Consider the following 112093-nt stretch of genomic DNA (forward strand, 5'->3'; position numbering starts at 1 on the left):
CACGGTCAGCGGTCTTTCCGGCCTCGGCGATCTGGTGCTGACCGGCACGAGCCATCAGTCGAGAAACCTCCGCTTCGGCATTGCGCTTGGGCAGGGCGATCCGGCCGAAACGATCGGCGGCGGGCCTTTGGTCGAAGGGGCCTTTGCTGCCTCCGTTGCCGCAAGGCTCGGGGAAAGGTTTTCGGTCGAACTGCCGGTGACCGACGCGGTTGCAGCGATCATCGACGGAAAGCTCGATGTCATGGCAGCGATGGAACAGCTGATGACCCGGCCGATCAAAGCTGAGTAGAGCACTAGATATTCAAAGGAGAGACCATGCTGTTCGCCTTTCTCTGCACCGACAAGCCGGGGCATCTTGATGTCCGGATGGAGACCCGCCCGGCTCATCTGGAGCATCTAAACAAGCTCAACGAACAGGGAACGCTGAAGATAGCAGGTCCCTTTCTCGACGATGAAGGCAAGCCGAACGGCAGTCTGGTGATCGTCGAAGCCGCCGACATGGCCGCTGCGCGGACGATCGCGGAAGCAGATCCCTATTATCTCGCCGGCCTGTTCGAAAAGGTCGAGATCAAGCCTTACAACTGGGTCTTCAACAAGCCGGCTGAGTGAGGCATCGATGGCGTACTGGCTTTACAAATCCGAACCCTCCTCCTGGTCCTGGGAGCAGCAGAAGGCTGCCGGAGAGAAGGGCACCGAATGGACCGGCGTGCGTAATTATCTGGCACGCAACAACATGCGGGCGATGAAGCTCGGCGACAAGGGCTTCTTCTACCATTCCAACGAAGGGCTGGAGATCGTCGGGATCGTCGAGGTCTGCGCCCTGTCCCATCCGGATTCGAGCGCCAAGGGCGATCCGAAATGGGATTGCGTCGATATCCGCGCGGTCGCGGACGTGCCGAAGCCGGTGACGCTGAAGGATATCAAGGCTAACCCGAAGTTCGAGAAGATGTCGCTCGTGACGTCGATGCGGCTTTCGGTGCAGCCGGTGACGGATGAGGAATATTTCGAGATCTGCAGGCTCGGGGGGCTCGACAATCCTCCGCGTTCGCCGGACTGATCCCGTCTTGAAGACCGATCCCCGGACCTTCATCCTCCAGAACACCGAGCTGATGAGCCCGCCGCATGTGCCGGAAATCCGATTGCATCTGGCGAGCGAAGCGCATGATCTGTGGTTGAAGACGGAAGAGGATCTGGAGGAGATCGGCTTGCCACCGCCCTTCTGGGCTTTTGCCTGGGCAGGCGGGCAGGGGCTTGCCCGCCATATACTCGATCATCCGGAAACGGTAGCCGGCAAGAGGGTCCTTGATTTTGCCTGCGGTTCCGGGCTGGTGGCGATTGCGGCAAAGCTTGCCGGCGCCGAGGATGTGCTGGCTGCGGATATCGATCCGTGGACCCAAACCGCTGTCGCCCTGAACTCTGCCGAGAACGGCGTCGATCTCCGCTTCATCTCAAAAAATCAGATCGGCAAGCCGGTCGATGCGGATGTCATCCTCGCCGGCGATGTCTTCTACGACCGGGATTTTGCCGGGGTGCTGATCCCGTGGTTCACGCGGTTGGCGAGCGAGGGACGTCTGGTTCTGGTCGGCGATCCCGGGCGGAGTTATTGCCCGAAGGACCGCCTGGAGCAGCTCGCCGTCTATGAAGTGCCGGTAACGCGGGTGCTGGAGGACAGCGAGGTAAAGCGGACGACGGTCTGGCGATTCCGGTAGGCGCGCCAGAGTTTTCCCGCGCAGTCTCCTGCCGTGGTTTCAAAGATCGGAGAGCCCACACGAATGCGGAACCTCATGAGTAATATATGTGTGGCTCCGCATTCGCGTGGCCTTCGGCGTTCTCTCGGGACTTCCGGTCCCTACAGGTGATCACCTCGCCTCGCTGCGTGGCTTCATTTGCGATTTCCTTTCGGGAAACCTTGCCACTTGCACGGCTCAACCGAACCTGGCCCGGCAGCCAGGGGGAGGCTTGATAGGAAGAAGCCCGGTTGCCCGGTTCTCTTCCATGGCTTTCACCTCTTCCGCCATCCCCGCACGTTACGGGTCCGATGGAAGCGCCGGCTCCCGCCTGCCCGCGAACGTCTCGCGAAACACTCCGGCGACGGAAGCGGGAGGATTGTAGGCATGGGTTTGGAGGGTGGGGAAAATCCGGCATGCATTTTTTTTGGAAATCGGCGGCAGATGGCCCAATTGGACTGGCGACGAGCATGGGTGTTTTACGCTCACCCCTTGGCTTGGACAACGGCGCCACGACTCGAAACCGGCCAAGAGCTCTTCCCTAGCTTCGTACACGTGCGGAGGCGGTGCCGGTCTTTTGAGACCGGTGATCGCAAGCAAGAACGAGATGATGTGTTCTCATCACTCCAACTCCGGAGCCGGCCGATGAGAGTAGGAGTTGACTGCCTAGATTCGCGAGGTGACACTCGCGTTCATCAAGACGGAGACAACCATGGAAGAGCCAAGCTGGCGGCATATGCGATCCGCACCGAGGGACGGCAGTCGTATTCTCGTCACTATCCGTCCATCCGAACAAGGGCCGGGAGCAGTCGATCTCGTTTACTGGTCAAGAGGGGATCGATTCGGTGGAGAAGCCTGGCGCTCCTCTGATTCCGTCCCGGGCCGGATTATCGAATATGCGGAACCGGAACTGAAGTGCTGGATGCCCATGCCCGCCGCCAATGTCGATCAGTTGGCCTTCCCATCCGCGTGGGAGGGCAAGGACGAAGAGGAACTAGACGGATCGGGGATTTAATTTCCTAAAGGGTGCAGGCATTCTCAATTGCCGCCGCGGATGATGCAGACGCCGGCTTCGAAGGCGCAGGCGGTGGGCGAGGCGGAGACGTTGCCGCCCATTTCCTTTTCGACGTCGATGACTTTCGCTTTGGGCGCCGGAGCGATCCGTTCCTCACCGCGCAGAGGCCAGTAGTCGGCATCGCGCACGAAATAAACCCCGTGGCCGGGAACGCTATAGGCTTGGATGGAGCCTCCATAAAATCCGCCGGTCGAACGAGAGCGCCTTATCCAACGGTCGACAAAGCCGCCCATGCGGTCGATTTCGGGCGGACGGTTCCAGCGGCCATCGCCCTGGCGATCCCAGCGGCTGTTTTCGACGCGATGATGGCGATGGTCGCGGTCGTGCCGGCGATCGCCGGCATCTGCAGTGGAGGAAAAGAGCACGGCGAGGGCGGCGGCGAGAAGGACAGGGTTGATGCGATTCGCTGTCATGGCGAACTCCTGCGGTCAATCGTTAACAGAAGGTTAACACGAAACTGCAGCGGCCGTCGCGTGGGCAACGATTTCTTTGGCAATCGTGGTTAATGTGCAAAGCCCGATCCTGAGGAACCAGCCATGAGAAAGACACAATCGATTAAATTCAAAATCCCCTTGAATTGTTCTTGTCGACCGGCATCCGTCAGATTAAACCACGCCAATGATGCAATGCACATTTCTTTGGCATGCTGCATTGCGGGCAACCGCCCTTATACCGCATACGACGCCGCGAGGTTCTGATGGCGAATGTGACAAATAACCGGCCCCTGTCGCCGCATCTGCAGATCTACAAGTTTATTCCCACCATGGCGATGTCGATCGTCCACCGTATCACCGGTGGCGCGCTCTACTTCGGCACGCTGCTGGTCGCCGCCTGGCTTATCGCTGCGGCCTCGGGCGAGGAAAATTTCAACCAAGTGAACTGGCTGTTCGGATCGATCATCGGTCAGCTGGTGCTCTTCGGTTATACCTGGGCTCTCCTTCACCATCTGCTCGGCGGCCTGCGCCACATCATGTGGGATGTCGGCTACGGTTTCGAGAAGGAATTCTCGACCATGCTGGCCAAGGCCAATCTCGTCGCCTCCATCGCCCTGACCGTCCTGGTCTGGGTGATCGTGCTGATCGCCCGCTGAGGAGACTGAACTGATGGACATGCGCACTCCTCTCGGGAAAGTCCGCGGGCTCGGCTCGGCCAAGAGCGGCACGGAACATTTCTGGCGGGTCCGGACCACGTCGCTGGCGCTGGTTCCGCTGCTCGTCTTCTATATCGTCTTCCTGATCATCTATGCCGGCAAGCCCTATGCCGAAGTGGTCGGCGCTCTTGCCAATCCCTTCGTTGCGACGATCAACGGCTTGACCGTCATCGCCAGCATCATCCACATGCGTCTCGGCATGGAAGAGATCATCCAGGACTACATCCATTCCGAAATCACGAAGCTCGTTCTTCTGATCCTCAACGCCTTCTTTTCCCTCGCGGTGGGCGGCCTCTGTCTTTTCGCCGTCCTGAAAATCGCATTTGCAGGATAATCCGTCATGGCATCCGTCACACCCATCGCCCAGAACGGCAAGGCCTATACCTATGTCGACCATTCCTATGACGTGATCGTCGTCGGCGCCGGCGGCGCCGGCCTCCGCGCCACGCTCGGGATGGCCGAACAGGGTTTCAAGACCGCCTGCATCACCAAGGTCTTCCCGACCCGCTCGCACACCGTCGCGGCACAGGGCGGCATCGCCGCCTCGCTGCAGAACATGACGCCGGACTCTTGGCAGTGGCACCTTTACGACACCGTCAAGGGTTCCGACTGGCTCGGCGACGTCGATGCCATGCAATACATGGTCATGGAAGCGCCTAAGGCCGTCTACGAACTCGAGCACTACGGCGTGCCCTTCTCGCGCAACGAGGAAGGCAAGATCTACCAGCGCCCGTTCGGCGGCCACATGCAGAATTTCGGCGCCGGCCCGCCGGTGCAGCGCACCTGCGCCGCCGCCGACCGTACCGGCCACGCCATCCTGCACACGCTCTACGGCCAGTCGCTGAAGAACAATGCGGAATTCTTCATCGAATATTTTGCTCTCGACCTGATCATGTCGGATGACGGCAGCCGCTGCACCGGCGTCGTCGCCTGGAACCTCGACGACGGCACGATCCATCGCTTCGCCGCCAAGATGGTGGTGCTGGCGACCGGCGGTTACGGCCGCGCCTATTTTTCGGCGACATCCGCCCATACCTGCACCGGCGACGGCGGCGGCATGGTGGCCCGCGCCGGCTTGCCCTTGCAGGACATGGAATTCGTGCAGTTCCATCCGACCGGCATCTATGGCTCCGGCTGTCTGATCACCGAAGGCGCACGCGGCGAAGGGGGTTACCTCGTCAACTCCGAGGGCGAGCGCTTCATGGAACGCTACGCCCCTTCGGCCAAGGACCTAGCCTCACGCGACGTCGTCTCGCGCTGCATGACGCTGGAAATCCGCGAGGGCCGCGGCGTCGGCAAGAATAAGGACCACATCTTCCTGCATCTCGACCATCTTGATCCGGCGGTTCTGCACGAACGCCTGCCGGGCATTTCCGAGAGCGCCAAGATCTTTGCGGGCGTCGACGTGACGCGGGAGCCGATCCCGGTCCTGCCGACGGTACACTACAACATGGGCGGTATTCCGACCAATTTCTGGGGCGAGGTGCTCAATGCCGACAGCGCTAATCCGGAGCGGCTGCTACCGGGCCTGATGGCCGTCGGCGAAGCGGGTTGCGCCTCGGTTCACGGTGCCAACCGCCTCGGCTCCAACTCGCTGATCGATCTCGTGGTCTTCGGCCGCGCCGCGGCGATCCGCGCCGGGGAGGTGATCAACAAGGCCGAGCCGATCCCGGCGCTCAACGTGGCCGCCTGCGACAAGATCATGGAGCGCTTCGATGGCCTGCGGCATGCGAACGGCTCGACGCCGACCGCGGTGCTGCGCGACAAGATGCAGCGCGCCATGCAGGAGGACGCAGCCGTTTTCCGCACCCAGGAATCGCTCGAATCCGGCTGCCGCCGCCTTTCGGAGATCTGGAAAGAGCTGCCAGACGTCAAGGTCACCGACCGCTCGATGATCTGGAATTCCGACCTTGTCGAGACGCTCGAACTTCATAACCTGATGGCAAACGCTATCACGACGGTTTACGGAGCCGAGGCACGCAAAGAAAGCCGCGGCAGCCACGCCCGCGAGGACTATACCGAAGGTCCTTTCGGCGGCCGCGACGACGTCAACTGGCGCAAGCATACGCTTGCCTGGGTCAACGAGGCGGGCGATGTAAAGCTGGACTATCGTCCGGTCCATACCGAACTGATTGCAGAGGGCATCGATCCGCATAAGATCGAGCCGAAGGCCCGCGTGTATTGATCCAATGACGATGAAGCCGCAAATCGCTGATGTCGCCGAGGGGGCTGCCATGGGCCGCTCCCTCGGCATATTCGCGATCAATCTCGATCGCTCGCCCGACCGGTGGACACAGATCGAGCGGCATTTCGGTCATCTGGCGTGGCCGCTTCAGAGGATTGCGGCTGTCGATGCACGCAAGGATCCTGCTGCCGTTCTATCGGTTCGAGGGCTTTCCCTGCAGTTTCCACCGGACGGGGTTGCCTGGAACAGCCATCGCAACCGGATCTTCATGCTGACGGAAGAGGCTTGCCTTGCCGGGCATGTGTTGACCTGGCGGCAGTTTTTGAAAACCGATCTCGCCCATGCGCTGGTGCTGGAAGATGATGCGGAGCCGCAGGCCGGCTTTGTTGAAACCCTGTCCGAACTGCTGCAGTCGGAACCAAGCGCGGATATCGTGAAGCTCGAAGGGGTGTTCCGGCCAGGTGGGCGGAAAGTTCTTCCGTTGCGGCGGTTCGGCGCCCATAGACTGGTGCGGTCGCTCCGTCCTGCATCGGGCTCGGCTGCCTATCTCGTCACCCGGCGTGGTGCGGAACGCTTGCTGGCGCGTGTCGATCACATCTGCGTGCCTGCCGACGATTTCCTTTGGAATCCGGCCTTTCACGGCTGCGATGTCGCTCATGTTTCGCCCTGGCTGATCATGCAGTCGGGCATGGCGAGCGTCATCGCCACCGATAAATCGGCAAAACGCGCGAGCGTCAGGGCTCCCTTTGGCCGGGCTGCGCTGATGCCGCTGCGCCGTGGCTTCGAGCGCTTGAAGCTCATCTGGGCTGTGACCGACGGCCGGCCCTGGAAACTCCTGAACACGATGGTCGCCCCATGGGCGCCTGATGACTATAACCTGAAAGACAGAATGTCGATTGCTGCCATAGATCGGAAGTCTAGCAATGGTTGAACTCGCTCTCCCCAAGAACTCCCAGATGACCGAAGGCAAGGTCTGGCCGAAACCGGCAGGCGCCAAGAACGTCAGGGAATACCGTGTCTATCGCTGGAATCCCGACGACGGCCAGAACCCGCGCATCGACACCTATTACATCGATGTCGACGACTGCGGGCCGATGGTTCTCGACGGCTTGCTCTACATCAAGAACAATATCGATCCGACGCTGACGCTTCGCCGTTCCTGTCGCGAGGGGATCTGCGGCTCCTGTGCGATGAACATCGACGGCACCAATACGCTCGCCTGCACCAAGGGCATGGACGATGTGACCGGAACGGTGAAGGTCTATCCGCTTCCGCATATGCCTGTCGTCAAGGACCTGGTTCCGGATCTTACGAACTTCTATGCGCAGCACCGCTCGATCGAGCCGTGGCTGAAGACCGTCTCTCCGCCGCCGGCCAAGGAATGGAAGCAGAGCCACGAAGACCGTCAGAAGCTCGACGGCCTCTATGAGTGCATCCTGTGCGCCTGCTGCTCTACCTCCTGTCCGAGCTACTGGTGGAACGGCGACCGTTACCTCGGCCCGGCCACCCTGCTGCAGGCCTATCGCTGGCTGATCGACAGCCGCGACGAAGCCAAGGGCGAACGCCTCGACAATCTCGAAGATCCGTTCCGGCTCTATCGCTGCCACACGATCATGAACTGCGCGCAGACCTGCCCGAAGGGTCTGAACCCGGCCAAGGCGATCGCCGAAATCAAGAAGATGATGGTCGAGCGCCGCGTCTAGGCGTTTCCGACAGCCGATCCGGTCCCCGACTACGGGGATCGGAAGGCGTGCCTTGACCGCCGGGGATCCTTACCTCTCGGCATCCGTTTTGTCGACTTCCTTCAGGGGTCGACAAAGAAGCGTTCGAGGGCGGGCATCATTTGTTCCAATACGACTTGATTAACCAAAGCGAATTACGGTAATTCCGTCTCAATTCGTTGGCATTGGTGGCGGCGTACCAACTGAAAGCGGGAGCTAGATGATGCAGTTCAGATATGTGGCGACGGGCCTTTTCCTCGTAACGGCGCTCGCCGGTTGCCAACGTACCTCCTACAGCCCCTATAGCGATCTTCCTTCGCAGCCTGCTCCGCTTCAGGCGCAACCCGTTCCATCCGTTCAGGGTGGACAGCTTCCGCCTCCCGGCGGCACATCGCAGTTTCCGACTGCGCCGACGGCAAATCCGAACATGGCCGCGGTCGATCCGAATGCGGCTGCCCCGGCGAGTGCCCTCGACATCAAGAAGGAAGCCATGGTCGGCAACTGGCGCGTCTCGAACGCCGGCCAGTCCTGCGACATGTTCCTGACGCTTACCAATCTAGGTAGCGGCTCGCGAGGCGGCACCCGCGGTTGCGCCGGCGAGTTGACCGCCATGGGCTCCTGGGAAGTGTCGGGCAAGATGGTTCAATTCAAGAATCGCGCGGGCGACGTGATCGGACGGGTTTACAAGACGGCCGAAAACCGTTTCGACGGCACCCTGAATTCCGGTCAGGCGGTCAGTTTGAGCCGCTAAAAGGCTTCGACCTTCGAGGACGCCCGGTTGGAACCTATTCCTGAATACACAACGAGCGTCACCGAAGAGCTGAAAGCTCTCACGGCATCAGGCGTGTTGACGGCCGATGCGGCGCAGTTCGCCGTGGCGGCAAAGCTCGATCACATCCTAATATGCCTGCGCGATACGAAGCCGGCCAAGAAGAAGAGCGCTCTCGGCTGGCTGTTCGCCAAGGGCGGCGGGCGTCCGCGGGAAATTCACGGGCTTTATGTGCACGGGAGCGTCGGGCGCGGCAAGACAATGCTGATGGACATGTTCTTCAAGAAAGCGTCCATCCGGAAGAAGCGTCGGGCCCATTTCCACGAGTTCATGGCCGACGTACACAACCGCATCCACGCGCACCGTCAGAAGCTGAAGCGCGGGGAGACGCGCGAGGCCGATCCGGTGCCGCCGGTCGCTGCGGCTATCTACGCGGAAGCGGAGCTCCTCTGCTTCGATGAATTCTCGGTAACCGACATCACCGACGCCATGATCCTGGCGCGCCTTTTTACCGAGCTTTTCGGCCTCGGCTGCATCCTGGTGGCGACGTCCAACGTGGCTCCTGACAACCTCTATAAAGACGGCCTGAACCGCGGGCTCTTCCTGCCGTTCATCGGCTTGCTGGCCAAGCATGTGGACGTGGTCACGCTGGGTTCTCCAACTGATTACCGCCTGCAGAAGCTTGCCACCCTGCCGGTTTACATAACTCCGCTCGATGGGCGCGCCGATGCTGCTATGGAGGCCGCCTGGCATCAGGTGACAGACGGAAAGAGGGTCCAGCCGCTTGAGATACCGATGAAAGGCCGCAGCATCCATGTGCCCGAAGCGACGGGCCGGGCGGCCAGGTTCGATTTCAGGGACATTTGTGGAAGGCCGCTCGGTGCCTCGGACTATCTGGCGATCGCCGAGCGGTTCGATACCGTTTTTGTCGAACGTATTCCGCGGCTTGGGCCAGAGAAGCGCAACGAGGCGAAGCGTCTGATCAATCTGGTCGATGCGCTGTACGATCAGAAGGTCCGTCTCTATGTCTCCGCGGCCGCCGCGCCGGAAGACATTCTTCTTGAACGCCGTGGCACTGAAGGCTTCGAGTTCGACCGCACGGTCTCCCGCCTATTCGAAATGCGGAGCTCGGATTATCTCGCAGCGCACCAGGAACTGCGGGCTCAAGCTTAACGATCTAGTGATATAAATTATTACGTTTACGTAAGAATTTTATGATCTAACCGATTGAAAAACCTGCTTCCAAAATAATCCATTGCCATTACAGCTGGATGAAGGTATGCGGTCTGGCACATTGGCAGGCTTGCCGTAGCTTGCCGTGGATTGGATCTCGAAAGGAAGCTTTTCGATGGCGCGCAAGAAGATCGCACTTATTGGTTCTGGCATGATTGGTGGCACGCTGGCGCATCTCGCCAGTCTGAAGGAACTGGGCGACATCGTCCTCTTCGACATCGCCGACGGCATTCCGCAAGGCAAGGGCCTCGACATCGCCCAGTCCGGCCCTGTTGAAGGCTTCAATGCGAAGCTTTCCGGCGCAAGCGATTACGCAGCCATTGAAGGAGCCGATGTCTGCATCGTCACCGCTGGCGTCGCCCGCAAGCCCGGAATGAGCCGCGACGATCTGCTCGGCATCAACCTCAAGGTTATGGAGCAGGTGGGTGCCGGCATCAAGAAATATGCCCCGAACGCCTTCGTGATCTGCATTACCAATCCGCTGGACGCGATGGTCTGGGCTCTGCAGAAGTTCTCCGGCCTGCCGAAGAACATGGTCGTCGGCATGGCCGGCGTGCTCGACTCCGCCCGCTTCCGCCTCTTCATTTCCGAAGAATTCAACGTTTCCGTTCAGGACGTTACAGCCTTCGTTCTCGGAGGTCATGGCGACACGATGGTGCCGCTCGCCCGTTATTCGACCGTCGGCGGCATCCCTCTGACTGATCTCGTGAAGATGGGCTGGACCACCAAGGAACGCCTTGAAGAGATCATCCAGCGCACCCGCGACGGCGGCGCCGAAATCGTCGGCCTGCTGAAGACCGGCTCGGCCTATTACGCCCCGGCTGCTTCCGCAATCGAAATGGCGGAATCCTACCTCAAGGACAAGAAGCGCGTCCTGCCGGTCGCAGCTCATCTGACCGGCCAGTACGGCGTCAAAGACATGTATGTCGGCGTTCCGGTTGTCCTCGGTGCCGGCGGTGTCGAGCGCGTCATCGAAGTCGAATTCAACAAGGACGAAGAAGCGGCTTTCCAGAAGTCCGTCGGTGCAGTTGCCGGCCTCTGCGAAGCCTGCATCAACATCGCCCCCGCTCTGAAGTAATGGGCGCGCTGAAGTAATAGAAACAGGGACAAACCCATGAACATTCATGAATATCAGGCCAAGGCTCTGCTGAAGGGTTATGGCGCGCCGGTTGCTGAAGGCGTTGCTATCCTGAAGGTCGAAGAGGCCGAAGCTGCTGCCAAGTCGCTTCCCGGCCCGCTCTACGTGGTCAAGAGTCAGATCCACGCCGGCGGCCGCGGCAAGGGCAAGTTCAAGGAGCTTTCTCCTGAAGCCAAGGGCGGCGTTCGTCTTGCCAAGTCGATCGACGAAGTGGTCGCCCATGCCAAGGAAATGCTCGGCAACACCCTGGTGACCGCGCAGACCGGTGAAGCAGGTAAGCAGGTCAACCGCCTTTATATCGAGGACGGCGCAGACATCGCCCGCGAACTCTACTGCTCGCTGCTTGTCGACCGCTCGGTCGGCCGCGTCGCCTTTGTGGTGTCCACCGAAGGCGGCATGGACATCGAAGCCGTCGCCCACGACACGCCCGAAAAGATCCACACGATCGCTATCGATCCGGAAGCCGGCGTGACCGCCGCCGACATCGCGGCGATCTCCAAGGCTCTGGCGCTCGAAGGCGCTGCTGCGGAAGACGCCAAGTCGCTCTTCCCGGCGCTCTACAAGGCCTTCAACGAGAAGGACATGGCCCTTCTGGAAGTCAATCCGCTGATCGTCATGCAGAATGGCCACCTGCGCGTGCTCGACGCGAAGATGTCATTCGACGGTAATGCGCTGTTCCGACACGACGACGTCAAGGCGCTGCGCGACGAGACGGAAGAAGACGCCAAGGAAATCGAGGCCTCCAAGTGGGACCTCGCCTATGTGGCGCTCGACGGCAATATCGGCTGCATGGTCAATGGTGCCGGTCTCGCCATGGCGACGATGGACATCATCAAGCTCTACGGCAAGGAGCCGGCGAACTTCTGTGACGTCGGTGGCGGCGCTGGCAAGGAAAAGGTCGCTGCGGCCTTCAAGATCATTACCGCCGACCCGAAGGTCGAGGGCATCCTCGTCAACATCTTCGGCGGCATCATGCGCTGCGACGTCATCGCCGAAGGCGTTGTCGCGGCGGTGCAGGAAGTGGGACTGAAGGTTCCGCTCGTCGTGCGCCTCGAAGGCACCAATGTCGAGCTCGGCAAGAAGATCCTGAACGAGTCTGGTCTCGCTATCACGGCGGCTGACGACCTTGACGACGCGGCGAAGAAGATCGTCGCGGCGATCGAAGCCTAACCTGGAAGGACCGGAACCAATGTCTATTCTCGTCAACAAAGACACAAAGGTCATCGTCCAGGGCCTGACCGGCAAGACCGGAACTTTCCATACGGAGCAGGCGCTCGCCTATTACGGCACCAAGATGGTGGGCGGCGTTCATCCCAAGAAGGGCGGCGAATCGTGGTCGTCCGGCGTCGACGGCACGTCGCTGCCGATCTTTACCTCGGTTGCGGAAGCCAAGGAAAAGACTGGTGCCGACGCGACCGTGATCTACGTGCCGCCGGCAGGCGCCGCAGACGCGATCATCGAAGCGATCGAAGCCGAGATTCCGTTCATCACCTGCATCACGGAAGGCATTCCGGTCATGGACATGGTGCGCGTCAAGGCTCGCCTCGACCGTTCGAAGTCCCGCCTGCTCGGACCGAACTGCCCAGGCATCCTGACGCCGGAAGAATGCAAGATCGGCATCATGCCGGGCTCCATCTTCCGCAAGGGTTCGGTCGGCATCGTTTCCCGTTCGGGCACGCTCACCTACGAAGCCGTGTTCCAGACCTCCAACGAGGGTCTCGGCCAGACGACAGCTGTCGGCATCGGCGGCGACCCGGTCAAGGGCACCGAGTTCATCGATGTGCTTGAAATGTTCCTCGCTGACGAAGCCACGCAGTCGATCATCATGATCGGCGAAATCGGCGGCTCGGCGGAGGAGGATGCCGCACAGTTCCTCAAGGACGAAGCCAAAAAGGGCCGCAAGAAGCCGATGGCTGGCTTCATCGCGGGCCGTACGGCGCCGAAGGGCCGCACCATGGGTCACGCCGGTGCGGTGGTTTCCGGCGGCAAGGGTGACGCGGAATCGAAGATTGCCGCCATGGAATCGGCAGGCATCAAGGTGTCGCCGTCTCCGGCCCGCCTCGGCAAGACCTTGGTTGAAGTCCTCAAGGGCTGACGCCACATAAGGGACAATCGCTGTCGATAGATAGGCGGCGATTGATCCGGCAAGTTTCAGACAGGCGAAGCAGTCCAAGCCTCGCCTGTCTGTTTCGCGCCTTAGGCGCGCGCCGCCCCGGCGGCTGAAAATAACAGACGAAGACCAGGAAAATGCGGATGCCGGAAGTTGTTTCGGTTTCCGATTACGTCAGGAGGCGGGCGCGGCGCCCGCAGGAAACCATGGCACGGCAAGAAGCCAACGAGCAGTTCCTCATCACTTCCTTCCTCGACGGCGCGAATGCGGCCTATATCGAGCAGCTTCATGCCCGGTATGAGGACGCCCCGAATTCGGTAGCCCCGGAATGGCAAGCCTTTTTCAAGGCACTGGCCGATAACCCGAATGACGTGAAGAGCGCGGCGCGTGGGGCCTCCTGGCAGCGCAAGAACTGGCCGATCGCTGCCAACGGCGAGCTGGTGTCGGCGTTGGACGGCAATTGGCCGGTCGTGGAAAAAGCCATCGAAAGCAAGGTCAAGGCGAAGGCCGAAGCTGCGGCAGTTGCCGCCGACAAGCCGGTCAACGAGGCTGACATCCTGCAGGCAACGCGCGACAGCGTCCGCGCCATCATGATGATCCGCGCCTATCGCATGCGCGGCCACCTGCATGCGAAGCTCGATCCTCTCGGTCTTGCCGCTCCGGTCGAGGATTACAACGAGCTTTCGCCGACGGCATACGGCTTCACGGAAGCCGACTACGATCGCAAAATCTTCATCGACAACGTGCTGGGTCTTGAATACGCGACCATCCGCGAGATGATCGCGATCCTCGAACGCACCTACTGCTCGACGCTCGGCGTCGAATTCATGCATATCTCCAACCCGGAAGAGAAGTCTTGGATTCAGGGCCGTATCGAAGGGCCGGACAAGGGCGTCGAATTCACGCCCGCCGGCAAGAAGGCGATCCTCCAGAAGCTGGTCGAGGGTGAAGGCTACGAGCAGTTCCTCGACGTCCGGTTCAAGGGCACCAAGCGCTTCGGCCTCGACGGCGGTGAATCGCTGATTCCGGCGCTCGAACAGATCATCAAGCGTGGCGGCCAAGAGGGGCTTGAGGAAGTCGTGCTCGGCATGGCGCACCGCGGTCGCCTCAACGTGCTCACCAACGTCATGGGCAAGCCGCACCGCGCCGTGTTCCACGAATTCAAGGGCGGCTCGTTCAAACCTGACGAAGTCGAAGGTTCGGGCGACGTGAAGTACCATCTCGGCGCTTCCTCGGACCGCGAGTTCGACGGCAACAAGGTCCATCTGTCGCTGACGGCCAACCCTTCGCATCTCGAAATCGTCAACCCGGTCGTCATGGGCAAGGCTCGCGCCAAGCAGGACCTGCTGGCGAAGGTGTGGGAAGGTGACGTCATTCCGCTCAAGGAGCGTGCCAAGGTTCTGCCGCTCTTGCTGCACGGCGATGCGGCCTTTGCCGGCCAGGGCGTCGTGGCGGAAATCCTCGGCTTGTCCGGTCTGCGCGGCCACCGCGTCGCCGGCACCATGCACTTCATCATCAACAACCAGATCGGCTTCACCACCAATCCGGCCTTCTCGCGCTCCTCGCCCTATCCGTCCGACGTTGCCAAGATGATCGAAGCCCCGATCTTCCACGTCAACGGCGACGATCCGGAAGCGGTCGTCTATGCGGCGAAGGTTGCAACCGAATACCGGATGAAGTTCCACAAGCCGGTCGTGATAGACATGTTCTGCTACCGCCGCTTCGGTCACAACGAAGGCGACGAGCCGGCGTTCACGCAGCCGAAGATGTACAAGGTGATCCGCGGCCACAAGACGGTTGCACAGCTTTACGCCGACCGCCTGATCTCGGAAGGGTTGCTTTCCGAGGGCGAATTCGAGAAGATGAAGGCCGATTGGCGCGCTCATCTCGAAGCGGAGTTCGAAGCCGGCCAGAGCTATAAGCCCAACAAGGCCGACTGGCTGGACGGCCAGTGGTCCGGCTTGCGCTCGGCCGACAATGCCGACGAACAGCGGCGCGGCAAGACCGCCATGCCGATGAAGCAGCTGAAGGAGATCGGCCGCAAGCTGTCGACGGTTCCGGACGGCTTCAACGCCCACCGCACGATCAAGCGCTTCATGGAAAACCGCGCGCAGATGGTCGAGACCGGCGAAGGCATCGACTGGGCGATGGCCGAAGCTCTCGCTTTCGGTTCGCTTGTCACGGAAGGCACAAAAATCCGTCTTTCCGGTCAGGATTGCGAACGCGGCACGTTCTCGCAGCGTCATTCGGTGCTCTACGATCAGGAGACCGAGGAGCGCTTCATTCCGCTCGCCAATCTGTCTCCCACCCAAGCCCGCTACGAAGTCATCAACTCGATGCTCTCGGAAGAGGCGGTGCTTGGCTTCGAATACGGCTATTCGCTGGCGCGTCCGAATGCGCTGACGCTTTGGGAAGCGCAGTTCGGGGACTTTGCAAATGGCGCGCAGGTGGTTTTCGACCAATTCATCTCGTCGGGCGAGCGCAAGTGGCTGCGCATGTCCGGTCTCGTCTGCCTTCTGCCGCATGGCTATGAAGGCCAGGGCCCGGAACATTCGTCCGCCCGTCTGGAGCGTTGGCTGCAGATGTGCGCCGAAGACAATATGCAGGTCGCCAATTGCACGACGCCGGCGAACTACTTCCACATTCTGCGCCGGCAGGTGAAGCGCGACTTCCGCAAGCCGCTGATCCTGATGACGCCGAAGTCGCTGTTGCGGCACAAGCGTGCAACCTCGACGCTGGCCGAAATGGCGGGCGAATCCTCCTTCCACCGCCTTTTGTGGGACGATGCGGAGGTCATCAAGGACGGCCCGATCAAGCTGCAGAAGGATGCCAAGATCCGCCGCGTCGTGCTCTGCACCGGCAAGGTCTATTACGACCTGCTCGAAGAGCGCGAAAAGCGCGGCATCGACGACATCTACCTGCTGCGCATCGAACAGCTTTATCCGTTCCCTGCCAAGGCGCTCATCAACGAGTTGTCCCGCTTCCGGAACGCGGAGATGGTCTGGTGCCAGGAAGAGCCGAAGAACATGGGCGCCTGGGCGTTCATCGATCCGTACCTGGAATGGGTGCTGGCGCATATCGATGCGAAGTATCAGCGGGTCCGTTATACGGGTCGCCCGGCTGCGGCTTCGCCGGCAACGGGTCTGATGTCCAAGCATCTGGCGCAGCTCGAGGCCTTCCTCGAAGACGCGCTCGGCGGCTAAGGAGAGAGGCCGATGGCCTATTTTCACCTGAAGCTCGTACCGCCAAGGCCGGGCTTTCCGTTCGATGCATCGCCGGAGGAAATGTCGGCGATGCAGCTTCATGCCGATTATTGGCGGGAGCTTGCGGAAACGGGCAGCGCGATCGCCGTCGGTCCGGTCTTTGCAGTGGACGGGGCTTTCGGCATCGCTGTGGTGGAGGCCGCCGACGAGCCCGCTGCCCAGGCGCTGGCGGACGGGGATCCGGTGATCAAGGCGGGCTTCGGCTTCCGGTTTGAAATTTCTCCCATGCCCTCCATCATTCTCCGGAAGTCAGCGGCAACCGCCGCGGCTGCCGAATAAACGAAAACAACCATTCAGGAACTCACAACAATGGCCACTGAAATCCGCGTTCCCACCCTCGGAGAATCCGTCAGCGAGGCAACCGTCGGCACCTGGTTCAAGAAGGTGGGCGACACGGTCAAGGCGGACGAGCCGCTTCTCGAACTCGAAACGGACAAGGTGACCGTCGAAGTTCCGGCTCCGGCTTCCGGCGTTCTGACCGAGATCGTCGCCAACAACGGTGAAACCGTGGGCCTCGGCGCCCTGCTCGGCCAGATTGCCGAAGGTGCTGCAGGTGCGGCTACTGCCACTCCGGCTGCCAAGCCCGCGGAAGCCGCGCCCGCCAAGGCTGCAGAACCCGCAGCTCCGGCTCCCGCTGCTGCCCCGGCCGCCGCATCCTCTATGCCGCCGGCTCCGGCCGCTGCGAAGATCGCCGCCGACAACAACATCTCCACCTCGGACATCGACGGTTCCGGCAAGCGTGGCCAGGTTCTGAAGGGTGACGTGATCGCAGCCGTCGCCAGGGGAGTTTCCGCCCCGGCCCAGGCACCTGCAGCTCCGGCCGCTCCCCGTCCGGTTTCCTCTGCCGACGATGCTGCCCGCGAAGAGCGCGTGAAGATGACGCGCCTGCGCCAGACTATCGCCCGTCGTCTGAAGGATGCGCAGAATACCGCCGCCATGCTGACCACCTATAACGAGGTGGACATGAAGGCCGTCATGGACCTGCGTAACAAGTACAAGGACATCTTCGAGAAGAAGCACGGCGTGAAGCTCGGCTTCATGGGCTTCTTCACGAAGGCTGTCACCCATGCCCTGAAGGAACTGCCGGCAGTCAATGCCGAGATCGACGGCACCGACATCATCTACAAGAACTATTGTCACGTCGGCGTTGCCGTCGGCACCGACAAGGGTCTGGTCGTTCCGGTCGTTCGCGATGCCGACCAGATGTCGATTGCAGAGATCGAAAAGGAGATCGGCCGCCTCGGAAAGCTTGCCCGCGACGGCCAGCTTTCGATGGCTGACATGCAGGGCGGGACCTTCACCATTTCCAACGGCGGCGTTTACGGATCGCTGATGTCCTCGCCGATCCTGAACGCTCCGCAATCCGGCATCCTCGGCATGCACAAGATCCAGGAGCGTCCGGTCGCGATCGGCGGTCAGGTCGTCATCCGTCCGATGATGTATCTGGCGCTGTCCTACGATCACCGCATGGTTGACGGCAAGGAAGCCGTAACCTTCCTCGTCCGTGTGAAGGAAAGCCTCGAAGATCCGGAACGGCTGGTCCTCGATCTCTAAGACGGGAGCCTGACATGGAGACGCTCGGGGTTACGGTCACGCCTTACATGGCGCTGCTTGCCCTGAGCGTGATCCTGCTCGTTTTCCATATCCTGCTCCAGGGTGTGCTTTCGACCCGTGAGCTTGGCTCGGCTTGGAACGCCGGTCCGCGGGACGATGGCCGCGAACCGAGCGGCAAATTTGCCGGTCGTGCCGCAAGGGCGTCCGGGAATTTCCGGGAGACCTATCCGGCCTTTGTAGGCTTGCTGCTCGGCGTCGCCTTTGCGGGCGACGACTCCTCGGGTTCCGGTCTTGCCGGCGGATGGATCTGGTTTGCCGCGCGGATCGTCTACGTGCCTCTCTATCTCGCAGGCATCCCTTATCTTCGATCTTTCGTCTGGCTGATCAGCATGTTCGGATTGCTGGCCATGATGATCGCGCTTTTCTGGTGACGCCATGAGCCTTTGCCTGAAGACATGGCTGCTGCCTTTATGCCTGATGCCGGCCGTGGCTTCGGCCGCAGACAGATGCGCGATCGAAAAGGCGGTGTTTGTCGAGGCGGAGGCCGGAACCGTCCTCTCCTTCAAGCCCGTGGGGTCCGATGCGGCGGCGGTCAGCCATCTGTTCACCGTGACCGGCGGCAAGCTGAAGCTCGACGGCAACGTCATGTATGACGAGGACTCCGCTCGCCCCGCCGGAATGGCAATGAACAATTGCCCTCAGGGAGATGCAACGGGGGCCGAATTGAGAGCCTGCACCGTTTGGACAGGCGTGCCTTATGCTCTGAACGTCGCGAGCGGCCATATCGACATATTAGGCCCCGAGGGCAGCCAGGCGCCGGATGCCGTCCTGATGTCTGGCCTCGGACCTGCAATCCGGCATTCAGGCTTGTGGGAGAAGAGCGGCCTCAAGTCGGTTCCGTGGGATCTCTACGAATTCAAGGAATGTACAAAATGACGGAAGCGTCCGTTCTACTGGTAACCGGCGGAAGCCGCGGTATCGGCGCGGCGGTTTCGCTTCTGGCAGCAAGCCGCGGCTGGCATGTGGCGGTGAACTACACGTCCAATCAGAAGGCCGCCGAAGAAGTCGTCGCCGCCATCGAGGCGGCAGGCGGCAAGGGTGTTGCAATCAAAGCCGATGTCGGCAACGCGGCCGAGATCGTTTCGATGTTCGAGGTCGTGGATAAGCATTTCGGTCGGCTCGACGGGCTGGTGAACAATGCCGGCATTGTCGACATACCGCAGCGCATTGACGAAATGAGCGCGGAACGTGTCGAACGCATGATGCGGATCAACGTGACCGGCTCGATCCTGTGTGCCGGCGAGGCCGTGCGTCGCATGTCCACGAAGCGCGGCGGCAGGGGCGGCGCGATCGTCAACATTTCCTCCATGGCTGCCAAGCTAGGTTCGCCAGGCCAATATGTTGACTATGCCGCCTCCAAGGCTGCGATCGATACCCTGACGATCGGGCTAGCGCGCGAGGTCGCGACCGAGGGCATACGCGTCAACGCAATTCGTCCGGGCGTCATCGACACGGAGATTCATGCGTCCGGAGGCCTGCCGGACAGGGCGCGAGAAATGGCTTCCAGCATTCCCATGCAACGGCCGGGCAGGGCGGAGGAGGTGGCGGATGCCGTCCTCTATCTTCTATCGCCGACGGCTTCCTATATAACCGGCGCTATCCTCGACGTGAGCGGCGGGCGCTAACCGAATAGAGAAAAGGAAAGACACTATGGCTTATGATGTGATCGTAATCGGAAGCGGCCCGGGCGGTTATGTCTGCGCGGTCAAGGCGGCTCAGCTCGGCCTGAAGGTCGCGGTCGTCGAAAAGCGCGCCACCTATGGCGGCACCTGCCTCAATGTCGGCTGCATCCCGTCAAAGGCGCTGTTGCACGCTTCGGAGATGTTCCATCACGCCGCTCATGGCATGGACGCGCTCGGCGTCGAGGTTTCCGCTCCCAAGCTGAACCTCGAGAAGATGATGGCGCACAAGGATGCGACCGTGAAGTCCAATGTCGACGGTGTTTCTTTTCTCTTCAAGAAGAACAAGATCGACGGCTTCCAGGGCACCGGCAAAATCGTTGCGGCGGGCAAAGTCTCGGTCACCGGCGAGGACGGCAAGGTTCAGGAGATCGAGGCGAAGAATATCGTGATCGCAACGGGCTCGGACGTCGCCGGAATTCCCGGCGTCAATGTTGAGATCGATGAGAAGACTATCGTCTCCTCCACCGGCGCCATCGCACTCGACAAGGTGCCGCAGCATCTGGTGGTCGTCGGCGGCGGCGTCATCGGCATGGAGCTCGGCTCCGTCTGGTCCCGCCTCGGGGCAAAGGTCACCGTCGTGGAATATCTCGACAAGCTTCTAGGCGGAATGGACGGTGAAGTTTCCAAGCAGTTCCAGCGCATGATGGCAAAACAGGGCATGGATATCCGCACCGATGCTAAGGTCACCGGCGTCGAGAAAACCGCCAATGGCGCCAAGGTCACTTATGAACCGGTCAAGGGCGGGGAGGCCCAGACCGTCGAGGCCGACGTCGTGCTGATCTCGACGGGCCGCAAGCCCTATACGGCAGGTCTTGGCCTCGAAGAGGCGGGCGTGGCGCTCGATAATCGCGGCCGCGTCGAAATCGACGGCCATTTCAAGACCAACGTGGCTGGCATCTATGCGATCGGCGACGTGGTGAAAGGGCCGATGCTCGCACACAAGGCGGAAGACGAAGGCGTGGCGCTTGCCGAAATCCTCGCCGGGCAACACGGTCATGTGAACTACGATGTCATCCCGGGCGTCGTCTACACCCAGCCGGAAGTCGCCTCCGTCGGCAAGACAGAGGAAGAGCTAAAGGACGCAGGCGTCGCCTACAAGGTCGGCAAGTTCCCGTTCACCGCAAATGGCCGTGCACGTGCCATGCTGGCGACGGACGGCTTCGTGAAGATCCTCGCCGACAGGGAGACCGACCGGGTTCTCGGCGGCCATATCGTTGGTTTCGGGGCCGGCGAGATGATTCACGAGATTGCCGTTCTCATGGAATTCGGGGGCTCTTCCGAAGACCTCGGCCGTACCTGCCACGCACACCCGACGATGTCGGAGGCCGTGAAGGAAGCGGCGCTCGGCACCTTCTTCAAGCCGATCCATATGTAAGCGGCCAGGTTGATCGAAGGTTGAAAGAGGCGGGATGCAAGTCCCGCCTTTTCTGTTCAGGCGGAGTCTGTGTCGGCCTGCTTGGCGCCGCTTTGGCAATCATCAAATCCAGGATTAAATCTTGGACAGGATTGCTGCTTTCGCTTGAGAGTCGGGCGAAGCCTCATAGACTGGCTGCCATGTTCCCGTTTTCCGAAAGGTGGAGACAATGGCAACCTCCTTCTCACTTCCGCAGCGCATCCTGCATTGGCTGATGGCCGGACTGATCCTTTTCAACCTGCTCTTCGCCGAGGCGATGGAGACCTGGGGTCGAGCCTTCTTCGGCGGGCAGACGCCGACGCCCGAGCAGGTGAATGCCGCCAATATCCATGCCTATGTGGGCATCGCGGTGCTGGTACTGGCCCTTGTCCGGCTCTGTCTTCGCTTCATCCAGGGCGCTCCGCCGGAACCGAAGGAAGAGCCGCCCTTGCTGCGCATGGTCGCGAAGATCAGCCACTGGGCCTTTTATGCGCTGTTCTTCGTGATGCCGTTTGCCGGTATCGGCGCCTATTATTTCGGAAACAAGACCGCAGCCTTGGCCCATGCCGGGCCGATGAAACTCTTCATGTGGGGGCTCATCCTCGCCCATATCGGCGGCGCGCTTGTGCACCAGTTCTACTGGAAGACGGATGTGATGAGGCGGATGACCCGCGGCGTTAGTTCGCCGCTGTAACCGTGAAGCCCTGCTTGCGCAGCAATTCGATCAGGCCTTCTTCGCCAGGCAGGTGAAGAGCGCCGACGGCAACGAAGGCGGCGCCCTCTGCAAGTATCGGGGCGGCGCGCTCTGCCATCAGATGGTTGCGCTTGGTCACGACGATCTTCTCGAATTCAGCATATCCTGCTTCGTCGCTGCCATCGGGTGCGACTGCCTTCAGCAGCGGCATCGTGATGCCGATATCTCCGGCAAGATAAAGTTCCGTCATCGTTTCAAAGACGTCATCCATTTTTGGCCCGAGCCGTATGGTCTCAACCAGGGATTTCAAGTGAAACTCGATCGGGATAGCCGCCATCGCCGACAGCTGCTCTGCGAAGGTTTCCAATCCTTTCACGGACTTTCCGGCCGCCATGGCATCACGGGCGATCTGCTTGTCGAGGAAATCGGGATTTTTGGCCTTCCGCGCCATTTCGCAGGCAGGCAGGGAGACGAAGGACATCAGCATCCACGGTTTCATGCGTGAAACGGCAGCCAGCGGAATACCGCGCTTCTTCAACCCGGCTTCAAGAAGCGTGATCTCCTCTTTCGGCAACAGTTTTTCGATCGAGCTGCCGTCCGTGAACATGGTGAGTTCGGGCTTGGTGAGAATGCCAGCCATTGCCTTCTTCTCGTCCAGCACCTCGTCCGATTCGATGACGACGGTCTTGCTGGCAGCTTGAGCTCTCACCGCAGCCGGCGACATGGCGAGCACGCGGGGGTCGGAGACGTGCATGGTCCCAAGCAGGTAGGAAGGCGCAACGCCGTCCTTCTCGATCTTCCACAACACGCCCTTGCCATTGGGAACCTTGGCACCTTCGGCTACGACCTGCTCGTAACGGGAGGGATTTTCGACCTTCATCTCCTCAAGGAGGTTCGTCCCACCGCAACCCGTCACGTCTGCGCGGGCCGGAGACAACGCGCCGAGAATGAGAAGGAAAGACGCAAGCGCGATCACGTGGACACTGGCGATCAGCCAAAGCGTCAGGCTTTGAGCGCGCTGGAAAAAAGCGCCGGCGGTGGGATAGGCGGGGGTCATCATGTCATCCGTCTGAGAGGCAGCGGCATCTTACCCGTGGCGACTGCACAAGCGCTTAACGCCGGTGGTTAAAACTTGGTTCATGCGCGGGGATGGGCGCGGTCGTAGACCTCAAGCAGCCGCGATGAATCCACGCCCGTATAGACCTGGGTGGTGGATAGGCTGGCATGGCCGAGCAGCTCCTGGATCGTGCGGAGATCGCCGCCGCCGGCCAGCAGATGTGTGGCGAAGGAATGCCTCAGGGCATGCGGTGTTGCCGTCTCCTGCAGACCGAGGGCGCTTCTCAGCTTCTGCATCTCGCGCTGGATGATGGCTGGCTGCAGCGGCCCTCCGCGGGCACCCCGGAACAACGGCTCATCGGCGGCGAGATGATACGGACAGAGTTTCCTATAGGTGGCGACAGCTTCGAACACGACCGGAAGAAGGGGCACGATGCGGGTCTTGCCTCCCTTGCCCGTGATGCGCAGGGTTGTCGATTCCGGTGTCAGGTCCGTGGGCTGCAGCCCTAGCGCCTCCGAAATGCGCAGACCGCAGCCATAAAGGAGAGCAAGGACTGCCGCGTCCCGTGCGGCAATCCACGGCTCTCCCTGCAATTGTGCGTCTATCTTGACCAGGTCGAGGGCCTGGCGATCCGTCAGTGGCTTGGGAAGCGATTTCGGCTGCTTCGGCGCACGGATGGCGCCTGCGGCGGCTGCATTTACCAATCCCTTGCGCTCCAGATAGCGCAGAAACGAGCGCAGTCCGGCCAGATGGCGCCCGAGCGAGCGGGCGCCAGAACCCTCGCGACGGCGTGCAGCCAGGAAGGCTCGCAGATCCGCCGGACGCAGCGAATGGATGTCGGAAAGTTTGACGGGGCCGCCCATATGACCTGTCAGGAACGTCAGAAATTGACGCGTGTCCCGCTCATAGGCATCGAGGGTGTTGCTCGACAAACGACGCTCGCTGGCGAGGCTCTCGAGCCATGCGCGGCGCTTTTCCATCAGATCGGGTGCGGCAATAATCAGCAGTTCATTCAATCTACGGCCTGTTGAATTCCGGGAAAGGACGCCCCAGATTGCTACCGACGGCGTTACGGAATTCCTAATCATTGGTAACTATGTCATCGTTCGATCACACGGGGCTGCGATATACCGCAGGTCCTGTCTGCGGGAGTTTCTATGGCGCGCCGTGATTCCATGACAACTTTTGGACAATTCGCGGAAACACTCGCTCTCGTTTCTCAAGGCAGACCCGGTCACATCGTCGACACGCTGATTTCCGAGCGGGGCCAGCGCATCGTCCACAATCCGCTCTGGCCGGTCATGCGGCCCTTTCTCTACACGCTTCTGCGCTACGGTAGAGCAATCGAATTTGCCAACGACATCTCGAACCTCAACGGCTTTCAGTGCTTCGAATACATGAGCGATCTCCTGAAGCTCGATGTCCGGGTACAAAATGCAGAACGTATTCCTGAAAAAGGCGGCTTCATTCTCGTCAGCAATCATCCGACCGGCATTGCCGACGGTGTTGCCGTCTTCGACCTCCTGAAGTCGCGCCGGCCGGACATGATGGTGTTCGCCAACCGTGACGCCGTGCGGGTCAATCCTCGTTTTGCCGAGATGATCATCCCGGTGGAATGGCGGGAAGAGTACAAGAGCAAGCTGAAGACCCGCGAGACCCTGGTTCTGACCAACAAGACGGTGGAAGACGGCAAGGCCATGGTGCTCTTTCCCTCCGGGCGCATCGCCTATTGGGCGGAAGGCAAGCTGAACGAGCGGCCATGGAAGACGTCTGCCGTCGGGCTGGCGCGCAAGTACAATCTGCCGATCCTGCCGATCCACATGCGGGCGCGCAATTCGGGCCTGTTTTACTGGTTTGCCAAATGGTCGACCGAACTTCGCGACATGACAGTGTTCTACGAGCTCCTGAACAAGAAGGGTAATCGCTTCGACTTTACGGTCGGCCAGATGATCCCGCCCGAGGAGCTGGAGGGCGATGTCGTCGATGTGACCAGGGCGCTCGAACATCACACGGTCTTTGATCTGGCAGCCGATCAGGACGCGAAATTCGTTCAGCGCTTTTGATCCGACAGGCATTCGCGGGAAATCGTCATGCTGCTCCGCTCGATGTTCGCCGCCAACTACCGATCGCTTCGGTCGATCCGCATGGATCTGGCCGGCGTCAATTTGTTCATCGGCGAGAACGGGGTCGGAAAATCCAATCTTTATCGCGCGCTGCAGCTCGTGCAGGCGGCTGTTCGCGGCAATCTCGCCTACGAGATCGCCGCCGAAGGCGGCATGGCGTCGGCGCTCTGGTCGGGACCGAGGCGGGATGAGAAGAATTTTCGCATAAAGCTTGAGGTCGAGGTGCTGGACGAGGAGCGGGCGGCAACCTTCCGATACCGGGTGGAGGCAGGACTTCGCCCTCCGGTTGCCGCGGCTGGCTTTGCTTTCGAACCGCAGATCAAGGCGGAAGAGCTTTCGGTGGAAACCGGCTCGCGCCCGGTGACGATGGTGAAGCGGGCGGGGCCAGGCATCATGGTACGCGGCGAGCATGGCCGGATGCAGGAATATCCGGAACAGGCCATGACTTCGGAAACGGCGATCGCCCTGCTTGGGGATGCTGGGCATTATCCGGAAGTCGGCGCCTTCCGCCAACTTGTCGACGGCTGGCGGTTCTTCCACGGGTTTCGGACCGACCGCGATTCACCCTTGCGGCGGCCCTGTCTCGCGGTGACGTCGCCGCTCCTTGATCAGGATGGTGGCAATCTGGCGGCCGTCTTCGCGACGCTTGTGCATACACGCGGAGACACCGTGGATCTGGATCGGGCAATTGCGGCGGCCTTCGGAGGGGCAAAGCTTCATGTGCCGCAGCCGGGAGAATATGCGGAATTCGGACTGGTTTTTCCCGATTTTCCAAAACGGCTTTTTCAGCCGCGAGAGCTTTCCGACGGGCAGATCCGCTTCCTTGGGCTTGCCGCAGCGCTGATGTCCTATCGACAGCCGCCCCTAATTGCACTCAACGAGCCTGAGGGAAGCCTGCATCCCGACATGCTGCCGCCGCTCGCCGACATGATCGCAGAAGCCGCACGCTCAAGCCAGATCTGGATCGTCACCCATTCCGAACCGCTCGCTTCGGCGGTGGAGGAGCGTTGTGGCGTCCGTCCGAAGCGCGTCATCCGCAAAGATGGGGCAACCTGGATCGAGGGGATGCGGCTGACGGGCTTCATAGAGGACGATGAGAGCTGATCCTCTTTAGGGTTCACTTTTGTTCCGCGTTTGGGCATGGTCGCCGCCAATGGGCATAGATTCGTCCGATCTTTTTGGTTCGTTATTGGAGGCGCCTGCGCCAAGAAGCGTGGTACCGGTCCTGGTGCCGCTGCCGGTGCCGGGTGCCTATAGCTATGCTGTGCCGGATGGCATGCATGTGGAGCCTGGTTCTGTGGTTCAGGTGCCGGTCGGGCCTCGGCAACTGATCGGCGTCGTCTGGGATGGCGAGAACGACGAGAAGCTCGATCCCAAAAAGCTACGCCCCATCACGCTGGTCTTCGATTGCCCGCCGCTTTCCAAGGAGATGCGGGATTTTGTCGATTGGGTGGCAAGTTATACCCTCTCTCCGCCCGGCCTTGTGGCGCGCATGGCGATCCGGGCACCTGCCGCGCTCGACCCGGAGCCGATGGTGGAGGGACTGCGTTATATAGGCGGCCAGCCGGAACGTATTACACCGGCGCGTGCCCGGGTGCTCGATCTGATCCGTGAAGAAAGCCTACCGTGGACTCGCAGCGGCCTTGCGCATGCGGCGGGCGTTTCGCTAAGCGTTGTCGACGGACTGACGGGGCAGGGCATATTCGAGACGATTTTCCTGCCGCCGCCGCCAGTGGTGGCGAAGCCCGATCCGGATTATGTCGCGCCGCGCATCGAAGGGCCACAGAAAGACGCGGCGGAGGAAATCGTCGGCTTCATTCGCTCAGGCGGGTTCTCCCCCTCTCTCATCGATGGCGTTACCGGTTCGGGCAAGACGGAAGTCTATTTCGAAGCGATCGCGGAAACTTTGAGACGGGGAAAACAGGTACTGATCCTGCTGCCTGAAATTGCCCTGACCTCGAGTTTCCTCGAGCGGTTCCAGGAGCGTTTCGGCGCCAAGCCCGGCGAATGGCATTCCGATCTTTCACCCCGGATCCGTGAAAAGGTCTGGCGGGGCGTGGTGACCGGCGAGGTGAGGGTTGTCGCAGGCGCCCGATCCGCGCTCTTCCTGCCTTTCGAGGAACTCGGCCTGATCATCGTCGATGAAGAACACGACCCCGCCTACAAGCAGGAGGACCGGGTTTTCTACAATGCCCGCGACATGGCGGTGGTGCGCGCGCGGATCGGTGACTTCCCGATCGTCCTGGTCTCGGCGACGCCTTCGGTTGAAAGCCAGGTTAATGGTCTCGCCGGCCGCTACAATACGGTGCACCTGCCGACCCGCTTCGGCGATGCGGCGATGCCGGACCTGCACCTGGTCGATATGCGGCGGCATCCTCCGGAGCGCGGCGGCTTTCTCTCGCCGGTGCTTCTTCGGGCGATGGCCAAAACGATCGAGAAGGGCGAGCAGTCGCTGCTCTTCCTCAACCGTCGCGGTTACGCTCCGCTGACGCTTTGCCGCGTCTGCGGCCATCGGTTCCAGTGCCCGCAATGTTCGAGTTGGCTGGTAGAGCATCGGTTCAAGAGGCAGATCCAGTGCCATCAGTGCGGTTATTCCGAGCCCACTCCCGAAGCCTGCCCTGAATGCGGAACGTTGGATCATCTGGTCGCCTGCGGTCCGGGTGTCGAGCGCATCGCCGAGGAAGTGGAAAAGCACTTTCCGAATGCGCGCACGATCGTCATGTCGTCGGATCTGCTCGGCGGCGTCAAACGCATGCGGCTGGAGCTCGAAGCCATCGCCAAGGGCGAGGCGGATATCGTCATCGGCACCCAGCTCGTCGCCAAGGGGCATAATTTCCCGCTGATGACGCTGGTGGGCATCGTCGATTCCGATCTCGGACTGTCGAACGGAGATCCCCGCGCGGCGGAGCGCACCTTCCAGCTTCTTTCCCAGGTCACAGGCCGTGCTGGACGAACAGGCCGGAAGAGCCATGGTCTCCTGCAGACCTTCCAGCCCCAGCATCCGGTGATGCAGGCGATCGTGTCCGGCGACGCGGGGGCCTTTTACGAACGCGAGATCGCCGAACGGGAAAGGGCAATCCTGCCACCGTTCGGCCGGCTCGCTTCGCTCATCGTTTCCGCCGACAACCGGGCTGATGCCGAAAACCACGCCCGTGGCTTGCGGGCGGCCGCGCCGAGGGTAACGGGGATATCCGTGCTCGGGCCTGCGGAAGCGCCGCTTGCGCTGGTGCGGGGCCGGCATCGGTTTCGGCTGCTCGTCCATGGCCGGCGCAATTCCGACATGCAGGCGTTTCTCAAGGCAATGCTGACGAATGGCCCGAAGCAACGCGGCTCGGTCCAGATCCAACTCGATGTCGATCCTCAGAGTTTCCTTTAGTCGCCCATTTTTGCGACTTGTTTACCGCTTGCGCTAGAATCGGCCGAATCGAACACAGCGAGGATCGAATGGAACTTTATTTCCCAGCCGAGCTCGGCGAGCAGCTGGCTTTCGCCGGCGCCGCGGCGACAGCAGTTCTTGGTCTCCTTCTCCTGCTTTTTCCGGGTCCGGTTTTGCGGCTCATGGCCTTTCAGATCGGCGAGGTGCGGCCGGAGGGTTACGCGGCGGTTCGGGCGGTTGGCGCCCATCACCTCGGTCTCGGCCTTACGGCCATCATGCTGGCCCAGGACTGGATCTACATGACGCTTGGCATAGCCCTCGCATTCGCAGCTGCCGGACGCGTCGTCTCATGTGTCTTCGACCGAGCCTTCACCCCCAGAAATATAGCGATTTTCCTACTTCAGGTTGTGATTTCGGCAGGCCCGCTCGCCTATGTCTTCGGCTATATTTGACGCTCGAATTCGACGCTTTGAACGAAAAGCTCTGAAAATCCTTCCCGTTCCCGGATAAATTCCGGCCCAAGCCCTTGCGTCGCGGGCTTTTTCCTCTATCAGGCGTGTTGCGAGTCCCTACATCCTATGCTAGACGGACCGCGAAAGTCGGAAAGGGTAGAGCGGAAGCTCTGCAGGTTCTGAGAAATAATCAAACGATTTCAAGGTCTTGCTGCACCTCTCCCACAGGGTCTGGCGCTTGGATGGCAATACAGGGAAACTGTGCCCGTGGCTGACACGTCCCAGCTTATTTCCGGTGTAGCGGAGCGTTACGCTTCCTCGCTTTTCGAACTGGCTCTCGAGTCCGGTTCGGTCGACAAGGTCGCCGCCGATCTTGATCGTTTTCAGGCGTTGCTGGATGAAAGCGAAGATCTGCGACGTCTGGTCGCAAGCCCGGTCTTTTCCGCCGACGAGCAGCGCAATGCCGTTTCCGCCGTTGCGGACAGGGCTGGCATCACCGGCCTCGTCGGCAATTTCCTGAAAGTGGTCGCCGGCAACCGTCGTCTCTTTGCTTTGCCAGGCATGATCCGTGGCTATCGCGAAATCGCAGCCGCTCATCGCGGCGAGGTTACAGCCGAAGTTACTTCGGCACATGCGCTTTCCGCAGCGCAGGAAACTGAGCTCAAGTCGGCGCTGAAGGGCGTCACCGGCAAGGACGTGGCAATCGCCGTGACGATCGATCCGTCGATCCTCGGCGGCCTCATCGTCAAGGTCGGTTCTCGTCAGATCGACACCTCCCTTCGCACCAAACTTTCCACCCTTAAGCTTGCACTGAAAGAGGTTGGCTGATGGATATCCGCGCCGCGGAAATTTCCGCAATTCTGAAAGATCAAATCAAGAACTTCGGCCAAGAGGCAGAGGTTTCCGAAGTCGGCCAGGTTCTGTCCGTCGGTGACGGCATCGCTCGCGTTTATGGACTGGACAATGTTCAGGCCGGTGAAATGGTCGAGTTTCCCGGCGGCGTTCGCGGCATGGCGCTCAACCTCGAAGCCGACAACGTCGGCGTCGTCATCTTCGGCTCCGACCGCGAGATCAAGGAAGGCGATACCGTCAAGCGGACTGGTGCCATCGTGGACGTTCCGGTTGGTCCGGAACTGCTCGGCCGCGTTGTCGACGCGCTCGGCAACCCGATCGACGGCAAGGGTCCGATCAACGCGAGCCGCCGCTCGCGCGTCGACGTGAAGGCTCCGGGCATCATTCCGCGCAAGTCGGTTCATGAGCCGATGTCGACCGGTCTCAAGGCCATCGATGCGCTCATCCCGGTCGGCCGCGGCCAGCGCGAGCTCGTCATCGGCGACCGCCAGACCGGCAAGACTGCCATCATTCTCGACACCTTCCTGAACCAGAAGCCGATCCACGACAACGGCCCGGACAACGACAAGCTTTATTGCGTTTATGTCGCTATCGGTCAGAAGCGTTCGACTGTTGCGCAGTTCGTCAAGGTTCTCGAAGAGCGTGGCGCGCTGCAGTATTCGATCATCGTTGCCGCTACCGCTTCCGACCCGGCTCCGATGCAGTATCTCGCGCCGTTCGCCGGCTGCGCGATGGGTGAATACTTCCGTGACAACGGCCAGCACGCGCTGATCGCTTACGACGACCTTTCCAAGCAGGCCGTTGCCTACCGTCAGATGTCGCTGTTGCTTCGCCGTCCGCCGGGCCGCGAAGCCTATCCGGGCGACGTTTTCTATCTGCATTCGCGTCTCTTGGAGCGTGCTGCAAAGCTCAACGACGATCGCGGCGCCGGCTCGCTGACCGCTCTGCCGGTCATCGAAACCCAGGGCAACGACGTTTCGGCCTTCATTCCGACCAACGTGATCTCGATCACCGACGGCCAGATCTTCCTCGAAACCGACCTGTTCTACCAGGGCATCCGTCCCGCCGTTAACGTCGGTCTGTCGGTTTCTCGCGTCGGTTCCGCCGCGCAGGTGAAAGCGATGAAGCAGGTTGCCGGCTCGATCAAGGGCGAACTCGCCCAGTATCGCGAAATGGCGGCGTTTGCTCAGTTCGGCTCCGACCTCGATGCATCGACGCAGCGTCTGCTCAACCGCGGTGCGCGCCTGACCGAGCTCCTGAAGCAGCCGCAGTTCTCGCCGCTGAAGACGGAAGAGCAGGTTGCGGTGATCTTTGCGGGCGTCAACGGCTATCTCGACAAGATCGCCGTCAGCGATGTCGGCAAGTTCGAGCAGGGTCTGCTTTCCTACCTGCGTTCCGAAGGCAAGGCGATCCTCGATACCATCCGTAGCGAGAAGCAGTTGTCGGACGACACCCGCGCGAAGCTCAAGTCTGCTCTCGACAGCTACTCGAAGTCTTTCGCCTGAGAACGGATCAAGTCCAACTAACCCGCAGGGGACCGATAACGGATGCCTTCACTTAAGGATCTGAAAAACCGGATCGCCTCCGTCAAGGCGACGCAGAAGATCACCAAGGCGATGAAGATGGTCGCCGCGGCGAAGCTGCGCCGTGCGCAGGAGGCGGCCGAGGCTGCCCGTCCTTACGCGGAGCGGATGAACAAGGTATTGGCCAGCCTTTCGGCTGCCAACGCCGGCAATGCCGAAGCGCCGCTTCTGCTTTCGGGCACGGGCAGGGATCAGGTTCACCTCCTGATCGTCGCAACCGGCGAGCGTGGTCTGGCGGGGGGCTTCAATTCCTCGATCATTCGCCTTGCCCGCGACCATGCGCAGAGACTGCTTGCACAGGGCAAGACGGTGAAGATCCTGACGGTCGGCCGCAAGGGCAACGATGTCCTGCGCCGCAGCTTCAAGGAAAACATCGTCCACTACATCACCTTCCGCGAAGTCAAGCAGCTTGGTTTCGTGCAGGCGGATGAGGTGGCGCACAAGGTCCTGGAACTGTTCAACGCGGGCGAGTTCGACGTTGCGACGCTGTTCTTCGCGCGCTTCCAGTCGGTGATCTCGCAGATTGCCACGGCACAGCAGATTATTCCGGCGAAGTTCGAAGCGGGCGAGGCGGCGAACGCCTCTTCGGCGCTTTACGAATACGAGCCGAGCGAACAGGAAATCCTCGAAGACCTGCTGCCGAGGAACGTCGCGGTGCAGATCTTCCGGGCGCTGCTCGAAAACAACGCTTCCTTCTATGGCGCGCAGATGTCCGCGATGGATAACGCCACGCGCAATGCCGGTGAGATGATCAACAAGCTGACGCTTTCCTACAACCGTCAGCGTCAGGCGCAGATCACCAAGGAACTCATTGAAATCATCTCGGGCGCGGAAGCGCTCTGACGTAAAGAAAGAGGGTAAGAATCATGGCTATTGCAGCTACCCTGGATACGGGCTCGTCCCTCGGCAAGGTGACGCAGGTTATCGGCGCCGTCGTCGACGTCGCATTCGACGGCGAACTGCCGGCGATCCTGAACGCGCTTGAGACCGACAACAACGGCAACCGCCTCGTTCTGGAAGTCGCTCAGCACCTCGGCGAAAACTCCGTCCGCACCATCGCGATGGACTCGACGGAAGGCCTCGTGCGCGGCCAGCAGGTGGTCAATACCGGTGCTCCGATCTCGGTTCCGGTCGGCGATCAGACCCTCGGCCGCATCATGAACGTCATTGGCGAGCCGGTCGATGAAGCAGGTCCGCTCGATACCGGCGTGCGCCGCGCCATCCACCAGGATGCTCCGGCCTATGTCGAGCAGTCCACGGAAGCGCAGATCCTCGTTACCGGCATCAAGGTCGTCGACCTTCTCGCGCCTTACGCAAAGGGCGGCAAGATCGGCCTCTTCGGCGGTGCAGGCGTCGGCAAGACGGTTCTCATCATGGAACTCATCAACAACGTCGCGAAGGCACACGGCGGTTACTCCGTGTTCGCAGGCGTCGGTGAGCGTACCCGCGAAGGGAACGACCTCTACCACGAAATGATCGAATCGGGCGTCAACAAGCATGGCGGCGGTGAAGGCTCCAAGGCCGCTCTCGTTTACGGCCAGATGAACGAGCCGCCGGGTGCCCGCGCCCGCGTTGCTCTGACGGGTCTGACGATCGCCGAAGACTTCCGCGACAAGGGCCAGGACGTTCTGTTCTTCGTCGACAACATCTTCCGCTTCACCCAGGCAGGTTCGGAAGTGTCGGCTCTGCTGGGTCGTATTCCGTCGGCCGTCGGTTATCAGCCGACGCTCGCGACCGACATGGGCCAGATGCAGGAACGCATTACCACCACGACCAAGGGTTCGATCACCTCGGTTCAGGCCATCTATGTTCCGGCCGACGACTTGACCGATCCGGCTCCGGCAACCTCCTTCGCCCACTTGGACGCAACGACGGTTCTGTCACGCTCGATCGCCGAAAAGGGCATCTATCCGGCCGTCGACCCGCTCGACTCCACCTCGCGCATGCTCGACCCGATGGTTGTCGGCGAAGAGCATTACGAAGTTGCCCGTAAGGTTCAAACGACGCTGCAGCGCTACAAGTCGCTTCAGGACATCATCGCCATCCTCGGCATGGACGAACTGTCGGAAGAAGACAAGCTGACGGTTGCCCGCGCCCGCAAGATCGAGCGCTTCCTGTCGCAGCCGTTCTTCGTCGCCGAAGTCTTCACCGGTTCTCCGGGCAAGCTGGTTGCGCTCGAGGATACGATCAAGGGCTTCAAGGGCCTCGTCAACGGCGAATACGACCACCTGCCGGAAGCTGCCTTCTACATGGTCGGCTCGATCGAAGAAGCGATCGAGAAGGCCAAGAAGCTGGCCGAAGCCGCTTAATTGGCAAACGACGGCGCGCGGGAATTTTCCGGCGCGCCATTTCCGCATAAGACACGCAAGCTCGCGTAAGAAATTCGAGGAAGTGGACCTTCATGGCCGACGCTTTCAATTTTGAACTGGTTTCGCCTGAGCGCCTGCTCGTCTCCGAAAAGGCCACGGAAGTGGTGATACCGGCGACGCTCGGCGAAATGACGGTGCTTGCCAATCACGCGCCGACGATGACGACCATCAAGCCCGGCATCGTTTCCGTGAAGCTCGCTTCCGGCCAGATCAACAAATACGTCGTGTTCGGCGGCTTTGCGGATATTCTTCCGACGAGCTGCACGCTGCTCGCGGAGTCGGCGGTTCCGGCGAGCGAAGTGACCCGCGACACGCTGCAAAAGCGGATCGAGGCCACGCAAGCCGAAATCAATAAGGCGCAGAGCGACGAGCACAAGACCAAGCTGGAACAGTTCCTGGCGGAGCTGACGCATCTGAACGGCATTGTCGTTCCGGCCTGACGAGCGGATTCTCCGAACAAGATCAAGGCGGCTCGGAAGGGCCGCCTTTTCTTTTTCCGTTAGGTTTAAGTAGCGATTTCAAGGGAGCGGCCGGAGTTCGCTACCCATCCAGCTGCCGCGCGTCGGCCAGGATCTCATAGCGCAGGCCGGCGGGATCATAAGCCAGTTGCGCCGTGCCCCCGAAATCGCTGGGCAGGACCCGTTCGATCAACAGCGTACCAAAACCCTTCCTCAATGGTGCCGAGACGGGAGGCCCACCGCTTTCGACCCAGGCAAAGCGGAAGCGGCGCTCGCCTGAACTGCCGAACATGCCCCACCTGATATGCACCTTTCCGCCAGCCTGGCGGAGTGCCCCGTATTTGATCGAGTTGGTGACGAGTTCATTGACTCCGAGAGCCAGAGACAGAGCCTGCTTTTCCGAAAGCCGGAGCGGAGGGCCCTCGATCACGAATTGCTCCGCGGCGGCGTCATGGGGTGAAAGAGCCCCGGCAATGACGTCGCCAATGTCCGCATCGATGCGGCCTTTGCCGGCCAGAACGTCATGTGTGTTTGCAAGAGCGGTAAGCCGCTGCAGCAAGACCTCCTTGACCCCCTCGGCCAAGGGGACGTTGCGCAGGGTCTGATTGGCTATGGAAGTCACGATCGCCAACGTATTCTTGATCCGGTGCCGAAGTTCCGCATTGATGAGGCGAGCCTGTTGTTCCGCCTGCACCTTCGAGGTCGTTTCGATCACCGTGTCCAGCATGCCTGCGATCTGGCCCTGATCGTCCCGAAGCGGGCTGTAGCAAAAGGTGAAATAGGCTTGCTCCGGGTAACCGAAGCGTTCGATCTCCAACGGAAAATCCTCGATGAATGTTGCTTCGCCCTTATAGGCGCGTGCCGCGATATCACCGATCTCGTCCCACGCTTCCTGCCAGACTTCGGAGAACGGGCGCCCCATGGCTTCCGGCTTGTTGCCGAGGATAGGCTTGAAGGCATCGTTGTAGATGGTGGTGAGGTCCGGCCCCCAGACGACTGCGGCCGGAAAGCGGGAATTAAGGATCGTCGAAACGGCTGTCCTGAGCGCTACAGGCCAGCCTTCAGCCGGGCCAAGCGAGGTCGCTGACCAGTCAATCTCCCGAATGACCTTGCCGACCTCGCCGCCGCCTTGAAGAAAGTAAAGAGGGTCGAATTCAGGCGCCATCGATACCGTCACACCGGCCTTTCGTTTTTCCATAAACCTTGGACGGTGACGCTGTTTGACAAGGCCTCGCTCCAAATATTCGTTGCACTTTATAGACGGCTGCGATTGGTTTGAGGGCGAGGATCCATTAGAAGCGACCGCGCAGCTTGTCGTCGCGTCGACTAGAGGTTAGCCCTTTCGGTGGAGGAAGCTGATGATCGACAAGCTCGAATTTTTCATTGCTCTCGCGCGAGAAAGCCATTTCGGTCGCGCCGCCGAGGAATGCGGCATTTCCCAACCGTCACTTTCGGCGGCGATCCGGCAGCTGGAGGAACAGCTGGGCGTGCAACTCGTCGTGAGAGGTTCCCGTTTTCAGGGGCTGACGCCTGAGGGGCAGCGGGTTTTGGAATGGGCTAAGCGCATCGTCGGCGATGCGCGCACCATGCGGGAGGAGATGAAGGCCGCGCGGAAAGGTCTGGCCGGCCACATTCGGCTCGCGGCGATTCCGACGGCGCTTGCGATGATCCCGCGGCTGACTGAGCCCTTTCAGGCGAAACACCCGGACGTCACCTTTTCGGTTGTTTCACGAAATTCGCTTCAGGTGCTTTCCCAGCTCGACAATTTCGAGATCGATGCGGGCATAACCTATCTCGACAATGAACCGCTCGGCCGGGTCACCAGCGTCCCCCTCTATGCCGAGCGGTACAATCTGGTGACGGCGGAAGGGACGCCATTTGCGGACCGGGAAAACGTAACCTGGAAGGAGATGGCGGATCTTAGGCTCTGTCTATTGACGCCAGACATGCAGAACCGCCGGATCATCAATCAACACCTCGCGGAAGCAGGCGTCATCGTAAAGCCGATGCTGGAATCAAATTCGATGGTCGTTCTTCTATCGCATGTCGGAACCGGCCGATGGGCGAGCATCATGCCGCGCAACGTCGCGCGATCGTTCGGGTTTACCAAACAAATCCGTACGATCCCGATCGTCGAACCAGAAGCCAGCCATATCGTCGGCCTGGTTGCCACACATCGCGAACCTTTCACCCCGCTGGTCTCCGCCCTGCTGCACGAAGCCCGCAGCCTGGCTCCAAGCGCCATGGCTTGATAGTTTTTTTCTATCGCGTAACCGATCTCCTTTATTGACGGTTGCGAGACGGGTTGCGAGACTCCGCCACAATAGGTGGAGTGCAGCTGTTGGACACTCCGCCAGCGTTTTGATCTGCAGTGCGGACGAGGCACTCGCCGATCAGCCGGGAGGTTCGACGATATGAATATGCGTATTTCCGCCGGTGAGTTCACCGAGCGGTCGCTTCAGATCATCCGGGATCTGAAGCATCTCGAAGGGCCGATGCTGCCGATCCTGCATGCGATCCAGGCGGAGTTCGGTTATGTGCCGGACGAGGTCAAGCCCATCATCGCGAACGAACTCAACCTCTCCCGTGCCGAGGTCCATGGCGTCGTGACCTTTTATCATGAGTTCCGCGACCATCCGGCCGGCCGGCATGTGCTGAAGCTCTGTCGCGCCGAAGCTTGCCAGTCGATGGGCAGTGACCGCATTGCGGATCGTGTCCGGGAGCTTTTTGGCGTGGACTTTCATCAGACGACGCCGGACGGCGCGGTAACGCTCGAAGCCGTCTACTGTCTCGGCCTCTGCGCCTGCGCGCCGGCCGCCATGCTGGACGGTGAGGTCTATGGCCGGGTGGACGAGCACTGTCTGTCCGAGATCGTCGCGGAGGTGCGCCGATGACCGTTACGATATTCGTGCCGCGCGATGCCGCAGCGCTCGCGCTCGGAGCCGAGAAGGTGGCGAAGGCGATTGCCCAAGAGATCGCAGCCCGCGGCCTCGATGCGAAAGTCGTGCGCAACGGCTCGCGCGGCATGTTCTGGCTGGAGCCGCTGGTCGAAGTGCGGACCGCCCACGGCCGGGTCGCTTACGGCCCGGTTAAGGCAGCCGATGTGGCAAGTCTCTTTGATGCCGGCTTTCTGACCGGCAGCGATCATCCGCTCTGTCTCGGGCTGACGAAGGAAATCCCATTCCTTCGTCAGCAGACACGCCTGACCTTTTCTCGTTGCGGAGTGACCGACCCGCTCTCTCTGGATGATTACCGGCATTACCAGGGCCTAAAGGGGCTTGAAAAGGCGATTGCCCTGACACCGACCGAGATTGTCAAGGAAGTGACCGATAGCGGATTGCGTGGCCGCGGCGGCGCCGGCTTCCCGACAGGCATCAAGTGGAAGACGGTGATGGAGGCGGCAGGTCCGCAGAAATACATCGTCTGCAACGCGGATGAGGGCGACAGCGCTACGTTTGCCGACCGAATGATCATGGAAGGCGACCCCTTCGTGCTGATCGAAGGCATGGCGATTGCCGGGATCGCGACGGGCGCTACCAAGGGCTATGTCTATATCCGCTCGGAATATCCGCATGCGATCATGACGATGACGGAGGCCGTCGAGATCGCACGGACGGCCGGCATTCTTGGGGCGTCTGTCCTGGGATCGGCTCATGCTTTCGACATCGAGATCCGGTCCGGCGCCGGCGCCTATGTTTGTGGCGAAGAAACCTCGCTGCTCAATTCCCTGGAAGGCAAGCGAGGCATCGTGCGCGCCAAGCCGCCACTACCGGCGCTGCAAGGCTTCCTCGGCTGGCCGACCGTGGTCAACAACGTCATTTCGCTCGCCTCCGTGCCTGTGATCATGGACCGGGGCGCCGCCTTTTATCGCGACTTCGGCATGGGCCGCTCTCGAGGCACGATCCCGATCCAGATCGCCGGCAATGTGAAGTACGGGGGTCTTTATGAGACGGCGTTCGGCCTGTCGCTCGGCGAGATCGTCGATCATATCGGCGGCGGCACTGCGACCGGCCGGCCGGTGAAGGCGGTGCAGGTCGGCGGCCCGCTCGGCGCCTATTTCCCGCGCGCCCTGTTCGATACGCCTTTCGACTACGAGGCGTTCGCGGCGAAGGACGGTCTGATCGGCCATGCCGGCATTACCGTGTTCGACGACAGTGCCGACATGCTGAAGCAGGCACGGTTCGCGATGGAGTTCTGCGCCATCGAAAGCTGCGGCAAGTGCACGCCTTGCCGCATCGGCTCGACGCGCGGCGTGGAAACGGCCGACAAGATTGCCCAGGGCATTGAACCGGAGAAGAACAAAGCCTTGCTGGCCGATCTCTGCAACACCATGAAGTTCGGCTCGCTCTGCGCGCTGGGGGGCTTTACGCCCTATCCTGTCATGAGCGCGATGAACCATTTCCCGGAGGATTTTTCTCCGGCATCCCTTATCGAAGCGGCGGAGTAACATCATGTCCCTCGTTCATGAAATCGACTACGGTACGCCGGCTTCCCGATCCGAAGCCCAGGTGACCCTCACCATTGACGGTCGTTCCATTACCGTTCCGGAAGGCACGTCCATCATGCGTGCTTCGATGGAAGCGGGCATCCAGGTGCCGAAACTCTGCGCCACGGACATGGTCGATGCGTTCGGCTCCTGCCGCCTTTGCCTCGTGGAGATCGAGGGCCGCAACGGTACGCCGTCCTCCTGCACCACGCCGGTCATGCCCGGCATGGTCGTCCACACCCAGACAAATCGGCTGAAGGACATCCGCCGCGGCGTGATGGAGCTCTATATCTCCGACCATCCGCTCGACTGTCTCACCTGTGCCGCCAACGGCGACTGCGAACTGCAGGACATGGCCGGCGCAGTCGGCCTTCGCGACGTGCGTTACGGCTATGAGGGCGATAATCACGTCAAGGCGCGCAACAATGGCGAGATCAACGCCAAATGGATGCCGAAGGACGAGTCGAATCCGTACTTCACCTATGACCCCTCGAAGTGCATCGTCTGCTCCCGCTGCGTGCGCGCCTGCGAGGAGGTGCAGGGTACGTTCGCGCTGACGATCGAAGGCCGCGGCTTCGGCAGCCGCGTCTCGCCGGGCATGCATGAACATTTCCTCGATTCCGAATGCGTTTCCTGCGGGGCCTGCGTGCAGGCCTGCCCAACGGCGACGCTCACCGAAAAGTCGGTGATCGCGATCGGTCAGCCGGAACATTCGGAAGTTACCACCTGCGCGTATTGCGGCGTTGGCTGCTCCTTCAAGGCGGAGATGCGCGGCGAGGAACTCGTCCGCATGGTGCCGTGGAAGGACGGGCAGGCGAACCGCGGCCATTCCTGCGTCAAGGGCCGTTTCGCCTATGGCTATGCGACACACAAGGACCGCATCCTCAACCCGATGGTCCGCGAAAAGATCTCCGATCCCTGGCGGGAAGTGACCTGGGAAGAGGCTTTCGCGCATGTGGCTTCCGAGTTCCGCCGCATCCAGTACCAATATGGCCGCGATTCGATCGGCGGCATCACCTCCTCGCGCTGCACCAATGAAGAAACCTTCCTGGTTCAGAAGCTGATCCGCGCCGGTTTCGGCAACAACAATGTCGATACCTGCGCCCGCGTTTGCCATTCTCCGACCGGCTACGGCCTCGGCCAGGCTTTCGGCACCTCTGCCGGCACGCAGAACTTCGATTCCGTCGAACATTCGGACGTGGTGATCGTCATCGGCGCCAACCCGACAGACGGGCATCCGGTCTTTGGCTCGCGCCTCAAGAAGCGGCTGCGCCAGGGTGCCAAGCTGATCGTCATCGATCCGCGCCGCATCGATCTTGTGCGGACGCCGCATGTGGAGGCCGATTATCACCTGCCGCTGCAGCCGGGCACCAACGTGGCCGTGCTGACGGCGCTGGCGCATGTCATCGTGACCGAAGGCCTGTTTGCCGAGCAATTCATCCGGGAGCGCTGCGACTGGTCGGAATTCGAGGACTGGGCCGCTTTCGTCTCCGAGGACCAGCACAGCCCCGAGGCGACCGAAAAGTTTACCGGCGTGCCGGCGGAACTCGTCCGCGGTGCCGCCCGGCTTTATGCCAAGGGCGGCAACGGGGCGATCTATTACGGTCTTGGTGTTACCGAGCACAGCCAAGGCTCGACGACAGTCATGGCGATCGCCAACCTCGCCATGGTGACCGGCAATATCGGCCGTCCGGGCGTCGGCGTAAACCCGCTTCGCGGTCAGAACAATGTCCAGGGCTCCTGCGACATGGGCTCGTTCCCGCATGAGCTGCCGGGCTATCGCCATATCTCGGACGATGCGACCCGCGACATCTTCGAAAAGCTCTGGGGCGTGACGCTCAACAACGAGCCGGGCCTGCGCATCCCGAACATGCTGGATGCAGCCGTTGAGGGCACATTCAAGGGCATCTATATCCAGGGCGAGGACATCTTGCAGTCCGATCCGGACACCAAGCACGTCTCGGCCGGTCTTGCCGCGATGGAATGCGTCGTCGTCCACGACCTCTTTCTGAACGAAACCGCCAACTACGCGCATGTCTTCCTGCCGGGTTCGACTTTCCTTGAGAAGGACGGCACCTTCACCAATGCCGAGCGGCGCATCAACCGCGTTCGCAAGGTGATGAGCCCGAAGAATGGTTATGCGGATTGGGAAGTCACCCAGAAGCTCGCCCAAGCCATGGGACTCACCTGGAACTATGCGCATCCGTCTGAGATCATGGACGAGATCGCCGCAACGACGCCGAGCTTCGCATTGGTGTCCTACGACTATCTGGACCAGATGGGTTCGGTCCAGTGGCCCTGCAACGAGAAGTTCCCCGAAGGCTCGCCGATCATGCACGTCAATGGCTTCGTGCGCGGCAAGGGCAAGTTCATCCGCACCGAATATGTGCCGACCGACGAACGTACCGGCCCGCGTTTCCCGTTGCTGCTCACGACCGGCCGCATCCTCAGCCAGTACAATGTCGGCGCCCAGACGCGGCGTACGGAGAACGTCGCCTGGCACGCCGAGGATAGGCTGGAAATCCATCCGCATGATGCCGAACAGCGCGGTATCAAGGACGGTGATTGGGTGAAGCTCGCCAGCCGTTCCGGCGATACGGCGCTTAGGGCCTTGATCACCGATCGCGTGGCGCCAGGGGTTGTGTACACCACCTTCCATCATCCCGATACGCAGGCGAACGTCATCACCACCGATTTCTCCGACTGGGCGACCAACTGCCCGGAATACAAGGTGACTGCTGTGCAGGTGTCGCCGTCCAACGGACCGACCGAGTGGCAGCGCGATTACGAGGAGTTGTCGCGGCGGTCTCGACGCATCGCGGGCAAGCTGGAGGCTGCTGAGTGATGGAAATCCCGGGCGTGCGCCGCGTTACCCCCCGCTGCCTGCTGGCATCTCCCCCACAAGGAGGGAGATCGGCAAGAGGCGCCCTCAGCATTCCGAGGGATTGGACAGACGCTTCCGCACTCGCTGATGTTGATAGTAGGCGAGGCATGGCCGCATCCGATCTCCCCCCTTGTGGGGGAGATGCCCGGCAGGGCAGAGGGGGGTATTCCTGCCCCGACCTCCGATGATCTCCTTCAAAACTACCGCAACCGCTGCCGAGATCGTACGCCGTAACGGCATGACGCGCGCCGGCTCGCGGGTGGTGCCGGAAGAGGTGCCGATCGCTTTTTCCTATGGCGGATCGACCCATGCGGTGATGATGGGCACACCCGCCGATCTGGAAGACTTCGCCGTTGGCTTCAGCCTGACCGAGGGCATTATCGCTTCGATGGGGGAGATCGAGGGCATTACCGTTGTCGAAGAAGGTGCCGGTCTTGATGTCCAGGTGACGCTCGCCCAAGATAAGGAAGATGCCCTGCGCATGCGTCGACGGCACATGGCGGGGCCGGTCGGCTGCGGGCTTTGCGGCATCGAGTCCATTGAGCAGGCGATACGCCCGGTGCCGGATGTTTCTGCCGTTGACCTCGTGCTGACTGCCAAGAATGTCGCGGAAGTGGTCGCGGAACTCAACGGTGCCCAACCGCTGCACGCCCAAACCCATGCCGTCCATGGCGCTGGCTTTTTTCTGCCGGGCAGGGGGCTTATTGCCGTGCGCGAGGATGTCGGTCGCCATAATGCGCTCGACAAGCTTGCTGGTGCCGTCGTCCGTCAGAGCATCCAAGGTTCGGAGGGGGTCGTGGTGGTCACCAGCCGGATTTCGGTGGAGATGGTTCAGAAAACGGCGATCCTGGGTTCGGCGGTATTGATCGCCATTTCAGCCCCCACGGCGCTTGCCATCCGCACGGCAGAAGCGGCGGGCATGACCCTCATCGCGCTGACGCGGGGCGAGGATTTCGAAATCTTTACGCGTACCGATCGCATAACCACCGGAGTTGTCGCCGATGTCGCATGACCAAAGCCCCGAGCAACTGGTGCTCGACAAACTGGTCCGGATGGTCAACCAGATCGCTACTTTCTTCCTGTCGCAACCGGAAAGCGTGCGCGCCGAAGGGGTTGCGACGCATATCAACAAGTTCTGGGAGCCACGCATGCGGCGGCACCTTTTCGAGCATATCGACAAGGGCGGAGAAGGGCTGCTTCCGCTCGTCATTCAAGCCTCGGTGCTGATCCGCAGACCGGAAGCGAAGGTCGGCTCCGGGGTAGGTGTCGGACAGGATGCGGCGCAAGGGGCACCGGAGGGGAAGGGGCCGTCGGCAGGAGAGTCGCTGTCCGAGCCGAGCATCCCGGAGGGCGCGGCATAAACTCATTCGCCCGGCGGGCAGGGCCGGGCGGGTCGATGATCTTAAGTCGTCATATTCAAGAGGAGGATATTGTTAATGGCATTTGCAGGAACAACGAACGAGGACCTGACAGGCAGTGTCGGGTTCCTCGATAAGGAACGTATTGTCGCCAGACCCGGATTCAACCGGTGGCTCGTGCCGCCGGCCGCACTGGCAATTCACCTGTGCATCGGCATGGCCTATGGCTTCAGCGTTTTCTGGCTGCCGCTCTCCAAAGCCTTGCCAGGAGCTGCCGACCCATCTTGTAGCAGCTTGAATCTGCTTTCCGCTCTCGTAACAACGACATGTAACTGGCGTGTCGCCGACCTCGGCTGGATCTACACGCTGTTTTTCGTGTTGCTCGGTTGCTCCGCGGCGATCTGGGGCGGCTGGCTGGAGCGCGTCGGACCGCGCAAGGCCGGTTTCGTGTCGGCCTGCTGCTGGTGCGGAGGCATCCTGGTGGCCGCGCTCGGCGTCATAACCCATCAACTCTGGCTGATGTGGGTAGGTGCCGGGGTGATCGGCGGTGTCGGTCTGGGTCTCGGCTATATTTCGCCAGTCTCCACGCTCATCAAGTGGTTCCCCGATCGCCGCGGCATGGCCACCGGCATGGCCATCATGGGTTTTGGCGGCGGCGCGATGATCGGCGCTCCTCTTGCCAACCTCCTGATGAATTATTTCAAGACCGACACGTCGATCGGCGTCTGGCAGACCTTCATCGCAATGGCGCTCATCTATTTCTGCTTTATGATGGGTGGCGCTTTCGGCTACCGCATTCCCCCAGCCGGATGGCGCCCGGAAGGCTGGACGCCGCCCGCGTCGAAGAGCACGATGATCACTCACAAACACGTGCATCTGCGCAATGCGCACAAGACCCCGCAGTTCTGGCTGATCTGGGCGGTGCTTTGCCTGAACGTATCGGCAGGTATCGGCGTGATCGGCATGGCCTCGCCCATGCTGCAGGAGATCTTTGCAGGTTCACTGATTGGGCTGCCGGATCTCTCTTTCTCACAGCTCGATGCTGGCCAGAAGGCACAGATCGCCACGATTGCGGCGGGCTTTGCCGGACTGCTTTCGCTCTTCAATATCGGCGGGCGGTTCTTCTGGGCATCGCTCTCCGACAAGATCGGCCGAAAGAACACCTATTATACGTTCTTTGTTCTGGGCATCGTTCTTTATGCGCTGGCTCCGACGCTTGCCGACATGGGCAGCAAGGCCTTTTTCGTGCTGGCTTTCGGCGTCATCCTCTCGATGTACGGCGGCGGGTTTGCTACCATCCCGGCCTATCTCGCGGATATTTTCGGCACGCAGTTCGTCGGCGCCATACACGGGCGTCTTCTGACGGCCTGGGCGACGGCCGGCATCGTCGGTCCGGTTGTCGTCAATTATATCCGCGAAGCCCAAATCGCCGCGGGCGTCGCGCCAGGGCCCGCACTCTATACCGGCACGATGTACATCCTTGCCGGCATGCTGGCACTGGGTCTCGTCGCAAATGCGCTTGTGCGTCCCCTTTCGGACAAATGGTTCATGTCGGACGAGGAGGTCGCATCGCTGCAGGCAAAGTCGGTGGCAGCGAGCATCGGCCCGAGTGGTTCCTTCGGCATCGGCAGGGGCGGTCTGGACGGCAAGGCCGTACTTGCCTGGGCGGTTGTCGGAGTCCCGCTTCTCTGGGGCGTGTGGGTCACGCTGAAGAGCACCTTCGCCCTGTTGGGTTGACGCCCTGATATTGCGAACGAAACCCTCTGAAATGGCAAAAGGCCATCCGGTGATCCGGATGGCCTTTTCAGCGACAAGAAGCTGGTGAGACTGTTAGGCTGCCAATTCGTCGGCTTCAGTTCCCTTGAACATCTTGGAGAGGTTCAGGAAGCAGATCATGCCATTTTCGTTGGCGATGATGCCTTCGGAGAAGGATTTGTCGAAGGAAGCGGAAATCTCCGGCACGGGCTGAACCTGGCTGGATGGAATGGTGAGGATGTCGGAAACCCGATCGACCAGCATTCCGATGACCATGCTGTGAACCTCAGCCACCACGATGGCGCTGCGCTCGTTGGCGACCGTGCTCTTCATGCCGAGCTTGTAGGCGAGGTCGATAATCGGGATCACGGAACCGCGCAGGTTCATGACGCCGATAACGTCTGCCGGCGCGTGCGGGATTGGCGTTGAGGGCGCCCATCCGCGGATTTCGCGGATGGTGGTGGTTTTTACGCAAAATTCCTGATCGTGGAGTCTGAAGGCGATGATTTCGAGCGTCTCGCCGCCGTAGCTCGTGGAGTTAATCGTGGTTGCCATCAGAATTCTTCCCAACTGTCCGTTGCCTGGGCGGAAGCGGCTGCGCCGGAGGTGGCGCGTGCGACCGTAGCCATGAGTTTGCGTGCCGGCGATGCGATGGGCCGTGCATCGGGTCGCGCTTGAACAATCTTATGGGAAGAGTATTGCCCAAATCTAAACCGGGCGAGCAGATTGCGCAGAGTTTCAGCTTCACGGGCCAGGCTGTGGCTGGCTGCCGAGGTTTCTTCGACCATGGCGGCGTTCTGCTGCGTATTCTGGTCCATGGAATTGACGGCGTTGCTGACCTCTTTGAGACCGGTCGACTGCTCGCGGGAAGCCTCGACGATCGCCACGACGTTGCTGTTGATCTCCTCGACCTGCGATATGATTTGCTCCAGCGCCTTTCCGGTTTCCCCGACGAGTGTCACCCCGTGCTTCACGTGTTCGGACGACTTGGAGATGAGCGTCTTGATCTCCTTTGCCGCCGTAGCGGAACGTTGGGCAAGCTCGCGGACTTCCTGAGCGACAACTGCAAAACCCTTGCCGGCTTCGCCAGCTCGCGCCGCCTCGACGCCGGCGTTAAGGGCGAGGAGGTTGGTCTGGAAGGCGATGTCGTCGATGACGCTGATGATATTCGAAATCTCGTGAGAGGAGTTTTCGATCTGGTCCATCGCATTGACGGCGTTGCGGACCACCGCACCTGAATGCTCGGCATTCTTCTTGGCATCGCCGACCAGGGAGCCTGCCTCTTCAGCGCGCCTGGCGCTGTCGGTTACCGCACGGCTGATTTCTTCCAGTGCCGCAGCGGTTTCCTCGACCGCAGCCGCCTGCTGTTCGGTTCGTTTGGCGAGGCTGTCTGAGGCCTGGCGAATTTCGGACGAACCGCCGGCAATGCCTTCGGCGTTCTCCCCGACGGTGCGCATGGCGTCCGCGAGCTTGGTCACCGCGTCGTTGAAGTCGATGCGGATCTGTTCCAGCGTCGGGATGAAGGGCTTCTCGATATGCGTCGTAAGATCCCCGTTTGAGAGAGCGGTAAGACCGACCGCCAAATCGTCGACGGCACGCACGCGTTCGGTAATGTCAGTCGCGAACTTTACGACCTTGAAGACCCGGCCGTCAGCATCGAAGATCGGGTTGTAGGACGCCTGAATCCAGACCACCTTGCCTCCCCTGCCGATGCGCTTGAACTCCTGGGCAATAGCCTCGCCGCCGGCGAGCTTCCGCCAGAACTCCCGGTATTCGGGGCTGTCACGGAAGGCCGGTTCGCAGAACATGCCATGATGCCTGCCGGTGATTTCGGTGAGCTGGTATCCGAGACAGGAGAGGAAGTTCTCGTTCGCGGTGATGATGTCGCCAGTCGGCGTAAATTCGATCATGGCCTGCGTGCGCGAAATTGCGCTGATCTTGCCTTCATCTTCGGCGGACTTCATTTTCGCTGCAGTAATGTCGGTGGCGATCTTGATGACCTTATAGGGCTTTCCGCCGGACAGGACCGGGTTGTAGGAAGCCTGGATCCAGATCTCCCGGCCGCCTTTGCCGATGCGCTTGTAGGCGGCTGCGTCATACTTGCCGTTTCCGAGGTTAGCCCAGAATTCCCGGTAGGCCGGTGATGCGACATAAGCCGGATCGCAAAACATGCTGTGATGCTTGCCGACGATCTCGGACAGCTTGTATCCGAGAGCGTTGCAGAAGTTCTCGTTCGCCGTCAGGATTTTCCCCGTTAGGTCAAATTCGATGATGGCTTGTGATCGGCTTAACGCCGCAAGGACTGCTTTTGCGTCCGCGCTCGGGAGCGAAAAGATGGACATAGCTTCTCCGCCTGCTCTGGATGAAGAGTAAAATTCTTCGGCAGAAACCGCTTCGCCCACCCCCATGGTGATCGGGCAGGAAAGCTTGTGCCTCGCCTTCCTGCTAAATTTAGCCTTGAATGCTTAATGTATCGTCAATAATTCCATCTATTCAGGTACGGGATAATACGTAGGAAATCTTTTATTTTACGGGCCGGATTTTTTACTGCCGATAGTCAGCTATAGATTGGGTATTTATGACTATTGTCAATTTTCTTCTTGGATTGTCATCCGCCGGAATTAACCGGAGCGCGTCGGACGATCCAAGACCCGCCGGCCGAAAAGGCTTGCCGTAAGTTCCACCATGATGCGCGCACTCTTGCCGCGGTCATCCAGGAACGGGTTGAGTTCGACCAGGTCCACCGATGCGACAAGCCCCGTATCATGCAGCATTTCCATGATCAGGTGCGCCTCCCGGAAGGTGGCGCCGCCTGGCACCGTCGTACCGACACCCGGTGCAATGTCCGGATCGAGAAAATCCACATCGAGACTGACGTGCAGAAGGCCATTGGCAGCACTGACGGTATCGATAACCTGTCGCATGATGGCGGCAATGCCGTGCTCGTCTATCGCTCGCATGTCAAAAACATTGACGCCATGCCGGGCGATGAGCTTTCGCTCGATTTCGTCGACGGAGCGGATGCCGACCTGGAAAACGTTGCGCGGGTCCACCAGGGGCCGGTTTCGGTCCAGGATAGGTGCGAATTCCGCCTGCCCGGTAAAGAAAGCAACGGGCATGCCGTGAATATTGCCAGAGGGAGAGGTTTCCGGCGTATTGAAATCCGCGTGGGCATCGAGCCAGAGGACGTAAAGCGGCCGGCCAACTTTATCGGCATAACGTGCCATGCCCGATACGCTTCCCATCGACAGGCTGTGATCCCCACCCATGATCACGGGAATGAAACCGGCCATGGCCTTGTCATAGGTGCGGCCCTCCAGCACCTGGGTGAAGGCACCGACGACGGGAAGGTTTTTGGCGTCCTGTCGTTCGCCAAGGTCAGCCGCGGGTTCCGGCCTCAAGTCGCCGCTGTCTTCGACCCGAAAACCGAGACCTTCCAAGGCTTTTATGATGCCAGCCAGCCGGAAGGCAGCCGGACCCATGGCGCAGCCGCCGCGGCCGGAGCCTTCTTCCAGCGGAACACCAATCAAAGTGATATCTTTGGAGATCATGCTTTTTCTCCCGAAGCAGGCTTGAAGCGGTGGGTGAAGTCAGTATTCGTGCTCGTAGAAGATGCCGGCCTTGCCGCCTTCCGTGCCGGCGCCGGCCTTGAGCTTCACGCCCCGACCGACATCGAGGTTGATCGTGGCCTGGGCTCCGCCCGATCCGCCCTGTTCGATCTGCACATAGGTTCGGTTGTTGATGTAGCGGCCGACCGAGACGGTGGTCTGGCCCGTCTCGTCGGTATTAATGTCCAGGTCGTCAACGCCAAGGTTGCTGCGCAGCGTCTCGAGGAGAGAGGTGGAGCCGCCGCCGGCAAGCTGGGTGACAGCATCGGCCAGCTGAGCAATCTGCAACGGCGAAAGCCGCGACATCGACTGCCCGAAGATCAGGCGCGCCAGCACCTCGTCCTGCGGGAGGGCCGGGGCGGACGAGAAGGTGATGTTCGGGTCGTTCGCCACGCCCGTGACCTTTACCGTGATCGTCGTCTGGGCGGAGGTTGTGCTTGCTTCCATGTTGAGAACCGGAATCAAACCACCGCCAAATGTGATATCGCCATCGGTGAAGTCGAGCCGCTTGGCCAGGATGACGATGCGGCCGCGGCGCATCTCGAAGCCGCCGGAAACGATGGGCGCTATTGCAGTGCCTGTGATGTTAAGATCTCCGCCAAGCTCTGCGTCGATCCCGCGGCCTCGCACAAAGATGCCGTTGGGCGCGCTGATCTGGAGGTTCAGCTCGATCGGATTCGAACTGCCTTTCGGACCCTTCGGACGCAGTTTCTCCATTTGTCGAAGAACGTCCGGTGGAGCGTTGCGATGGCGGATGTCGACTTCGGCAAGCGATGTGGGCAGTCTGGCGGGCACGGTAATCGCCGCCTTGGTCAAGGTGATCCTGCCTCCGAGAACGGGGCCGGATGTCAGGGGGCCGGTGACGGTCAGGGCGCCATCGGCGGTCGCCGCAAACAACGCGCCGTCCGCATAGGTCGCCTGGGCCAGGGTAATTCTCAGATCGGCCGGAAAGCCGGAATCGGGTGTGATGCCGACGGAACCCTCTGCCGATATCGTTCCTCCTCCCGACAGCTTCCCGGACAAACGCGAGATATTGGCTCTGGCGCCATCAAAGGAAACATTGGCGGCAAGGTCGGAAACGGCAAGATTGCGTCGTACGTCGATGAACCGCGCGCCTGACGCGGTCGCCGTGCCGGTGACGTTGGGCGCCGCCGCGGTGCCGCCTATCGCCAAGTCGACATTGCCGGTGCCTTCGAGCACAAAACCCTGGGCGGCAAGTTGGCCGGAGAGGATGGAGAAAGGCAGCTTGCCGTTGAACTTCAGGTTCAGGGGTTTTTCCCCGGCCAGCGAAACGGAGCCGCCGCCGGAGAGCGAGATGCCGCCTCCGCCGGTAAGTCGGGTATCCAGTGTCACCGTGCCCTTTTCGAACGTGCCGGCGGCGGTGACGTCGAGCGCAGAGATGCCGGCCGATGCGGTCTGGCTCACGCCGGCATTGGCCCAGCGAAGGTCATAACGAACGGCCGGCGCCTCGGGCGTACCTGTCGTCGCAACCGTGCCGGAAATCGTTCCGCGGGCGCCGAGGCCGGGTGCAAAGGCGTTGACGAGTTCCGCCGGCACCGCGTTGGCACGGGCGTTTATATCGAGGGCAGGAACGCCGTTTTGAAGAAGGACGCGGCCGGTTGCGGAGAGGTCGAGGCCGCCGGAGCCGGTCAGGCGGGTGGCGTCTAACGTGACTGTCCCGTTAGCGAAGCTTCCACTGGCTGCCACACGAAAAGGACTGATGCCAGCATCGCGCATCTGGCGAAGCTGTGCATCACTCCATTCCAAATCATAACGGATGGCCGGGGCCGACGTGGACCCGGTCGCGCTTATGGTGCCGGTAATCACTCCTGCGGCATTGATCGTCGGTACGAACGTATTCAGCAGACTGGCAGGCAGAGCCTTTATGTTGGCCGTCAGATCCAGCACTGTCCCAGCAGAACCATTGACAGTAACGCTGCCGTTGCCGGTCGCGAGCGTCAGCCCGGAGAGGTTCGCACTGCCATTTGCGATGGCGATGCGGGTTGGCTGCTCGAGCCGGATTGGGATATTGCGCGGCGAGGCCGTGAAGCTCTCGATGCCGACCGAAATGTCTTTTCCGGTTTGAACGTCTCCGACAGCGTTGAGCGGCGCATTGTCATACCGGGCGGCAAGGTTGAAGCTCGTCCTGTTGTCGCCATGGCGGACATCGAGATTGATATCGTCTACGCCGACAGAACCGGCGCCAAGGCGGGTGGCTCGAACAGTACCCTCTGCGGCGATTGCCTTGATGTCGGGGATGGCGAGATCAATATTCGGTTGGGAAATCTGGAGCGAGCCGCGACGAAGCCCGCTGCCGGACGCCCGGATCACGGCGCCGGCCCGGTTATCCGTGTTGCTGAAGACAATGGTGCCGCGAAGATCGCCTTGAGCCTGCTGGGCGGCGAGTGCCGCAAGCAACGCGACATCCGGGAAGTCAAATGTAAGCTGACCTTCCGGCAGGAAGCCTTGCGAGAAGTTCAAGGCGCCGGTGAGCTTGTTCGGACCCACCTCGGCATTGATGGCCTGCGCGCTGGTACGTCCTTCCGCCGAAGCGATATCGGCGTTCACCCGGATCGGCTGACTGTCGAGGGAGCCAGTGGCCGTCAGCTTGCCTTTCGGCGCGTTGGGGTCGACGGTGCCATCGAAGACAAGACTCATATCCTGAAGCTTGCGACCGACAAGCCGCGCTTCTGCAGAATTGATGACGGCCTTCACTGCCATCGCGCTCAGTGGGCCGTTGGCGGCAATGTCGAAGCCGGCGGCCCCTTCCGCCTCCGGCAACCAGCGCCGCAGATCCGGCACGCGACCGGCAAGCCGGCCTGAGATCTTCCGGTCTTCGAGGAGAATGTTGCCATTCGCCTCGACCGCGCTCGACCGCATCACGAAGTTTTCAAGGCTCACGCGGCCGCCGTTGACGACATTGACATAACCTTCGGCCGACAGCTTGCCTTCGAACTTGGATACCAGAGACGGCGGCAGGACCGCCGGATTGGCGAAAATGCGGAAATTGCCGGTTACGGCCTGCTTCGAGGTGTCGTAGGCGCCGGAAAGCGTACCGTTGACATTGGCGCTGTCGAAGGTCGCGGCATCAAGGCCGATCGCCGGCGGGGCGAGGCGCAGGGGGGCATCAAGCGTGAGGGGGCCGCGAACGACCCGATCCAGATCGTCGCTCGTAAAGTCCGTGCGGGCAACCGTCAGGCGGCTACGGATGCTGCCCGATCGGTCGAGAAGGTTGAGATCCTCGCTTTCGGCCTGCAGGCGGATCTGCCCGAAACGGCCCTGCGGCAATTCGGCGGCACTCAGCGCTGCTGTTGCATTAAAGCGTGCGGAAGAGGCCGCGCCCGTCAAGGTGAAGTTTATGCTTTCGAAAGAGAAACGGCTTTCTTCGCCGTTGATCGGCCAGACGAAATCGGCAGGACCGTTCACACCGACAAGGCCTGCGGTCAGGCTGTTGTCGCCTGTCGGATCCCAGGCGCCCTTGGCCGTCATCCTGACCGTTCCGGACGTCAGGTCGCCCCGTTCGATATCGACGCGGCCCGATGGAGCGTAGATGGCGGCAATGTTGATGTCTGTTGTTCCGCCGAACAACTGGCGAAATGCGGGAGGCAAGAGAGTTGCAAGCTGACCACCGCCGGTGATCTCCACTCTATGCCTGCCGTTCTCGACCAGTTTGTGAGTGCCGTTGACAGCGATCACCGGTACTCCGGCGACATTGCCCTGCAGCTTGCCGGCCCAATCGGAAAGCGGGCCTTCGCCGTCCAACGCCAGTTGAACGGCCGGAGCGCCCGGAAGCCGCAGGAGGCGAGCGAGCAAGCCGCCTTGCGGTTCAGCGACAGATGCTTTCAGCGTCAGGCGGTTTTCCGACGGTGCATAGACCACATCGGCAAAGGCCTTGGCATCCGGCTCATCCTTGCGCGTCGCTTGCAGATCCAGGGAAATATCCGGCCCGGTGGCGTCGATCGAGCCTTTGACAGACAATGAAAAATCCCTGCCCGAGAGGGCTTGCGAGAGATTGATGTCGGGCAAGTCGATCTGAGCAACCCGGACCCCCACCGGAAGCGGTGAGCCGGATGACCCGGAACTCGGTTGTGCTGTCGCTTTCGACGGTCTCGGCGGCCTGATCAGATTGACCGTCTCCGCGGAGACGCGCTCGGCGCGGAAAACACCGGTGACCAGCGCCGCCGGCGACCAGTCGATGTTTATACCGCCGATCTGCGCATAAGGGCCGGCATCATCTGAAAGCGTGATCGTATCGAGCCGCAAATTACCCGTTAGCAGACCTTCCGGCCGCGAAAACGTAATCTCGCGATCGGGGGTGGAGACGATCGAGGAAATGCGGTCGGCAGCAACGCGTCCGCCCACCGGCGTCAGCGCAACGAACAGGACAACGCCCAAGGCCATGACGAACAGGATCGCGACTGCGCCAAGCGCAGCCTTCAAGATCCATTTCAACAGGCGAACCATCAGCGTCATGCCTGCAACTTCACCTTTCCAAAAGCCTCTCAGAATGCCTGCCCGATGCCTGCATAAATACCGTATTGGCTGCCGCCGTCATACCGTTGCAGTGGAGTTGCAACGTCCAGCCGAAGCGACCCGAAAGGCGTGGCATATCTTACGCCGATCCCTGCACCAGCACGAATATCAGAAAAATCAGGCACGATTCCGGTCGAAACAGTGCCGACGTCGATAAACGGTACAATGCCCACCTTCTCTGACACTTTTACCCTCACTTCGAAAGATCCAAGTGCATAAGATCGCCCGCCGGTGGCTTCGCCGGCGCTGTTGTAGGGGGAGATTTCGCGATAAGCATAGCCGCGCACCGATCCTCCGCCTCCGGCGAAGAATCTGCGCGTCGCCGGAATAGTTTCAAGACCGTCGCCGCCGACAAGCGTTCCTGCGGCCAGACGGCCTGCAAGCACGATGCTGTCCTCCTCTCCGAAGCCGAGATAGCCGGAGATCGAGCCTTCGAACGAGGAGAAGATGGTTCCGTCGAGAACTTCGTAGCTCGGTTTCGCCGCAAGCGTGGCATGATAGCCTTCGGTCGGATCGAGCTTGTTGTCGCGGGCATCGCGTTCGAAGCTCAGCGGCACGCTGAGGGTGACATACTGGTTTTTGCCGAAGGCGTCATCGGTGTTGATCCACGCCACCTCGCCACCGCCCGTCAGCTTGTCCGTCTCATTGAGCTCATAGGCGATGGTGGCCGAATAGGTGACCGATTGCGCCTCATAGACGTCGGGTGTCTCGCTCTTCGCTTCCAGACGGGATTCGAAGGTAGCTTCCGGCACGAAAGCTCCGGGCTTGGTGAAGATGATACCGGCCGAATAATTGAAGGTGCTGACGTCGGTCGTCGCGCCGATTCCGGAGACCGATCCCTCGATGCGCAGCGATTCCGCCTCACCGAACAGGTTGCGATGCCCCCAGTAGCCTTCCAGGCCTGCGCCGTCGATCGAGGAATATTCCGCGCCGAAGCCAAAATAACGGTGTTTGCCCTCGGAAATTTCGATCGTCAGCGGCAGCGATCCGTCGGGAGCCAGCGCGTCGGCCTCGCGGATCGTCACGCTAGAAAAGACGCCGAGCTCGCGCAGGCGCTCGGAAGCCTTCTTCAACTGTTCGGGCGAATAGCGTTCGCGTTTGTCCAGCCGCGAATAGCGGCTGATGAAGGCGGCATCGACGGTCCGCGATCCCTTGACCGCGACCTCTCCAAAAGGAGCCACAGGTCCACCGACGGCGCCCATCACCACGTCGATCGTTTTTGTCCTGTGATCGGCGGTTACCTTCCGGTCTGTCAGCCTGGCGAGCGGACGCCCCTCGTTTTTCAGGTCGACAAGAAGTTGCTCGCCCGCCTTGAGAATGAGGCGCGAGCCGGCTTCGCCGCCCGGCACAAGGTCATACTTTTCCGGATCCCGCCCCACCGCATCGCCTTCGAAACGGACCGAGCCGAGCTTGAACACCGGGCCGGGATCGACACGCACGGCAACGGGAACCGGTGCGGAGTGATCGAAGGCGGGATTGGGCGGCAAGCGGTCGATGTCGGTGCCGGCGATAGAAATCTGTACGATGCCGCCGTAGCGGGCCTCCTCGAAAAGCACCGCGATGAGGCGCTTACGGTCCTCGCGCGCCTTGATCACGACGCCAAGATCGCCCGAAACGGGCTGTTTTTCATCGGTGACAAGCGAAGCGGCGTTTTCAAGCCGCTCCTTGAGGTCCTTGTCCGCATCTCCGGTCTGCAGGGTCGCATCGTAGCGGACGGGATCGATGACTTCGACGGTATCCTCGTTGTCGCCAAAGAGCGTTATGCCGAAAATCTTGAATGCGTATGCACTCCCCGCAAGCGGCGGACAGAACAGGAGGGCCGCCGCCAGCAGGACGGTGCCTGCTGCCTTCACCCTCGGGTCTTTCATCCGCCCAGTGCCTTTGTTCCGCATACGCAAATTTAACTGTCGCTTCCCCGGCGGAAGGCCCTCATAGCCCCCGACAAAGAAACCTATCTAACCGCAAAAGAGGAGACGGGGTACCCCTTGTCTGCCTTTCGTGATGATTTCATGAAAGAATAAGCCCCGGAAATTGCTCCGGGGCCACAGCCTTGGTTCCTACGGACGCTTGTTCAATAGCGGCGCGGGCAATCGTCAACATAGCGCCGACCGTAACGGTCGCGGTAGTAGCATTGGCCCGGCTGTTCGGCGACTGAGCCGATCAGCGCACCCGAAACGCCGCCGATCGCTGCCCCGACAGCGGCGCCACGTACGTTGCCGGTTGCAAGCCCACCGATTACGGCGCCGGATGCGGCGCCGATGCCGGCCCCCTGTTCGGTGGCAGTGCAGCTCGCGAGGGATACACCCACCATCAAAAGCACCATGGCCTTCTTCATAACTTCCTCCTTGTTTTCTTGTGACCCGGCTGTCGACACGATTGGGCATTTGCCTCGGTCAGTCGCCCGGCAGCCATCGGCGGGAACAATAAAGCGGAGCGCGCAGGAGTCCATACCGGGGCTTGTCGAGGTTCCCGATTTTTTCCTTGCTTCGCGGGTGCTTACCCGGGTTCCCTTACCGGAATCGAGGATCAAATAATTGCCGATCCCGTGGAAAGTAGCAGTTGATCCTCGCGGCAAAAGAGCAAATGATGTTCTGCGTGTCCGGGAGGGATACGAGGAGGAAATCGATGACGAAAGTGACGCTGACCGTGAATGGCCGCACGATGAGCGGCGAGTGCGAAGATCGCACGCTGCTCGTGCATTTCATCCGCGAAAAGCTTGGTTTGACCGGAACGCATGTGGGATGCGACACGACCCAATGCGGCGCGTGCGTTATCCATATGGACGGCCGTTCGGTCAAAAGCTGTTCCATCTTGGCCGTGCAGGCCTCAGGCTCCACGATCACGACAATCGAGGGTCTCGCCGGTCAAAGCGAATTGCATCCCGTCCAGGCGGCGTTCAAAGAGCATCACGGACTGCAATGCGGCTTTTGTACGCCCGGCATGGTGATGACCGCGGTCGACATGATCAACCGCCATGGCGGCAGCCTGACTGAGGAGAAGGTCCGGGCCGAGCTCGACGGCAATATCTGTCGGTGCACCGGCTACCACAACATCGTCAAGGCCATCCTGGCCGCCGATGCTGAAATGGCGTCGGGTCGACAAGCTGCGGAATAACGACGTCGGATTGGAGTAGTGATGCGGCTTCCGGCTCCCTCAGGGGTGCCGCCGCTTACACTTCCTCGCGCGATAAATTGCTAATTCGCTATTCATTCATTTCTGGAGGAGATGAAAATGGGTGTTGAAGGAATCGGAGCACGCGTAACCCGCAAGGAGGACAAGCGCTTCCTGACCGGCAAGGGCCGCTACACGGATGACATGACCGTTCCCGGCATGAAATATGCCTATTTCGTCCGCAGCCCGCATGCGCATGCCAAGATCGTGAACATCGACGTCAGTGCCGCGAAATCCATGCCCGGCGTCATCGATGTGCTGGACGGCAGGCAGCTTCAGGCCGACGGCATAGGCAACCTCATCTGCGGCTGGATGATCCATTCGAAGGACGGGTCGCCGATGAAGATGGGCGCGTGGCGTCCGCTGGCCGTCGACACGGTGCGTTATGTCGGCGATGCCATAGCGATCGTGGTGGCGGACTCTTCCGGGGAGGCAAGGGATGCGGCCGAAGCCGTCGTTATCGATTATGAAGTGCTCCCTGCGGTGGCGGATGTTGCCGCCGCCATGCAGGCAGGCGCTCCCCAAATCCACCCCGAAGCTCCCGGCAATCTCATTTACGACTGGCAGATCGGTGATTCCGATGCGGCAGACAGGGCGATCGCCGCGGCCGCGCATGTGACCGAGATTGACATCGTCAACAACCGTCTTTCGCCGAACCCGATGGAGCCGCGTGCGACACTCGGCATCTACGATTCGGCCGAAGATCACTATACCTGCTACACCACCAGCCAGAATCCACATGTGGCGCGCCTGGTGATGAGCGCCTTTTATAACGTTGCTCCGGAAAACAAGCTGCGGGTCATCGCGCCGGATGTCGGCGGCGGCTTTGGCTCCAAGATCTATATCTACCCCGAAGAGATCGTCTGTCTCTGGGCGTCCAAGAAGACAAACGTGCCGGTAAAATGGACATCGGACCGCACCGAGGCCTTCCTGACCGATGCCCATGGCCGCGACCATATCTCCAAGGTCAAAATGGCTTTCGATGCAGATCACCGGATCACTGCGCTGAAGGTCGATACGATCGCCAACCTCGGCGCCTATATGTCGCTCTTCTCCTCGGCCGTGCCGACCTATCTCTATGCGACGCTGCTCTCCGGGCAATACGCGATCCCGGCAATCCACGCCAACGTGCGCACCGTCTACACCAATACGGTGCCTGTCGATGCCTATCGTGGCGCGGGCCGACCCGAGGCGACCTACCTGCTCGAACGGACCATGGAGACGGCAGCCCGTGAGCTTGGGCTGTCGCCGGCGGAACTTCGGCGGAAGAATTTCATCCGGTCCTTCCCCTACCAGACGCCAGTCATCATGAACTACGACGCCGGCAACTATGAGGCATCGCTTGATGCCGCCATGCAGGCGGCCGACTGGAACGGGTTTGCAGCCCGGCGATCGGAGGCGCAAGCGCGCGGCAAAAGACGTGGCATCGGCATGAGCTGTTACATTGAAGCTTGCGGTATCGCCCCTTCGGCTGCAGTGGGTTCATTGGGCGCCGGCGTCGGCCTCTGGGAATCGGCCGAAGTGCGTGTCAACGCGGTCGGCACGATCGAGGTGCTGACGGGATCGCATAGCCATGGCCAGGGCCACGAGACCACCTTCGCGCAGCTTGTAGCCAGCCGTCTCGGAGTGCCGATCGAAAGCATCAATATCGTCCATGGCGACACGGACAAGGTACAGATGGGCATGGGCACCTATGGCTCTCGCTCCGGTGCAGTCGGCATGTCGGCCATCGTCAAGGCGCTCGACAAGGTCGAGGCCAAGGCGAAGAAGATCGCGGCCCACCTGATGGAGGCGGACGAGAGCGACATCGTCATCGAAAACGGCGAACTCAAGATCGCCGGCACCGACAAGACACTCCCCTGGTTCCAGGTGGCGCTGGCCGCCTATACCGCCCATAACCTGCCGTCGGGCATGGAGCCGGGGCTGAAAGAAACGGCCTTTTACGATCCGTCCAACTTCACCTTCCCGGCCGGCTGCTACATTGCGGAAGTGGAAGTGGATCCGGAAACGGGTGAAACGGACATCATCCAGTTCGTGGCTGCCGACGACTTCGGCAATATCATCAACCCGCTGATTGTCGAGGGACAGGTGCATGGCGGACTGGCGCAGGGGATCGGCCAGGCGCTGCTCGAAGGCGTCCATTATGATGAGAACGGCCAGCTTCTGACCGCAAGCTTCATGGATTACGCCATGCCGCGGGCCGACGATCTGCCGTCGTTCAAGCTGTCGCACCAGAATACGCCATGTCCCAGCAATCCGCTCGGGATCAAGGGTTGCGGCGAGGCCGGTGCGATCGGTTCACCGCCGGCCCTTATCAACGCGATCACGGATGCGATCGGCACCAACAGGCTCACGATGCCCGCCACTTCGATGAAGGTGTGGCAGGCAATGCACGCGGCTCACTGAGGAGGAAGAGAGATATGTATGCAACCAGCTATCATCGCGCTTCTTCCGTGGAAGATGCCGTCCAGCTTCGGTCCGCCCATGAGGAAGGTAAATACCTTTCCGGCGGTATGACGCTGATCTCGACCATGAAGCAGCGGCTTGCCGCGCCAAGCGATCTGATCGACCTTCGCCACATTCCGGCGCTTCGAGGAATTTCGATCGAAGGCCGCCGGGTGAAGATCGGGGCCGCGACGCCGCATGCGGATGTCGCCGCCTCGCGGGAGCTTCGTGCCCTATGCCCCGCAATTTGCGATCTCGCCAGCCATATCGGCGATCCGCATGTTCGTCATATGGGCACGATCGGCGGCTCGATTGCCAATAACGATCCGGCTGCCGACTATCCGGCCGGTCTGCTGGGGCTTGGCGCCACCATCGTCACCGACCGCCGATCGCTCTCTGCCGACGATTTCTTCGTCGGTCTCTTCGAGACTGCATTGGAGGAAGGAGAAATGGTGACGGCCGTCACGTTCGACGCGCCGGAAAAGGCAGGTTATGCCAAGTTCAACAATCCGGCTTCACGGTTTGCGATGACCGGCGTCTTTGTCGCGAAGACCGCTTCAGGTGTACGTGTGGCGGTCACCGGCGCAGGCTCGGATGGGGTATTTCGTCATCCGGGCTTCGAGCAGGCTCTTGCCTCCAACTGGTCGGCCGATGCGTTGGCAAACATTTCCGTCGACCCGTCCAACCTGCTGTCGGATCTGCATGCGAATTCGGAATACCGGGCAAACCTCGTGAAAGTCATGGCAAAGAGGGCAATTGCTGCAGCCGGCTGAGGCGAATCGAGGCGAGAAAATCAGCGAGGAGAAGAGACAAAGCCGCTCTTCTCCTCGCTACTTGACGTGGATCAATTATCACGCTTTCGATATCGCTTAGGTTCTCCTTGGAATAATTCAAAAAAACGGGCCTTTTTGCCGCAGGTCGGTTTTATTCGCGCTTGGCGGGGTTGACGAAAAGCGCGGCTGAAATCAAAACCGAGGCAGGTTCTGGAGTGAGACATGGATTTCGAGGCATTTTTCAAGAGCGAACTGGACGCCCTTCATACGGAAGGACGGTATCGTGTGTTCGCCGATCTCGAACGGCATCGCGGTAATTTTCCGCGCGCGACGCGCCATACTCCGGATGGTCCGAGAGAAGTTACGGTCTGGTGTTCCAACGACTATCTCGGCATGGGCCAGCATCCAGCCGTGATCGAAGCGATGAAAGAGGCGATCGATCACTGTGGCGCGGGTGCGGGAGGCACCCGGAATATCTCTGGTACGACCCACTATCATGTTCTTCTCGAGCAGGAGCTTGCAGACCTGCACGGCAAGGAAGCCGGCCTGATCTTCAATTCCGGCTATATGTCGAACTGGGCGACGCTCGGCACGCTTGGCCAGAAGATCCCGGGGCTTATCATTTTCTCCGATGCGCTGAACCACGCATCGATGATCGAGGGGATTCGGCACGCCAAGTGCGAGCGCGTCATCTGGAAGCACAATGATCTCAACGATCTGGAAGCCAAGCTGGCGGCCGCGGATCCCAATGCGCCGAAGCTGATCGCTTTCGAATCCGTCTACTCGATGGACGGCGATATCGCTCCCATCAAGGAAATCTGTGATCTCGCCGACAAATACGGCGCGATGACCTATCTCGATGAGGTTCATGCCGTCGGCATGTACGGCCCGCGCGGCGGCGGCATCGCCGAGCGCGAAGGTCTGATGGATCGCCTGACGGTCATCGAAGGCACGCTCGGCAAGGCGTTCGGCGTGATGGGCGGTTACATCGCCGCATCGGCCGCGCTCTGCGACTTCATTCGGTCCTTTGCCTCCGGCTTCATCTTCACCACCGCCCTTCCGCCGACGCTGGCAGCCGGGGCGCTGGCCTCCATCCGGCATCTCAAGGCAAGCCCGTTCGAGCGGGTTCGCCACCAGGATCGGGTCCGCAAGCTGCGCACGCTGCTCGACCAGCGCGGTATTCCGCATATGCACAATCCGAGCCACATCGTGCCGGTCATGGTCGGCGATGCTGCAAAGTGCAAATGGATCTCGGATATCCTGCTCGACACCTGCGACATCTATGTCCAGCCGATCAACTATCCGACGGTGCCGCGCAAGACCGAGCGCCTGCGCATCACCCCGACGCCGCTGCATTCGGATGCCGATATCGAGCATCTGGTGGGTTCGCTGCACCAGCTCTGGTCGCGTTGCGCGCTCGCCCGTCACGTCGCCTGACCGATCTGAAGTCTGGATAAACGAATGGCCGCTTATGCGGCCATTTCCATTCCGGCGATGATTTCGCTAGCGCGGCGCCTTGCCTCGTCATCGGCTGCGAAGACCTCGTCCATGCTGCGTGCCGCTCCGTGGCCCTGCATTACCTCCATCACCTTTTCGGCCACATCCGCCATGCTCAGGAAGCCGATACGTCCTGCGCAGAAGGCATGGAAGGCGATTTCCTCCGCCGCGTTCAGCACCGCTCCCTGGACCCCGCCACGCTGCAACGCCGTCCGCGCGAGCCTCAAGGCCGGGAACCTCACCTCATCGGGAGCCTCGAAATCCAGCCTCGCCAGCTTAGCGAAATCCAGCCGCTCGACATCGAGTTTCGGTCGATCTGGATAGGTAAGCGCATAGCCGATGGCAGTGCGCATGTCGGGGCAGCCGAGCTGCGCCAGCACGGATCCGTCGGTGTAGCCCACCATCGAATGGATCACCGACTGCGGATGAACGATCACTTCGATCTGGTCGGGGCGAAGGTTAAACAGATGTTTCGCCTCGATCATTTCGAGCGCCTTGTTGAACATCGAGGCGCTGCCGATCGAGATTTTCAGGCCCATCGACCAATTGGGATGCGCACGGGCAACTTCGGCCGTCACGCCGGCCATCTGTTCGCGCGTCCAGGTGCGGAACGGGCCACCGGACGCCGTCAGCACGATGCGCTCGACAGCGTGATGCTGGTCATCCTCCAGCGATTGAAAAATGGCACTGTGCTCGCTGTCCACCGGGATCAGCCGGCCGCCACCTTCGGCAACCGCTCCGACGAAGAGTTCGCCGGCCGAGACGAGGCATTCCTTGTTGGCGAGAGCGATATCGGCTCCCCGTTTTGCAGCTGCCAGCGTCGGAGCAAGGCCGGCGGTGCCGACGATCGCGGCCATGACCCAGTCGGATTGACGCGCGCCTGCCTCGATCAACGCCTCACGGCCGGCCGCAATCTCGATGCCGGTGCCGGAGAGCGCATCTTTCAATGCGGCATAATGCGTTTCGTCGGCGGTCACGGCAAACTTGGCGCCGCAGCTTTTTGCCTGCGCGGCCAGAAGCGGGATATTGGCGTTGCCGGTGATTGCCACGACCTCAAAAGCGTCGAGCCCGCCAAGCTGATCTACCACGTCGAGCGTGTTGACGCCGATCGAACCTGTCGAGCCGAGGATGCTGATGCGACGTTTGCCGGTTTCGGCCATGATCTTTCCTGTTTTACTAAACTGCCGCTGGTCTACAAGCGAAAGTCGCGGCTCACAAGAGCAGGCTTGATTTCAGGCCCGGCCGCGACCACGTGCAGCTTGATGCTTTCCATACTTTCGGGTGAAACAGGGCGATGAATCAGATGCGAGACATCCAGACGACATGCGTCATTGCAGGGGCAGGGCCGGCGGGGCTGATGCTGGGTTTCTTGCTGGCACGAGCGGGCGTGGATGTCGCGGTCGTCGAAAAGCACGGCGATTTCCTTCGCGACTTCCGGGGCGACACCATTCATCCCTCGACGCTGGAGGTCATGCACGAGCTCGGTATTATCGAAGAGTTTCTGAAGCTGCCGCATACGCGGGCGCCGAAACTTTCCGCGGAAATGGGCGGCCGCACGGTCATCATTGCCGATTTCTCCCGCCTGCCGGTCAGGAACCGCTTCATCGCCTTCATGCCGCAATGGGATTTCCTGAATTTCATGGCTGCCCAGGCGCAGCACTTCCCGAACTTCCGACTGATCATGCAGGCGAAGGTGGCGGGTATTCTGGAAGAGCGGGGCAAAGTCGTCGGCCTGGAAGTCGAGACGCCGGAAGGAAAGTTCAATATTCATTCGCATCTGGTCGTCGGCGCGGACGGCCGCAATTCCGTGGTGCGGGAAAAGGCCGGGCTTGCCGTCGAGAGTTTCGGTATACCGAGCGAAGTCGTCTGGATGAAACTCTCCAAGCAGCCGGGTGATCCGAACCAGGTAATGGGGCATGCCGGCCCGCGCCAGGGTTTTGTGCTGATCGACCGTGGCGATTATTGGCAGTGCGGATATGTCATCCGCCGCGGAGCTTTTGCGGAAATCCGCGAGAGAGGTCTCGAGGCCTTCCGCCAGATGGTGATCGACGTGTCGCCGCTGCCGGCCGATCGCATGCAGGAAATCGGCAGTTTCGACGACACAAGCCTGCTGACGGTGCGGATCGATCGGCTGAAGCAGTGGTGGCGTCCCGGCCTTCTCTGCATCGGCGATGCAGCCCACGCCATGTCGCCGATCGGCGGCGTCGGCGTCAACCTGGCCATTCAGGACGCGGTCGCTGCCGCCAATATCCTATCCGAGCCCCTTCGCAACAGCCGTCTATCCGATGGAGATCTGGCGGCGGTCGAGAAGCGCCGCAGCTTCCCCACCAGGGCGACGCAAAAACTGCAACTGATGATGCGCAGCAGCCGGCGCAGCGATCAGGCGGACGAGCAGAAACGCCAAGGCCCGCCCGCCTTCATCCGCAGCATCGCGCGTTGGCCCGCACTTGCCCATCTCGCCGGCCGTCTGATCGGGCTCGGCTTCCGGATGGAACACGTCCGGCCGCGCTGATGTGGCCTACTTCTTGACGCCCATGACCTCGGCGCAGCGCGAGAGGCTGAAGCCTTCGCCATCCGTATCATTCGTCGCGCGCAGCATGCGGATCGATTTGTCCGGCCCGGTGGTGATCTGAAGTTCGCAGAAGAGTTCTTCCGTGCGGGCCGGGGAAACCAACTGCGGCGCTACCGGCTGACCCGAAATGCCGAAAGACGAGCTTTTGGTGGTCGTGACGGTGTTTCCGTCAGCCTTCTTGTGCGTCTCGGTCGTCGTGCGGGTGACCCGGTTGGCGTCCTGGTTGGCCGGTTGCGGTGTCTGGTATTGAGCTGGGACATAACGCGTCGTCTGACCGCCGACCCAGGTATAGATCGTACCACCGTCATTCAAAGGAAAGGAAGAGACCGGCGGGCCGTAATAGGTAAAGAAGGAATCGACCGGCTGGCCGATCCATTTTGACTGGATCGCCTTATTGGCTTCTTCGGTCGTCGTGCAACCGGCGATGACAACGGCCAGCACACCCAGCGCAGCCGCGCGGGAAAAACTCAGTTTCATTGATTGACAGCCCCCTTGAGTAATCTGCCGCTACCCCACATGCGGCAGCAGGATTTTTATGGTCGGTTAACCTTTCATGCAATCCGGCGCCGGCCAGCTACGGAGGATGTCCACAGGCAGGAGAGCAACCTTTCAACCTGTGCCTCGTTGAGACGAAAGCGAGGTTTGAGGTCCGTCATGTTCATGCTGGGAAGAATGTTAACGATGGCGATGGCGCTCCTCGGCGGCATCTTCTTTTCGCAGGCCCCTGAATTCGCGCAGCAATACCGGCAAAGGATCGGAGGGGCGCTGGACGAACTGAAGATCCTGATTTCCGAGTTCGACGCCCAGGCCAATCATGCCGGTCTGGATCGGCAGGCCGCGCTCAATATCTATTCCGCTTCGCCGGAGACATTTCTCCGGCGTCAGGGCGAGGCGATGCGGCGCACTTTTGCGCGTTATGAGGTGCTGGCAGAGCAGCAGCACGAGCTTATGCTTGCGCCGCCGCTGAGGAGGCCGTTCGTGGTGCTGCAACGGCCGGATTCCACCACTTTCGCCAACGCCTGGCGCGACTTCGTTCCGGCGGTACCGGTAGATATGGCAGGCTTGATCTGGGCGGGCGGGGGATTGTTCTGCGGCTGGGTGGCTGCAATTCTATTCGGCATGATCGGTCGCGGTACGGTGCGGCTGGCGCGACCGAAGCGGATTTCGCAAGGCCCCGCTGCGGTATTCTGACCGGCCACGTGAAAAGCTGCGAATCACTTCCTTGTCGCGGGAAGGGACCATACTTCGGGTGGCGCCATAACCATCTGGGTGCTCGAAACGCTGGCGAGCTGCGGCCGTTGAAGCGGAACGGGGGCTTGCAGCGGCAGCGTCAGATCGTCTGCTTCTGCCACGAGGCTTGCCTGCTGGACATCATTGACGGCCATCAGTGCCGGCGATGTGGAAAGATGAGGCGCGAAGCTCAGGATATATTCATCCGCCGGCTTGGGTGCGGGGGTCTGCAACTCGCCGTCGTCGCCGCGTTTCTCGTAGAAGGCATTCCCGCCGGCGACGGTGACGTAGTGCATGTTGTCATAGGGAAATCTCAGTCCCTCGCGATGAAAGAACATCGCCTCCTTCACCTGAGGATTGCGCTCGCCGCGAAGGATGGCGTCAGCGGCCTCATCCAGCTCGACCGCCGCCTGTTCCTTGAGTGGGCGCGTCATCACGCCGGGTGCAAACTGCCTTTCCTGACCGACAACGCCGCAGATGGTGTCCGGATAAGCTCCCGACGTCAGGCGGTTCATCACCACGGTACCGACCGCCATCAGCCCGTCTCGGCTCGACCGTTTCGATTCGAAATACATGGCGCGTTTCAGGCATTCACGGTCCGATGCCGTGTAATTGTAGAGCTTCTTCTTCGGGATATTGCCAATGGGAGCGGAAGTCTTGACGGTCTCGCTCTTGATCGCGGACGTGGTCTGGGACGAGGTACAACCTGCCAGAAAAACGATTCCGATTAGGAAAACCGCCCTTCGAAAAAGGGAGTATTCAATCGCCGCCATGAGCGTCCCCGCCATCGTATGTTCACAAATCATTTCGGCGTGAAAGATTTGCCTCAAACGCCGCATTCGATCAAGACTAATCTATAGGGGCGGAAAAGGTTAATAAATCCTTGCGCCCGAGGCGGGGACCGATGAGCGGAAGGCCGGGAACGGGGAGATCGCATGGACCGTGTTGAAATGGTGATCCCAGATGGATTCGAACCATCGGCCTCAGGATTAGGAATCCTGCGCTCTATCCTGCTGAGCTATGGGACCACTTGGGGAACTCCATACAAAAGGTGAGGCGTTAAGCCAAGCCTTTTGTCTCACTCATTCCGTAAGCCGCTGTTCGACCAGCCGAACCCAGTAGGAGATGCCGAAGGGGATCGCTTCGTCGTCGAAGTCGTAATGCGGGTTATGAAGGGCAGCCGTATCGCCGTTGCCGATGAAGATAAAGGCGCCGGGCCGGCGCTTCAGCATGAACGCAAAGTCTTCGCCGGCCATGCTGGGGTCGACATTCGCGTCTATGTTGGAAGCACCCACCACATCGGTCGCAACCCGGATCGCATGTTCGGTTTCCTGGTCGTGGTTGACGGTCACTGGGCACCTGCGTTCGTATTCGATGGCCGCTTCCGCGCCATGGGCACTGACGATGCCGTCGACGATCTGTCGGATCCTCGTCTCGGCGAGATCGCGCGTCTCTTCGCTGAGCGTTCGCACCGTACCCCAGAGCGTCGCTTGGTCGGGAATGATGTTATGGGTCGTGCCGGCATCGAAACGGGTTACCGAAATGACGACCGAACGGACTGGATCGGCATTGCGTGCGGCAATCGCCTGCAGACTGCCGACGAGTTGCGAACCGATGAAGATCGGGTCGACGGTCCGGTGCGGCTGGGCGGCATGGCCGCCGCGGCCGTTGATGGTGATGGTAAAGCGGTCGGGTGCTGCCATGATGCCGCCTTTGCGGATGGCGAACTGGCCGAGCGGGATTCCGGGCATGTTGTGCATGCCATAGACTTCCTCGATGCCGAAGCGCTCCATCATGCCGTCCTCGATCATCGCCAGCGCGCCGGCACCGCCTTCTTCGGCTGGCTGGAAGATCAGGGCGACGGTGCCGTTGAAGTTTCGGGTTTCGGCGAGATATTTCGCCGCACCGAGCAGCATGGAAGTGTGCCCGTCGTGGCCGCAGGCATGCATCCTGCCAGCAGTCTTCGAAGCCCACGGCCTGTCGGTCAATTCCTTAAGGGGAAGCGCATCCATGTCGGCGCGCAGCCCGATTGTGCGACCTCCGGGGCCCTTGCCGCGGATGATGCCGACGACACCGGTGCGGCCTATTCCCGTGACGATCTCGTCAACGCCGAATTGCTTCAGCTTCGCGGCGACAAAGGAAGCCGTATTTTCGACTTCGTAAAGGATTTCAGGATTTTCGTGAAGATATCGCCGCCACTCGCTGACTTCGCCCTGAAGTTCGGCGGCCCGGTTCAAAATTGGCATAATGTTCCCTGTTCTAGTTACTCACGCGGATATGAATCGTCCTCCCCCGAAGATAGTGCCCATCGTGATTGACGCAATCAATCTTCTTTGCCATTGCTTGGCCACATAGGCCGCATATGCGCCACACTCGTTAAGCTGTTCGAACGAGGGATGATCTTGCCGATTTCTTGCATCCGCTCCGGGGCTTCCGCCCGGATGATCTCAACTGTGGTGGCCTTCGGCCTTCTTGCGTCCGCCGGAAGTGCCGCGGCCAATCCGAAGATGGTGGTCGATGTCAGGACCGGCCGTGTGATCGCCCACGAGGACGCCTTCCGCAAATGGTATCCGGCATCGCTGACCAAGCTGATGACGGCCTATGTCACCTTCAAGGCGCTGAAGAGCGGGAAGCTTGCGCTGGATACGCCGGTTATCATGAGCAAGAAGGCGACGGATCAGCCGGCGAGCAAGATGTATTTCAAGCCCGGCTCCAAGCTGACCATGGATAGCGCGCTGAAGATCCTGCTCGTGAAATCGGCAAATGATATCGCCGTCGCTGTTGCCGAAACGGTCGGCGGTTCAGTCGATCAGTTCGTCGCTCTGATGAACAGCGAAGCGGCGCGCCTCGGCATGAACTCGACACGGTTCATCAATCCTCACGGCTTGCCGGGCAAAGGGCAATACACCACCGCCCGCGATCTTGCGGTGCTGGCGTTGCAGCTCAAGCGCGAATTCCCCGAATATCAGGGTTACTTCTCCCTGGAGGGGATCAGCACCGGCAAGAAGGACTATCCGAACTACAATACCCTGATCGGGCGGTTCGACGGTGCCGACGGCATGAAGACCGGCTTCATCTGCGCCTCGGGCTTCAACCAGGTTTCCTCTGCGACGCGCGACGGGCGTACGGTGATCTCCGTCGTTCTGGGGGCTGACAGCCTTGCGGGACGTGCGGACGATTCGGCCAACCTCCTGCAGCAGGGGCTCATGGCCTCGTCTGCCGAAGGCGTGCCGCTGTCGTCGCTTGCACCTTACGGCAATACGGCGGCAGTCACCGATGTCAGCGCCGAGATCTGCAACCCGAAAGCAGCCAAGGTGCGGAGCGAGAACCGCGACGACGCCGGTCGAACGGTGCTGCATTCGCCTTATATCCACGAGATGACCCGGCCGCCGGTCTACAGCTTCGCGGGGCTTATTCCCGGAAGCGAGCAGGTCGCCTCGACCGTGGGCGCAAACGAGATCGCGAATGTGCCGATCCCGCAGCCACGCCCGACTTTCTGAGCATTGGAATAGATCATGTCTTCTGCCCGCAACCGAATTCCGGTTTCCATCCTCACCGGTTTTCTCGGTGCCGGAAAGTCGACGCTTCTCAACCGTATCCTGAAGGACCCGGGCACCAGCGGCACGGCCGTCATCATCAATGAATTCGGCGAGGTCGGCATAGACAACTTTCTCGTCGAAGCGTCTGGCGATGCGCTGGTGGAACTTTCCAACGGCTGCCTCTGCTGCACGGTCCGCGGAGAACTCGTCGATACGCTTGCCTATATGATGGACGGCATCCAGACGGGCCGCCTGAAGCTGATCCGCCGGGTGGTGATCGAGACGACCGGTCTTGCCGATCCGGCGCCGGTCATGCAGTCGGTTATGGGCAACCCGGTCATTGCGCAGAACTTCGAGCTCGACGGCGTCATCACGGTAGTCGACGCGGTGAATGGGCTTTCGACGCTCGACCGTCACCCGGAGGCGGTGAAACAGGCCGCCGTGGCAGACCGGTTGGTCATTTCAAAGCTTTCCATGGCCGATGCGGCTGAGATCGGTGCTCTCAAGGCGCGGCTGGCGGCCCTCAATCCGCGCGCGCCGATGATGGATGGCAACAGCGAGGGAGCCGGCGTGGCGGCCATTCTCGAGAACGGCCTCTATGATCCGGCCACCAAGATCGCCGACGTGGACCGCTGGCTGCGCGACGAATTGGCGAACGACGATCACGGCCATGACCACCATGATCACGGTCACCATGAACACGATCATCATCATGGGCACGGTCACCACCATCATCACGATGTAAACCGTCACGGCGACGACATCCGCTCGTTCTCAATCATTCACGACAAGCCGATCGATCCGATGGCGATCGAGATGTTCACCGATCTTTTGCGTTCGGCGCATGGCGAAAAGCTTCTCAGGATGAAAGCCGTCGTGGCGCTGTCCGACAATCCGGACCGGCCGCTCGTGCTGCACGGCGTGCAGAGCGTTTTCCATCCGCCGCAGCGTCTGGCGAAATGGCCTGCGGGATCCGACCGACGCACCCGGATGGTGCTGATTACGCAAGGGTTGCCGGAAACGTTCGTTTCGGATCTCTTCGCCGCCTTCACCGGTCAGCCGCGCATCGACCGCCCCGACCGTGCGGCGCTGGAAGACAACCCGCTCGCCGTGCCTGGTATGCGCATATAGGGCGTCAACCCTTGCGGATCAGAAAGCGATGACCGGTTTCGGTCTTTTCCGAACGGATGATCTGGTGGCCTTCCTGGCTGCAGAAATGCGGGATGTCGATCCCGGCAAGCGGGTCGGTGGTCTCGATCAGGAGTTCGGTGCCGCTGTGCATTTCCTTGAGCCGGCGCCGGGTCTTCAGCACGGGCAGTGGACACTTCAGGCCTCTCAGATCATAGAGGCCTTCGGTCGCCACGCTCACTCCTTGCTCCAGAACTTCCAGAACGGCTTCTTCTTCTCCTCGGTGATCGGGGGAGCCGCATAGGCAAGCGGGTTCTGTGCGGGAATCGGAACCGTGGTTGTGGTGCCCTGAGCAGAAGCGACGGTCGCAGTGGAGGCCGGTGCGTTGTCGCCCGGTACGCGATCCTGCTTCATGCGCTCGGCGGCAGTCGCAGCGCGCGGCGAAGGAGCGGCGGACGCAAGCACGGTATTGGCAGGCTTCGGCTGGGCCGCTGCCATCCGCTTTTCCATCATTTCCTTGAATTCTGCTTCGCTCATCAGCTTGCCGGCCTCAAGCGACGTGCCGGTCGGCGCATAAGCAAGCTCGCGGCCCTTGCGCTTGGCGGCAACCACTGCCTTGCGTTCGGCTTCCGTCGGCTCATACCAGACCTTGCCCTCGAACTTGTCGATGGCTTTCTGGTAGGCGACCTCGTAGGTCTTGCCGTAGGATGTCAGAGCGCTTGCAAGCGCCGGCGGTGTGGACATCGGCGGGCAGGCCGCGGCAGCCGGGCCGAACTTGCCGTCACCGTCAAGCTGCTGGTTGAACACATATTTTTTCTCGCAGACGGCCACTTCCGGCGGGCGTTTGGTGACTTCGAAATGGTCGTAGCCTGCCTTCACCATCTTCCAGAAATCGTAATTCGGATTGTCGCGGTGACGTGCCATGTTTTCCGCCGTCATCCGGAAGGGGAAGGCCTGAAGCTGCACCGTGGTCTGGCCGCCCTTGAACGCATCGCGGGCAAATGCGTAGATTTCCAGAACCTGCTCGTCGGTCATGGAATAGCAGCCGGACGACGAACAGGCGCCATGGATCATCAGGTTCGATCCGCTGCGGCCGTTTGCCTGGTCATAGCGGTTGGGAAATCCGGTATTGATGGCGAGATAATATTTCGAGTTCGGGTTCAGGTGCGCCGGCGTCAGGTTGTAGAAACCTTCAGGCGCCTGACGGTCGCCTTCCTTGACTTTCGGACCCAGCTTCCCGGACCAGGCGCATATCTGATAGCTGGCGATCACGTCGAAGCGATTGTCGGCCTTCGCCTTCCAGACCTCCAGCACCCCTTCTTCCTTGAAGATGCGGATCATGATCGGCGAATTGCGCGGCATGTTCTTCTTCTGCATTTCCGCAACGATGCGGGAAGGCAGAGGCTGTTCGACCTTGTTCTTGACGCTCTTGAGGTCAATACTTGCGGAATCGAGCGTGTCATTGCAGCCCGTTAGGGCGGTCGCGACGAGAAAGGCGAGAGCGATGTGTTTCAGGCGCATCGAGACGGACCACATGAACTTGGAACGTTTACCGGGTTCGGTACTGGCTACAATCAATAAAGCGGTAAGCTTTACATCTTCTTAACCGCTTCGATCCGCCTGTCTAGAGAAACCGTCCCAGTTTCACTGTTATCAGCAATATGGCTAAATTTGGCTGTTTCGGCGAGAAACGTCGACAGATCAGAGGTTGCGGCCGATATCGAGGAACTTTTGCCGGCGTGCGGCTCTCAATTCCTCGCCCGAAAGCCTGCTCATGTCCTGAAGCGCCGAAGCGATCACCGTGCCGGTTGCTGCAATCACCGTGTCGGGCTCGCGATGCGCGCCGCCGACGGGTTCTGGGATGATCTCGTCGATGATGCCGAGAGCCTTCAAGTCTTCGGCGGTTATCTTCATGTTCGTCGCAGCCTCGCGGGCACGGGTCGAATCGCGCCAGAGAATAGAGGCGGCACCTTCAGGAGAAATGACCGAATAGATCGAATGTTCGAGCATGTAGACGCGGTTGCCGGTGGCGATGGCGATCGCTCCGCCGGAGCCGCCCTCGCCGATAACAATGGAAATCATCGGAACCTTGACGGCAAGGCACATCTCGGTGGAGCGGGCGATTGCTTCCGCCTGGCCGCGCTCTTCGGCGCCGACCCCGGGATAAGCGCCGGCAGTATCCACCAGCGTGATCACGGGCAGGCCGAAGCGGTCGGCCATTTCCATGACGCGGATCGCCTTGCGATAACCTTCCGGGCGAGGGCTGCCGAAATTGTGCTTGAGGCGCGTCTTGGTGTCATGGCCTTTTTCCTGGCCGATGACGGCGACCGGCATGCCGTTGAATCGGGCAAGGCCGGACTGGATGGCGGCGTCCTCGCCGAAATTGCGATCGCCCGCAAGCGGCGTGAAATCGGTAAACAGCTTTGCGGCGTAGTCGACGAAGTGAGGGCGCTGCGGATGGCGCGCGACCTGTGTTTTTTCCCAGGCGCCAAGCTTGGCGTAGATTTCCCTGGTCGCTTCCCTGACCCGGCTTTCGAGCCTGCCGATCTCTTCGGACGTATCGATGCTCTCGTCTTCCGAGGCAAGCTTTTTGAGCTCGTGGATTTTTCCTTCGAGGTCAGAGATTGGCTTTTCGAAATCGAGATAGGTCTGCATGAGATCCGGTTTCCGGTTGTTTATCTCGGGAACAAGAGGGTCCCCAATTTCGGTTTGGCGCCTCTAATCCCGGTTTTTGGCCTGTTTTGCAAGAGGGTGATGCGTTTCGACCAGTTCGCGCAGCCGTTCTTCCAATACATGCGTATAGATTTGCGTGGTGGAAATGTCTGAATGTCCAAGCAACTCCTGTACCACGCGAAGGTCCGCTCCGTTCTGCAAAAGATGGCTGGCAAAGGCATGGCGCATCACATGCGGGGAGATTGCGGCGGCTCTAAGTCCCGCCCGCGCGGCGAGCGCCTTGAGATCGCGGGCGAAAACCTGTCGCGGAAGATAGCCTTCCTTGCCGGCGGAAGGGAAAAGCCAGGGGCTGCTGCCGGTCTTTGCGAGGGAGGCCTGGCGGAAACCGCTATAGGTCTTGAGGGCGGCGATGGCGGCGCGGGAGAGCGGGACCAGACGCTCCTTGTTGCCTTTTCCCTTGATGATGAGGAACCGGCCTTCCTGATCCAGGACTTTTGCCGGCAGCGATACCAGTTCACTGACGCGCATGCCGGTGGCATAGAGAAGTTCGAGCAGCGCCAGCATTCTGACGCGGGAAAGCTGATCCGGTGCAGGGTCGGCTGCCTCCTTGGCCGCAAATTCGAGCAGCCGTGTTACCTCGCCCTCGCCCATCGTTTTCGGCAACGTCCGGCCTTTTTTGGGCGCGTCGAGGATTGCCGTCGGATCATCGCCCCGCAAGCCCTCCGCATAAAGGAACTTGTAGAATTGCCGCATGGCGGAGAGCCGTCTTGCCTGGGAGGATGCAGCAAAACCCTGTTTGCTGAGGTGGGTGAGATAGGCTGCGAGGTTATTGCTTGCCGCAGTCAGCGGAGAAGTCCCGATCACCGCCAGGAAGGAATGGAGGTCTTCGAGGTCGCGTTCATACGAAGCCAGCGTGTTGCCGGCAGCCCCCCTCTCGGCGCTCATCATTTCGAGAAAGGCTTCGATGTGGGCGGCGGAGAGATCGACCATCGCTGTCTTTCGCTATTTCTGCGGGGGAGCCGGATTCAGCCGCTCCGAAGGGATGCGCACGGTGACATCACGCTCGCGCGGATCCACCAGGGTCACAAGCGCCACCATGCTTCCATAGACGATGCCCGCAATCACAGCCAGCACGAACAGGAAGCGGAAAAGGGTGGGCATCGAAAACTCCGTGACGTTGCGACGCAATATATCGATAAAGGTTTACCGAACCACAAGAACAAACAATCCTCCATCGTCTTTGGGGGCAATGGCTTGACGCTGCCCAAGCATTTGTCGATACCGTTTTTCAAACGGACTACGATGATGACTGAAGCTGCTACCTCCGCCGGCCCGACACTCAGCGAACAGGCGCGTGCCGTGCTCGGTTCGCGCAATCTGATCTTCGTCGGCCTTATGGGCGCCGGGAAATCGGTGATCGGCCGGCTGGTGGCGCAGAGCCTGTCGATTCCGTTCATCGACACCGATGCGGAGATCGAGAAGGTTTCGCGGATGACGATCAGCGAGCTCTTCGCAGCCTACGGGGAGGTGGAATTTCGCGCATTGGAAACGCGGGTCATCGAGCGCCTCCTGAGGAATGGGCCACGCGTCATCTCCACCGGCGGCGGCGCCTTCATCAACGAAAATACCAGACGACAGATCAAGGCGGGCGGCATCTCGGTCTGGCTGAAAGCCGATCTCGATGTTTTGTGGGAGCGGGTGAACAAACGCGATCATCGACCGTTGCTCAAGACCGAGAACCCGAAGCAGACGCTCGAGAATTTGATGAACCAGCGATATCCGATCTATGCAGAGGCGGATCTGACCGTCCGGTCGGAGAATGTCCGTAAGGATGTGATGGCCAATGCGGTGCTTGCCGCCATTGTTGCCATCGGCAAGCGTCCCAATGAAGGTGAGTTGCAATGAATATGTCGTCCCGATCTCCGGACCGTCCTCTGGAGCGTGTTGTGCACGTACCGCTTGGCGAGCGGGCCTACGATATCCTGATCGGCCCAGGCTTGATTGGCCGCGCCGGCGGCGAGATCACGTCGCGGCTTAGGGGACGCAAAGCTGCGATCATCACAGACGAACACGTTGCGCCGCTTTATCTGGAAGCGCTGATGGACAGCCTGCAGACGGACGGCATCGAGGCGGTATCGCTGACATTGCCGGCGGGGGAGAAGACCAAGAGCCTTGAGCATCTTGCGACAGTCGCCGACATGGTACTGGCAGCGCGGATCGAACGAAACGATGCGGTGATCGCGCTCGGCGGCGGCGTGATCGGCGATCTCGCCGGATTTGCCGCCGGTATCGTGCGGCGGGGCGTGCGCTTCGTGCAGATCCCGACCACGCTTCTGGCGCAGGTGGATTCGTCTGTAGGGGGCAAGACCGGCATCAATACCCGGCATGGCAAGAACCTGCTCGGCGTCTTCCACCAGCCCGACCTTGTCCTTGCCGATACGGCCGCGCTCGATTCGCTTTCGGTGCGGGAGTTCCGCGCCGGTTATGCGGAAGTCGCCAAATACGGGCTGATCGACAAGCCCGACTTCTTCGTCTGGCTCGAGAAGAACTGGAAGCATGTTTTTGACGGCGGCGCAGAGCGGATCGAAGCGATCGCCGCGAGCTGCCAGGCCAAAGCAGACGTGGTCGTGGAAGACGAGCGCGAGAACGGCCGGCGCGCCCTTCTCAACCTTGGCCACACCTTCGGGCATGCGTTGGAAGCGGCAACCAACTATGACAGTAGCCGACTGGTGCATGGCGAAGGCGTGGCAATCGGCATGGTTCTGGCGCACCAGTTTTCTGCACGGCTCAATCTTGCGAGCCCGGACGATGCCCAGCGCGTCGCTGCACACCTGAAAGCCGTCGGATTGCCGATCTCGATGAACGACATTCCCGGCGAGCTGCCGCCTACCGAGAGGCTTCTGGAGGCGATCACGCAGGACAAAAAGGTCAAGAGCGGCAAGCTTACTTTCATCCTCACGCACGGTATCGGCCAGTCGTTCGTTGCGGATGACGTTCCGTCTTCCGAGGTGCTTGGATTTCTGGAGGAAAAGCGGCCGAAATGACATCCAAGGGAGGCCTGCTTTCGCGCGCTGTCAACGCGGTGATCCGCGGGCTGCTTCGTTCGTTCGGCGTTTCTCTTTCACAGGAAACCCTCACGCTCTCCACGCATGACGATCTGCATGCGGCACTCGACGCGATGCACCGCGACCGCAATTTCGACCGTCAGGACCGCGACCGTTTGAGCGGCCTCTTCGAACTCGAAGAACTGGAGGTCTCGGATGTCATGAAGCACCGCACTGCGATGCGGGCGATCAATGCCGACGATCCGCCGGAAGTCGTGGTGCGCACGGTGCTCGAAAGTCCTTATACCCGCATGCCTGTCTGGCGGAACTCGACGGAGAACATCATTGGCGTCGTGCATGCCAAGGATCTGCTGCGTGCTCTTGCAGACCAGAATGTGCATCCGGAAAGCATCGAAATCGTCAAAATTGCGCAGAAGCCATGGTTCGTGCCTGACAGCACGAGTCTTAAGGATCAGCTGAATGCTTTTCTGCGTCGCAAGATGCATTTTGCGGTGGTTGTCGATGAATATGGCGAGGTGCAGGGGATCGTCACCCTGGAGGATATTCTGGAGGAGATTGTCGGCGATATCGCCGACGAGCACGACATCGAGATCCAGGGGGTGCGCCAGGAGGCGGATGGTTCGATCGTGGTCGATGGTTCGGTGCCAATCCGCGACTTGAATCGCGCGCTCGACTGGAACCTCCCCGACACGGAAGCGACGACGATTGCGGGCCTCGTCATCCACGAATCGAAGCTGATCCCGGAAGAGCGGCAGGCGTTCACGTTTTACGGCAAACGGTTCATCGTGATGAAGCGGGAGAAGAACCGGATTACGAGATTGAGGATACGGCCGGCGGAAGACGTCACTCTGCCGGCGGAATAGGGGCTTTCCGCAAGCCATCCCTTGCTGGCGTGCTGTCCTGCTCCTATCTAAGACCCGTCACCAGCGGGTCGGTTCGCCCGGTGCGGCTGTCTCCACCGCGAGGGCGTGGAGCCCGGCGTCAAGTTCAGGCTTCAGAAGCGCATTCACCATCCGATGCCGATCGATCCGGCTCAATCCTGAAAATTTTCCCGAGACGATGCGGACTCGCATGTGAGTTCCCTCCGCTCCCGTGAAATGTGGCTGATGACCGGCGTGCTGCTGGCTTTCATCGATGACATACAGCCGTTCCGGTTCGAGATGTTCGGCAAGCGTGGCTTCGATACGGTCTCGGGCGGACATGGTTGGCTCCGTTGCGATGCGAGAGGGGCATCCCACAAACCAGTAAGAAAGCGCTTTGTCAATTCTTGCCGCGCCCTGTTCGCCACCCCATAATGAGGGCCTTATGAAACTCGACTCCAAATATTTCGACCGTATCCGGACGCGCCGGAAAAGGGAGGAGGACACGCCTCCCCAGGCACCGACTTGCCAATGGGACGGGTGCGACAAACCCGGTGCCCATCGCGCCCCCGTCGGCCGCAACGCCGAAGGGCAGTTTTTCCTGTTCTGCTTCGAGCACGTCAAGGAATACAACAAGGGCTACAATTATTTCTCCGGCCTCTCGGACACGGAGATCGCGCGCTATCAGAAGGAGGCGATCACCGGCCATCGGCCCACCTGGACCGTCGGCGTCAACAAGGCTGCCAAGGATGCGCCGCTGCACACTACGGCGCGCTCGGGAGCTCCGGGCGCGCAACAGCGGTTCAAGGATCCCTTTGGCTTCGTATCTCAGGCACGCGCCGGGGGCGGATCGCGCTTCCAGACGCAGGGGCGCAAGCTCAAGACTCTCGAGGCGAAGGCTTTCGATACAATGGGCCTGGCGGCCAATGCCACGGGCAGCGAGATCAAGAGCCGCTACAAGGACCTGGTCAAGAAGCATCACCCGGATGCAAACGGCGGAGACCGCGGTTCCGAAGAACGTTTTCGCGCCGTTATTCAAGCATATCAGTTGTTGAAGCAGGCGGGTTTCTGCTAAGCCGTAAAAATTATGGCAGTGAGGACGACGGCTCGGGCGGCGGCTCGCGCCTTGGAGAGATGATGAGTAAGATTGATCTAGACATTTCCAATCTTCCCGATACCACCGTTTCGGTTCGGGAAGCTTTCGGCATCGATACCGATTTGAAGGTTCCCGCCTACAGCAACGGCGACCCGTACGTTCCGGACCTCGATCCCGACTATCTTTTCGACCGCGATACCACCCTCGCCATTCTCGCAGGCTTCGCGCATAACCGACGCGTCATGGTATCCGGCTTTCACGGTACCGGTAAGTCGACCCATATCGAGCAGGTCGCCGCCCGCCTCAACTGGCCCTGCGTGCGCATCAACCTCGACAGCCATGTCAGCCGTATCGATCTCGTCGGCAAGGACGCGATTGTCCTGAAGGACGGCAAGCAGGTGACGGAATTCAAGGACGGCATCCTGCCCTGGGCCTACCAGCACAATGTCGCGCTTGTCTTCGACGAATACGACGCTGGCCGTCCGGACGTGATGTTCGTCATCCAGCGCGTGCTGGAATCCTCCGGCCGCCTGACCCTGCTCGACCAGAGCCGCGTCATCCGGCCTCACCCGGCATTCCGCATCTTCGCGACCGCCAACACGGTCGGCCTCGGCGATACGACCGGCCTCTATCACGGTACGCAGCAGATCAACCAGGCACAGATGGACCGCTGGTCGATCGTGACCACGCTGAACTATCTGCCGCACGAGAAGGAAGTCGATATCGTTGCCGCCAAGGTGAAGAGCTTCGGGGCGACCGCCGAAGGCCGCGAGACCGTCTCCAAGATGGTGCGCGTTGCCGATCTTACCCGCTCGGCCTTCATAAACGGCGATCTCTCGACCGTCATGAGCCCGCGTACCGTCATCACCTGGGCTGAAAACGCCGAGATCTTCGGTGATATCGCCTTTGCCTTCCGCATCACCTTCCTCAACAAGTGCGACGAACTGGAACGCACGCTGGTTGCCGAACAGTACCAGCGGGCCTTCGGCGTGGAATTGAAGGAAAGCGCCGCCAACATCGTTCTTGGAGCGTAAGCGCGGAAAAACGTCATGGCAGGTCGCGGAGACAATTCGAAAGCCAAGCCCGGCGGTCCGGTTGATACCGAGCCGCTGCGCCGGGCGATTACCGGCTGTGTGCGCTCGATCGCCGGCGACAGCGAGGTCGAGGTTTCGTTCGCCAACGAGCGGCCGGGCATTGCCGGCGAGCGCATTCGCCTGCCGGAAATCTCCAAGCGGCCTACGGCGCACGAGCTTGCGGTGACCCGCGGCCTTGGCGACTCCATGGCGCTCCGGCTTGCCTGCCACGACACGAATGTCCATGCCAGCATGGCGCCTCAGGGTGCCGATGCGCGCGTGGTGTTCGATGCGGTCGAGCAGGCGCGGGTGGAATCGATCGGCGCCATCAGGATGGCGGGTGTCGCCGCCAATCTGAGTGCCATGCAGACGGAAAAATATGCAAAGGCGAATTTCTCCGGCATCGAGCGTCAGGAAGACGCGCCCGTCGGTGAGGCTATCGCCATGTTGGTACGCGAAAAGCTGACCGGCGTGAAGCCTCCGGCCAGCGCCGGCAAGGTGCTCGATCTTTGGCGGCCGTTCATAGAGGACAAGGCCGCCGGCGATCTCGACAATCTCAGGGGTGTCATCGAAGACCAGCAGGCCTTCGCCAAGCTCGTGCGTCACATGCTCACCTCCATGCAGATGGCGGAGGAGTTCGCGGACGAGGACACCGAGCCGGAGGAAATGGAGAATCCCAGCGAGGAAGACCAGCCTCGCAGCGGCGAGACCGAGAACGAGGAGATCGAAGAGGAGGCCGGCTCCGATGCCGCTCCCGCCGAGCAGAGTGAGGCCGCCGACGAGGAACTCGACGATGGCGAGATGGACGGCGCCGAAATGTCCGACGAGGACATGTCGGAAGACAGCGACGAACACTCGGAAACTCCCGGCGAAACACGTCGGCCCAACAGCCCCTTCGACGATTTCAACGAGAAGGTCGATTACAGGATCTTCACCCAGGAATTCGATGAAGAGGTCACGGCCGAGGAGCTTTGTGACGAGGCCGAACTCGATCGCCTGCGCGCTTTTCTCGACAAACAGCTTGCTCACCTGCAGGGCGCGGTTGGCCGGCTGGCAAACCGCCTGCAGCGCCGTCTGATGGCGCAGCAGAACCGCTCCTGGGATTTCGACCTCGAAGAAGGTTACCTCGATCCGGCGCGCCTCGTGCGCCTGATCATCGATCCGATGCAGCCGCTCTCCTTCAAGAAGGAGCGCGATACCCAGTTCCGCGATACGGTTGTCTCGCTCGTCATCGACAATTCGGGATCGATGCGCGGCCGGCCGATCACTGTCGCAGCAACCTGCGCGGACATTCTTGCCCGCACGCTGGAGCGCTGCGGCGTCAAGGTGGAGATCCTCGGCTTCACCACGAAAGCCTGGAAGGGCGGTCAGTCGCGCGAAAAATGGTTGGCAGGCGGAAAACCCGCCACGCCCGGGCGTTTGAATGACCTCCGACACATCGTCTACAAGTCGGCCGATGCCCCCTGGCGCCGCTCCCGCCGTAATCTCGGCCTGATGATGCGCGAGGGGCTGCTCAAGGAGAATATCGACGGCGAAGCACTGATGTGGGCGCACCAACGCCTGATCCATCGTCCGGAGCAGCGCAAGATCCTGATGATGATCTCCGACGGCGCGCCGGTCGACGATTCGACGCTGTCGGTCAATCCGGGCAATTATCTCGAACGGCACTTGCGGGCCGTCATTGAGCAGATCGAGACCCGTTCGCCTGTTGAACTGCTGGCGATCGGCATCGGCCACGACGTTACCCGGTATTATCGAAAGGCTGTGACGATCGTCGATGCCGACGAACTTGCCGGCGCGATGACCGAGCAGCTTGCCGAACTGTTTGCGGAAAAGGGTGGCAAGCCCGCTGGCCGTATGCGTCGGGCAAGCTGAGGTATCCTTTGAAGCTTGCGCGCTTCACCCTTTGCCTCGGCATTTTTGGCGTTCTGGCGTCGCCGGTTGCGCCGGCAACCCAAACCGTGTCGATTACCGCTCGGGCGATCACCCAGTTCAAGGCGGGGTCGAAGGAGACCCGGTTCGGTGCTTTGGAGTTCCTCGGGGGCATTCAGTTCTCGTCGTCGGATGGGCGGCTGCAATCCTTGTCGGCCATCCGGTTTCGCCCGGATGGAAGCAGCTTCGTGTCCGTCCTCGACACGGGGGAATGGCTGAGCGGCCGGATCGAGCGCGATGCAGCAGGCCGACTTTCCGGGCTGGTGGAGCTTTCGATCAACCCGATCCTCATCCGCGGCGATCGTGCCGGCTCCAAATACAATTCGGATGCCGAGGGGCTAGCCCTTCGGAAAGGGCAGGCGGTCGTCGGTTTCGAACAGCTGCATCGCATCGATGTCTACCCGGATCCCGGCTTCGAACAATCCGGGCCGCGGACGACGCTCGACAATCTCATCCCGCGCCGCGAATTCCGGATGAATGCCGGCATGGAAACCGTGGCGGCATCGCCGGAGGCCGGCGCTCTCAAGGGCTCGCTGATCGTCGTGACGGAGCACAGCCTCGATGACGAGGGCAACCTTTTCGCAGCAATCCTGGAAGGGCCGCTGAAGGGCGTCTTCAAGGTCGTCCGTCACGACCCCTACGACGCGACCGACGGCGCCTTCCTTCCCGACGGCGATTTCCTGCTGCTCGAGCGCCGCTTCAGTTACCTCGGCGGTCTCGGCATGCGCATCCGGCGGATCAAGGCAGAAACCATTCGTCCGGGCGCCGTAGTCGACGGCGAGGTGCTCATCGAGGCCGATATGGGCTATGCGATCGACAACATGGAAGGGCTCGACGTGATCCTGGGGGCGGAGGGCAAGCCGCACCTTATCCTCGTGTCCGACGACAACGGCAACATCCTGCAGCGCAACGTGATGCTGGAATTCCGGCTGGACCAGTGAGATCAGCCGGAATCTCTGCGCTTAGCGAGCGGCTGCGACCTGCGGCATCGGCTTCAGCACGTTCATCAACGCGCCATAGGGGAGCAGCAGCACCACTCCGACCAGGATCTTGACGACGAGATCGCCGAGCGCCCAGGAAATCCACCGCGGAGCTTCGGCTGCGAAGACGCCGAGGATCGGAGCCGAGGAGATTGCAAAATCCTCGTTCGGGCCGATGAAGGCGAAGATCGGAGCGAAGGCCAGCGAGAAGAAAAGCAGGGTATCGAGTGCGGAGCCGAGGAGGGAGCCGGCCAGCGGCGCACGCCACCAGGTCTGCCGGCGGAGTTGGTTGAAGACCGAGATGTCAAGAAGTTGGCCAATCAGAAAGGCGGTGCCCGATGCGACGGCGATCCGCGAAGGGGCCGCGACAAAGGAAAGCGTCACGCCGACGACGAAGCCCACGAGAACCACACGGCGGGCAACGCCCGCACCGAATTGCCGGTTGGCCAGATCGGTCACAAGGAATGCGACGGGATAGATGAAGGCGCCCCAGGTGAGGAGATCGCCAAGTGCGATGCCCCACAGCGTCCCCATGACAGGGAACTGGACGAGGAAATTGGAGGCGACGACAACGGCCGCCATAAGCAGGGCATAGATAAAGGTGTAGCGGGAGCTCAGCATTTTTTTTATCCTGGGTGATGCCACCAGTTGGAGGGATATGAAGGCAAGAGAAAAGGCTTGTACGGTGCTAGCCGTTCAAGCCTTCCTCAAGCCGGATGATGAAATGGCGAAGCTATTAAGCGGCTTCGGCAGTCTTCTTGGCGATCTGCCGGCGCAGCAGACGAGCGCGCATCGACAGTTCGGTTTCGTCGGACTTGAGCAGGAAGGCGTCAAGGCCGCCGCGATGTTCGACCGAACGCAGGGCATGCGCAGAAACACGCAGGCGGAAGCGCTGGCCGAGAGCGTCGGAGATCAACGTGACCTGGCAAAGGTTCGGCAGGAACCGGCGGCGGGTCTTGTTGTTGGCGTGGCTTACGTTGTTGCCGGTCTGAACGCCCTTGCCGGTCAGTTCGCACACACGAGACATGGATACACCTTTGTTCTTCTGCAATCGGATGGTACTTCCGGACAATGCCCGGCGCGCCGATCCAACTGGTCCTGATTGGAAAGTTGCGGTTCTATAGTCAGTGAGCCCCGTCCAGTCAAGCCAAAACCTTGCCCCGTGCGCAAGAGATTCCATAGGCGCTCGCATAAGGCGGCTATTTTCTTGCCATTATGGCCAGTCTATATGTTCGCGGGACGGCGCTTTCGGCGTCCCCGTCGTTCAGGGCAAATCATGATCCTTCTAGGCCGTTTCAGTGCATCCATACTCATTTTCGGCTTTGGAACCGCCTCGCTCGGCTCGGCCGAGATCCGGCATGTCAGCGAATACGACATCAAGCTCGGCATTCTGCCGATTGCCAGGGCTTCCTTTGCCAGCGAATTCGATGAGAGCGCCTACCGGATCACTGGCACTTTCAAGTCGGCGGGAATCGTCGATATCATCAGCCGAATTTCCGCCGAGACCAGCGTGAACGGACGCATGCTGGACGACAAGCTGCAGGCGGACCGTTACAATCTGGTCTACAGCGCCGGCAAGCGCACCCGCGTCTATGACGTGGAATATCGCAATGGCGACGTAACCGAAACTACGGTCAAGCCGGAGCCGAAACGCAACCCGAAAAACTGGATCCCGGTGACGGATAACGATCTTAGATCCGTGCTCGATCCACTGAGCGGTCTCATCTTTCCGGCCAGTGCCACGGTCTGCCCGAGCCGACTGCCGATCTATGACGGCGAGTCGCGCATGGATCTCGTTTTGACGCCGAAGGGCACCAAACCATTTTCGACCAAAGGGTTCGACGGTGAGGCAATCGTCTGTTCGATCCGTTATGTGCCCAAATCCGGTTTCCGGCGCGGCCGCAGCGATATCGAATATCTGAAGAAGACGCCGATGGAAATCTGGTTTGCCAAGGCACAGTCCGCAAATGTATATGCTCCCGTCTATGCCCGCATCCCGACGAGGATGGGGCAAGTCTACGTGACCGCTGTGAAATACGGCGGCTGAGGTGACGCCCGGCGGCGTCGAGGGGGCAGGAGTGAAAATCCGGGGAACACTGATCGGCTTCGCGGCGATCCTGATGTGGTCGCTTCTTGCCCTGATGACGGCTGCATCCGGCAAGATGCCGCCTTTCCAGCTTTCTGCCGTCACCTTCGCCATCGGCAGCCTGCCCGGCATCGTCCTCTTCATCTTTCGCCCGCAGCGTATCCGGCTGCTCAGGCAATCGCCGAAGGTCTGGATTACAGGGATCGGCGGCCTCTTCGGCTATCACTTTCTCTACTTTACCGCACTCAGGAATGCTCCCGCCGTCGAGGCTGGTCTGATCGCCTACCTCTGGCCGCTTTTCATCGTCGTCGGCTCGGCTTTGCTGCCGGGCGAGAAATTGCGCTGGTATCATCTGGTCGGCGCAATTTCCGGGCTTCTCGGTACGATCACCATCGTTTCCCGCAATGGCCTCTCCTTCGATGGGGCCTATACCCTCGGTTATGGCGCTGCGTTCCTCTGCGCCTTTACCTGGTCCGGTTACTCGCTGTTGACGCGGCGGTTCGATCGGGTATCGACGGATGTGGTGACCGGCTTCTGCCTCGCGACGTCCGCGCTGTCGCTGATCTGCCATCTGGCAATCGAGACGACGGTCTGGCCCGCCAGTACCGGCGAGTGGGCGGCGGTCGTCGGCCTTGGGCTTCTGCCGGTTGGCGCGGCTTTCTATGCTTGGGATTACGGTGTCAAGAACGGCGACATCCAGATCATCGGAGCGGCGAGTTATGCGGCGCCGCTTCTGTCGACGCTGATCCTCGTCGCGTCCGGGTTTGCGGAACCCGACTGGCGCATCGTGGTTGCCTGCCTGCTGATCACGGGCGGAGCGGTGCTGGCGGCGCGCGATATGCTGCGGCCGAAGCCGGTTGGAGAAGCTATTGCTGAATAGGCGTCCCCGGAAGTCCGGGGGCGTTGGGGGGAGAAATGTTCATCTTTTTATCTGGGGTGCTAGCCGCGTCCGTGGCGTCCGCACTTTTCTATTTCCGTTGGCTGGAGAAGCCGGCTGGCCAGTTTCGCGCTGTACTGAAGATGTTTCCGGTCGCACTGCTGGCGGTTTATGCCTTGTCAGCCGGCGGGCCGCTGCTTCTCGTGGCCGCACTTGCTCTGGCGGCCCTCGGCGACGCCTGCCTCGCCTATGACGGGCGATCGCCTTTCCTTGCCGGCCTGGCTGCCTTCCTTGTCTCGCATCTCGCCTTAGTCGTGCTCTTCTGGCCCTCGATCGAACCTTCGCTGATCACCGATAGCGCTTGGCGTTACGCAGCGGCCTGGTTCTTCGTTGTTCTCGCGGCCATGATGCTTCTCCTGCTTTGGCGGCCTGCCGGGCCTCTCGCAGTACCTGTCATGGTCTACGCCGCGGCGATTGTCGCGATGGCGCTCTCCGCGCTTTCGCTGAAGCCAGTCCTTCCCTCTGTTGGAGCAGCGCTTTTCGTCCTGTCGGACGCAGGGCTTGCAATTCAGAGGTTCCTGCTGAAGCCGCACGATCCGGTCACGAAGAGGCTGAAAGGCTTTATCTGGGCCACCTATTACACAGCCCAATTGGTTTACACTCTGGCCTTTACCGGGTTGCCCATTTTCTGAACCAAGGCCTCATATCAGCCCGGCTCCCAGCCGGGTTCGGCCATCTCGAAGCTCGAAAATTCGAAGCCGGGCGCGACGGTGCAGCCGACGAGCGTAAAGCTGCCGAGCGGCTCGGCCGCCTGCCACGCATCCGCCGGCACGACTGCCTGCGGCCGTTCGCCTTTGCCCAGATCGATGCCCAGCGTTACCGACCGTATGCTCGTTCCATCTGAAATCCGCAGCAGCAGCGGATCTCCAGCATAAAAGTGCCAGATCTCGGCGGCATCCCGCACCCGGTGCCAATGGGACCGTTCGCCCGCCTGCAGCAGATAGTAGATCGCCGTCGAATGGCCGCGAGCACCGCCGTCTGAATCGCGGAAGGTCTCCACATACCAGCCGCCCTCCGGATGCTCCCGCATGCCGAGCGCTTCGATGATCTCCGCGGCACCCACCTAGAAATTATCCTTCCGCTTGCGGATTTCGGCAAAGACCTCCTCGTTGCTCTTTCCTTCCATCAGCAGGTTTCTGCGGATGGCCGGATCGGCAGCCCGCAGGAAGGGATTGGTTTCCTTCTCCAGGCCCATCATTGTCGGGATCGTGAATTTGCCGGCGGCCCTCAGTTCTTCGATCTCCCTGGCCCGGGTGCGCAGGCGTGGGTTGTCGGGATCGATGGTCAAGGCGAACTTGGCGTTGGTGAGCGTATATTCATGGCCGAAGTAGATGGCAGTCTCGTCGGGCAGGACGGCAAGCTTCTGAAGCGAATGCCACATATCGGCAGCGGGGCGTTCCAACAGCCTGCCGCAGCCGAGCGCAAAGAGCGTGTCGGCCGCAAAGAGGATCTTGTCGTCGGGAAAATGATAGCAGATGTGGCCGGCCGTATGTCCCGGTGTTTCAAAGACACGCACCAGATGCTCGCCGAAGAGAAATTCGTCGCCGTCCGCCATCGTCTTGTCGAGGCCCGGGATTGCGACCGCCTCGTTGAAAGGGCCGATGATCTCAAGCCCAAATCTTTCTTTCAACGCCAGATTCGCTTCCACATGGTCGGTGTGGTGATGGGTCGTGAAGATGTGGGTGATTTTCCAGCCGCGGCGGGCGGCGGCGTCGAGAATGGGTTTTTCCTCGGGCGCGTCGATCGAAGCCGTGAGACCGCTTTCCGGATCGTGAACCAGAACGCCGTAATTATCGCTTCGGCATGAAAAAACTTCGAGTTCCAGTGGTTTCATACATTGCCCCTATTGCTCAAATCTCTTTGCGGAACAATGTAGAGACTGCGCAACCGAAGTCCAACCGTCATAGGCCAGCATTTTGTCCGTCGACATCGTCGATCTCCGTGAATTCTATCACTCGCCCCTCGGTCGCTTCGCCGAACAGTCGATCGTGATGGCGCTCGCTTCGCTTTGGGCGCGTCTCCCGGAGGAGCGGCTGGTCGGCCTCGGTTACGCGGTTCCCTATCTCGATCGCTTCCGCGCCGATACGGAGCGGACTTTCGCTTTCATGCCGGCGGGGCAGGGCGCGGTGAACTGGCCGGTCGGAGAACTGTCCTCGACGGCGCTGGTCTTTGACGAAGAACTGCCTTTGCCCGATTCATCGATCGACCGCGTTCTTATGGTGCATTCGCTGGAGTTTGCGGAAAATCCGCGGGAGACGCTGAAGGAAGTCTGGCGGGTGTTGGCGCCGGGGGGGCGGCTCGTCATCGTCGTCCCAAACCGGCGCGGCGTCTGGGCGCGCATGGAGCACACCCCGTTCGGATCGGGCAGGCCCTATTCGAGGGGGCAGCTTACCTCGCTGCTGCGCGAGGCGAATTTTACGCCGGGAGCGAGCGCCGAGGCACTGTTCTTTCCGCCGTCCAAGATCGCGACCGTGCTGAGGCTTCGTCACGTGTTTGAGCGCCTGGGCCGGCGCTTCTGGCCGGTCTTCTCCGGGGTCATCGTGCTGGAGGCTCAGAAACGTCTCTATCAGGGACTGCCGGTCGCAGCGCGCGCCTCCCGCCGTGTTTTCGTTCCGGTGCTGGCGCCGCAGGGCGTACCGACGACCAGAACGTGTTAAGGCGTGCCTTGGGCTTCACGGCTTAAGGTCCAAAAGCGCAAGCGGTTGCCCCTCCATCGCGAAGGGTACGGACTCGTGCGTATGAGCAATCTTCCAGCGGCCGTCCTCGCGCGCGAAGGCCACGGTCAGGCGAAACCAGAGGCCGCTTTCTCCCGTGCCGATCTTCCTGCCGGCGAGGCGCGCAAGCGCGCTGCACCATGCAATGTCGCCTCCGACGCGCAGATCGGTATTCCGGATCTCAAACTCCAGTCCACCTTCCCAGGTGTCCAACCATGCCTGCAAACCGGCTCTGTCGTTCCCGATCGTTTCCAGAGGCGCAGCAAGCGAGAATGCGCGGATGTTGGGGGATTCGCAGGCGATGATCGCATCGGCATCCTTGTCACGCAGGGCCTGGGCCCAATCGTCCAACAGCACTCTGATATCGTCATGATCTCCAACGCTCATGTTTTTGCTCCTTGAGGTTTTGGTCTTTGTGGAAGACGTATGGCCGGCGGGCATTTCCGACAACCGGGCATCAAGAAATCGAATGGGTGGCAGAAACCGGCCTCTCTCGACAAAGGCCGTTTTCGGCTTTAATGCCACTGGATCACCCGCCGCGTAAGGCATTCCGAAGAGGTCGATCCGATGAACATCGTCACCAATGAGCCCGTTCCTCGTCCAGGCATTCTGGATATCGCCGCCTATGTGCCCGGCAAGGAACATGCTCCGGGCGTGGCGCGGGTCTTCAAGCTGTCCTCCAACGAGACTCCTCTCGGGCCGAGCCCGAAGGCGATCGAGGCGTTCAAGCAGGCCGCAAGCCATCTCGAGCTTTATCCTGATGGTCAGGCACTGGCGCTGCGCGAGGCGATTGCCTCGGTGCATGGCTTGAATGTCGCCAACATCATGTGCGGCAATGGTTCGGACGAATTGCTCGGCCTGCTCTGCCACGTCTATCTCGCCGCGGGCGATGAGGCGATCATCACCGAGCACGGTTTCCTGGTCTACAAGATCCAGATCATGGGCGCCGGTGCCACTCCTGTGACCGTCAAGGAAAAGGAAGGCACTGTCGATGTCGATGCCATCCTTGCGGCGGTGACGCCGAAGACGAAGATGGTCTTCATTGCCAATCCTGGCAATCCAACCGGGACCTATGTTCCCGTCGCCGATATCCGGCGCCTGCATGCCGGTCTGCCAAAGCACGTCATCCTCGTGCTCGACGCAGCCTATGCCGAATATGTGCGGAAAAACGATTACGAAGCGGGCCTGGAACTGGTTTCGTCCAACCGCAACGTCGTGATGACCCGCACTTTTTCGAAGGTCTATGGCCTTGCCGCGCTCCGTATCGGCTGGATGTACGGTCCTGCCGGCATTCTCGACGCGCTGAACCGCGTTCGCGGCCCGTTCAACATGAATGCGCCGGCGATTGCCGCCGGTGCGGCCGCGATCCGCGACCAGGCCTTCGTAGAACAGGCCGTCGAACACAATCAGTTGTGGCTCGACAAGCTCACGCACGCCTTCGAGGCGCTTGGCCTGAGGGTGACGCCATCCGTCGCCAATTTCGTGCTGATCCATTTCCCCGATATCGACGGCAAGCGTGCAACCGACGCAGACGCCTTCCTGACGAGCCGCGGCTACATTCTCCGCGCGGTGAAAGGATATGGTTTCCCGAACGCGCTGCGCATGACTGTCGGTTCGGAAGAAGCCAATCGCGGCGTTATCGAAACGCTTGGCGAATTCATGGGCCAAGGGCAAGGCAAGAGCGCATGACTGTGCATTTCGACCGGATCGCCCTGATCGGCATCGGCCTCATTGGATCGTCGATCGCACGTGATGTCCGGGAACTGGGCCTGGCAGGCGAGGTGGTCATATCAAGCCGAAGCGGCGAGACGTTGCGGCGGGCCGAGGAATTGAAGCTTGGCAACCGTTATACGGCGTCTGCGGCGGAAGCGGTCCGGGATGCCGACCTGGTGATCGTTTCCGTGCCGGTCGGCGCGTCGGAAGAGGTTGCAAAGCAGATTGCCGCCAATCTCAAACCGGGCGCCATCGTCACGGATGTGGGTTCGACCAAGGCCTCCGTCATTGCACAGATGGCGCCGCACATACCGGAGAACGTGCATTTCATCCCCGGCCATCCGCTCGCCGGAACGGAAAAATCCGGCCCGGATGCGGGTTTTACCGGTCTGTTTCGTGATCGCTGGTGCATCTTTACGCCATTGCCGGGAACGGACCAGGCGGCGCTCGACCGGCTCAAGTCGTTTTGGATGGCGCTTGGCTCGCTGATCGACGAGATGGATGCGCAGCATCACGACAAGGTGCTGGCGATCGTCTCGCACCTGCCGCATATCATCGCCTACAACATCGTCGGGACGGCAGACGATCTCGAGACGGTCACCGAATCGGAAGTGATCAAATATTCCGCCTCCGGCTTCCGCGATTTTACGCGTCTGGCGGCATCCGATCCCACCATGTGGCGCGACGTCTGCCTGCACAACAAGGACGCGATCCTGGAAATGCTGGCGCGGTTTTCGGAGGACCTTGCCTATCTGCAGCGGGCCATTCGCTGGGGAGAGGGTGACAAGCTGTTCGAGCTCTTCACCCGCACCCGCGCCATTCGCCGTTCCATCGTCCAGGCCGGTCAGGATGTGGACGCGCCGGATTTCGGTCGCCACGCGCTCGACCAGAAGAAATAGCCAGTTCAGATCGGCGGAATTTCGCCGATCTGGATAAAGCCGCCGGCAAAGACCTTGCCCCGTTTGATGGTCAGGTCCAGCGAGGCGCTGCGACCCCCGCCGAGCGCGGAGAGCATGTTGGCGGCGGTATCGAGCATCGGTGCTATGTCAGGGAAGGCCTCTGTGAGGCTATTGCGCCATCCGTCGACCTGCTCGATCCGGAATTTCAGCTTGCCCGACAGGTATCCGTCTCCATCGAATGAAAACGGGCCGGAAACCGTGATCACCCGTCCTTGACCGAGATCGGCGGAGAAGCTGCGCAATTCTCCTTCGGTCTCGTAGAGCACGAGCCCGTTCGCGTCGCTGCCGTCGATCATGCCGGCGCGGCCGACCAGCGTCACATCGGCATTCGCAGACAGGCTCGGCAGGATTTGCGGCATGTCCTTGATCGTCGTGTCGGTGTTTTCCAGGGTGATCGCCGCATCGAGATCGCTGCCGTTCTGGCGCAGATGGATCTCCGTATGCGCCGCACTGATATCGACGGCCTGGCCGGTCGCGGAAGAGACGACGCTGGTCCTGGAGTTCTCGATCACCGTCGAGGCGCGTTCCACGCCCCGAAGTTTGGTTACGAGACTCGATTGGAAGTTTTCCCAGTTTGTTGACACCGAAAGGCCATGGCCGGTGCGAATTTCGACGGGCGAATCGAGCTCCCAGACGATATGCCCGGGATTGTAGACCTGGGCGGCGGAGCGCAGCGCGCCGAAATTGGCCGAAATCCCGTTCACCTGATCGTCGACCGAAACCTTGGAGCAGAACAGTCCGATTCGGAAAGGATAGCCCCGGTAGTCGGCTTCACTGCATTCGGCGGCAATACCCTTGTTGCGCTGGCTGCCGAGGAGGGCCAGGGTCTGCTCCTTGAGCACCGAGGCGGCATAGAACCAGCCGGCGGTGTAGAGGGCGATCGCCACCACCACACTGCAGGCGAGTAGCCACAATTTTCCGCTGACGCCGGATCGGCTTGACGCTGCCATGATGTTCTCCAATGGTGCTGGAAATTTGGTGCAGAACGCTTCGGTTGATTTGGTGTGGCGCGGGATATGGACGAATTTTGGGTGTTTGGCTACGGTTCTCTCATGTGGAATCCGGGTTTTGCGTTCGAGGAGCGAGCCGATGCACGCGCTTTCGGCTTTCGTCGTTCCCTTTGCGTCTGGTCCCATGTGCATCGCGGCACACCCGAAAAACCTGGTCTCGTGCTCGGTCTTGATCGCGGCGGTTCATGCCGGGGCGTGGCTTTTCGGGTCAACGACAACGATCGCGCCGATGTGCTGGATTATCTTCGCCGGCGTGAGCTCGTCACCAATGTCTACAAGGAAAGGATCCTGCCGATTTCGCTTTCAGACCAGCGGCAGGTGAAAGCCGTCGGCTATATCGTGGATCGCGAGCATGTCCAGTATGCCGGCGCGCTCAGCATCGATCATGCTGCTAAAATCGTCCGGCATTCCGTCGGCCAGTCGGGTCCAAACGATGCTTATGTCTTCAACACGCTCGACCATCTCAAGCAGATGGGCATCCGGGACCTTTGGCTTGAAGGTGTCGGCGCCTCCATTGCGGCCGGGCTTCAAGCGGCCGTTTGAGACCTCAGTTCGGCAAGCCGCTTCGCCGCTGTCGGCGGCAGCGGCAGATGCGGGTTGGCCTCGACGGTCTCGATCAGCAGCTTGTCGCTTTCCCGCTCCATCGTTTCGATAAGCTTTGCATAGAAGGCATCGGGATCCATGCCGGGCGTGATTGGCGGCAGGATGCGTACCTTGAAACGGCCCGGATATTTCACGAGCTTGCGGCGGCCCCAGAAGAGGCCCCAATGGGCGATCACCGGTACGACCGGAACCTGGATGTCGCGATAGATGCGGGCAATGCCGTAGCGGTATTGCGGCTCCGCGCCCGGTGCGCGCCGCGTTCCTTCCGGATAGATAATCAGCTGGCGGCCGGCCTCCATCTCTTCCTTGGTGCGGACCATGACATCTACCATGACCTTGCCGCGGGCGCCGCGATTGACCGGGATCATCTTCTGTTTCGCCACGTACCAGCCAAACAGCGGGATCCACATCAGCTCCCGCTTGAGGATATAGACCGGGTCGCGCTGGTAGGGCAGCAGCGCAAACGTGTCCCAGGCCGACTGGTGCTTCGGGGCAAAGATGCAGCCCCCTTCGGGAATGTTTTCCATGCCCTCGATTTCGAAGGTCGCGCCGACGATCTTCGCCATCAGCCAGTTGTTGGACCGGGCCCAGGCTTTAGGAATACGATAGGCGGCCTTGCGCGGCAACAGGAAGTAGATCGGGCTCAGCACGATCATTCTTACGATGATGTTTACGTAAAAGGCGGTGTTGAAAAGAACCGAACGCAAAAGCAGCATAAAGACGACTTCCTTCTGGACGCACGTTGCCTACACGAGATCGGTTCTGGAAAAAAGCGCATTGTGCCGACGGCCGGGTGCAGCGGCTTTTCAGGGTTTCGGGCTGCCCGCGGTTTTGGGTGCGTCTTCGGTGCGAAGGCCTGTTCCGCGCTCGATGCCGATCCAGTCACGCATCGTTGACAGGACCACCTTGCCATATTCGGACAGCATGGTGCGCACCACGTCCGGCTCGGTAAACCAGGCTTTGCGGGTGAGGTCCGAGTTGATCACGGGATAAGCAATGAATTCCGTCACCGGGTCGGCGCGGCGCAGTTCATGAAGGCTGCGCAGCATGTGATAGTTGTTGGTGACGACCAGGACCGATTTGTAGCCGTGATCATGGATCCAGCGGGTGATCTCGTTGGCGTTGCCGATCGTGTCGATCGCATCATAGCCGATGTCGACGCAGCAGGAGAAAAGGTCTGGCGATGCCTGCGTGACCTTGCGTATCTGATTGGGCGTCGTGGAGGGATGCGCGCCCGAGATCAGCAGGCGCTGGCCGGCGCCGTCGCGCAGCAGGCCGAGCGCCTGTTCGACGCGAAGATAGCCGCCGGTGAGCACAACGATGGCGTCGGCTTTGACGCCGTCTGGCGTCCTGAGCGAGGTCACCGAATCGGCAAACCAGAGGAAGCCCCCGAAAAGCAGGCCCACCAAGAACACGCAGGACATGATGACGCGGCGGGCAAGCCAGCGCAGCCGGCCCTGGCGTGAAAACAGGCCGCGGGTCAGACGCCGCGGCTTGCGGCCTGCTCCATCGTCGGGTGTCATTTGGGCCGGTGTCATCACTGTCCATAGCCGGAGATTCGTGGCGAGAACAGGGCCACACTATAGGGGGACGATGGCGGCTTCAAGAAGCGGGCAACCCGTCGGAACGAGCCGGGTCGGAACGAATCAGATCGATCTCGTCGATCGTGCGCATGACCGTAAACCGAGCCGTCAGCGTCGTCAGCAGCGCGATGACGATCATCGTTGCGAAGATGCCGACATAGCCGGTCACGCCGATGGTGAAAGTGCCGAACAGCGCCATCGCCTGGTCGCTCTCCGGGGTGGCCAGCGAGTTCGCCTGCCAGATGTTGGCGAGCGCGAAAAGGGCCGCCGCCAGCGCGCCGCCCGCCGCCGAACCCTTGATGCTGATCTTCAAGAAGTGCTTCTGGAATTCGCTCGCCACGAAGGAGCTTTCCGCGCCGACGAAATGCAGCACCTCGACGATATGGCGGTTGCCGGAAAGCGCTCCGCGTGTGGCGAAGATCACCGTGAGGATCATGGCGGTAAAGACGAGCACCAGAACGCCGGTCCCGATCAACACTGTCGTATGAGCCATGGAAACCAGCCGATCCACCCAGGTCCTGTGGTCGTCCAGAAACGCCTGGGGTATCTCCGTCTTCAGAAGATCCCGCATGGCTGCGAAGTCCGGCGGATTTTGCTCGTCGATGGTAATGATCACGAGGCGCGGCACGGGCAGGTCGTCGAGGTTAAGGCCCGCTCCAAGCCATGGTTCCAGAAGGCGTGCGGTGGCGCTGTCGTCCATGATCGTGCCTTCGCGGGTACCGACGAAGGTAAGCGCCAGATCCCTGGCCTTCCTAAGTGCCGCATCCATGTCCAGCCCTTCTTCCGGCTTGATCTGGATGGTGATTTCGCGGGAAATCTGGCTCTGCCAGCTGGCCGCCGTGGCCCTTACCATGCTCACCGCGCCGAGCGTCAGGCAGGCAAGGAAGGCCATGATGGCGATCACCACCATCAGCGCATTGCCCTGGATGTTGGATGGCGGAAGGATTGGTGCGGTGGGCCTGACGCGCATTTCGGCACGCCGCGGTGGCTGCTGGGACGGCTGCGGCGCCTGCTGCTCGGTCGCACGTTTTTTGCTTTTTGCGGCGCGTGCCGCTTCCGGGCGGCTCAGCTCATTCATAAAGGTCAAGCCGCCCTTCGGTGAGGATCATCCGACGCGCATCCACCTGGTCCATCAGGGCCAGATCGTGGGTGGCGATCACCACGGCGGTGCCGAGCCGGTTGAGTTCCAGGAACAGGTTGAGGAGCCGCCGCGCCATCGGCGGGTCGACATTGCCGGTTGGTTCGTCGGCGAGAAGGATTTCTGGGCGGTCCATCAAAGCGCGGGCGATCGCGGCGCGCTGTTTCTCGCCACCGGAGAGCACGGGCGGCAGCACATTGATACGTTCGCCGAGCCCAACCCATTTCAGGAGTTCGATGACATCGTTGCGGTAGGAGCTTTCCTCCTTGCCGCGCACGCGCAGCGGCAGCGCGACGTTCTCGTAAGTCGTGAGATGATCGAGCAGCCGGAAATCTTGGAAGACGATGCCGACGCGCCTGCGCAGCATCGGGAGCTCGTTGCGGGGAATCTGAGACAGGTCACGGTCGAACATGCGAATGATGCCGCGCGTCGGGTGCAGCGACATGAAGAGCAGGCGCAACAGCGTCGTCTTTCCGGCCCCCGACGGTCCCGTCAGGAACTGGAACGATCGCTTCGGGATATCGAAGGTCATATCGCGGAGGATCTCCGGGCCCATCCCGTAGCGCAGGCCGACATTTTCGAAATGGATCAACGGATGACCAGTCCTTACTCTTCAAGACTTTCCGGTGCCGTTATCTCTTTAACGATCCGAGTAAACGAACGGTAAATCGCGCGCGGAAAAGGGCTAATTTCGGGCCGCATTTGCGAAGCATTAACCATTTGAATTTACGACTGAGCGGGATTCGTTTCAATGCCCGCCGTCCTCAACACCGGGGATAACGGGCCGAAGAGGCCCCCAATGAGCACGTTTCGCAGCCAGCAGGGCAAAACCGTCATCCGAATGGACATCCTGCCGCCGGAGCCGATCGGCCCGAATGGGCGTGTGGCTCATCCGCGCGGCGAGGTGGTCGACGCCCAGTTCGTCACCGTCGGCAATGCTGCCCGACGCGCGGCAAAGCCACGCTCCCACAACGACAACCATCATGCGCGTACTTTCTCCCGTTCGGAGGAGCCGGCATTCATCGAGCGGATCGTCGCGAGCGGCGAGCGTGCCCTGATGCGGCTTTCTGCCGATTTCTTCGCCGCGGTGGTTGCGGCCGTCTTCGTTGCGGTCTTCAGTTTTACAGGCGGGTTCTCGTTTCTCTTCAGCGGTTCGGCCGCGGCGGAAGCGGGAACTTCGCTGGACATAACGCATGTGACGATGACACCTCAGGATGCCAACGGCATGCGCGTGCTGCTGATCAACGGTATCGTCGAGAACCGTAGTGGCGGCAGCGTTGCCATGCCGTCCATCCGCGCCGATCTGTTGTCCGGCCAGGAGGTTATTGCGAGTACGCTGATTTCGCCGCCGTCCTTTGCCATTGCCGGCGGCCGCAGCCGCGGGTTCTCCGCACGGGTGCCCCATCCCGGTGGAAAACTGCCGGACTTGCGGCTTTCCCTCGCGGGCAAGGGCGCCTAAGCCTTTCTCTTCTGTTGTCGACTGTGCTATCGCACATTTTTACGGACACGCAGGAGAACCTCATGCCCGTCGTGCGCGGCAAGGTCATTGAGCCGCTTTTTACCGCAGAGCAGATAGCCGAACGCAACCGGGCGATGGCAGCGGACATTGCCGCCGGTCCGACCAAGGATCTGCTCGTCATCGCCATCCTCAAGGGCTCATTCATCTTTGCCGCCGACTTGTTGCGCGCACTGCATGATACCGGCCTTGCGCCGGAGGTCGAGTTCATCACGCTTTCGAGCTACGGTACCGGAACCGTTTCGCAGGGCGTGCGCATCGTCAAGGATATCGACAGCGACGTGAAGGATCGCGACGTTCTCCTGATCGACGATATCCTGGAATCCGGCCGTACGCTGAAATTCGCAAAGGAAATCCTTTACGAGCGCGGTGCACGCCATGTTTCGGTCGCCGTGCTGCTCGACAAGCACGTTAAGCGCAAGGAGCAGCTCGAGGCGGACTATGTCGGTTTTGAATGCCCGGATTACTTCGTCGTCGGTTATGGCATGGACGTGGCCTATGCCTTCCGCGAGCTTCCCTTCGTCGGCGTCGTCACCGGAGACGCCTGACCGCCGGTGTCAAGGTGTTAACCATGCCGGCCTCGCAAGGGCCGGCGTTTACTCCTCGACAAGAAAACTCTGATGATTTGCTCCCGATATGAAACAGACAGGGAGCGATGATCGCTATGGCAAAAATCCTGATTACCGAGGATGAGGATTCGCTTCGCAGCTTCGTTGCACGCGCGCTCCGCCTGGACGGCCATGAGACGCACGAGGCCGGCGACGGCGCAGAAGGCCTCGAAAAGCTCGCCCAGGGCCCGTTCGATCTGCTTCTTTCCGATATCCGCATGCCGGTCATGGACGGCATCGAACTGGCCCACCAGGCTTCCGAACAGTTTCCGGGGCTCAAGATCCTGCTGATGACAGGTTATGCCGAGCAGCGTGAACGCGCCGACGACCTCGCAACCAAGATTGTCGACGTGGTGCAGAAGCCATTCGCGCTTCCGGACATCCGCAGGGCGGTTGCCATGGCTCTCTCGGAGGAAAACCCACGCGCCGCCTGATCGATCATCGATCAGCGGATATCCAGGAGACGCTCCAGATATTGCCGCTCGGCCTCGCCTGACAGCGCATTGCCGAGTTTTTCACGGATGGTTTCGAGGATTTCCCGTGCCCGCTGCACGTCGATTTCATCGGGCACCTTCACCTGCTCACCGAAGTCAGGCCCTGATGTGGCGCGGGGCCGGCCGAGCGGGTCACGGCCGTTCTGCCCCCCCTGGTTGGCCATTCCCTCGCCGGGGCCTTCGCGGCCCTGACCCTGGCCTTGACCCTGCTGCTGCATGGCCTGCATCATCTGCTGCATCATGTTCTGCGCGCCCTGACGCAGCGCGCTGAGCGCATTGCCCTGGCCTTCCACGGCCTGTTCGCCCTGGCCTTCGCCGAGCGCCTTGCCGGCATTGCCCATTTCGCGCTGCGCATCTCCAAAACCCTGGCCAGGCTGCATGCCGAGTTCCTTCAGGCCTTTCTGCAGCTCTTCGAGCTTCTTGCCGAGACCTTCCTGCTGGGCGCGTAGGTTCTTCAATGCCTCGCGAAGCTGTTCGGCGGTCATCTGGTCGGTGTTCTGCTGGCCCTGTTGTCCTTGTTGACCCTGCTGCTGCTGGCCTTGCTGCTGCTGGCCCTGCTGCCGCTGACCCTGCTGGTTCTGTTCATAGGGCCGTTCATTCGGATCGCCGCGCTGCATGCGGTCCCGCAGCGCCTGGTCCAGCTTGAAGGTCTGATCCATCAGCCGTTGCTGTTCCTGCATGATCTCGCCAAGCTTGTCGATCTGCTGGCGCATCTGGCTGTTCTGCTGCTGTCCCTGCTGGCCGCGCTGCATCCGCCCGGCCTGGAGGTTGTTCATCATGCGCTGCAGCTCGTTGAGCATCTGCTGTGCCGCGTCGCGGTTGCCGGACCGGGCGAGATTTTCGATCTGGTCCATCATGTTCTGCAGGTCACGTTGGCGAATGACATTCTGGGCCTGCATGTTGTTGGGCGCCTGCGGGGCGTTCTGCATCCGCTGCGCCAGTTCGTTCATGAACTGTTGCATGGCTTCGCGCAGTTCCTGCATCAGCCGCGCAATCTCCTGGTCGGAAGCCTTGTTTTCCAGAGCTTCTGCCAGATTGCGCTGCGCATCCCGCAAACGCCGCTCGGCAAGCGAAAGATCGCCGTCCTCGATGCCGAGTGCGATTTCCCAGAGATAGTCGGCCGTGTCCTTAAGCTGCTCGTTGGTGCGCGAAAGCTTCATGCGCTCGAGCGCCGAGCGGATCAGCAGGAAGTGGCCGAGCTTTGGTATGGTCTCGTCGGGACGGATCGCCAAGGCTTCGTTGAGCGTGATCGCGCGCGGCATCTGGCGGGTGTCGAGCGCAAAGACCTGACGCTCCTCCGCAACAGCCGCCGCAAGCAGTTCGGAGAAGCCGCGGGATGGCAGCACCATCTCGTGGGAGGGGCTGTGCCCGGTCTGACCGGCGCCATCCTTGGCGACCAGCGTGATCTTTACGCGCTTGCCGGCCAGCGGGTGTTCGACGAGATTGCGGCTCGTGAGGCCCTTAACCTCCCGGCCGTTCTGGCGCGGCATGTCGAGCCGGTATTCCGGCGGCGGATAAAGCGGAGTGGCGCCTGGATCGCGATCCTCGACGGGCTCGATCAAGGCATGCGCTTCGCGGATGCCGTAGTCATCCTTGCCGGTGAAGCCGATTTCAAGCGCGCCGTTAACGGAGCGCCGCGGCTGGCCATCGAAGGCGATTTCCGGCGCCCGGTCGGGAACGACATCGAAGGCCCAGGTCTGGCCGTTTACCGTAAGGCTGCCGCTTTCGGCGACATTGAGCGTATATGTGCGGGGCGGCAGCGGCTGGTCGGCCTGCTGCGGTGCTGCAGTCTGAGGTCTCTCAGCTGTCTGTGCCGCGGTCTGCGCAGGCTGCTGCGCCGCCTTTTCCGCGGCTTTCTTGGCTTCCTCGGTAATCAAAGTGACCGGGTCTTCACCGGTTTTCGGTGCGAAGACCACGGCTTCGCCCCCTTCGCCACCGGTCACGCGAACCGTGAGCGCAGAATTCTCGGGTATGGATACGGTGACTGCTTTGGCCATCGCCTGTTGGCCGGTCAGGAAAACCGGAGCGCGGCCCGTATAGGACGGCGGCGTCAGCCATGCGTCGATGCGCAGGTCCGGATTGATGCTGGGGGCAGGCGGTGCCGGGCGGAAGGCATCAACGGGCGAGCCACCGCCGTTCGAAAACGAATAACCAAGCGCGATTGCGACGACGAGCGCCGGGATTGCGCGCAGGGCCAGCCGATCATGTCTGGCGATGTCCGGCTGCGGTAGGCCGGCATCGAGTTCGGCGATGCGTTTGGCCATGCGGAGCTGGTGCTCCTTCCACAGAGCACGGGCGAAGGGCGTTTCGAAGGCCGGTTCGTCTTCCTGCACGGCGACCGGCTGGTGAGGAAGGTTGTTGCGGTCTTCGAGCAGCCGATCGGCATCCTCGGCTGCCGGCCAGCGCAATCGGCCGAAGGGCAGAAGGGAATATACAAAGGTTAGGGCAAAGCCGCCGACCAACACCCACCGCAGCCAATCAGGCGCTATGCGGAAAATGCTGAACCACGCGGCCGAAAGAAATAGAGCCACGATGCCCAAGGGGGCCAGCAGAAGTGGCAAAATCCGCTCGAAAAACAGGACGATCCGCGCAAACGACCGTTTCAGCGCGACGCGACGCGCAAGCTCGGGATGCGACTCGAAGGCACCTTTGCGGATAAGGCTCATGCGGTCCGTCTCCAGTCGTGGCGGCGCAAATCAAGCCTCAAGATAACAGTCTTTGTGGCGAAGACGAGGGCGAGGGGCTTTTCGCCCCCATATTTTCGGGGCTTTCCCGCAAAAGTGAACGGCGCGTCAGGGGCTCAGGCAAGCCATGCTGGCACGGAATCGAGACCGATCAGATCCTCGTAGCTGCCGCGCGGACGCACGATATGGAAATCGCTGCCCTTGACCAACACCTCCGGCACGAGCAGCCGGGTATTGTAGGTGCCCGCCTGGACGGCGCCGTATGCACCGGCCGAAGCGACGGCGATAAGGTCGCCCGGCTTCGGCGCCGCCATCTCGCGCTCGAGCGCCAGATAATCGCCCGTCTCGCAGACCGGGCCGACCACGTCGGCCTTGATCCGCGGTGCATCGGTCGCGGGCACAACGACCGGGCGGATCATGTGATAGGCGTCGTAGAGCGTCGGGCGGATGAGGTCGTTCATCGCGCCGTCGACGATGACGAAGCTCTTCTCTCCGCTCTCCTTGACGTAGATGACCTCCGTTACCAGGATGCCTGCATTGCCGACGATTAGACGGCCGGGCTCCGTGACGATCCTGCATTCGAGCGAGCGGAGCTGGCGCTTCACCGTTTCGGCATAGGCGTCGGGCAGCGGCGGCGGGTTGTTGTCGTCTTTGTAGGGAATACCCAGCCCGCCGCCGATATCGACGTGGTCGATGCGGTGGCCGTCGGAGCGAAGCGCATCGACAAGCTCGCGCAGCAGCCTGAATGCATCCTCGAAGGGCTGCAGCTCGGTGATCTGGCTGCCGATATGCATGTCGATGCCGGTCACCTCGATACCATCAAGCGTGGCTGCATGGGCATAAACATCGCGGGCGCGTTCATAGGAGATGCCGAACTTGTTCTCCTTCTTGCCGGTCGAAATCTTTGCGTGGGTGCCGGCGTCGACGTCGGGATTGATGCGGAAGGAAACGTGCGCTTTCTTACCCATCTTCCGGGCGCGGAGGTTGAGCACCTCCAGTTCCGGCTCGGATTCGACGTTGAAGCAGTAGATACCGGCCTCAAGTGCCAGGTCCATTTCATGCGCGGTCTTGCCGACACCGGAGAACATGATGCGGCCTGCCGGGATGCCGGCGGCCAGCGCCCGGCGCAATTCGCCGCCGGAGACCACGTCGACGCCGGCGCCCAGCCGACCGAGGGTCTTGAGCACCGCCTGGTTGGAATTGGCCTTCATGGCATAACAGACCATCGCATCCACATCGGCGAAAGCCTGGGAGAAGACCTTGTAATGGCGCTCGAGCGTTGCCGTCGAATAGACGTAGAACGGCGTCCCGACGACCTTGGCGATTTCCGGGATCGGCACGTTTTCGGCGTGCAGCACGCCGTCGATGTAATGAAAATGGTTCACGTCGGTGCTCGAATTACAGAAGCGGGTCCAGAACGAAGGGCTTATCGGCGACAGGCTCGGGTTTTCGTTCGCCCGGTTTGCCCGGCTTTCGGATGTTCTGCTGCTCCACCGGCGTGCCCGGACGGTCGAGATCGCCCTTGCGGCCGCAGCCGACGGCAACGATGCCGGCGAGGCTCAGCACAAAAGTGATGCGGGCGATGTTTACCAGGGATTTCGACATTCTCACACCTATATCCGGCACTGCTGCGGATCCTTCATAGCGAAGTTCCGCACCCTTGTGCAGTCATTTCCGGGAACAATTCGTCTTCAGTTTCTGCCGCGCCACCAGGCGATCTGTTTCCTGACTTCCGAAGGTGCCGTGCCGCCGAAACTTGTGCGGCTGGCGACCGAGGCGTCGACCGAAAGTACGTTGAAAACCTTGTCGGTGATGGCGGCGTTGATCTCCTGGAGTTCAGCGAGTGAAAGCTCGGAGAGATCGCAACTCTTGCTTTCGGCCAATGCCACCGCGCGGCCGGTCACGTGATGAGCGTCGCGGAAAGGCAGGCCGACTTCGCGAACCAGCCAGTCGGCAAGGTCGGTCGCGGTGGAATAGCCTGCACCGGCCGCGGCCCGCATCTTGTCGGCGCGGACTGTCATGTCGCGGACCATGCCGGTCATGGCCGCAATCGCCAGTTCCAGGTTTTCGGCAGCGTCGAAGACCTGTTCCTTGTCTTCCTGCATGTCCTTGGAATAGGCGAGCGGCAGGCCCTTCATGACGGTCAAGAGCGCCACCAGCGAGCCATTGATGCGGCCGGTCTTGGCGCGAACCAGTTCGGCCGCATCCGGGTTCTTCTTCTGCGGCATGATTGAGGAGCCGGTCGAAAAGGCGTCCGACAGGCGCACGAAGCCGAATTGCGGCGTCGACCAGATGACGATCTCTTCGGCGAGACGCGACAGGTGAACGGCACAGATTGCCGCGACGGAGAGGAATTCCAGCGCGAAATCGCGGTCGGAGACGGTGTCGATCGAGTTGCGGGTCGGCTCGCGGAACCCGAGCGCCGTTGCCGTCATGTGGCGGTCGATCGGGTAGGGGGTTCCTGCCAGAGCCGCGGCGCCGATCGGGCTTTCGTCGAGGTGGTCGATGGCGTGCCGCACGCGGGCGCGGTCACGGCCGAACATTTCCACATAGGCCATGCAATGATGACCGAAGGTGACCGGCTGGGCGGTCTGGAGATGCGTGAAGCCCGGCATCACCGTGTCGGCATGCTCTTCGGCACGATCAAGGAAGGCGGCGATCAGGTCGGTCAGCATGCGCTCGGCCTTTGCGAGCTCTTCCTTGACCCAGAGACGGAAGTCGAGCGCCACCTGATCGTTGCGGGAGCGGGCGGTATGCAGGCGTCCAGCGGCTGGTCCGATCAGGGTCGCCAGCCGCGCCTCGATATTCATGTGGATGTCTTCGAGCTGTCTTGAGAATTGGAACTGCCCGCTTTCGATCTCTGACATGATCGTGTTCAGTCCAGACAAGATCTTGTCTTTATCTTCGCCCGAAATGATGCCTTTCTCAGCCAGCATGGTCGCATGCGCTATAGAGCCGCGGATATCCTGGGCATAGAGCTTCTTGTCGAAACCGATCGAGGCATTTATCTCCTCCATGATCGCGTCCGGCCCGGAGGCGAAGCGCCCGCCCCACATCTGGTTGGAGGATGTCGCGTCCTTCGTGCCGTCGGCCATGATGCAAAAGTCCTGGAGTAGTTGATGACGACCAAAAGACCCTTCGGCCTTCCTTCCGTCCGATTGATCGTGATTGCCGCCGTCGCGGGGATCATCGCCGGCGCCGTGGCGGTATACGTGAGGAATGTGGGGTCTGGCAATGGCGGGGACGTTCTCCTCGCTCAGTCTTCCGGGGCTTGCGAGGGCGCGGTAGAGACGGTGAAGTCCGTCTCGGAGTTTTCCAAGGGCCAGGTTGCCGCGATGGTGGCCGCACGGCCGCCGAGGCCGCTCGATCTTTCCTTCAAGGGACCTGATGGAAAGGACCTGAAGACAGCCGATTTCGCCGGCAAGACCGTGCTTCTCAATCTTTGGGCCACCTGGTGCGGCCCCTGTCGCGAAGAAATGCCGGCGCTGAATGCTCTTCAGAAGGAGATGGGCGGGCCTGACTTCGAAGTGGTAGCCGTCAACATCGACACCGGCACGGACGAGAAACCCAAGGCGTTTCTCGCTGAGTACGGCATCGACACGCTTGGCTATTACCGCGACAGCTCGATGGGCGTCTTCAACAGCCTGAAGAAGGAAGGACTTGCCTTCGGCCTGCCGGTGACCTTGGTGATGGATGCAAAGGGCTGCCTGATCTCGGCCATGAACGGCCCCGCCGTCTGGGACAGCCCAGATGCCAAGGCGCTGATTACGGCCGCGAAGGCGCCTTAGGTCCCAAAGCAGTCACCGCGTCGGAACCGGTACTTCGCCGCGATAGTCGTAGAAGCCGCGGCCGGATTTGCGTCCGAGCCACCCGGCCTCGACATATTTTACGAGAAGCGGGCAGGGGCGATATTTGCTGTCGGCCAGCCCGTCGTGCAGCACCTGCATGATCGACAGGCAGGTGTCGAGGCCGATAAAGTCCGCCAGCTGCAGCGGCCCCATCGGATGGTTGGCGCCGAGCTTCATGGCGGTGTCGATGGCTTCCACCGAACCGACGCCTTCATAGAGCGTGTAGATTGCCTCGTTGATCATCGGCAGCAGGATGCGATTGACGATGAACGCGGGAAAGTCCTCGGCGACCGTTACAGTCTTGTCGAGCGTGGCAACATATTCTTTGGCAGCCCGGAAGGTCGGCTCATCGGTCGCGATACCGCGCACCAACTCGACGAGTTTCATCACCGGCACCGGGTTCATGAAATGAATACCCATGAAACGTTCCGGCCGGTCGGTGGCGGAAGCGAGCCGGGTGATCGAAAGCGAAGACGTGTTGGTCGCCAGCAGGGCTTCCTGCTTCAGAACCGGACAGACCTGTGCATAGATCTTTCGCTTGACGCTTTCATCTTCTGTCGCGGCCTCGATCACCATGTCCATGGGGGCAAGGTCGTTGAGATCGGCGGAACCCGAGATGAGGGAAAGCGCAGACTTGCGCTCGTCATCGGTCAATTTGCCGTGACCCACCTGGCGGGCAAGATTGCCGTTGATCGTGGCAAGCGCTGCCTCGATCCTATCCTGGGAAAGGTCGTACATCTGCACCTTGTAACCGGCCAAGGCCGAAACATGGGCTATGCCGCAACCCATCTGACCTGCTCCGATGATGCCGATATTCTTCATGACCGAACTCATTATTGGTTTCCCTGGGTTTCGCTCCCGAGGCGCTGCGCTGCGCCTATCTTATAAAAAATGCCGGGCTGTGTGGAGACAGCCCGGCAGATTGTTATTCCGCCACTTGGCATTTTGCCAGCATTTTTCGCGCTTGCGAAATGGACAAAGGTCTAAAGCGCCTTTTCGAGCTTCGGCAGGATTTCGAAGAGGTCGCCGACGAGGCCGTAATCGGCGACCTGGAAGATCGGCGCCTCTTCGTCCTTGTTGATCGCGACGATGACTTTCGAGTCCTTCATGCCGGCCAAATGCTGAATGGCGCCGGAAATGCCGGCCGCGATATAGAGGTCAGGGGCCACCACCTTGCCGGTCTGGCCGACCTGCCAATCGTTCGGGGCATAACCGGCATCGACGGCGGCGCGGGAAGCGCCGACAGCAGCGCCAAGCTTGTCAGCGACGGGCAGAATGACCTCTTTGAACTTTTCCGCAGAGCCGAGCGCCCGGCCGCCCGAGATGATGATCTTGGCGGAGGTCAGTTCCGGACGTTCCGACGAGGACAGCGCATCCGAGACGAAGGTGGAAACGCCCGCATTGCCCGCCGCCGGCACCGTTTCCACGGATGCAGAGCCGCCTGCACCGGCCGCCTGGAACGAGGCGGTCCGAACCGTGATGACCTTCTTGGCGTCGGTCGCCTGCACCGTCTGAATCGCGTTGCCGGCGTAGATCGGCCGCTTGAAGGTATCCGCAGAGATCACCTCGACGATTTCCGAGACCTGGGCAACGTCGAGCAGGGCCGCAACCCGCGGCATGACGTTCTTCGCAGAAGCCGTCGCAGCGGCGATAATCGTGTCATAGGAGCCGGCAAGCGAGACGATCAGTGCCGCCAGCGGTTCGGCGAGATTGTTGGCTAGGCTTGCGTCGTCGGCGAGCAGCACCTTGGATACGCCGGAAAGCTTGGCGGCAGCATCGGCCGCAGCTTTGGCGCCCGAGCCGGCCACCAGCACATGCACATCGCCGCCGATCTGCGCGGCAGCGGAGAGCGCCTTGGCGGTCTGGTCGGACAGGGTTGCGTTGTCGTGTTCTGCCAGAAGAAGAATGGCCATTGTCGTAATCCTTATCCGTCGCTTTAGAGAATGCCGGCGGTCTTCAAGTTGGCGACGAGTTCCTCGACGCTCTTGACCTTGATGCCTGCCTTGCGGCCACCCGGCTCCTCGGTCTTCAGGACCTTCAGGCGCGGTGTGGTGTCGACGCCGAGCTCGGCCGGCGTCTTTTTGTCGAGCGGCTTCTTCTTGGCCTTCATGATGTTCGGCAGCGATGCATAACGCGGCTCGTTCAAACGGAGGTCGGTGGTGATGACAGCCGGCAGCTTGACTTCGATCGTCTGCAGGCCGCCATCGACTTCGCGGGTGACTTTAGCGGAACCTGCACCTATCTCGATCTTGGAGGCGAAGGTTGCCTGGGCCGTACCGAGGAGCGCTGCCAGCATCTGGCCGGTCTGATTGCTATCGTCATCGATCGCCTGCTTGCCGACGATGATCAGTCCGGGCTGCTCGGCGTCCGCGACACCCTTGAGGATCTTTGCAACGGCCAGCGGCTCGACGATGTCGTCCGTCTCGACCAGGATTGCACGATCGGCGCCCATCGCAAGGGCGGTCCTGAGCGTCTCTTCCGCCTTGGCAGGTCCGATCGATACAACCACAACCTCTTCCGCCTTGCCCGCCTCCTTCAGACGCAGAGCCTCCTCGACGGAAATCTCATCGAACGGGTTCATCGACATCTTCACATTGGTAAGCTCGACACCCGTGCCATCCGGCTTGACCCGGATCTTCACGTTGTAATCCACCACTCGCTTAACCGGCACCAGGATCTTCATGGGGTCCTTCCTCGACTTGTCTCAGCGGCAAATTGCGACATTTGCCGTTCCCTCATTTGTCAGTGGGCGACATCGATACGCATTTTTTTCTCGAATACAACGCCGTCTCGCCGCCCGCAGCGCTTTTGCGGTCGCAAAAATTACTTTTACGTACACGTCAATGTCAAGGCCTTGTCGTCAATGCGGGCTGCTGCCGGGTTCAGCCACAGCAATTGGAACCTTGGGAGTAGGCTCGGCTCGCACGGCCTTCGGCGTGACGATGGTGCGGTCGAAGAGCGGCACGCCCTTGCGGCGCATGAGGATGACCAGGATGGCACCTGCGATGATACCGCCGACATGGGCACCCCAGGAGACCATGCCGTCGAGGTCGAGTGCCAGCATGGCAAATTGCTGAACGATCCAGAGCGCCAGTGGAATGAAGGCCGGCAGCGGCAGCGGAATACGGAAAAGCACCAGCACCCAGACCCGCACCCGCGGGTGCAGCAGGAAGTAGGCCGCCACGACGCCAGAAATTGCACCGGAAGCGCCGATCAAAGGACCTTCCGAGGACGGCCCGACAAACCCATGGAGGGCGGCGCCGGCCGCGGCGCAGATCAGGTAGAAGATCAGGAATCTCACATGCCCCAGCGCATCCTCAACATTGTCACCGAACACCCAGAGAAACAGCATGTTGGAGGCGAGGTGCCAGAAGTCGAGATGCAGGAAGGCATAGGTTATGAAGGTGGCGTCGTCGGGGACGATGATGAGCGACGGATCGAGCACCGCGTAGTCGAAGATCACAGCTGGAATGAAGCCGAGGCCAAGCGAGGCGTGTTCCACGATTTCCGGGCTCGCGAGCGTGGTGAACAGCCAGACCAGCACGTTGACGGCGATGAGGCTGATTGTGACATATTGTACGCGGATATATTTCAGTTCGACGGCGTCGTGCAGCGGGATGAACATTGGTGACCCTCCTACCCCGCTAACGTTCTACCGGTTTTTCCCCGGAACCCAAAGCACGTCCGACTTGCCGCCGTCATTGGCCGAACGGGCGGCTACGAACAGGAAATCGGAAAGCCGGTTGATGTATTTCAAGGCCGCGGTTCCTACCGTTTCCTGCCGGGAAAGCTCGACCATCAGCCGCTCAGCGCGACGCGCCACGGTGCGCGCAAGGTGCAGATGGGCGGCGGCAGGGGATCCACCCGGCAAAACGAAGGAGGTGAGGGGGGCGATGTCGGTATTCAGCGTGTCGATCTCGCTCTCAAGCCGGGTCGCCTGGGCTTCGATGATGCGCAGCGGCTCGTAGTCCAGCTGTTCCCCCGTATCGGGCGTCGCGAGGTCGGCGCCCAGGTCGAACAGGTCGTTCTGGATGCGGAAGAGCATCGCATCGAGCTCAGGCAGGCCGGAGGTGTGGAGCCTTGCCATTCCGACGGCAGAATTCGTTTCGTCGACCGTGCCGTAGGCTTCTACCCTCAGGTCGTACTTTTCCCGTCGTGGACCCGAGACCAGGGCGGTGGTGCCCTTGTCGCCGGTGCGCGTGTATATCTTGTTGAGCTTTACCATTGGTCCCTCGGTCGCCGGAATCAGCTCGGGCGTCCGCCGCCGGTGATCCAGAGCGTAAGCATGATGAGAAGGATTGCGACCGCCTGCAAGAGGACGCGCAACTGCATCAGCTTGTTGGATTTGTTCGCGTCGCTTCCCTTCAGCATGTTGAACAGCCCGCGGATCAGGACGAGCACGACAAGCCCCATGACGATCAGGGTAAGCAGAGTGGTGAAACTGGACATTTTCCGATTGCTTTCGTTCAGTCGAGTCGGCGCATGAGCTTATAGAAAAGCGCGGCCGGCAATATTCTTTTCAGGAAGGCGCCCTGCTTGGCGGGCTTCGTGACCAAATAATGTGGTCGGGGACGAGGTGCGGTCAAGGCATGCGCCAGGACATGATAGACGGCTTCAGGGCCAAGCTTGTGACGGCTGATCTGCCCCCTTCCGTCGAGACGTCTGAGCTGGCGCTTGTATTGCTCCGCATGGACCGACGCTTCCTGATCGATGTGCTCGTTGAATTTGACAAGCGCATTGGCGGTAAAGCGTGAGGTGATCGGCCCAGGCTCGATGAGGCTCACTTCGATGCCGCTGCCCTGGAGTTCCATCCGCAGGGTGATGGTCAAGCCTTCGATGGCATATTTGGAAGCCGTGTAGGCGCCGCGGTAACGATAGGGCAACAGGCCGAGGATGGAGGAGCAGTTGACGATGCGGCCATGCCCTTGTGCGCGCATGATCGGGATCACAAGGCGCGTCAGTTCGTGCCAGCCGAAGACGTTGGTCTCAAACTGTTCGCGCAGCACGTCGGTGGAAAGGTCCTCCACGGCTCCCGCCTGTCCATAGGCGCCGTTGTTGAACAATGCGTCGATCCGGCCGCCGGTGCGGTCTCGAACGGTTTGAACCAGGGTGGCGATGGTTTCTGGCTTCGTATAGTCCATCATCAGCGCTTCGATGCCATCGGCCTCCAGCGCGGTGAGATCAGCCTCTTTGCGCACCGTGGCGAAAACCCGCCAGCCGTCAGCCTTCAGGGCGCGGGCGCAGTGCGCGCCGATACCGGAGGAACAGCCGGTGATGATGATCGTTCTTTTCTCGTTCATTTGATCTCGTCCCTGTACAACAGGAAGGGTTCCTCCCATATTTCGCACCAAGTCACAACGGAGTCGCCATTGTCCGAAGAAAACCGCCCCTTTCGGTGGTACAGGCTCGCCTATAAGGTATTTTGGGACGCCTATTGTCACTTCAACGAGGATGATGGCTGGGCGATGGCAAGCCATGTGGCGCTCTCGGGTCTGCTGGCGCTCTTTCCCTTCCTGATCTTCGGGACCGCTCTTGCGGGTTTTCTCGGTGCCGGCGGATTTTCAGATACGGCGATCCATCTTCTGTTCGATACCTGGCCGGCGGATATCGCCGCGCCGATCGCCTCGGAAATCCAGCGTGTGCTCACCATGCCGCGGGGCGGGCTGCTGACCGTTTCCGTATTGGCGGCCGCCTATTTCGCCTCCAACGGTGTCGAGGCGCTGCGTATTTCTCTCAACCGTGCCTACCGGATGTCCGAGACGCGGGCGTGGTACGTGACGAGGCTCGCGAGCCTTGGTTATGTAATCGTCGCAGTGGTGATCTTTGCCCTGATCAGCATCGTGCTCGTGGCCGTCCCGGTCGCGATGCGCTTTGCCGAAACGCGATTTCCCTGGCTGATCCCCGATCTGACGACGGCCGCCAACTGGGGTCTTTACGGCACTGCGCTGGTGCTGATGGCCGGGCTTCTGCTCTCGCACAAATGGCTGCCGGCCGGAGACCGGCGCATCATCGACGTCCTGCCGGGCGTGACGCTGACGATTGTCCTTTGGACCGCCTTCGGCCTGGGTTTTGCAGCCTATCTCTCGACCTTTGCCAATTATGCCGCGACTTATGCGGGGCTGGCGTCGATCATGATCGTGCTGGTCTTTCTCTACATGGTCGCGGTGATCTTCATGCTGGGTGCGGAGCTCAACGCGGCGCTGATGAAGTACCGGGTCTATTCGGTGGTGTCGCGGCTCCAGAAAGAGCGGCGCCGGCGCGAGGAGGAAGAGGCCTCAAAGGCCGACCAGCCGGCGGATGTCGCTGGGCAGGAGGCCTTGGTCGCGAAGGGCCGCAAGTCCCGTTGATCCCTCGCTTTTTGCAAGCTTCCTGCCGTCCTCTCCCAGGATAAGCCGATGGTGATGGTAGAGCGGCTCGGGCAGTTCCAGAAGTTCCTGCAGCAGCCGGTGCACCGCGGTCGCGTCGAAGAGATCCAGCCCGCGCACCACATGCGTGATGCCCTGCGCTGCATCGTCCACCGTCACCGAGAGATGATAGCTCGACGGAGCGTCGGAACGGGACAGGATGACGTCTCCCCAGACGGCCGGATCGGCGGAAATCCGCCCGCGCTCGCCGTCGCCAGTTTCGATCCATGTCAAGGGATGGCCGATGAGGCTCAGCGCCTTTCGCATGTCCAACCGGTGGGCGTGCCGCAGGCCCCTTGTGATCAGCTGCCGCCGTTCCGCCTCGCTTCGATGCCGGTCGTCTTCCGGATAGAGTGGTGAGCCGTCCGGGTCGCGGGGCCAGGTCTTTCCGCCGGCTTCATAGGCTGCCACTTTAGCCTTTACGTCGCCGCGGGTCATGAAGGCGGGATAGGCGAGACCCATCTCCGTCAGCCGGTCGAGTGCGGCGTGATAGGTGGCAAAATGCTCTGACTGCCGCCGCACCGGCCTTTCCCAGTCGAGTCCAAGCCAGGCAAGGTCGCGATAGATCAACTGCTCGAATTCCGGCGTGCAGCGGGCGAGGTCGATATCTTCGATGCGCAGCAAAAACCTCCCATCCCCCGCCCTGGCCATATCGTGGTTCAGGAGGGCGGAGAGCGCATGGCCGAGATGAAGCAGCCCGTTCGGGCTTGGCGCGAACCGATAGACCGGTTTATCAGAGGATGACGCAGGCATGGCTTCTTCTGGCATGCTTTTTGCGAAACAGCCATGGGAGGCAGGTTGTGCGGATCATCCGCGGCCCTTCGGATATCCAGGCGGGACTCGAGGCTCTGGTCGAGCTCGATCCGCGGCTCGTGTCGATCGTCGGGGCCGCCGGGCCGGTGCCGCTCAGGCTCAACGAGCCTGGATTTGCCGGCCTTGCCTCGATCATCGTGTCGCAGATGGTCTCGCGGGCAAGCGCGGAGGCGATCTGGGGGCGAATCACCGCTGCCGGGCCGGTCACCGCTGCGGGTTATGCAGCGCTTGATCCCGCCGTTGTCGCCACCTTCGGCCTCTCACGGGCGAAGGCTGCGACGCTTCTCAATCTCTCCACAGCAATTTCGCAAGGCCTCATCGACCTGGAGTCGATCTGTGAACTGGAAACGGGCGAGGCCATCCGGACGATGACGGCGCTCCCGGGCATCGGGCCGTGGACGGCGGGGGTCTATCTGATGTTCTGCGGAGGGCACCCCGATATCTTTCCGTCCGGCGACGTGGCTCTGCAGGCGGCCGTTGGGCACGCGCTGGGGCTGGAGGCGCGGCCTCAAGCGAAAGATCTCGCGGCAATGGCGGAAGCCTGGCGGCCGTGGCGGTCCGTCGCGGCGAGGCTCTTTTGGGCCTATTACGCGGCGAAGATGCGCCGGGACGCCACGCCGCTTGCGTGAAGCTGGGGCAAAGTATCTCACTGCATTTATTGGGCTTCACAATCCTGTAACAACGGACCTAATATAGAAAGTACAGATGCCGAATCGGGTAGGAGCGTCACTTGACGATTGCAGTCTCCCCGCAGGCCCTGCCGGCGCTCGTTCTGAACGCTGACTACCGGCCGCTGAGTTATTATCCCTTGTCGCTGTGGTCCTGGCAGGACGCGATCAAGGCGGTTTTCCTCGACCGGGTCAATATCATCGCCGAATACGAACACTCGGTCTGCTCTCCAAGCTTCTCCATGAAATTGCCGAGCGTCGTCAGCCTGAAGACCTATATTCAGCCGACCCGCAACCCTGCCTTCACCCGGTTCAACGTCTTCCTGCGGGACAAGTTCGAGTGCCAGTATTGCGGTGAAAACGATGATCTGACCTTCGACCACGTCATCCCGCGCGCCCATGGCGGAGAAACCACCTGGGAAAATGTCGTGGCCGCCTGCTCGCCCTGCAATCTCAGGAAGGGCAGCAAGCTGCCGAAGCAGGCCGGCATGTTCCCGCATCAGAAGCCTTATCAGCCGACGGTACAGGACCTGCACAACAACGGCCGGCTTTTCCCGCCGAACTACCTGCACGAAAGCTGGATGGACTATCTCTACTGGGATACGGAACTGCAGCCGTGATCTCGGCCGGAGGCCGCCTCAGGCGGCCTTTTTGGCGCCCAGAAAGGCGATCCCGGCAAGAATGACGCTGGCAAGGACATTCCAGCCGGCAAATGACAGGCCAAGCACGCGAAGGGCTGCTTCCGTGCAGGAGGGGCCGTGGACGGTGTTGAGGTCCGAAAGCAGGCTGCCGGCATTGGTTGTGACGCCGGCCCCGCCACCGCAACTCGCCGGTCCCTCCCAGAAGGCCCATTCTACGCCGGAGTGATAGACGCCCATGCCAGCGCCGACCAGCATCATCACGCCAATGACAAGGAGGGTTGCGCGCGTGATCCAGCCCGGCAGGCTAAGAGCCGACGCAATGATCCCGAGGATGCCGACCGGAATGCCGTAGTAATAGGGATCGCGCTGCAGCAGGCAAAGCGCGCAGGGGATATAGCCGCCGATATACTGAAAGGCGAGCGCGCCTCCGACAGTTGCTGCCATGCCCACAGTGACGGCAACGGCGTAGCCCATTCCGGCGTGGGATCGAGGGGCGGAAGCTGTCAGCGCCATAAACTTTTCCTCACTGATGTTGGCTCACTTAGAGCAGATGCAGCCGCGCTGTAAATGATCGCACAGGAGACAAATTGTCTCCGCTCCGCCACTTTTTCGTGAGTTTGCGGAGGATTTGTGGTGCCCGCTTTTCTCAAGTGGGTCGAACGACATCTCTTGGAGAATGGTGCCCCGTGCCGGAATCGAACCAGCACTCCTTTCGGAACCTGATTTTGAGTCAGGCGCGTCTACCAATTCCGCCAACGGGGCACTTCGGTAGTGGCAAGCGCTCTATCACGAGGCCGTAGCGTCTTGCAAGATTGAAGTGCTCATTGCGTGGTGGGTTTGTCCCTCTTGTATTTCAAACTTCGAAGATGTTAGCTGGTGCAGCAAAATGAGAAGCACTGCACATGAAACTGCCTGCCGGCACCTCCTATGAGGAGATCTATCGCAATTTCGCCTGGGACATCCCGCCAAGGTTTAACATGGGCGAGGTGGTC

111 protein-coding genes, 2 tRNA genes and 1 pseudogene (2 of these 114 cut by a window edge) are annotated in these 112093 nt (G+C 60.9%); 69 read left to right on the top strand and 45 right to left on the bottom strand.

Annotated elements, in window-relative coordinates:
• The 5 genes from EDE09_RS12785 to EDE09_RS12805 form a co-directional block, all read left to right on the top strand.
• Positions 1 to 289 carry the end of an NAD(P)H-dependent glycerol-3-phosphate dehydrogenase gene (locus tag EDE09_RS12785; protein WP_132410807.1) on the top strand. Its footprint begins 704 nt before the window's first position, so the window shows 289 of its 993 coding nt (coding positions 705-993); the start codon falls outside the window, past its left edge; the stop codon is at positions 287 to 289.
• A gap of 26 nt (positions 290 to 315) precedes the next feature.
• A complete protein-coding gene (locus EDE09_RS12790; protein WP_132410809.1) occupies positions 316 to 609 on the top strand; it encodes a YciI-like protein in 294 nt (97 codons plus the stop codon).
• 7 nt (positions 610 to 616) lie between these two features.
• Complete coding sequence (locus tag EDE09_RS12795; protein ID WP_132410811.1) at positions 617 to 1057, top strand: EVE domain-containing protein; 441 nt, start codon at positions 617 to 619, stop codon at positions 1055 to 1057.
• 7 nt (positions 1058 to 1064) lie between these two features.
• Entirely contained in the window at positions 1065 to 1709 is a 645-nt protein-coding gene (locus EDE09_RS12800) for a methyltransferase (RefSeq protein WP_132410813.1), read from the top strand.
• A 730-nt stretch (positions 1710 to 2439) separates the two neighbouring features.
• Positions 2440 to 2742: a hypothetical protein gene (locus tag EDE09_RS12805; protein ID WP_112795825.1), complete on the top strand. Its 303-nt coding sequence runs from the start codon at positions 2440 to 2442 to the stop codon at positions 2740 to 2742.
• 23 nt (positions 2743 to 2765) lie between these two features.
• Here the strand turns inward: EDE09_RS12805 and EDE09_RS12810 are convergent, their stop codons facing one another.
• Positions 2766 to 3215 (bottom strand): hypothetical protein, encoded by a 450-nt coding sequence (locus EDE09_RS12810; protein WP_132410815.1) that lies wholly within the window; start codon positions 3213 to 3215, stop codon positions 2766 to 2768.
• A 284-nt stretch (positions 3216 to 3499) separates the two neighbouring features.
• On the opposite strand from EDE09_RS12810, the gene sdhC reads away from it, so the two are divergent.
• From sdhC to EDE09_RS12900, 18 genes are all read left to right on the top strand, one after another.
• Complete coding sequence (gene sdhC / locus EDE09_RS12815; RefSeq protein ID WP_132410817.1) at positions 3500 to 3892, top strand: succinate dehydrogenase, cytochrome b556 subunit; 393 nt, start codon at positions 3500 to 3502, stop codon at positions 3890 to 3892.
• Positions 3893 to 3905: 13 nt separating this feature from the next.
• The gene (gene sdhD / locus EDE09_RS12820; protein ID WP_112795818.1) at positions 3906 to 4286 is read left to right on the top strand and encodes a succinate dehydrogenase, hydrophobic membrane anchor protein; all 381 of its coding nucleotides are present in this window, start codon (positions 3906 to 3908) and stop codon (positions 4284 to 4286) included.
• 6 nt (positions 4287 to 4292) lie between these two features.
• The gene (gene sdhA, locus EDE09_RS12825; RefSeq protein ID WP_132410819.1) at positions 4293 to 6137 is read left to right on the top strand and encodes a succinate dehydrogenase flavoprotein subunit; all 1845 of its coding nucleotides are present in this window, start codon (positions 4293 to 4295) and stop codon (positions 6135 to 6137) included.
• 49 nt (positions 6138 to 6186) lie between these two features.
• Positions 6187 to 7068: a glycosyltransferase family 25 protein gene (locus EDE09_RS12830; protein ID WP_165924169.1), complete on the top strand. Its 882-nt coding sequence runs from the start codon at positions 6187 to 6189 to the stop codon at positions 7066 to 7068.
• Entirely contained in the window at positions 7061 to 7840 is a 780-nt protein-coding gene (locus EDE09_RS12835; protein WP_105372749.1) for a succinate dehydrogenase iron-sulfur subunit, read from the top strand. Before EDE09_RS12830 ends, EDE09_RS12835 begins: the two co-directional genes overlap by 8 nt.
• Before the next feature lie 241 nt (positions 7841 to 8081).
• Positions 8082 to 8609 carry a protease inhibitor Inh/omp19 family protein gene (locus EDE09_RS12840; protein ID WP_132410987.1) on the top strand — a complete coding sequence of 176 codons (528 nt, stop codon included), beginning with the start codon at positions 8082 to 8084 and terminating at the stop codon, positions 8607 to 8609.
• A 27-nt stretch (positions 8610 to 8636) separates the two neighbouring features.
• Positions 8637 to 9800: a cell division protein ZapE gene (gene zapE / locus EDE09_RS12845; RefSeq protein ID WP_132410823.1), complete on the top strand. Its 1164-nt coding sequence runs from the start codon at positions 8637 to 8639 to the stop codon at positions 9798 to 9800.
• Positions 9801 to 9975: 175 nt separating this feature from the next.
• The gene (gene mdh / locus EDE09_RS12850; protein ID WP_105372747.1) at positions 9976 to 10938 is read left to right on the top strand and encodes a malate dehydrogenase; all 963 of its coding nucleotides are present in this window, start codon (positions 9976 to 9978) and stop codon (positions 10936 to 10938) included.
• A gap of 36 nt (positions 10939 to 10974) precedes the next feature.
• Positions 10975 to 12168, top strand: a complete 1194-nt coding sequence (sucC, locus tag EDE09_RS12855; RefSeq protein WP_132410825.1) for an ADP-forming succinate--CoA ligase subunit beta — start codon at positions 10975 to 10977, stop codon at positions 12166 to 12168.
• Positions 12169 to 12187: 19 nt separating this feature from the next.
• Entirely contained in the window at positions 12188 to 13093 is a 906-nt protein-coding gene (gene sucD, locus EDE09_RS12860) for a succinate--CoA ligase subunit alpha (protein ID WP_105372745.1), read from the top strand.
• Between the two features lie 221 nt (positions 13094 to 13314).
• Positions 13315 to 16311: a 2-oxoglutarate dehydrogenase E1 component gene (locus tag EDE09_RS12865; RefSeq protein ID WP_132410989.1), complete on the top strand. Its 2997-nt coding sequence runs from the start codon at positions 13315 to 13317 to the stop codon at positions 16309 to 16311.
• Between the two features lie 12 nt (positions 16312 to 16323).
• Entirely contained in the window at positions 16324 to 16650 is a 327-nt protein-coding gene (locus tag EDE09_RS12870; protein WP_132410827.1) for a YciI family protein, read from the top strand.
• A gap of 30 nt (positions 16651 to 16680) precedes the next feature.
• Positions 16681 to 17925 (top strand): 2-oxoglutarate dehydrogenase complex dihydrolipoyllysine-residue succinyltransferase, encoded by a 1245-nt coding sequence (odhB, locus tag EDE09_RS12875; protein WP_132410829.1) that lies wholly within the window; start codon positions 16681 to 16683, stop codon positions 17923 to 17925.
• A gap of 14 nt (positions 17926 to 17939) precedes the next feature.
• Entirely contained in the window at positions 17940 to 18356 is a 417-nt protein-coding gene (locus EDE09_RS12880; protein WP_132410831.1) for an MAPEG family protein, read from the top strand.
• A 4-nt stretch (positions 18357 to 18360) separates the two neighbouring features.
• A complete protein-coding gene (locus EDE09_RS12885; protein WP_132410833.1) occupies positions 18361 to 18861 on the top strand; it encodes a hypothetical protein in 501 nt (166 codons plus the stop codon).
• Positions 18858 to 19610, top strand: coding sequence for an SDR family oxidoreductase (locus EDE09_RS12890; protein ID WP_132410835.1), 753 nt, complete (start codon positions 18858 to 18860; stop codon positions 19608 to 19610). The genes EDE09_RS12885 and EDE09_RS12890 overlap by 4 nt, the downstream gene beginning before the upstream one ends.
• A gap of 25 nt (positions 19611 to 19635) precedes the next feature.
• On the top strand, positions 19636 to 21042 hold the full coding sequence (lpdA, locus tag EDE09_RS12895; RefSeq protein WP_132410837.1) for a dihydrolipoyl dehydrogenase: 1407 nt from the start codon (positions 19636 to 19638) through the stop codon (positions 21040 to 21042).
• A gap of 208 nt (positions 21043 to 21250) precedes the next feature.
• A complete protein-coding gene (locus tag EDE09_RS12900) occupies positions 21251 to 21754 on the top strand; it encodes a cytochrome b/b6 domain-containing protein (RefSeq protein ID WP_132410839.1) in 504 nt (167 codons plus the stop codon).
• On the opposite strand, the gene EDE09_RS12905 is transcribed toward EDE09_RS12900, so the two are convergent.
• Both EDE09_RS12905 and EDE09_RS12910 read right to left on the bottom strand, forming a co-directional pair.
• A complete protein-coding gene (locus tag EDE09_RS12905) occupies positions 21738 to 22811 on the bottom strand; it encodes a TraB/GumN family protein (protein WP_132410841.1) in 1074 nt (357 codons plus the stop codon). The two genes, EDE09_RS12900 and EDE09_RS12905, sit on opposite strands and share 17 nt — an antisense overlap.
• A gap of 80 nt (positions 22812 to 22891) precedes the next feature.
• A complete protein-coding gene (locus tag EDE09_RS12910; RefSeq protein ID WP_165924170.1) occupies positions 22892 to 23827 on the bottom strand; it encodes a tyrosine recombinase XerC in 936 nt (311 codons plus the stop codon).
• Positions 23828 to 23968: 141 nt separating this feature from the next.
• On the opposite strand from EDE09_RS12910, the gene EDE09_RS12915 reads away from it, so the two are divergent.
• The 9 genes from EDE09_RS12915 (at position 23969) to EDE09_RS12955 (ending at position 34006) form a co-directional block, all read left to right on the top strand.
• A complete protein-coding gene (locus tag EDE09_RS12915) occupies positions 23969 to 24874 on the top strand; it encodes a 1-acyl-sn-glycerol-3-phosphate acyltransferase (RefSeq protein WP_132410845.1) in 906 nt (301 codons plus the stop codon).
• A 27-nt stretch (positions 24875 to 24901) separates the two neighbouring features.
• The gene (locus EDE09_RS12920) at positions 24902 to 26038 is read left to right on the top strand and encodes an AAA family ATPase (protein ID WP_132410847.1); all 1137 of its coding nucleotides are present in this window, start codon (positions 24902 to 24904) and stop codon (positions 26036 to 26038) included.
• Between the two features lie 49 nt (positions 26039 to 26087).
• Entirely contained in the window at positions 26088 to 28310 is a 2223-nt protein-coding gene (locus tag EDE09_RS12925; RefSeq protein ID WP_132410849.1) for a primosomal protein N', read from the top strand.
• A gap of 68 nt (positions 28311 to 28378) precedes the next feature.
• On the top strand, positions 28379 to 28762 hold the full coding sequence (locus EDE09_RS12930; RefSeq protein ID WP_132410851.1) for a DUF4345 domain-containing protein: 384 nt from the start codon (positions 28379 to 28381) through the stop codon (positions 28760 to 28762).
• A gap of 261 nt (positions 28763 to 29023) precedes the next feature.
• Positions 29024 to 29590 (top strand): F0F1 ATP synthase subunit delta, encoded by a 567-nt coding sequence (locus tag EDE09_RS12935; protein WP_132410853.1) that lies wholly within the window; start codon positions 29024 to 29026, stop codon positions 29588 to 29590.
• A complete protein-coding gene (gene atpA / locus EDE09_RS12940; RefSeq protein WP_105372732.1) occupies positions 29590 to 31119 on the top strand; it encodes a F0F1 ATP synthase subunit alpha in 1530 nt (509 codons plus the stop codon). The genes EDE09_RS12935 and atpA overlap by 1 nt, the downstream gene beginning before the upstream one ends.
• Before the next feature lie 42 nt (positions 31120 to 31161).
• A complete protein-coding gene (locus tag EDE09_RS12945; RefSeq protein WP_132410855.1) occupies positions 31162 to 32040 on the top strand; it encodes a F0F1 ATP synthase subunit gamma in 879 nt (292 codons plus the stop codon).
• Between the two features lie 23 nt (positions 32041 to 32063).
• On the top strand, positions 32064 to 33506 hold the full coding sequence (gene atpD / locus EDE09_RS12950; RefSeq protein WP_105372730.1) for a F0F1 ATP synthase subunit beta: 1443 nt from the start codon (positions 32064 to 32066) through the stop codon (positions 33504 to 33506).
• A 92-nt stretch (positions 33507 to 33598) separates the two neighbouring features.
• Entirely contained in the window at positions 33599 to 34006 is a 408-nt protein-coding gene (locus EDE09_RS12955; protein WP_132410857.1) for a F0F1 ATP synthase subunit epsilon, read from the top strand.
• A gap of 100 nt (positions 34007 to 34106) precedes the next feature.
• On the opposite strand, the gene EDE09_RS12960 is transcribed toward EDE09_RS12955, so the two are convergent.
• Positions 34107 to 35189, bottom strand: coding sequence for a PAS domain-containing sensor histidine kinase (locus EDE09_RS12960; protein WP_132410859.1), 1083 nt, complete (start codon positions 35187 to 35189; stop codon positions 34107 to 34109).
• Between the two features lie 193 nt (positions 35190 to 35382).
• On the opposite strand from EDE09_RS12960, the gene EDE09_RS12965 reads away from it, so the two are divergent.
• From EDE09_RS12965 to EDE09_RS13000, 7 genes are all read left to right on the top strand, one after another.
• Complete coding sequence (locus EDE09_RS12965; RefSeq protein ID WP_132410861.1) at positions 35383 to 36276, top strand: LysR family transcriptional regulator; 894 nt, start codon at positions 35383 to 35385, stop codon at positions 36274 to 36276.
• A 162-nt stretch (positions 36277 to 36438) separates the two neighbouring features.
• On the top strand, positions 36439 to 36918 hold the full coding sequence (locus EDE09_RS12970; RefSeq protein ID WP_105372727.1) for a formate dehydrogenase subunit gamma: 480 nt from the start codon (positions 36439 to 36441) through the stop codon (positions 36916 to 36918).
• Positions 36915 to 38471, top strand: a complete 1557-nt coding sequence (locus EDE09_RS12975) for an NADH-quinone oxidoreductase subunit NuoF (RefSeq protein WP_132410863.1) — start codon at positions 36915 to 36917, stop codon at positions 38469 to 38471. The genes EDE09_RS12970 and EDE09_RS12975 overlap by 4 nt, the downstream gene beginning before the upstream one ends.
• 4 nt (positions 38472 to 38475) lie before the next feature.
• Entirely contained in the window at positions 38476 to 41355 is a 2880-nt protein-coding gene (fdhF, locus tag EDE09_RS12980; RefSeq protein WP_132410865.1) for a formate dehydrogenase subunit alpha, read from the top strand.
• Positions 41356 to 41578: 223 nt separating this feature from the next.
• Positions 41579 to 42406, top strand: coding sequence for a formate dehydrogenase accessory sulfurtransferase FdhD (fdhD, locus tag EDE09_RS12990; RefSeq protein ID WP_132410867.1), 828 nt, complete (start codon positions 41579 to 41581; stop codon positions 42404 to 42406).
• Positions 42396 to 42755, top strand: coding sequence for a formate dehydrogenase subunit delta (locus EDE09_RS12995; protein ID WP_132410869.1), 360 nt, complete (start codon positions 42396 to 42398; stop codon positions 42753 to 42755). Before fdhD ends, EDE09_RS12995 begins: the two co-directional genes overlap by 11 nt.
• Before the next feature lie 75 nt (positions 42756 to 42830).
• The gene (locus EDE09_RS13000) at positions 42831 to 44489 is read left to right on the top strand and encodes an OFA family MFS transporter (RefSeq protein ID WP_132410871.1); all 1659 of its coding nucleotides are present in this window, start codon (positions 42831 to 42833) and stop codon (positions 44487 to 44489) included.
• A gap of 93 nt (positions 44490 to 44582) precedes the next feature.
• Here EDE09_RS13000 and EDE09_RS13005 read toward each other — a convergent pair whose 3' ends face one another.
• The 6 genes from EDE09_RS13005 to EDE09_RS13030 form a co-directional block, all read right to left on the bottom strand.
• Entirely contained in the window at positions 44583 to 45062 is a 480-nt protein-coding gene (locus tag EDE09_RS13005; protein WP_105372721.1) for a chemotaxis protein CheW, read from the bottom strand.
• On the bottom strand, positions 45062 to 46843 hold the full coding sequence (locus EDE09_RS13010) for a PAS domain-containing methyl-accepting chemotaxis protein (protein ID WP_132410991.1): 1782 nt from the start codon (positions 46841 to 46843) through the stop codon (positions 45062 to 45064). Before EDE09_RS13010 ends, EDE09_RS13005 begins: the two co-directional genes overlap by 1 nt.
• 285 nt (positions 46844 to 47128) lie before the next feature.
• Positions 47129 to 48058 carry an arginase gene (gene rocF / locus EDE09_RS13015; protein WP_132410873.1) on the bottom strand — a complete coding sequence of 310 codons (930 nt, stop codon included), beginning with the start codon at positions 48056 to 48058 and terminating at the stop codon, positions 47129 to 47131.
• Positions 48059 to 48097: 39 nt separating this feature from the next.
• Positions 48098 to 52588: a translocation/assembly module TamB domain-containing protein gene (locus EDE09_RS13020; protein ID WP_132410875.1), complete on the bottom strand. Its 4491-nt coding sequence runs from the start codon at positions 52586 to 52588 to the stop codon at positions 48098 to 48100.
• 29 nt (positions 52589 to 52617) lie between these two features.
• Positions 52618 to 54540, bottom strand: a complete 1923-nt coding sequence (locus EDE09_RS13025) for an autotransporter assembly complex family protein (protein WP_132410877.1) — start codon at positions 54538 to 54540, stop codon at positions 52618 to 52620.
• A 179-nt stretch (positions 54541 to 54719) separates the two neighbouring features.
• Positions 54720 to 54983, bottom strand: coding sequence for a glycine zipper domain-containing protein (locus EDE09_RS13030; RefSeq protein WP_105372717.1), 264 nt, complete (start codon positions 54981 to 54983; stop codon positions 54720 to 54722).
• A 290-nt stretch (positions 54984 to 55273) separates the two neighbouring features.
• Between EDE09_RS13030 and EDE09_RS13035 the strand changes: the two genes are divergently transcribed.
• The 4 genes from EDE09_RS13035 to hemA all read left to right on the top strand — a co-directional run bounded on the left by EDE09_RS13035 (position 55274) and on the right by hemA (position 60474).
• A complete protein-coding gene (locus EDE09_RS13035) occupies positions 55274 to 55762 on the top strand; it encodes a (2Fe-2S)-binding protein (protein ID WP_105372716.1) in 489 nt (162 codons plus the stop codon).
• A gap of 117 nt (positions 55763 to 55879) precedes the next feature.
• Positions 55880 to 58225, top strand: coding sequence for a xanthine dehydrogenase family protein molybdopterin-binding subunit (locus tag EDE09_RS13040; RefSeq protein ID WP_132410879.1), 2346 nt, complete (start codon positions 55880 to 55882; stop codon positions 58223 to 58225).
• A gap of 14 nt (positions 58226 to 58239) precedes the next feature.
• Entirely contained in the window at positions 58240 to 59037 is a 798-nt protein-coding gene (locus EDE09_RS13045; protein ID WP_132410881.1) for a xanthine dehydrogenase family protein subunit M, read from the top strand.
• A 222-nt stretch (positions 59038 to 59259) separates the two neighbouring features.
• Complete coding sequence (gene hemA, locus EDE09_RS13050; protein WP_105372713.1) at positions 59260 to 60474, top strand: 5-aminolevulinate synthase; 1215 nt, start codon at positions 59260 to 59262, stop codon at positions 60472 to 60474.
• 32 nt (positions 60475 to 60506) lie between these two features.
• On the opposite strand, the gene dxr is transcribed toward hemA, so the two are convergent.
• Entirely contained in the window at positions 60507 to 61694 is a 1188-nt protein-coding gene (gene dxr / locus EDE09_RS13055) for a 1-deoxy-D-xylulose-5-phosphate reductoisomerase (RefSeq protein ID WP_132410882.1), read from the bottom strand.
• A 134-nt stretch (positions 61695 to 61828) separates the two neighbouring features.
• Here dxr and EDE09_RS13060 point away from each other — a divergent pair, with 134 nt between their 5' ends.
• Positions 61829 to 63046, top strand: a complete 1218-nt coding sequence (locus EDE09_RS13060) for an FAD-dependent oxidoreductase (RefSeq protein ID WP_132410884.1) — start codon at positions 61829 to 61831, stop codon at positions 63044 to 63046.
• A gap of 6 nt (positions 63047 to 63052) precedes the next feature.
• Here EDE09_RS13060 and EDE09_RS13065 read toward each other — a convergent pair whose 3' ends face one another.
• Entirely contained in the window at positions 63053 to 63583 is a 531-nt protein-coding gene (locus EDE09_RS13065) for a hypothetical protein (protein WP_132410886.1), read from the bottom strand.
• Positions 63584 to 63766: 183 nt separating this feature from the next.
• Between EDE09_RS13065 and EDE09_RS13070 the strand changes: the two genes are divergently transcribed.
• Entirely contained in the window at positions 63767 to 64297 is a 531-nt protein-coding gene (locus EDE09_RS13070; RefSeq protein ID WP_348631318.1) for a DUF2937 family protein, read from the top strand.
• A gap of 23 nt (positions 64298 to 64320) precedes the next feature.
• Here EDE09_RS13070 and EDE09_RS13075 read toward each other — a convergent pair whose 3' ends face one another.
• From EDE09_RS13075 to EDE09_RS13085, 3 genes are all read right to left on the bottom strand, one after another.
• Positions 64321 to 65109, bottom strand: a complete 789-nt coding sequence (locus tag EDE09_RS13075; RefSeq protein ID WP_132410890.1) for a cell wall hydrolase — start codon at positions 65107 to 65109, stop codon at positions 64321 to 64323.
• A gap of 178 nt (positions 65110 to 65287) precedes the next feature.
• Positions 65288 to 65364, bottom strand: a tRNA-Arg gene (locus tag EDE09_RS13080).
• A gap of 54 nt (positions 65365 to 65418) precedes the next feature.
• Complete coding sequence (locus tag EDE09_RS13085; protein ID WP_132410892.1) at positions 65419 to 66582, bottom strand: M20 aminoacylase family protein; 1164 nt, start codon at positions 66580 to 66582, stop codon at positions 65419 to 65421.
• A 150-nt stretch (positions 66583 to 66732) separates the two neighbouring features.
• On the opposite strand from EDE09_RS13085, the gene EDE09_RS13090 reads away from it, so the two are divergent.
• Positions 66733 to 67836, top strand: coding sequence for a D-alanyl-D-alanine carboxypeptidase family protein (locus tag EDE09_RS13090; protein WP_165924172.1), 1104 nt, complete (start codon positions 66733 to 66735; stop codon positions 67834 to 67836).
• A gap of 15 nt (positions 67837 to 67851) precedes the next feature.
• Positions 67852 to 69006, top strand: coding sequence for a GTP-binding protein (locus EDE09_RS13095; RefSeq protein ID WP_132410894.1), 1155 nt, complete (start codon positions 67852 to 67854; stop codon positions 69004 to 69006).
• Between the two features lie 4 nt (positions 69007 to 69010).
• Here the strand turns inward: EDE09_RS13095 and EDE09_RS13100 are convergent, their stop codons facing one another.
• From EDE09_RS13100 to EDE09_RS13120, 5 genes are all read right to left on the bottom strand, one after another.
• Entirely contained in the window at positions 69011 to 69244 is a 234-nt protein-coding gene (locus EDE09_RS13100; protein WP_132410896.1) for a sulfurtransferase TusA family protein, read from the bottom strand.
• On the bottom strand, positions 69241 to 70524 hold the full coding sequence (locus EDE09_RS13105) for a murein L,D-transpeptidase family protein (RefSeq protein ID WP_132410898.1): 1284 nt from the start codon (positions 70522 to 70524) through the stop codon (positions 69241 to 69243). The genes EDE09_RS13100 and EDE09_RS13105 overlap by 4 nt, the downstream gene beginning before the upstream one ends.
• 180 nt (positions 70525 to 70704) lie before the next feature.
• On the bottom strand, positions 70705 to 71658 hold the full coding sequence (locus EDE09_RS13110; protein WP_132410900.1) for an acetyl-CoA carboxylase carboxyltransferase subunit alpha: 954 nt from the start codon (positions 71656 to 71658) through the stop codon (positions 70705 to 70707).
• Positions 71659 to 71721: 63 nt separating this feature from the next.
• Positions 71722 to 72666, bottom strand: a complete 945-nt coding sequence (gene xerD, locus EDE09_RS13115; protein WP_105372704.1) for a site-specific tyrosine recombinase XerD — start codon at positions 72664 to 72666, stop codon at positions 71722 to 71724.
• Between the two features lie 12 nt (positions 72667 to 72678).
• Positions 72679 to 72837, bottom strand: coding sequence for a hypothetical protein (locus EDE09_RS13120; protein WP_105372703.1), 159 nt, complete (start codon positions 72835 to 72837; stop codon positions 72679 to 72681).
• A gap of 144 nt (positions 72838 to 72981) precedes the next feature.
• On the opposite strand from EDE09_RS13120, the gene EDE09_RS13125 reads away from it, so the two are divergent.
• From EDE09_RS13125 to EDE09_RS13135, 3 genes and pseudogenes are all read left to right on the top strand, one after another.
• Positions 72982 to 73581: a shikimate kinase gene (locus EDE09_RS13125; RefSeq protein WP_105372777.1), complete on the top strand. Its 600-nt coding sequence runs from the start codon at positions 72982 to 72984 to the stop codon at positions 73579 to 73581.
• Entirely contained in the window at positions 73578 to 74720 is a 1143-nt protein-coding gene (gene aroB / locus EDE09_RS13130) for a 3-dehydroquinate synthase (protein WP_205839342.1), read from the top strand. Before EDE09_RS13125 ends, aroB begins: the two co-directional genes overlap by 4 nt.
• Before the next feature lie 11 nt (positions 74721 to 74731).
• A pseudogene (locus EDE09_RS13135) lies at positions 74732 to 75604 on the top strand (transporter associated domain-containing protein); the annotation flags it as partial.
• Positions 75605 to 75661: 57 nt separating this feature from the next.
• On the opposite strand, the gene EDE09_RS13140 reads toward EDE09_RS13135, so the two are convergent.
• Positions 75662 to 75943: a BolA family transcriptional regulator gene (locus EDE09_RS13140; RefSeq protein WP_105372701.1), complete on the bottom strand. Its 282-nt coding sequence runs from the start codon at positions 75941 to 75943 to the stop codon at positions 75662 to 75664.
• A 103-nt stretch (positions 75944 to 76046) separates the two neighbouring features.
• On the opposite strand from EDE09_RS13140, the gene EDE09_RS13145 reads away from it, so the two are divergent.
• The 4 genes from EDE09_RS13145 to EDE09_RS13160 all read left to right on the top strand — a co-directional run bounded on the left by EDE09_RS13145 (position 76047) and on the right by EDE09_RS13160 (position 80643).
• Positions 76047 to 76676 carry a J domain-containing protein gene (locus EDE09_RS13145; RefSeq protein ID WP_105372700.1) on the top strand — a complete coding sequence of 210 codons (630 nt, stop codon included), beginning with the start codon at positions 76047 to 76049 and terminating at the stop codon, positions 76674 to 76676.
• A gap of 62 nt (positions 76677 to 76738) precedes the next feature.
• Positions 76739 to 77731, top strand: a complete 993-nt coding sequence (gene cobS, locus EDE09_RS13150) for a cobaltochelatase subunit CobS (RefSeq protein WP_105372699.1) — start codon at positions 76739 to 76741, stop codon at positions 77729 to 77731.
• A gap of 15 nt (positions 77732 to 77746) precedes the next feature.
• Complete coding sequence (gene cobT, locus EDE09_RS13155; protein ID WP_105372698.1) at positions 77747 to 79645, top strand: cobaltochelatase subunit CobT; 1899 nt, start codon at positions 77747 to 77749, stop codon at positions 79643 to 79645.
• An 8-nt stretch (positions 79646 to 79653) separates the two neighbouring features.
• Complete coding sequence (locus tag EDE09_RS13160) at positions 79654 to 80643, top strand: esterase-like activity of phytase family protein (protein ID WP_105372697.1); 990 nt, start codon at positions 79654 to 79656, stop codon at positions 80641 to 80643.
• Positions 80644 to 80664: 21 nt separating this feature from the next.
• Here the strand turns inward: EDE09_RS13160 and EDE09_RS13165 are convergent, their stop codons facing one another.
• On the bottom strand, positions 80665 to 81303 hold the full coding sequence (locus EDE09_RS13165; RefSeq protein WP_132410902.1) for a VUT family protein: 639 nt from the start codon (positions 81301 to 81303) through the stop codon (positions 80665 to 80667).
• A 115-nt stretch (positions 81304 to 81418) separates the two neighbouring features.
• On the bottom strand, positions 81419 to 81709 hold the full coding sequence (gene rpmB / locus EDE09_RS13170) for a 50S ribosomal protein L28 (protein ID WP_105372695.1): 291 nt from the start codon (positions 81707 to 81709) through the stop codon (positions 81419 to 81421).
• A gap of 249 nt (positions 81710 to 81958) precedes the next feature.
• Between rpmB and EDE09_RS13175 the strand changes: the two genes are divergently transcribed.
• The 3 genes from EDE09_RS13175 to EDE09_RS13185 are packed head-to-tail and all read left to right on the top strand — an operon-like array spanning position 81959 to position 84337.
• Positions 81959 to 82729 carry a DUF3108 domain-containing protein gene (locus EDE09_RS13175; RefSeq protein ID WP_105372694.1) on the top strand — a complete coding sequence of 257 codons (771 nt, stop codon included), beginning with the start codon at positions 81959 to 81961 and terminating at the stop codon, positions 82727 to 82729.
• A 31-nt stretch (positions 82730 to 82760) separates the two neighbouring features.
• The gene (locus EDE09_RS13180; protein WP_105372775.1) at positions 82761 to 83648 is read left to right on the top strand and encodes an EamA family transporter; all 888 of its coding nucleotides are present in this window, start codon (positions 82761 to 82763) and stop codon (positions 83646 to 83648) included.
• Between the two features lie 35 nt (positions 83649 to 83683).
• Complete coding sequence (locus EDE09_RS13185) at positions 83684 to 84337, top strand: lysoplasmalogenase family protein (protein ID WP_132410904.1); 654 nt, start codon at positions 83684 to 83686, stop codon at positions 84335 to 84337.
• Between the two features lie 14 nt (positions 84338 to 84351).
• On the opposite strand, the gene EDE09_RS13190 is transcribed toward EDE09_RS13185, so the two are convergent.
• Together EDE09_RS13190 and gloB are read right to left on the bottom strand one after the other, a co-directional pair.
• Positions 84352 to 84768, bottom strand: a complete 417-nt coding sequence (locus tag EDE09_RS13190) for a cupin domain-containing protein (RefSeq protein ID WP_105372692.1) — start codon at positions 84766 to 84768, stop codon at positions 84352 to 84354.
• Entirely contained in the window at positions 84769 to 85539 is a 771-nt protein-coding gene (gloB, locus tag EDE09_RS13195; RefSeq protein ID WP_132410906.1) for a hydroxyacylglutathione hydrolase, read from the bottom strand.
• A gap of 82 nt (positions 85540 to 85621) precedes the next feature.
• Here gloB and EDE09_RS13200 point away from each other — a divergent pair, with 82 nt between their 5' ends.
• Positions 85622 to 86362, top strand: coding sequence for a class I SAM-dependent methyltransferase (locus tag EDE09_RS13200; RefSeq protein WP_105372690.1), 741 nt, complete (start codon positions 85622 to 85624; stop codon positions 86360 to 86362).
• A 15-nt stretch (positions 86363 to 86377) separates the two neighbouring features.
• On the opposite strand, the gene EDE09_RS28170 is transcribed toward EDE09_RS13200, so the two are convergent.
• Positions 86378 to 86806: a nuclear transport factor 2 family protein gene (locus EDE09_RS28170; protein ID WP_157949049.1), complete on the bottom strand. Its 429-nt coding sequence runs from the start codon at positions 86804 to 86806 to the stop codon at positions 86378 to 86380.
• Positions 86807 to 86986: 180 nt separating this feature from the next.
• Here EDE09_RS28170 and hisC point away from each other — a divergent pair, with 180 nt between their 5' ends.
• Positions 86987 to 88108, top strand: a complete 1122-nt coding sequence (hisC, locus tag EDE09_RS13210; RefSeq protein ID WP_132410908.1) for a histidinol-phosphate transaminase — start codon at positions 86987 to 86989, stop codon at positions 88106 to 88108.
• Positions 88105 to 89031, top strand: coding sequence for a prephenate/arogenate dehydrogenase family protein (locus EDE09_RS13215; RefSeq protein ID WP_105372688.1), 927 nt, complete (start codon positions 88105 to 88107; stop codon positions 89029 to 89031). The genes hisC and EDE09_RS13215 overlap by 4 nt, the downstream gene beginning before the upstream one ends.
• Positions 89032 to 89036: 5 nt before the next feature.
• Here EDE09_RS13215 and EDE09_RS13220 read toward each other — a convergent pair whose 3' ends face one another.
• Positions 89037 to 90041 (bottom strand): DUF2125 domain-containing protein, encoded by a 1005-nt coding sequence (locus EDE09_RS13220; RefSeq protein WP_105372687.1) that lies wholly within the window; start codon positions 90039 to 90041, stop codon positions 89037 to 89039.
• 54 nt (positions 90042 to 90095) lie between these two features.
• Between EDE09_RS13220 and EDE09_RS13225 the strand changes: the two genes are divergently transcribed.
• Positions 90096 to 90644 (top strand): gamma-glutamylcyclotransferase, encoded by a 549-nt coding sequence (locus tag EDE09_RS13225; RefSeq protein ID WP_105372686.1) that lies wholly within the window; start codon positions 90096 to 90098, stop codon positions 90642 to 90644.
• Here the strand turns inward: EDE09_RS13225 and EDE09_RS13230 are convergent.
• From EDE09_RS13230 to ftsE, 4 genes are all read right to left on the bottom strand, one after another.
• Positions 90629 to 91420 (bottom strand): 1-acyl-sn-glycerol-3-phosphate acyltransferase, encoded by a 792-nt coding sequence (locus tag EDE09_RS13230; RefSeq protein WP_105372685.1) that lies wholly within the window; start codon positions 91418 to 91420, stop codon positions 90629 to 90631. The genes EDE09_RS13225 and EDE09_RS13230 overlap by 16 nt on opposite strands.
• A gap of 90 nt (positions 91421 to 91510) precedes the next feature.
• Positions 91511 to 92242: a YdcF family protein gene (locus EDE09_RS13235; RefSeq protein ID WP_105372684.1), complete on the bottom strand. Its 732-nt coding sequence runs from the start codon at positions 92240 to 92242 to the stop codon at positions 91511 to 91513.
• A 64-nt stretch (positions 92243 to 92306) separates the two neighbouring features.
• Positions 92307 to 93257 carry an ABC transporter permease gene (locus tag EDE09_RS13240; RefSeq protein WP_162712178.1) on the bottom strand — a complete coding sequence of 317 codons (951 nt, stop codon included), beginning with the start codon at positions 93255 to 93257 and terminating at the stop codon, positions 92307 to 92309.
• Between the two features lie 100 nt (positions 93258 to 93357).
• Positions 93358 to 94017 (bottom strand): cell division ATP-binding protein FtsE, encoded by a 660-nt coding sequence (gene ftsE, locus EDE09_RS13245; RefSeq protein ID WP_105372682.1) that lies wholly within the window; start codon positions 94015 to 94017, stop codon positions 93358 to 93360.
• Positions 94018 to 94224: 207 nt separating this feature from the next.
• Here ftsE and EDE09_RS13250 point away from each other — a divergent pair, with 207 nt between their 5' ends.
• The 3 genes from EDE09_RS13250 (at position 94225) to EDE09_RS13260 (ending at position 95983) form a co-directional block, all read left to right on the top strand.
• Entirely contained in the window at positions 94225 to 94884 is a 660-nt protein-coding gene (locus EDE09_RS13250; RefSeq protein ID WP_132410910.1) for a hypothetical protein, read from the top strand.
• Between the two features lie 62 nt (positions 94885 to 94946).
• A complete protein-coding gene (gene hpt, locus EDE09_RS13255; protein ID WP_105372681.1) occupies positions 94947 to 95489 on the top strand; it encodes a hypoxanthine phosphoribosyltransferase in 543 nt (180 codons plus the stop codon).
• Positions 95490 to 95605: 116 nt separating this feature from the next.
• Positions 95606 to 95983 carry a response regulator gene (locus tag EDE09_RS13260; protein ID WP_105372772.1) on the top strand — a complete coding sequence of 126 codons (378 nt, stop codon included), beginning with the start codon at positions 95606 to 95608 and terminating at the stop codon, positions 95981 to 95983.
• Positions 95984 to 95994: 11 nt separating this feature from the next.
• Here EDE09_RS13260 and EDE09_RS13265 read toward each other — a convergent pair whose 3' ends face one another.
• From EDE09_RS13265 to argH, 4 genes are all read right to left on the bottom strand, one after another.
• The gene (locus EDE09_RS13265) at positions 95995 to 98709 is read right to left on the bottom strand and encodes a TIGR02302 family protein (RefSeq protein ID WP_105372680.1); all 2715 of its coding nucleotides are present in this window, start codon (positions 98707 to 98709) and stop codon (positions 95995 to 95997) included.
• 134 nt (positions 98710 to 98843) lie between these two features.
• The gene (gene lysA, locus EDE09_RS13270; protein ID WP_105372679.1) at positions 98844 to 100112 is read right to left on the bottom strand and encodes a diaminopimelate decarboxylase; all 1269 of its coding nucleotides are present in this window, start codon (positions 100110 to 100112) and stop codon (positions 98844 to 98846) included.
• A gap of 13 nt (positions 100113 to 100125) precedes the next feature.
• Complete coding sequence (locus EDE09_RS13275) at positions 100126 to 100332, bottom strand: hypothetical protein (RefSeq protein ID WP_105372678.1); 207 nt, start codon at positions 100330 to 100332, stop codon at positions 100126 to 100128.
• An 86-nt stretch (positions 100333 to 100418) separates the two neighbouring features.
• Positions 100419 to 101822: an argininosuccinate lyase gene (argH, locus tag EDE09_RS13280; protein ID WP_105372677.1), complete on the bottom strand. Its 1404-nt coding sequence runs from the start codon at positions 101820 to 101822 to the stop codon at positions 100419 to 100421.
• Positions 101823 to 101846: 24 nt separating this feature from the next.
• Here argH and EDE09_RS13285 point away from each other — a divergent pair, with 24 nt between their 5' ends.
• Entirely contained in the window at positions 101847 to 102515 is a 669-nt protein-coding gene (locus tag EDE09_RS13285; protein WP_132410911.1) for a TlpA disulfide reductase family protein, read from the top strand.
• Positions 102516 to 102527: 12 nt separating this feature from the next.
• On the opposite strand, the gene EDE09_RS13290 is transcribed toward EDE09_RS13285, so the two are convergent.
• The 7 genes from EDE09_RS13290 to EDE09_RS13320 all read right to left on the bottom strand — a co-directional run bounded on the left by EDE09_RS13290 (position 102528) and on the right by EDE09_RS13320 (position 107875).
• Positions 102528 to 103409, bottom strand: coding sequence for a 3-hydroxybutyryl-CoA dehydrogenase (locus EDE09_RS13290; RefSeq protein ID WP_105372675.1), 882 nt, complete (start codon positions 103407 to 103409; stop codon positions 102528 to 102530).
• Positions 103410 to 103558: 149 nt separating this feature from the next.
• Positions 103559 to 104488 (bottom strand): electron transfer flavoprotein subunit alpha/FixB family protein, encoded by a 930-nt coding sequence (locus EDE09_RS13295; protein WP_132410913.1) that lies wholly within the window; start codon positions 104486 to 104488, stop codon positions 103559 to 103561.
• Positions 104489 to 104511: 23 nt separating this feature from the next.
• A complete protein-coding gene (locus EDE09_RS13300) occupies positions 104512 to 105258 on the bottom strand; it encodes an electron transfer flavoprotein subunit beta/FixA family protein (RefSeq protein WP_132410915.1) in 747 nt (248 codons plus the stop codon).
• 177 nt (positions 105259 to 105435) lie between these two features.
• Positions 105436 to 106200: a rhomboid family intramembrane serine protease gene (locus EDE09_RS13305; RefSeq protein WP_132410917.1), complete on the bottom strand. Its 765-nt coding sequence runs from the start codon at positions 106198 to 106200 to the stop codon at positions 105436 to 105438.
• Between the two features lie 27 nt (positions 106201 to 106227).
• Positions 106228 to 106800 (bottom strand): cob(I)yrinic acid a,c-diamide adenosyltransferase, encoded by a 573-nt coding sequence (locus EDE09_RS13310; RefSeq protein WP_105372671.1) that lies wholly within the window; start codon positions 106798 to 106800, stop codon positions 106228 to 106230.
• Positions 106801 to 106820: 20 nt separating this feature from the next.
• Positions 106821 to 107024: a twin transmembrane helix small protein gene (locus tag EDE09_RS13315; protein ID WP_105372670.1), complete on the bottom strand. Its 204-nt coding sequence runs from the start codon at positions 107022 to 107024 to the stop codon at positions 106821 to 106823.
• A 17-nt stretch (positions 107025 to 107041) separates the two neighbouring features.
• On the bottom strand, positions 107042 to 107875 hold the full coding sequence (locus EDE09_RS13320) for an SDR family oxidoreductase (protein ID WP_105372669.1): 834 nt from the start codon (positions 107873 to 107875) through the stop codon (positions 107042 to 107044).
• A 69-nt stretch (positions 107876 to 107944) separates the two neighbouring features.
• Here EDE09_RS13320 and EDE09_RS13325 point away from each other — a divergent pair, with 69 nt between their 5' ends.
• The gene (locus tag EDE09_RS13325) at positions 107945 to 108922 is read left to right on the top strand and encodes a YihY/virulence factor BrkB family protein (RefSeq protein ID WP_105372668.1); all 978 of its coding nucleotides are present in this window, start codon (positions 107945 to 107947) and stop codon (positions 108920 to 108922) included.
• Here the strand turns inward: EDE09_RS13325 and gluQRS are convergent.
• Complete coding sequence (gene gluQRS / locus EDE09_RS13330) at positions 108851 to 109747, bottom strand: tRNA glutamyl-Q(34) synthetase GluQRS (protein ID WP_105372667.1); 897 nt, start codon at positions 109745 to 109747, stop codon at positions 108851 to 108853. The genes EDE09_RS13325 and gluQRS overlap by 72 nt on opposite strands.
• Positions 109748 to 109779: 32 nt before the next feature.
• Between gluQRS and EDE09_RS13335 the strand changes: the two genes are divergently transcribed.
• Both EDE09_RS13335 and EDE09_RS13340 read left to right on the top strand, forming a co-directional pair.
• Positions 109780 to 110421, top strand: a complete 642-nt coding sequence (locus tag EDE09_RS13335; RefSeq protein WP_105372666.1) for a DNA-3-methyladenine glycosylase — start codon at positions 109780 to 109782, stop codon at positions 110419 to 110421.
• 101 nt (positions 110422 to 110522) lie between these two features.
• Positions 110523 to 111080, top strand: a complete 558-nt coding sequence (locus EDE09_RS13340) for an HNH endonuclease (RefSeq protein WP_105372665.1) — start codon at positions 110523 to 110525, stop codon at positions 111078 to 111080.
• 18 nt (positions 111081 to 111098) lie between these two features.
• Here EDE09_RS13340 and EDE09_RS13345 read toward each other — a convergent pair whose 3' ends face one another.
• Both EDE09_RS13345 and EDE09_RS13350 read right to left on the bottom strand, forming a co-directional pair.
• Entirely contained in the window at positions 111099 to 111614 is a 516-nt protein-coding gene (locus tag EDE09_RS13345; RefSeq protein ID WP_105372664.1) for a disulfide bond formation protein B, read from the bottom strand.
• Between the two features lie 164 nt (positions 111615 to 111778).
• Positions 111779 to 111863, bottom strand: a tRNA-Leu gene (locus EDE09_RS13350).
• Between the two features lie 140 nt (positions 111864 to 112003).
• Here EDE09_RS13350 and EDE09_RS13355 point away from each other — a divergent pair.
• Positions 112004 to 112093, top strand: the 5' end (the start) of a protein-coding gene (locus EDE09_RS13355; protein ID WP_132410919.1) for an AMP-binding protein. Its footprint extends 1545 nt past the window's final position; only the first 90 of its 1635 coding nucleotides appear in the window; it begins with the start codon at positions 112004 to 112006; its stop codon lies off the right edge, out of view.

Origin of the sequence: Neorhizobium sp. S3-V5DH (genome assembly GCF_004343065.1) — a bacterium.
GTDB classification, from domain to species: domain Bacteria; phylum Pseudomonadota; class Alphaproteobacteria; order Rhizobiales; family Rhizobiaceae; genus Neorhizobium; species Neorhizobium huautlense.

What these genes read in the sequence shown, in the direction of transcription:
- EDE09_RS12790 (WP_132410809.1), top strand. Translation starts at nt 316, where the DNA reads ATGCTGTTCGCCTTTCTCTGCACCGACAAGCCGGGGCATCTTGATGTC.
- EDE09_RS12795 (WP_132410811.1), top strand. Translation starts at nt 617, where the DNA reads ATGGCGTACTGGCTTTACAAATCCGAACCCTCCTCCTGGTCCTGGGAG.
- EDE09_RS12805 (WP_112795825.1), top strand. Translation starts at nt 2,440, where the DNA reads ATGGAAGAGCCAAGCTGGCGGCATATGCGATCCGCACCGAGGGACGGC.
- EDE09_RS12810 (WP_132410815.1), bottom strand. Translation starts at nt 3,215, where the DNA reads ATGACAGCGAATCGCATCAACCCTGTCCTTCTCGCCGCCGCCCTCGCC.
- sdhC (WP_132410817.1), top strand. Translation starts at nt 3,500, where the DNA reads ATGGCGAATGTGACAAATAACCGGCCCCTGTCGCCGCATCTGCAGATC.
- sdhD (WP_112795818.1), top strand. Translation starts at nt 3,906, where the DNA reads ATGGACATGCGCACTCCTCTCGGGAAAGTCCGCGGGCTCGGCTCGGCC.
- sdhA (WP_132410819.1), top strand. Translation starts at nt 4,293, where the DNA reads ATGGCATCCGTCACACCCATCGCCCAGAACGGCAAGGCCTATACCTAT.
- EDE09_RS12830 (WP_165924169.1), top strand. Translation starts at nt 6,187, where the DNA reads ATGGGCCGCTCCCTCGGCATATTCGCGATCAATCTCGATCGCTCGCCC.
- EDE09_RS12835 (WP_105372749.1), top strand. Translation starts at nt 7,061, where the DNA reads ATGGTTGAACTCGCTCTCCCCAAGAACTCCCAGATGACCGAAGGCAAG.
- EDE09_RS12840 (WP_132410987.1), top strand. Translation starts at nt 8,082, where the DNA reads ATGCAGTTCAGATATGTGGCGACGGGCCTTTTCCTCGTAACGGCGCTC.
- mdh (WP_105372747.1), top strand. Translation starts at nt 9,976, where the DNA reads ATGGCGCGCAAGAAGATCGCACTTATTGGTTCTGGCATGATTGGTGGC.
- sucC (WP_132410825.1), top strand. Translation starts at nt 10,975, where the DNA reads ATGAACATTCATGAATATCAGGCCAAGGCTCTGCTGAAGGGTTATGGC.
- sucD (WP_105372745.1), top strand. Translation starts at nt 12,188, where the DNA reads ATGTCTATTCTCGTCAACAAAGACACAAAGGTCATCGTCCAGGGCCTG.
- EDE09_RS12865 (WP_132410989.1), top strand. Translation starts at nt 13,315, where the DNA reads ATGGCACGGCAAGAAGCCAACGAGCAGTTCCTCATCACTTCCTTCCTC.
- EDE09_RS12870 (WP_132410827.1), top strand. Translation starts at nt 16,324, where the DNA reads ATGGCCTATTTTCACCTGAAGCTCGTACCGCCAAGGCCGGGCTTTCCG.
- odhB (WP_132410829.1), top strand. Translation starts at nt 16,681, where the DNA reads ATGGCCACTGAAATCCGCGTTCCCACCCTCGGAGAATCCGTCAGCGAG.
- EDE09_RS12880 (WP_132410831.1), top strand. Translation starts at nt 17,940, where the DNA reads ATGGAGACGCTCGGGGTTACGGTCACGCCTTACATGGCGCTGCTTGCC.
- EDE09_RS12885 (WP_132410833.1), top strand. Translation starts at nt 18,361, where the DNA reads ATGAGCCTTTGCCTGAAGACATGGCTGCTGCCTTTATGCCTGATGCCG.
- EDE09_RS12890 (WP_132410835.1), top strand. Translation starts at nt 18,858, where the DNA reads ATGACGGAAGCGTCCGTTCTACTGGTAACCGGCGGAAGCCGCGGTATC.
- lpdA (WP_132410837.1), top strand. Translation starts at nt 19,636, where the DNA reads ATGGCTTATGATGTGATCGTAATCGGAAGCGGCCCGGGCGGTTATGTC.
- EDE09_RS12900 (WP_132410839.1), top strand. Translation starts at nt 21,251, where the DNA reads ATGGCAACCTCCTTCTCACTTCCGCAGCGCATCCTGCATTGGCTGATG.
- EDE09_RS12905 (WP_132410841.1), bottom strand. Translation starts at nt 22,811, where the DNA reads ATGACCCCCGCCTATCCCACCGCCGGCGCTTTTTTCCAGCGCGCTCAA.
- EDE09_RS12915 (WP_132410845.1), top strand. Translation starts at nt 23,969, where the DNA reads ATGGCGCGCCGTGATTCCATGACAACTTTTGGACAATTCGCGGAAACA.
- EDE09_RS12920 (WP_132410847.1), top strand. Translation starts at nt 24,902, where the DNA reads ATGCTGCTCCGCTCGATGTTCGCCGCCAACTACCGATCGCTTCGGTCG.
- EDE09_RS12925 (WP_132410849.1), top strand. Translation starts at nt 26,088, where the DNA reads ATGGGCATAGATTCGTCCGATCTTTTTGGTTCGTTATTGGAGGCGCCT.
- EDE09_RS12930 (WP_132410851.1), top strand. Translation starts at nt 28,379, where the DNA reads ATGGAACTTTATTTCCCAGCCGAGCTCGGCGAGCAGCTGGCTTTCGCC.
- atpA (WP_105372732.1), top strand. Translation starts at nt 29,590, where the DNA reads ATGGATATCCGCGCCGCGGAAATTTCCGCAATTCTGAAAGATCAAATC.
- EDE09_RS12945 (WP_132410855.1), top strand. Translation starts at nt 31,162, where the DNA reads ATGCCTTCACTTAAGGATCTGAAAAACCGGATCGCCTCCGTCAAGGCG.
- atpD (WP_105372730.1), top strand. Translation starts at nt 32,064, where the DNA reads ATGGCTATTGCAGCTACCCTGGATACGGGCTCGTCCCTCGGCAAGGTG.
- EDE09_RS12955 (WP_132410857.1), top strand. Translation starts at nt 33,599, where the DNA reads ATGGCCGACGCTTTCAATTTTGAACTGGTTTCGCCTGAGCGCCTGCTC.
- EDE09_RS12960 (WP_132410859.1), bottom strand. Translation starts at nt 35,189, where the DNA reads ATGGCGCCTGAATTCGACCCTCTTTACTTTCTTCAAGGCGGCGGCGAG.
- EDE09_RS12965 (WP_132410861.1), top strand. Translation starts at nt 35,383, where the DNA reads ATGATCGACAAGCTCGAATTTTTCATTGCTCTCGCGCGAGAAAGCCAT.
- EDE09_RS12970 (WP_105372727.1), top strand. Translation starts at nt 36,439, where the DNA reads ATGAATATGCGTATTTCCGCCGGTGAGTTCACCGAGCGGTCGCTTCAG.
- EDE09_RS12975 (WP_132410863.1), top strand. Translation starts at nt 36,915, where the DNA reads ATGACCGTTACGATATTCGTGCCGCGCGATGCCGCAGCGCTCGCGCTC.
- fdhF (WP_132410865.1), top strand. Translation starts at nt 38,476, where the DNA reads ATGTCCCTCGTTCATGAAATCGACTACGGTACGCCGGCTTCCCGATCC.
- fdhD (WP_132410867.1), top strand. Translation starts at nt 41,579, where the DNA reads ATGATCTCCTTCAAAACTACCGCAACCGCTGCCGAGATCGTACGCCGT.
- EDE09_RS12995 (WP_132410869.1), top strand. Translation starts at nt 42,396, where the DNA reads ATGTCGCATGACCAAAGCCCCGAGCAACTGGTGCTCGACAAACTGGTC.
- EDE09_RS13000 (WP_132410871.1), top strand. Translation starts at nt 42,831, where the DNA reads ATGGCATTTGCAGGAACAACGAACGAGGACCTGACAGGCAGTGTCGGG.
- EDE09_RS13005 (WP_105372721.1), bottom strand. Translation starts at nt 45,062, where the DNA reads ATGGCAACCACGATTAACTCCACGAGCTACGGCGGCGAGACGCTCGAA.
- rocF (WP_132410873.1), bottom strand. Translation starts at nt 48,058, where the DNA reads ATGATCTCCAAAGATATCACTTTGATTGGTGTTCCGCTGGAAGAAGGC.
- EDE09_RS13020 (WP_132410875.1), bottom strand. Translation starts at nt 52,588, where the DNA reads ATGACGCTGATGGTTCGCCTGTTGAAATGGATCTTGAAGGCTGCGCTT.
- EDE09_RS13025 (WP_132410877.1), bottom strand. Translation starts at nt 54,540, where the DNA reads ATGCGGAACAAAGGCACTGGGCGGATGAAAGACCCGAGGGTGAAGGCA.
- EDE09_RS13030 (WP_105372717.1), bottom strand. Translation starts at nt 54,983, where the DNA reads ATGAAGAAGGCCATGGTGCTTTTGATGGTGGGTGTATCCCTCGCGAGC.
- EDE09_RS13035 (WP_105372716.1), top strand. Translation starts at nt 55,274, where the DNA reads ATGACGAAAGTGACGCTGACCGTGAATGGCCGCACGATGAGCGGCGAG.
- EDE09_RS13040 (WP_132410879.1), top strand. Translation starts at nt 55,880, where the DNA reads ATGGGTGTTGAAGGAATCGGAGCACGCGTAACCCGCAAGGAGGACAAG.
- EDE09_RS13045 (WP_132410881.1), top strand. Translation starts at nt 58,240, where the DNA reads ATGTATGCAACCAGCTATCATCGCGCTTCTTCCGTGGAAGATGCCGTC.
- hemA (WP_105372713.1), top strand. Translation starts at nt 59,260, where the DNA reads ATGGATTTCGAGGCATTTTTCAAGAGCGAACTGGACGCCCTTCATACG.
- dxr (WP_132410882.1), bottom strand. Translation starts at nt 61,694, where the DNA reads ATGGCCGAAACCGGCAAACGTCGCATCAGCATCCTCGGCTCGACAGGT.
- EDE09_RS13060 (WP_132410884.1), top strand. Translation starts at nt 61,829, where the DNA reads ATGAATCAGATGCGAGACATCCAGACGACATGCGTCATTGCAGGGGCA.
- EDE09_RS13065 (WP_132410886.1), bottom strand. Translation starts at nt 63,583, where the DNA reads ATGAAACTGAGTTTTTCCCGCGCGGCTGCGCTGGGTGTGCTGGCCGTT.
- EDE09_RS13070 (WP_348631318.1), top strand. Translation starts at nt 63,767, where the DNA reads ATGCTGGGAAGAATGTTAACGATGGCGATGGCGCTCCTCGGCGGCATC.
- EDE09_RS13075 (WP_132410890.1), bottom strand. Translation starts at nt 65,109, where the DNA reads ATGGCGGCGATTGAATACTCCCTTTTTCGAAGGGCGGTTTTCCTAATC.
- EDE09_RS13085 (WP_132410892.1), bottom strand. Translation starts at nt 66,582, where the DNA reads ATGCCAATTTTGAACCGGGCCGCCGAACTTCAGGGCGAAGTCAGCGAG.
- EDE09_RS13090 (WP_165924172.1), top strand. Translation starts at nt 66,733, where the DNA reads ATGATCTTGCCGATTTCTTGCATCCGCTCCGGGGCTTCCGCCCGGATG.
- EDE09_RS13095 (WP_132410894.1), top strand. Translation starts at nt 67,852, where the DNA reads ATGTCTTCTGCCCGCAACCGAATTCCGGTTTCCATCCTCACCGGTTTT.
- EDE09_RS13105 (WP_132410898.1), bottom strand. Translation starts at nt 70,524, where the DNA reads ATGCGCCTGAAACACATCGCTCTCGCCTTTCTCGTCGCGACCGCCCTA.
- EDE09_RS13110 (WP_132410900.1), bottom strand. Translation starts at nt 71,658, where the DNA reads ATGCAGACCTATCTCGATTTCGAAAAGCCAATCTCTGACCTCGAAGGA.
- xerD (WP_105372704.1), bottom strand. Translation starts at nt 72,666, where the DNA reads ATGGTCGATCTCTCCGCCGCCCACATCGAAGCCTTTCTCGAAATGATG.
- EDE09_RS13120 (WP_105372703.1), bottom strand. Translation starts at nt 72,837, where the DNA reads ATGCCCACCCTTTTCCGCTTCCTGTTCGTGCTGGCTGTGATTGCGGGC.
- EDE09_RS13125 (WP_105372777.1), top strand. Translation starts at nt 72,982, where the DNA reads ATGACTGAAGCTGCTACCTCCGCCGGCCCGACACTCAGCGAACAGGCG.
- aroB (WP_205839342.1), top strand. Translation starts at nt 73,578, where the DNA reads ATGAATATGTCGTCCCGATCTCCGGACCGTCCTCTGGAGCGTGTTGTG.
- EDE09_RS13140 (WP_105372701.1), bottom strand. Translation starts at nt 75,943, where the DNA reads ATGTCCGCCCGAGACCGTATCGAAGCCACGCTTGCCGAACATCTCGAA.
- EDE09_RS13145 (WP_105372700.1), top strand. Translation starts at nt 76,047, where the DNA reads ATGAAACTCGACTCCAAATATTTCGACCGTATCCGGACGCGCCGGAAA.
- cobS (WP_105372699.1), top strand. Translation starts at nt 76,739, where the DNA reads ATGAGTAAGATTGATCTAGACATTTCCAATCTTCCCGATACCACCGTT.
- cobT (WP_105372698.1), top strand. Translation starts at nt 77,747, where the DNA reads ATGGCAGGTCGCGGAGACAATTCGAAAGCCAAGCCCGGCGGTCCGGTT.
- EDE09_RS13165 (WP_132410902.1), bottom strand. Translation starts at nt 81,303, where the DNA reads ATGCTGAGCTCCCGCTACACCTTTATCTATGCCCTGCTTATGGCGGCC.
- rpmB (WP_105372695.1), bottom strand. Translation starts at nt 81,709, where the DNA reads ATGTCTCGTGTGTGCGAACTGACCGGCAAGGGCGTTCAGACCGGCAAC.
- EDE09_RS13175 (WP_105372694.1), top strand. Translation starts at nt 81,959, where the DNA reads ATGATCCTTCTAGGCCGTTTCAGTGCATCCATACTCATTTTCGGCTTT.
- EDE09_RS13185 (WP_132410904.1), top strand. Translation starts at nt 83,684, where the DNA reads ATGTTCATCTTTTTATCTGGGGTGCTAGCCGCGTCCGTGGCGTCCGCA.
- gloB (WP_132410906.1), bottom strand. Translation starts at nt 85,539, where the DNA reads ATGAAACCACTGGAACTCGAAGTTTTTTCATGCCGAAGCGATAATTAC.
- EDE09_RS28170 (WP_157949049.1), bottom strand. Translation starts at nt 86,806, where the DNA reads ATGAGCGTTGGAGATCATGACGATATCAGAGTGCTGTTGGACGATTGG.
- hisC (WP_132410908.1), top strand. Translation starts at nt 86,987, where the DNA reads ATGAACATCGTCACCAATGAGCCCGTTCCTCGTCCAGGCATTCTGGAT.
- EDE09_RS13215 (WP_105372688.1), top strand. Translation starts at nt 88,105, where the DNA reads ATGACTGTGCATTTCGACCGGATCGCCCTGATCGGCATCGGCCTCATT.
- EDE09_RS13220 (WP_105372687.1), bottom strand. Translation starts at nt 90,041, where the DNA reads ATGGCAGCGTCAAGCCGATCCGGCGTCAGCGGAAAATTGTGGCTACTC.
- EDE09_RS13230 (WP_105372685.1), bottom strand. Translation starts at nt 91,420, where the DNA reads ATGCTGCTTTTGCGTTCGGTTCTTTTCAACACCGCCTTTTACGTAAAC.
- EDE09_RS13235 (WP_105372684.1), bottom strand. Translation starts at nt 92,242, where the DNA reads ATGACACCGGCCCAAATGACACCCGACGATGGAGCAGGCCGCAAGCCG.
- EDE09_RS13240 (WP_162712178.1), bottom strand. Translation starts at nt 93,257, where the DNA reads ATGCGCGTCAGGCCCACCGCACCAATCCTTCCGCCATCCAACATCCAG.
- EDE09_RS13250 (WP_132410910.1), top strand. Translation starts at nt 94,225, where the DNA reads ATGAGCACGTTTCGCAGCCAGCAGGGCAAAACCGTCATCCGAATGGAC.
- hpt (WP_105372681.1), top strand. Translation starts at nt 94,947, where the DNA reads ATGCCCGTCGTGCGCGGCAAGGTCATTGAGCCGCTTTTTACCGCAGAG.
- EDE09_RS13260 (WP_105372772.1), top strand. Translation starts at nt 95,606, where the DNA reads ATGGCAAAAATCCTGATTACCGAGGATGAGGATTCGCTTCGCAGCTTC.
- EDE09_RS13265 (WP_105372680.1), bottom strand. Translation starts at nt 98,709, where the DNA reads ATGAGCCTTATCCGCAAAGGTGCCTTCGAGTCGCATCCCGAGCTTGCG.
- EDE09_RS13275 (WP_105372678.1), bottom strand. Translation starts at nt 100,332, where the DNA reads ATGTCGAAATCCCTGGTAAACATCGCCCGCATCACTTTTGTGCTGAGC.
- argH (WP_105372677.1), bottom strand. Translation starts at nt 101,822, where the DNA reads ATGGCCGACGGCACGAAGGACGCGACATCCTCCAACCAGATGTGGGGC.
- EDE09_RS13285 (WP_132410911.1), top strand. Translation starts at nt 101,847, where the DNA reads ATGACGACCAAAAGACCCTTCGGCCTTCCTTCCGTCCGATTGATCGTG.
- EDE09_RS13290 (WP_105372675.1), bottom strand. Translation starts at nt 103,409, where the DNA reads ATGAGTTCGGTCATGAAGAATATCGGCATCATCGGAGCAGGTCAGATG.
- EDE09_RS13295 (WP_132410913.1), bottom strand. Translation starts at nt 104,488, where the DNA reads ATGGCCATTCTTCTTCTGGCAGAACACGACAACGCAACCCTGTCCGAC.
- EDE09_RS13300 (WP_132410915.1), bottom strand. Translation starts at nt 105,258, where the DNA reads ATGAAGATCCTGGTGCCGGTTAAGCGAGTGGTGGATTACAACGTGAAG.
- EDE09_RS13305 (WP_132410917.1), bottom strand. Translation starts at nt 106,200, where the DNA reads ATGTTCATCCCGCTGCACGACGCCGTCGAACTGAAATATATCCGCGTA.
- EDE09_RS13310 (WP_105372671.1), bottom strand. Translation starts at nt 106,800, where the DNA reads ATGGTAAAGCTCAACAAGATATACACGCGCACCGGCGACAAGGGCACC.
- EDE09_RS13315 (WP_105372670.1), bottom strand. Translation starts at nt 107,024, where the DNA reads ATGTCCAGTTTCACCACTCTGCTTACCCTGATCGTCATGGGGCTTGTC.
- EDE09_RS13320 (WP_105372669.1), bottom strand. Translation starts at nt 107,875, where the DNA reads ATGAACGAGAAAAGAACGATCATCATCACCGGCTGTTCCTCCGGTATC.
- gluQRS (WP_105372667.1), bottom strand. Translation starts at nt 109,747, where the DNA reads ATGCCAGAAGAAGCCATGCCTGCGTCATCCTCTGATAAACCGGTCTAT.
- EDE09_RS13345 (WP_105372664.1), bottom strand. Translation starts at nt 111,614, where the DNA reads ATGGCGCTGACAGCTTCCGCCCCTCGATCCCACGCCGGAATGGGCTAC.